The following is a 113,967-nucleotide window of genomic DNA, read 5'->3' as shown; positions in this document are numbered from 1 at the left end:
GTGGCATTCCGCTGTTCAGTGATGCGCAGGAAATGCTCCAGAGCGGGCTTATCGATGCGGTCATTGTCGCCACGCCGCATTACGATCACCCGCACCTGTCGATGCTGGCGATGCGCCACGGCATTCATACCCTGTGTGAGAAGCCAGCAGGCGTCTACACCGCGCAGGTCCAGGAGATGAACGCCTGCGCCCGGGAGTGCGACGTGGTGTTCGGCATCATGTATAACCAGCGGCCCAACCCGCTGTATCAGAAAGTGAAAGATCTGATCGACAGCGGCGAGCTGGGCGAGATCCGCCGCTCCAACTGGATCATCACCAACTGGTATCGCTCGCAGAGTTACTACAACTCCGGCGGCTGGCGCGCCACCTGGAAAGGGGAAGGCGGCGGCGTGCTGCTCAACCAGGACCCGCACCAGCTCGATCTCTGGCAGTGGCTGGTGGGCATGCCGGTTCGTCTGCGCGCGTTTTGCCAGTTCGGTAAGCATCGCGATATCGAAGTGGAAGACGAGGTGACCGCCTACGCCGAATACGCCAGCGGTGCGACCGGCGTGTTCATCACCACCGTCGCGGAAACGCCGGGCACCAACCGCCTGGAGATTGTCGGCGATCGCGGCAAAGTGGTCGTCGACGAGGGCAAACTGCGCTACTGGCGGCTGCGCGAATCGGAAACCGAGTTTAACGCTCGCTGGCAGAATGGCTTCGGTGAGCCGGAATGCTGGGAGGTTTCTGTCCCTGTTGCCCCGGAATACAGCGAGCACCACGTCATCACCGCCAACTTCTGCGCCGCCGTGCTGCGCGGCGAGCCGTTGATTGCACCGGGTCTGGACGGCATTCGCGGTTTAACCCTCTCTAACGCCATGCACCTCTCCACCTGGACGGACGACTGGGTTGAGCTACCGCTAAACGAAAAGCAATACCTGCGCCTGCTTCAGCAGCGCATCAGCACCTCTGTAGATAAAGAGGCCACCAGCATCACGCTGGATGCCGCGGGTACCTGGTAACACCGGAGAAAATCGATGTTAAATGTCGCCATTGTGGGAACAGGAAATATCTCCCATAACCATATTCAGGGTTATTTGCAGTTTGGACAGCGCTGCCGGATCGTTGCGCTGGTTGATATCTATCCGGAGAAAGCGGAAGAGAAAAAAGCGCGTTACGGCCTGACGGACGCCCGCGTGTACGCCAGCCACCGGCAGTTGCTGGAGGATGCGCTTCCCATCGATATCGTTGACGTCTGCACCCCTCCCTATGTCCATGCGGAGATCAGCATTGATGCGCTTCATGCCGGCTGCCATGTGCTGTGTGAAAAACCGATGGCCGCCTCGCTGGAGGAGTGTGATGCGATGATCGCCGCCCAGCAGGCCAGCGGAAAAACGCTCTCCATTATTGCCCAGAACCGCTTTACCGATGCCTTCTGGCGCTTAAAAGCGGCGCTGGATTCCGGCCTCGCCGGAAAAATATGCCATGCGCAGGTGGATTCCTTCTGGTGGCGCGGACATTGCTACTACGACCTGTGGTGGCGCGGCACGTGGGAAAAGGAAGGGGGCGGCTGCACGCTGAACCACGCGGTGCACCATATTGACGCCATTCAGTGGATGCTCGGCTTCCCGTCTGAGGTGGTGGCGATGATGACTAACGTGGCCCATGACAACGCCGAAGTGGAAGACCTTAGCGCCGCGATATTCAAATACCCCAGCGGCGCACTCACCCAGCTTACCGCCTCGGTAGTACACCACGGGGAAGATCAGAAGATCATTATCCAGGGTGATAAAGCGCGCATCTCCGCCCCATGGCAGGCTTATGCCAGCGTGAGTGCTGACAACGGCTTCCCGCAGGAGACCAATGATATTGAGCGAGAAGCCCTGCTTGATGCCGTTTTCCAGGCGACGCCCAGGCTCGAATGGACTCTGCACACCGGGCAGATTAACGACCTGCTTCAGAGCATTGAGCGCGGTACGGCCCCGCTGGTGGACGGCGTGCAGGGTAAGCGCTCGCTGGAGCTGATTACTGCGATGTATAAATCAGCCATTACCCGCAGTGTCGTTTCCCTGCCTGTTGGCCGCGATGATCCGTTTTACCGTACCGGCGGGACGAACGCTCTCGCCCCCCGTTTTTATGAAAAATCCGCAAGCGTCGCCAACTTCAGCGAAGTGGGCGCTATCCCTCTGGGTAAAGATCTGGATCGAGGACTGTAACCATGAACAAGAATGACGGAATGAACTACGCGCCGGTGGGCAAACCGCAGCCGGTGGTGCAGGCGGGTGAATTTGTATTTGCCGCCGCCGCGCTCGACCACGGCCATATCTACGGAATGTGTAATGGCCTGATTGAAGCAGGTGCCACGCTGAAGTGGGTTTACGATCCCGATCCGGCGAAAGTGGACACGTTTGTTCAGCAGTACCCGCAAGTGAAGGTGGCTGATTCCCTGGACGTTATTCTCGCCGATGGCGACGTGCGCCTGGTGGCCGGGGCGGCCATCCCCTCCGAACGCTGTGCGCTGGGGCTGAAGGCGATGACGGCTGGCAAAGACTACTTCACGGACAAAGCGCCGCTCACCACCCTTGAACAGCTGGCAGACGCCAAAGCGATGGTGGAGAAAACCGGGAAAAAATACGCGGTCTACTACAGCGAGCGTCTGCACGTGGAAAGCGCGGTCTTTGCCGGGCAGTTGGTACAGCAAGGCGCCATTGGTCGCGTGGTGCAAACCCTGGGCATGGGGCCGCACCGGGAAGGGACTGGCCGCCCGGACTGGTTCTACGATCGTCGCTATTTCGGCGGCATCCTTTGCGACATCGGCAGCCACCAGATCGAGCAGTTCCTGTTTTATACCGGCAACCGCGACGCCACCGTGGTCGCCAGCCAGGTGCGCAACGTTAACCACCCGCAGTATCCCGCATTCGAAGATTTTGGCGACGCCATGCTCAAAGGAGAAAACGGTGCCAGCGGCTATTTCCGTTGTGACTGGTTCACTCCTGACGGGCTCTCCACCTGGGGCGATGGTCGCCTGACGCTGCTCGGTACCGACGGGTATATCGAGATCCGTAAATATGTCGATCTCACCCGGGGCGAGCAGGATGTCGTCTACCTCGTCAATAACGAGGGCGAGTTCCGCTATCCTGTGGCCGGGCAGGTTGGGTTCCCGTACTTTGGCGAACTGATCCTCGACTGCCTGCACCGCACCGAAAATGCCATGACTCAGGCGCATGCTTTCAAAGCTGCCGAACTGTGCGTGAAAGCACAAATGCTCGCAAACGCAGCTGACTAAGGGGACGACATGAACATCCTGAACACGGCGATTATCGGTGCCGGGGCTATTCACAGTTGCCATGTGAATGCCCTGAGGCAAATCCCCAATGTCGCGCTGCGCGCGCTGGTCGATATCGACAGCGTCAAAGGACTGAAGCTGGCGATGAACTATCAGTGCCGCTTTTATCAGGATTACCGGGAAATGCTGCTGGATGACAGCATCGACGTGGTGCATATCTGCACGCCCCACTTCGAGCACAAAAACATGATTCTGGCGGCGCTGACCGCCGGGAAACATGTCTTTTGCGAAAAACCGGTGGGCATGAACAGCAGCGAGCTTGCCGACATTGCCTCTGCCGCCGCGCGGGCGCCCGGCAGGCTCGGCGTCTGCTACCAGAACCGGCTCAATCCGACCAGCCTGCGCATTCGCAAGGAGCTGGCGGAAGGCGTACTGGGAAAGATGTTAAGTATCAAAGCTGTGCTGACCTGGTCCCGCTCGGGGGCGTATTACACGGAAAGCCCGTGGCGCGGGCAGCTGGCAACGGAAGGTGGAAGCCTGCTAATCAACCAGGCGATCCATACCCTCGATCTGATGCAGTGGTTTGCGGGTGGCGTCACGCGGCTGAAGGGGGTAGTCGACAGCGGGGAACTGGCTGACGTCACGCAAGGGGAAGACAGCGCGATGGCCACGCTTCACTTTACCAACGGTGCGCGCGGTCTGTTTTATGCCAGCAACTGCCACACCACGGATTCCCCCCTCTGTCTGGAGATCCACTGCGAGCGCGGCTCACTGCTGCTCAACGACAACACGCTCTGGCGCATAACGCCCGGCGAACGATTTCGCCTGGAAAGCGATGCCTCTCCCGATGGCACCGCAAAAAGTTACTGGGGATTAGGACACCAGCAGGCGATCCGCCGTTTTTATCACGCTATTCATCACCCGGAGAGTACGGATTTTACCGATATTTGTACCGCCGGAAAATCACTCAAGATTGTGGAGGCTTTTTATCGGTCATCTCAGTTAAGACAATGGATAGATATTAATAATTAGAACGTCACGTGTAGTCCAGCAGTGCAATAAAAATACAACCTCTACATCTACCCTACACTGGATATTATTATGGTTAAACCAACTGAACGCAGAGTGGGTTATGGCGTGGCGCTTGGCTACGGCATAACCGACCTCTTTGGCGGAGGCGCTTTCGCCATTATCGGCACCTGGCTGTTATTTTTTTACACCACCTATTGCGGATTATCCGTCGTGGAAGCCGGCTCTATATTTGCTATTGCCCGCGTCATTGACGCGGTATTAAGCCCGATAATGGGTTACATCACCGACAATTTCGGCGACACCTGGCTTGGGCGTAAATTTGGCCGTCGTCGTTTCTTCTTATTACTCAGCTCTCCCTTAATGTTCCTCTATGCTCTGCTGTGGCTGACGGACATGGGTTACTGGTATTACCTGGGCACCTATCTTTCCATCGAACTGCTTTCAGCGATGGTGCTGGTGCCGTGGGAAACCCTCGCCGCGGAGATGACCAACCGCTATGAAGAGCGCAGCCGCCTGTCGGGCGTACGGATGATCTGCTCGCAATTGGGCGGTTTTCTTGCGGTGTCGGTTCCGGGCGTGATTATGCAATTTACCGGCAAAGATAATTCCTTTACCTACACGCTAACCGGACTGATATTTTCCTGCGTCTTTTGCATCGCGGTATTTATTACCTGGTACAGCACCTGGGAAGCAAAAGATGTGCATCAGGAGTATGACTTCAAAGTTGATACCCAGCGCAGCAGCGGAGTAATTAATCACCTCAAATATCTGGTGCTGGATCTCTTCTCTTCTTTTCGTATTCGCGCTTTCCGCCTGCATATTCTTATTTATATTTTCTCCTTCACCGCGATGGACGTATTTGGTTCAGTCTTTACCTATTACGTGGTGTATTGCCTGAGTCAGGATGCGGCAGCAGTGTCCGGCTGGCTAAGTATTGCGGCGTTTGCCTCCGTGCCGGGCACGTACGGATTTATGCTGTTACTCAACAGGCTGAACATGACCCCTTCCGCCGCACTGCGCCTTTCGTATAGCTGCATTTTCCTGGTGCTGGCATTCCTGTTTACGGTTTATCTCACCAAAACAGAGGTGCCAACGCTGCTGTTCTCCGCCGTCTTCATCCTGCTGGGTGCAGCCCGTTCCGGCCTCTATTACATTCCGTGGAATATTTATAGCTTTATTCCGGATATCGACGAGATCGTCACGCAGCAACGCCGGGAAGGCATTTTCGCTGGCGTAATGGTGTTGACCCGCAAAAGCACCGTCGCCATTGCGATTATGATTATCGGCCTGGTGTTGCAGGAGTCCGGTTTTGTGAAAGGCAGTGGCGCACAGCCTGAAAGCGCGCTGGGAGCAATAATTGGCCTGATGATTTTTGCCACCGCCGCGCTGCTGGCAGTGAGCTTCTTCGCGACCTACAAATTTAAGCTGACCCGCGAGACGCATAAGGTGCTGCTCAAGGAGATCGCGCGTCGGAAGCTCGGTGGCGACTATCGCGACTGCGACGCCAGCACCCGCATGGTCATTAAACAGCTGACAGGCTATGAGTACGATCAGGTCTGGGGCGGCGATGCCACACGCCTGGCTGTGGGCGAAAACTTATCCACCGTGAAATAGCCCCTCTCGCCGGATCGGCCCCATGCCGGCCCGGCTTTTTTTGCCGAAAACGTGACCTCTGGCAGGTTTACACGTCTTTACGCTATACTACCGCTGAAATAATCGGCTCAACGCTACGAGCTGAGTTCAATGTGTCTTCACACGAATGGTATCAACTCCCCTTCTGAGGATCTGGCGAGAAGCCGGATAAACTATGTTAAACAGTATTTTAGTAATACTTTGTCTTATTGCCGTCAGTGCATTTTTCTCGATATCGGAGATCTCGCTGGCTGCCTCCCGTAAAATCAAACTGAAGCTGCTTGCCGACGAGGGCAACATCAACGCATCACGCATTCTGAAAATGCAGGAAAACCCCGGCATGTTCTTTACCGTGGTGCAGATTGGCCTGAACGCGGTCGCCATCCTTGGCGGTATCGTGGGCGATGCAGCGTTTTCTCCGGCGTTTTATAGCCTCTTTGTTAAGTACATGTCCGTAGAGCTGGCCGAGCAGTTGAGCTTCATCCTCTCCTTCTCCCTGGTCACCGGCTTGTTCATTTTATTCGCGGACCTGACCCCGAAACGCATCGGTATGATTGCGCCAGAAGCTGTGGCTTTGCGTATCATCAACCCGATGCGCTTCTGCCTGTATGTCTTCCGTCCGCTGGTGTGGTTCTTTAACGGCCTGGCGAACGTCATTTTCCGCATCTTCAAGCTGCCGATGGTGCGTAAAGACGACATCACCTCCGACGATATTTATGCGGTGGTGGAAGCCGGGGCGCTGGCAGGCGTGCTGCGTAAGCAGGAGCACGAGCTGATTGAGAACGTTTTCGAACTGGAATCCCGTACCGTGCCGTCCTCCATGACCGGCCGTGAAAACATCATCTGGTTCGATCTGCATGAAGACGAGCAGAGCCTGAAGACCAAAGTGGCGCAGCACCCGCACTCCAAGTTCCTGGTCTGTAACGAAGATATCGACCATATCATCGGCTATGTGGACTCCAAAGACCTGCTGAACCGCGTGCTGGCAAACCAGAGCCTGGCGCTGAACAGCGGCGTGCAGATCCGCAACACCCTGATAGTGCCGGACACCCTGACGCTCTCCGAAGCGCTGGAAAGTTTCAAAACCGCCGGGGAAGACTTCGCGGTGATCATGAACGAATACGCGCTGGTGGTGGGCATTATCACCCTCAACGACGTTATGACGACCCTGATGGGCGACCTGGTCGGCCAGGGGCTGGAAGAGCAGATTGTTCAGCGTGACGAAAATTCATGGCTCATCGATGGCGGTACGCCGATTGAAGACGTCATGCGCGTACTCGACATTGACGAGTTCCCGCAGTCCGGCAACTACGAGACCATCGGCGGCTTTATGATGTTTATGCTGCGTAAAATCCCGAAACGTACCGACTCGGTGAAGTTCTCCGGCTTCAAGTTTGAAGTGGTGGATATTGATAACTACCGCATCGACCAGCTGCTGGTAACGCGTATTGATAGCAAACCGACCGTGCTGGTGCCGAAACTGCCGGATGCCGGAGAGAAGGTGTCGGCGTAATCCTTTGTGTGCCCCACAAACATCAACGGCTCCCATCGGGAGCCGTCTTTTTAACTACTACTGCATAGCACGTTGGTTAAGCCATCTCAGTTTGCAGACGCATAACCTGACGGTTGACTTCGGACATCACAGACAAGTGCTGTTTGTCCTTCACTTTTGGGATAAGGATTTTGCCCTTATCGAACTCAAAAGCGCCAACATCCTTGATGTACAACCGTCCACGGAACAGGATCTTCACGTACTTCGCCACCTGAAGCGGGTTGTAGCGTTGGAAAATTTTCATTCTTGTATCTCCTGCGAATCATACGCTCTTGCGGTGCCACAATCGGCCCGACTGTCCTGAGCGCAAATTTTGATGCCCAATGACTATAGACCAGAACCTCGTACTTACCCAGTGTGCATAAGTTTATTTACCGTTTGATTACAATTATTCAGAATAATCTTTGCAAAGCGTGATACAGCGCAGTATATGCCGTCGTTTTTGCATGGATATGTGCGTTCGCCCGCAAACTGGCATCGGGATTGCGGGAAAAGCCTATTGATCGCACTTATGATTAAAAGCGCATGACCAAGTGGTCGGATCACCTGCTAACAATAAGGAAACACCATGACCCTACGTAACCTCCTGGCAGCAGCTTGCCTGTTGCTGCCGCTGATGGCTTCCGCACACAACATTGAAAAAGGACAACGTGTCCCGCCGGTCGGGATTGCTGACCGGGGAGAATTGATTCTCGACAATGATAAGTTTAGCTATAAAGCCTGGAATAGCGCGCAGCTTGCGGGCAAAGTGAGAGTTGTACAACATATTGCCGGGCGTACATCCGCTAAAGAGAAAAACGCTACCCTCGTGGAAGCGATCAAGGCCGCAAAACTCCCGCACGATCGCTACCAGACCACCACCATCGTGAACACCGACGACGCGATTCCCGGCTCCGGGATGTTTGTGCGCTCAAGCCTTGAGAGCAATAAGAAGCTCTATCCCTGGTCGCAGTTTATTGTCGACAGCAATGGCATGACGCGTAAGGCGTGGCAGCTGGAAGAGGAGAGTTCAGCGATTGTCGTGCTGGATAAAAACGGTCGCGTACAGTGGGTTAAGGACGGCGCGCTGACGCAGGATGAGGTGCAGCAGGTGGTTGCCCTGCTGCATAAGCTGCTGACTCAGTAAAGTGACACCCGGAAGCCCGGATTCAGGAATGACTCGCGCGGGGTGTAGTCCAGTGGCTTACCCTGCCAGTCATGCACATGCGCGCCAGCCGCCGCCGCCACCGCATGCCCTGCCGCCGTATCCCAGACGTTCGTCGGCCCGAAACGGGGGTACAGCTGCGCCTGCCCTTCCGCCACCAGACAGAACTTCAGCGACGAGCCAATCGACGTCGTCTGGTGTTCCCCCAGCTGTTGCAGGTACTCCTCCAGCTCGCTGTCACTGTGCGAGCGGCTGATCACCACCAGCGGAGGACGGGCATCACGCACCTGGATCTGCTTACGCACGCCGCACTCTTCCTTCCAGGCTTTACCTTCCGCCGCGCTGTACATCACCTTCATCACCGGGGCGTAAACCACGCCAAGCACCGCTTTTCCTTTTTCAATCAGGGCGATGTTGACGGTGAATTCACCGTTACGCTTGATAAACTCTTTCGTGCCGTCCAGCGGGTCGACAAGCCAGTAACGCTGCCAGTGCTGACGTTCATCCCAGCTCTGGGGCGCTTCTTCAGAAAGGACCGGAATATCCGGCGTCAGGGCCTGCAAACCTTTCAGGATCACCGCATGCGCCGCGATATCCGCCGCCGTCACCGGGGAGTCATCCGCTTTGCTGACAACATCCATCGGTTTCGCACCGTCGTACACCTGCATAATGGCATCACCCGCATCCCGTGCGAGCTGACAAATTTTATCTAACATTCTCCACCTCTTCGTTAACGCAGTGGGCATAACTTATTGTTTTAGTTATATCGTAATGTGAACAATTCCGCTATCTGTGAAGCAATTCTGGTTTCAGCACCCTTTTTTCTGGCAGCATTCACACTTCTGTAAGCAACAAATACTACATACATATTCTTTTGTGGCTTGGATCGAAAAAAGGACTCCTCAGATGATTAAGTTTAGCGCAACGCTCCTGGCAACGCTGATTGCGGCAAGCGTTCAGGCAGCGACGGTGGATCTCCGTATTCTGGAAACCACCGATCTGCACAGCAATATGATGGACTTCGATTACTACAAAGATACCCCTACGGAAAAATTCGGACTGGTACGCACGGCAAGTTTGATCAACGCCGCCCGCGGTGAAGTGAAAAACAGCGTGCTGGTCGATAACGGGGACTTAATTCAGGGCAGTCCGCTCGGCGACTACATGGCGGCGAAGGGGCTGAAAAAAGGCGAGGTCCACCCTGTCTATAAAGCGATGAACACCCTGGATTATGCGGTTGGCAATCTGGGCAACCACGAATTTAACTACGGCCTGAAATACCTGCACGACGCGCTGGCAGGGGCAAAATTCCCGTACGTTAACGCCAATATCATCGACGTTAAGACGAAGAAGCCGCTCTTTACCCCTTATCTGATTAAAGAGACCGAGGTTGTCGACCAGGACGGTAAAAAACAGACGCTGAAAATCGGCTATATCGGTTTTGTGCCGCCGCAGATCATGACGTGGGATAAAGCCAACCTCGACGGGAAAGTGACCGTCAACGACATTACCGAAACCGCGCGCAAATACGTGCCGGAGATGCGGGCGAAAGGGGCGGATGTGGTCGTCGTCGTGGCGCACTCTGGCCTCTCGGCCGACCCGTATCAGGTGATGGCTGAGAACTCCGTGTACTATCTCAGCCAGGTGCCGGGCGTGGATGCGATCCTGTTTGGTCACGCCCACGCCGTCTTCCCGGGCAAAGATTTCGTTGCTATCAAAGGCGCGGACATCGAAAAAGGGACGCTTAACGGTGTGCCATCGGTAATGCCGGGCATGTGGGGCGACCACCTTGGCGTGGTGGATCTGGTGCTGAATAACGACAGCGGAAGCTGGAAAGTCACGCAGTCGAAAGCGGAAGCGCGTCCGATCTACGACGCAGCGGCCAAAAAATCTCTGGCAGGGGAAGATAAAAAGCTGGTCGACGTCCTGAAGCATGACCACGACGCGACGCGTGAATTTGTCAGCAAGCCGATCGGTAAATCGGCTGATAACATGTACAGCTTCCTCGCGCTGGTACAGGATGACCCGACCGTGCAGGTAGTCAACATGGCGCAGAAAGCCTATGCGGAGCACTATATTCAGGGCGATCCGGATCTGGCAAATCTGCCGGTACTGTCTGCCGCGGCGCCATTCAAAGTGGGCGGGCGGAAGAACGATCCGGCCAGCTACGTTGAGGTGGAAAAAGGCCAACTGACCTTCCGTAATGCCGCCGATCTCTACCTCTATCCCAACACCCTCGTGGTGGTGAAAGCTACCGGGAAAGAGGTGAAGGAGTGGCTGGAGTGCTCTGCCGGGCAGTTCAACCAGATCGATCCGCACAGCAGCAAACCGCAGTCGCTGATTAACTGGGACGGTTTCCGCACCTACAACTTCGACGTGATCGACGGCGTGGAATATCAGATTGACGTTACCCAGCCCGCGAAATATGACGGCGAATGTCAGGCCATTAATCCGCAGGCAGAACGTATCAAAAACCTGACCTTCAACGGCAAAGCGATTGATCCGAATGCCACTTTCCTGGTGGTGACCAACAACTACCGCGCCTATGGCGGCAAGTTTGCCGGTACGGGTGACAGCCACATCGCCTTTGCCTCGCCGGATGAGAACCGTTCGGTGCTGGCGGCATGGATCAGCGCGGAGTCGAAAAAGACGGGTGAAATTCATCCGGCGGTGGATAACAACTGGCGACTTGCGCCGATCCACAGCGACACTAAGCTGGATATTCGCTTTGAGACATCTCCGTCCGATAAAGCAGCCGCGTTTATCAAGGATAAGGCGCAGTATCCGATGCAAAAGGTCGCGACGGATGATATTGGGTTCGCGATTTATCAGGTGGATTTGAGCAGGTAGCGATGATTGTGCCGGGTGGCGGCTTCGCCTTACCCGGCCTACCCGCAATCCTCGATCCCGTAGGCCGGGTAAGCGCAAGCGCCACCTGGCATTTCATGCCGCACGCTCTTCCCGGTTTGCCATCACCTGCGGCGTATTGACCTCAATCCAGTCGGCCAGCGCGGCCACCTTCTCGCTTACCTCCCGCCCCAGCGGCGTCAGGCTATACTCCACATGCGGCGGCACGACCGGATACGACACGCGATCGACAAACCCGTCATGTTCCAGCGCCTGTAAAGACTGAGCCAGCATCTTCTCGCTGACGCCGCCCATCTTGCGGCGCAGATCGCTGAAGCGATGCGTCCCCTGACGTAACGCCACCAGGATCAGCACGCCCCAGCGGCTGGTTACGTGTTTGAGCACCTCCCGTGACGGGCACTGTTCCGCAAAGAGGTTGCCATCGCGCATTTGCTCGCTGAGCGTTGGTATTGTTGTTTTCATACTTACCTTTTTGTACGTACTTACTAAAAGTTAGTTATGGTGATAGTGTGCCACAACACCAGACAAACACGAAGGAGATTCATCATGATCGCGATTACCGGCGCAACCGGCCAGCTTGGCCAACACGTTATTGAAGAACTGCTGAAAACCGTTCCGGCCAGCCAGATCGTGGCTATTGTGCGTAACCCGGCGAAAGCCGAAGCGTTGCGTCAGCAAGGGGTCGTTGTGCGTCAGGCGGATTACACCGATGAAGCCGCATTTACCACCGCGCTGAACGGCGTGGATAAACTGCTGCTCATCTCCTCCAGCGAAGTGGGCCAGCGTGCCGTACAGCACCAGAACGTGATAAACGCCGCCAAAGCCGCCGGGGTGAAATTCATCGCCTATACCAGCCTGCTGCATGCTGACAAATCTCCGCTGGGTCTGCACGTTGAGCACGTCGAAACCGAAAATGCCCTGGCGGCCTCCGGCGTGCCTTACGCTCTGCTGCGCAACGGCTGGTACACCGAAAACTACCTGGCAAGCGCGCCGCCAGCGCTGGAACACGGCGTATTTATGGGTGCCGCAGGCGAAGGCAAAATTGCCTCTGCGACCCGTGCGGATTACGCGGCGGCGGCAGCGAAAGTGATTTCTGAAGAGGGTCATGCCGGCAAGGTGTATGAACTGGCGGGTGATAATGCCTGGACGCTGAGCGAACTGGCTGCGGAACTGAGCAAGCAGAGCGGTAAGCCGGTAACGTATCAGAACCTCAGCGAAGCCGATTTCGCCGCTGCGCTGAAAGGCGTTGGTCTGCCTGCCGGGCTGGCGGAGATGCTGGCGGACTCCGACACCGGCGCGTCCAAAGGCGGCCTGTTCGACGACAGCCGTACCCTGAGCAAACTGATCGGCCGCCCAACCACATCACTGGCGGAAAGCGTCAAAGCCATCCTGTAGTTGTTAAAAATTGGTTATTTTTTGTGGCATCCCCTCGGGTCATCTCTGATAATGAAGCGATGACCCACAAGGAGGCTCACCGTGCAAGGCGTACCGGAACAGTTCACTGATGAGAGAGACAGCGCGCGCTTTCGCCATCTGGCGCAGCTGCCGGGCCTGGAGCTTTATCACGCCCATATCTCTGACTACGCCTTTGAGCCTCACACTCATGAAGCCTTCGGTATCGGCACCATCGAAACCGGTGCCGAACGCTTCCGCTATCGCGGTACCCAGCATCTTGCCGCGGAAAAATCCGTCGTGACCATGAACCCGGACGAGATCCACACAGGGGAATCCGCCACCGAAGGCGGCTGGCGCTACCGGATGGTCTACATCGAACCCGACCTGCTGGAAGAGGTCACCGGCCTGCGTCACTGGTGGTTTAATGACGTCACGCGCCACGACCCTTTGCGCTCGCAGCAGATTGGCCGGTTAATTTACGGCCTGTGGCACACCAACGATCCGCTGGCGCAGAAGGGGCTGCTACTGGATTTGATTCAGACTTTTCAGCCACTGGCCCATCATGCGCCGGTGGTGCAGGAGGCCGCGCACCGCTTCGAACGCGTTCGCGACTATCTGCACGACAACTATATGCGCTCGCTGACCCTGGACGAGCTGGCTAACTTTGTCTCGCTCAGCCCGTACCATTTTCAGCGCCAGTTCAAAGCCCATTTCCACGTTACGCCCCACCAGATGCTGATGGCCATCCGGCTGTGGCGCGCAAAAGCATTCCTCACCCACGGCATGCCTGCCGCCGAGGTGGCCGCCGCGACCGGGCTGACCGATCAGTCGCATTTAACCCGCGCCTTCACCCGTCGCTACGGCATCACGCCCGTGCGCTACCAGAAACAGGTTATGCCGCGCTAATGCGCAACCTCATACAATACGCGCGCGTTTTGCCCTCCTACACTGATCGCAAAGTGAATCAAGATGGATGGAAAAATGATTAGCGGCGTGTTGTATGCCCTGCTTGCGGGTTTGATGTGGGGGCTGATTTTTGTCGGCCCGCTGATTGTGCCGGAGTACCCGGCAATATTGCAGTCGACCGGACGTTACCTGGCGCTGGGGCTGATTGCCGTGCCGCTGGCATGGCTGGGGCGCGCGCGTCTGCGTCAGTTGGGCCGCCAGGACTGGCTCACCGCGCTGGCGCTGACCATGATGGGTAATCTGATCTACTACGTCTGTCTGGCGAGCGCCATTCAGCGCACCGGTGCGCCGGTGTCGACCATGATTATCGGCACGCTGCCGGTGGTCATCCCGGTTTTCGCGAACCTGCTTTACAGCCAGCGTGACGGCAAACTGGCGTGGTCAAAAATGGCGCCCGCTCTGGTCTGCATCGCCGTGGGGCTGGTGTGCGTGAATATTGCCGAGCTTCGCCACGGCCTTGAAAACTTCAGCTTATGGCGTTACGGCTCAGGGATCTTTCTGGCGTTTATTTCGGTTGTCTGTTGGGCCTGGTATGCCCTGCGCAATGCACGCTGGCTGCGGGAAAACCCGGATAAACATCCGATGATGTGGGCGACGGCGCAGGCGCTGGTCACCCTCCCTGTCTCGTTGCTGGGCTATGTGGGCGCGTGTGTCTGGCTGGGTAGCCAGCAACCGGCATTTACCCTGCCCTTCGGACCGCGCCCGTGGGTATTCGTCGGGTTAATGGTCGCCATTGCCGTGCTCTGTTCGTGGGTGGGCGCGCTGTGCTGGAACATTGCCAGCCAGAAGCTGCCGACGGTGATACTGGGGCCGCTGATTGTCTTTGAGACACTGGCAGGGCTGTTCTATACCTTCCTGATGCGTCAGAGCGTGCCGCCGCTGCTAACGGCCTGCGGGATCGCGCTGCTGGTCGTTGGGGTGGTGATTGCGGTGAGAGCGAAGCCGGAAAAACCGATGGTCGTTCCGGCGTCGGAGGGGTGAGCTTTTCGCCCAGCGGCGCTTCGCTTGCAGGGCCTACAAACCGTAGGCCGGGTAAGCGTCAGCGCCACCCGGCACAGTATCAGAACGTTTCCCAGTTCGCTTCAGACGCCGCCGCGACGGGCTGCGCTTTAGGTGCATAGGTCTTTACCGGCGCGGCTTTCACCGCCTGGTTGCGGGTGATCTTAAACACCGCCACCGCGTCGTTCAGGCGTGCAGCCTGATCTTCCAGCGCCGCCGCTGCCGCCGCAGACTCTTCCACCAGCGAGGCGTTCTGCTGGGTGACGCGATCCATCTCCGCCACCGCCTGACCCACCTGGTCGATACCGCGGCTCTGTTCGTCGGAGGCCGACGCAATCTCACCCATGATGTCCGTCACGCGCGTAACCGCATTGACGATCTCCGCCATCGTCGCGCCCGCTTCATTTACCAGCTGAGAACCCGCGTTGACGCGTTCGCCGGAATCATCGATCAGCGCTTTGATCTCTTTCGCCGCCTGCGCGCTGCGCTGGGCAAGGGTACGCACCTCGCCCGCGACAACCGCGAAGCCACGTCCCTGCTCGCCCGCGCGCGCCGCTTCTACCGCCGCGTTCAGCGCCAGAATATTGGTCTGGAAAGCAATGCCGTCGATCACGTTAGTAATTTGCGCGATTTTGCTGGAACTGGTGGCGATTTCGTCCATGGTGCGCACAACGCCCTCGACCACGTTACCGCCCTTCTTCGCGGTGGAGGAGGCGTCCAGCGCCAGACGCGACGCCTGACGCGCGTTATCGGCGTTTTGCTTCACGGTGGCGGTTAACTGTTCCATGCTGGCTGCCGTCTCTTCCAAAGAAGCGGCCTGTTGCTCGGTACGAGAGGAGAGATCGTTGCTGCCCGCCGAGATTTCACCCGCGCCGGTGTAGATGGTATCTGCGCCTTCACGCACCACGCCCACCGTGTTGGCCAGCGCAGTCTGCATCTCCTGAACGTTGCGCGCCAGGATCGCCATTTCATTTTTACCCTCAGCCTGAATCGGCTGGGTTAAATCCCCTGCGGCAATGGCGCGGATATGGTTGATCACCTCTTCCAGCGGCAGCAGCAGCACGCGGCGCATCGCAATCCAGCTGGAAATAATCACCGCGATCACCAGCAGCATCACCGCAGAAAGGATCCACAGAATGCGTTTGTAGTCGCTTTCATTGTCCCGGATCCCTTTGGCGGTCAGCGCGGCCTGCGCCTCACGCCACTCGCGATAAACCTTTTGCATCGCGGTCTGCTTCTGTTCGGCATTTTGTTTGAACATATCTTCCAGATTGCCCTGCCCCAGCAGAACGTTCATTTGCGTCAGCGTGGCGGAGTAGACGCGGTATTGCTCTTCCAGACGATCGGCCAGGTGCTCGTCCATACCCGGCGTTTCCGGCAGCGCGTAGTATTTATCGTAATGGATCTGGGCATCGGCCAGCAGGTTTTTCGCGGTATTGACCAGCTCGTTCAGCTGTCCGCCGTTAATCTGCGACGCCATGCTGCTTTGCAGGCGCAACATGCCGCGGTTGAGAGTGACGCGCGCCTGGTTCAGGCTGATCCAGGCGTCGGTAAACTCCGCGACGTTCTGGCTGGAAAGCTGAGAAACGGTGAAGTTCTCTTTATCGTTATTGAGTGCGTTAATGAAAATGCCAGCGGAGATCAGCTGCATGATGCCGAGCACAAGCAGCACCGAAATCAAAAGAGTAATGACTTTTATACGTTTAAACATGCGTTGCCTTTTTTATATACAGGTATTGTCTGACCTGTATCTATCGGCACGTTCGGCAGGTTGTTTACTGTTTCTCCACCTTTAAAAACTTTCGAAAGCCCTTTTCTGCATTCAATCAGCAAGTTAAAAGCACGCTTTTTTTGTGATCCCCTTCTCATTTTCACCCTTGCCTCTAAAGGGTTATAGTATCCACATAAAGATGCATTTAAAATGCATCTTATATTTCTGATGATGAGGTAACTGCTATGGCCTTCCGCGACCAACCCTTAGGCGAGCTGGCGCTCTCCATCCCTCGCGCTTCTGCGCTGTTCCGTAAATACGATATGGATTACTGCTGCGGTGGTAAGCAAACGCTGGCGCGCGCAGCGTCGCGTAAAGAGCTGGATGTGGAGGCTATCGAAGCGGAGCTGGCTCAGCTGGCTGAACAGCCTGTCGACAAAGACTGGCGCACCGCGCCGCTGGCTGAAATCATCGACCACATCATTGTGCGTTACCACGACCGTCACCGCGAGCAGCTGCCGGAGCTGATTTTACAGGCGACCAAAGTTGAACGCGTTCATGCCGATAAACCTTCCGTACCGCGCGGCCTGGCGAAATATCTGACCATGCTGCACGAAGAACTTTCCAGCCACATGATGAAAGAGGAGCAGATCCTCTTCCCGATGATCAAACAGGGCATGGGCAGCCAGGCCATGGGGCCCATCAGCGTGATGGAAAGCGAACATGATGACGCCGGCGAACTGCTGGAAGTGATCAAACACACCACCGACAACGTCACACCGCCGCCAGAAGCGTGCACCACCTGGAAAGCCATGTACAACGGCATTAACGAGATGATCGACGATCTGATGGAACACATCAGTCTTGAGAATAACGTTCTGTTCCCGCGTGCATTATCGGGTAAATAAAAAAGCCCGGTGGCGCTAGCGCTTACCGGGCCTACAACATCCGCGAACCTAGGCCGGGTAAGCGTCAGCGCCACCCGGCAACATGCTTAACGCATGCCCGCCATACGTTTCTTACCGATAAATAGCCAGCCCAGCCCCAGCGCGATAAACCACAGCGGCGTGACCATCAGCGCCTGTCGGGTATCTTCTTCCAGCGTCAGCAGCACCAGCACGAAGACAAAGAACGCCATGCACACCCAGCACATCAGCTTGCCCAGCGGCATCTTGTAGATCGACTTCTCGTGCAGGTGTGGACGCTGCTTGCGGTACACCAGGTACGAGCAGAGGATGATGGTCCAGACGAACATAAACAGGATCGCCGACACCGTGGTGATCATGGTGAACGCGCCGATTACGCTCGGGTTGACGTAGAGCATCACCACACCACCCAGCAGACAGATGCAGGAGAAGGTCAGCCCTTTCGCCGGTACCGCGCGTTTAGACAGTTTGGCAAACGCGCTCGGAGCAACGCCCTCCTGCGCCAGGCCGAACAGCATACGGCTGGTGGAGAAGACGCCGCTGTTCGCGGAAGAGGCCGCAGAAGTCAGCACCACGAAGTTAATCAGGCTCGCGGCAGCAGGCAGCCCCACCAGCACGAACAGCTCGACGAACGGGCTCTTGGTTGGCACCACCGAGCTCCATGGCGTCACGGACATAATGACGATCAGCGCGAACACGTAGAACATGATGATACGCAGCGGAATGGAGTTGATCGCACGCGGCAGGGATTTCTCCGGATCTTTGGTTTCCGCCGCCGTGGTACCGACCAGCTCAATCCCGACAAACGCAAACACCGCAATCTGGAAGCCGGCAAAGAAGCCGCTGATACCTTTCGGGAACCAGCCGCCGTCATTCCACAGATGGGCAAACGAGGCCTGTACGCCGGTTGGCGACTGGAAGTGCGTCAGCACCATCACCAGCCCGACGACAATCAGCGCGATGATGGCGACGATTTTGATCATCGCGAACCAGAACTCCATCTCACCGAACATTTTAACGGTGGCGAGGTTCAGGCTCAGCAGCAGAACAATCACCGCCAGCGAAGCCACCCAGTCCGACAGGCCGGGGAACCAGAATTGGGCGTAGGCCGTAATAGCGACAACATCCGCCATGCCGGTAACCACCCAGCAGAACCAGTAGGTCCAGCCGGTAAAATAGCCCGCCCACGGGCCGAGCAGGTCTGACGCGAAGTCGCTGAAAGATTTGTATTCGAGATTCGACAGCAGCAATTCACCCATTGCACGCATCACGAAAAAGAGCATAAAACCGATGATCATATAAACGAAGATGATCGACGGGCCGGCAAGACTGATGGTTTTGCCCGAGCCCATAAACAGCCCGGTGCCGATGGCTCCACCAATGGCAATAAGCTGAATGTGACGGTTTGTGAGATTTCGCCGTAGCGACTGTTCAGACGTCGCCTCTTCTGCGGCGGCGACTTTGACCTGATCTACCATGTGATATTTTCCTGTTTATGCCTGTCTGTGTTGTTAAGGCTCTTCTGGCCTTTATTTACGCCAAATAAATGACGGCCCCTGTGTAAGGACTAATCGATAGTAGGTAAGAATCGGCGGGATGAATACTATGATTTGAATATTATGTTAATAATATGTTGAAAGTGAGTGTCATATCACTCATACAGCGCGAAACAGCTCACAAAAATACACGTAACAGTTTCGTTTGCAATACAAAATGTTGATTTCGTCGTAACTCCGGGTTTTATCGCTATTTTCCTCTCCCCGAGCGGAGAGAGGAAAATAAGAAAAACCGATTACAGGATTTCCAGCAGCTCGACTTCAAACACCAGGGTGCTGAATGGCGGAATGGACGCGCCAGCGCCACGCTCGCCGTAAGCCAGGTTGTGCGGGATAGTGAGTTCCCATTTGGAACCTACTGGCATCAGGGTCAGGGCTTCGATCCAGCCTGCGATAACGCCGTTGACCGGGAACTCAGCCGGTTCGCCACGCGCGACGGAGCTGTCGAACACGGTACCGTCGATCAGCTTACCGGTGTAGTGTACGCGAACGTGGTCGGTGCGCGCCGGGATTGCGCCATCACCCTGATTGATTACGCGGAACTGCAAGCCGGACTCGGTGCTGTTCACGCCTTCACGCTCACGGTTCTCTTCCAGATATTTCACGCCTTCTGCCGCCATCTCTTCGAAACGCGCGCGACGTACGGCGTCAGCACGTTCGTGGATTTCACGCAGCGCACGGTGCACAACGTCAACCGGCACAGCGGGCTGCTTGCCTTCCAGCGCGTCAGCGATACCCGCCACCAGCGCTTCCGGTAACAGACCTTCCAGGCCGGATTCGCTCAGCTGCTGTCCTACCTGCAAGCCGATGCCGTAGCTTGCCTGCGCTTCGATAGTGTCAAAAGTCGGGGTGGTCATGGGTTTTCCTTCCATCACATTTAAAGTAGCGGGCAGCATATCAGCCATGCGCTTATGGGTAAAACTTTGTCTTAAGTAAAGGTGACAAACTGCGACGAAACGGAAACAATAGTAGCCGTCAGGATTTTCCCTAATATATGTCACGAAAGCTGGCTTTGTTACGCCCATCAGGCAGTTAGCAAACTACACTTCTCAGGACAGGATAAAAAGACGCGGAGCAGGAGGAGAGCCATGCCCGGGCGATTTGAACTGAAACCTACCCTGGCGAAAATCTGGCATGCGCCGGATAACTTTCGCATCATGGACCCGCTGCCGCCTTTGCACCGCAGAGGCATTATTATCGGCGCGTTGCTGATCGTCATCGGCTTCCTGCTTCCTTCCGGCAGTGACAACGTTGATACCGCGCCGGTCAGCCGGAATGCTGAGCTGGATATCCAGTCGCAAAGCCAGCCGCAGCCTGATTCACAGCCGATGCAGACGCAGCTGGTCACACCGTCTAACGATCCGGGCCAGGTTGCGCCGGTTGAACCTGAACCGGTTCAGGAAGATCAGGAGCAGGCCGCCGCCCCTTCAGAGCCACAGGCGCAACAGCCCACCGGCATTGAGCAGCAGTGGCGTTCGTATCGCGTAGAGCCTGGGAAAACTCTTGCCCAGCTGTTCCGCGACCACAATCTGCCAGCAACGGATGTGTATGCCATGGCGCAAGTCGAGGGGGCAGGCAAACCGCTCAGCAACCTGCAAAATGGTCAGATGGTGCAGATCCGCCAGAATGCCAGCGGGGTGGTGACCGGGTTAACGATCGATACCGGAAACGGGCAGCAGGTACTGTTTACCCGTCAGCCGGACGGCAGTTTCATCAGAGCACGTTAATGGCCCAGGCCGGGTAAGGCGATGCCGCCACCCGGCACTTTTGTTCTCAGGCACGCCGTTTATTCACCCACCAGATCCCCGAGCAGACCAGCACCAGCGCAATCGCGTATTTGATGTCCAGAATGTTTTCGCCGAGGAAGATGGCGGAGAGCACCGTCCCTGCTACAGGTATGACAAAGTTGAACGGGGCAATCATACTCACGCGGTTTACTTTCAGCAGCGCGCTCCACAGGGCGAACGCCACGGATGAGAGCAGCGTCAGATATCCCAGCACGGCGACGGCTTTCATGCTGTGCACCTCCAGCGTCCCGCCCGTGGCATAGCCTCCCGCAACCAGTGCCGCCCCGCCTATCCCCAGCTGCCAGCCAGTCATCACCGTCGGGTCAACGGTCTGGGAAATGCGTTTCCCGTAAAGCGTGGCCGCAGAGAGAATAAAGGCGGCCAGCACCACAAATCCGTCACCTTTCCAGACAAACTGGAACTCACTTAACCCGCTGTGGAAGTTCACCAGCATCACCCCGGCAAAGCCCAGAACACATCCCAGCGTTTTGTTATAGCTGAGTTTGTCGTTGTGGTAGATAAAGTGCGCCAGCAGCACGCTGAAGAAGGTCCCGGTGGCATTCATGATGGAGCCGTTCACCCCGGTCGTGTAGGCCAGGCCGATATAAAAGAAGGTGTACTGGAGGGAGGTCTGGGTCAGTCCGAGGATCGTGAGCTGGCCAAACTGCGTGGGCGTGAGCCTGCCAATCGGTTTTCGCTGGGCCAGGGCAAAAAGCAGCAGCAACGCGCCGGCAAACAGAAAACGGTATCCGGCAAAGACGACTTTGGAGGGGATATCATCGGTCGCGATTTGAAAGAGTTCGTAGCCACTTTTAATGGCCGGGTACGAGCTTCCCCAAAGCAGACAGCAGAGCGTGGCGCAGGCATAGGCCACATTTCGACGGGCAAAGACGGGCGTGGGCAGAGCAGTATCCATGACAAATCTCATAAATAAAATTGCGTTTCAATTTATTATCAGAGAATGCGTCAGGAATAGCGACCTTACAAGAGCAAAAGATGACGCAGGGTCACGCTAAAAAGCAAAACGCCGGCACAAGGCCGGCGCTTCGACGCGAGCAGAGTAAAAAATTACTCAGCTACTACGTTAACAACCAGTTTAGCGAACACTTCGCTGTGAACCTGGAAGTCAACTTCGTGCTCACCAGTGGTACGCAGAACGCCGTTCGGCATACGAACTTCGCTCTTAGCCACTTTAACGCCTGCCGCAGTTACTGCATCAGCGATATCGCGGGTACCGATGGAACCGAACAGTTTACCTTCGTCGCCAGCTTTAGACGCGATAGTAACGGTGCCCAGTGCGTTGATTGCTTCAGCGCGAGCGTTAGCAGCCGCCAGAACGTCAGCCAGTTTGGCTTCCAGTTCAGCACGACGTGCTTCGAAAAACTCTACGTTTTTCTTAGTAGCTGGAACAGCTTTACCCTGTGGAACCAGGAAGTTACGAGCGTAACCCGCTTTAACGTTTACCTGATCACCCAGGCTGCCCAGGTTTGCTACTTTATCAAGCAGAATAACTTGCATTACCTTATCCTCTTAAAGTCGTATTAATGGACCGTGCCCGATTACTGATGACGATCAGTGTACGGCAGCAGAGACAGGTAGCGAGCGCGTTTGATAGCGCGAGCCAGCTGACGCTGATATTTTGCACGAGTACCGGTGATACGGCTTGGGACAATCTTACCGCTTTCGGTGATGTAGTTTTTCAGCGTTGCGATATCTTTATAGTCGATCTCTTGAACGCCTTCCGCGGTGAAACGGCAGAACTTGCGACGACGGAAATAACGTGCCATATGGCTAGTCTCCAGAATCTATCAAATCAATCTGCTCGGCATGCAGAACCATTTTGCTCAGGCCGTTCTTTGCCTTGTGGCAAGAAATGAACCCCTGAACGATTACTGCGCTACCGACCGTTAAACTGTGAGTAATGGCCTGGTTTTCGTGTCCGCTAATAATTACGGGCATTTGGCACCACGCCTGCCGGTGAAACCCGGCTTCCTCTTGCACAGAACGATGCTCAAGCACGAACTGGCAATGCGGAATTCCTGATGGGCTGACCTTTCGAAGGGGGGTCCTGCACACGGTGCCGGACAACACCAGACGGTTGGTCATCAGAAATTACTCTTCAGAATCCCCAGCATCAGAATCATCTGCGGTTTCGTTTGCGAAATCATCGCGACGCTCACGGCGCTCGTCTTTCGCTTTAACCATCGGAGATGCTTCGGTCACTGCGTGTTTGGTACGCATAACCATGCTGCGGATAACGGCATCGTTGAAGCGGAAGGTAGTTTCCAGCTCATCGATCACTTCCTGCGGAGCTTCAACGTTCATCAGAACGTAGTGTGCTTTGTGCAGTTTGTTGATCGGGTAAGCCAGCTGACGGCGGCCCCAGTCTTCCAGACGGTGGATCGTGCCTTCTGCACCAGTGATGGCAGCAGAGTAACGCTCGATCATGCCCGGAACCTGTTCGCTCTGGTCAGGGTGGACCATAAAAACGATTTCGTAATGACGCATCGAATTGCTCCTTACGGATTATTCAGCCTCCTGTCTGGGTCAGCCGAGGCCCGGGGAGGCAAGGAACGTGTTAAAGGTCGGCTGAAAAATTGACGCGTCATAATACTTGCGCCCCCCAGGAAACTCAAGCTGATTGCACAAATAATTCGCACAAAGGGTAAAGCTGTTCTAAGTGGGTGATTTAAAATCGCACTCATCAGAAGCGCTGTTTTTTTGAACAACACCATCAGAAATGGTCACCCATCGCAACCCGGGTAGCGATTACACTTTAATCAGAGACACTGAACAGAGAAGGAGAACATTACCCCGTATCACAGCACGCAGTCGTGGAGCGCATATCATGAAAAGAATCGCAATCGCCATTTTGGCTGCACTTTTGCTCAGTGCAAACGCGATGGCAGCCATCAGAATAGACAGCCAACAGGCCAGAAACATGGATGATGTGCAGAGCTTAGGCGTTATTTACATCAATCATAACTTCGCCACTGAAAGTGAAGCAGATCAGGCGCTTAATGAAGAAACCGATGCGCAGGGCGCAAAATACTATCACGTCATGCTGACACGTGAGCCCGGCAGCAACGGTAATATGCACGCCAGTGCAGATATTTACCAGTAACGCTTTATCGCTAGCACCAGGAAAGCCAACGAAAATCAAAGCCATATATAATTTGCCCCCTGCCCGGGGGCTTTTTTTATGAATGGCTCCGGAATACCACCGGTTACAACTGTTTCGGTATTCCAGAGCACTTATTCACTTCTGCCCGTAATAAGCATTCGGGCCGTGCTTACGCATGAAATGCTTGTTCATCAGGTAATCATCAATGCCCTGAAGCTGTGGGTTAATGCCGCGCGCAATCCACGCCATTCTGGCCACCTCTTCCATCACCACCGCGTTATGCACGGCGTCATGCGCATCTTTACCCCAGGAGAACGGACCATGCTGGTACACCACAATACCCGGCGTATGCAGTGGTTCCGTCTCACCCAGCGTTTCGATAATGACCCTGCCGGTGTTAAGTTCGTACTCGCCTTCGACCTCAGCCTGCGTTAACGCTCGCGTGCAGGGAATATCGCTGAAGAAGTAATCTGCGTGCGTCGTACCCAAAGCAGGGATCGCCAGCCCGGCCTGTGCCCAGGCGGTGGCGTGCGTGGAATGGGTATGCACAACGCCACCCAGAGACGGGTAACGCTGATACAGCGCCAGGTGGGTTGCCGTATCTGAAGAAGGGCGCCATTTGCCTTCAACGACGTGTCCTTCCAGGTCAACCACCACCATATCGTCCGCTTTCATGGCGTCATAGGCCACGCCGCTCGGCTTAATCACCACTAGCCCCTGCTCGCGATCGATGGCGCTTACGTTGCCCCAGGTAAACGTCACCAGTCCATAGCGCGGGAGATCCATATTGGCTTCAAAGACCTGCTGTTTCAGCTTAAGCATGTTCCGCCTCCATCAGCCCTGCCCGCGCCATGCGCTCGCGCACCCAGTCCCGGGCTTTCGCCACTTCTGCCGCCGGGTCGTCCGCGGTTTCGCTCCACATCTCAATCAGGTAAGGCCCGCAATAACCTGTCTGTTTGAGCGTCTGGAAGCACCGTTCGAAATCCACCACCCCGGTGCCGAACGGTACGTTTTTAAACACGCCAGGACGGGTATCTTTAACGTGCACCGCCACGATATGCCCGATGCCCGCCTGAAGCTCCATCTGTACATCGTTATCCCATGCCGACAGGTTTCCGATATCCGGATAAAGCTGGAACCATGGGTTGTTCAGATAGTGCGCATAGCCCAGCGCCTTGCTGATGGAGTTCATCAACGGATAATCCATGATCTCCATCGCCAGCGTCACCTGCGCACGGCTTGCCATCTCAACGCTCTCTTTCAGGCCCTCCCGGAAACGACGGCGCGTTTCATCGTTGGCTTCCTGATAGTAAACATCGTAACCCGCCAGTTGGATCACGCGGATGCCGACATCCTGTGCAAAGCGAATGGCTTTACGCATGATCTCCAGCCCTTCGGCGCGTACAGCATCATCTTCGCTGCCAAGCGGAAAACGACGATGAGCGCTCAGGCACATGGATGGCACGCGCACGCCGGTTTCGGCAATGGCGCTCACCAGCGCCAGACGCTGGTCGCGGCGCCAGTCCAGGCGAGAAAGACGCTCGTCCGTCTCATCCACAGACATTTCGACAAAATCGAAACCCAGCTGCTTCGCCAGCTGCAACCGCTCCAGCCAGCACTCCCCCGCAGGGAGTGCCTTTTCATAGATGCCAAGCGGGACCTGTTTTGACAACATACCCGCTCCTTAACCCCAAAGCTGAGCGATTGAGCGTTTGAACTGACGCGCCGCTTCCACCGGAGACGCAGCATCACGAATGCTACGACCGGCAATAAAGACGTGAATCGGGATACCCTGGAACAGCGGTAGATCCTCCAGCGCCAGGCCACCGGTGACGGTCACTTTGAAGCCCATATCGGCCAGACGTTTGATCGCGCTGATATCGGCTTCGCCCCACGCCACGCCTGCGGCCTGCGCATCACGGCTGCGGTGATAAACCACCTGCTGGATACCCGCTTCGCGCCACTCCTGCGCCTGCTCCCAGGTCCAGAAACCGGTCAGTTCAATCTGCACGTCGCCGTTGAACTCTTTCGCCACGTCCAGCGCGCCTTTCGCGGTGTTGATATCCGCACAGCAGATCACGGTGACCCAGTCGGCATTGGCTTCAAAGCACATGCGAGAGAGGATTTTGCCCGCGTCGGCGATTTTGGCATCCGCCAGCACGATTTTATGCGGATAGAGCGCCTTCAGGTCACGAACCGCACGAACGCCTTCGCCCACGCACAGAATGGTGCCGACTTCGATGATGTCCACTTCTTCCGCAATCAGACGGGTGGTTTCGTAAGCGTGAGACAGAGTCTGGTTATCCAGCGCGACCTGCAACATTGGTAATGACATTTTCAATTCCTCTTAAACGGCCGCCGCAGTGGCGTTATCAATTAAATCCAGCACGTCCTGCGCGGTACGACAGGCGCGTAAACGGTCAAAATTAGCTTCATCATCAAACAGATTGACGATCTGCATGATCCCCACCTCCTGGTGGGTGTTGGCATCGACAGCCGCCATGGTGATCAGAATGTCGACCGGGTCGTTATCTTCGTGGTTGAACACCAGTGGTTTTTTCAACGTCACCAGCGCAAAACCGGTTTTCTTGACGCCTTCTTCCGGACGGCCATGCGGCATAGCCAGCCCCGGGGCAATCACAAAATAGGGTCCAAACTGCGCCACGCCATCCAGAATGGCCTGGTAATAACGCGGCTCGACAACGTCCGCCTTAACCAGCAGGTCCACGCTCAGCTTCACCGCTTCCTGCCAGGTGCTGGCTTCGGCCTGTAAAAGGATGGAGTTATTCTCTGCCAGCGAATCACGTAGTTTCATGTGGCATCCTTACTTCACGTCTTGTGGGAAGTGCTCTTTGATCACTTCCAGCAGTTTTGGTCCAAAATCCGCAGGCGACAGCATGTTGCGTACGCCTACCACATATTTGTTGCCCGACACGCTAATCTCGCCGGCAATGTGCGTTGAGGCGATGATGATGTCCGCGCCGTTCAGTTCACTTTTGTATTCACCCACTGCGCAGCTGTTCACCGTGTGGTCAATGTTTGACTGGGTTAAAAACTGATCCACTTTCATTTTCATGATCATGGAGCTTCCTTGCCCATTGCCACACACAGCCAGGATACGTACGGTCATAATCGAAACTCCTTAGTGAGCAGAAACTTCTGCTGTTTGTTTTTCCGCATCTTCTTCAGCTCGCAGCGAACGGCCAGCGAAGAACATATAAGTCAGTGCAATCAGGATGATGACGGCCATAAAGACCAGCCCGACGGAGGCAAAGCCCTGCATCATCGGCGGCGCCAGAATTGACCAGTCCGCCATGCCCATCCAGGCGCTCATGCCGGTGAGCTTGACCGCCCACACGCATCCGAAGATTTCAACCATGCCCATCACCAGGCAGATCTTGAGCGCTGCGCGCCATCCGCCGAAGTGGTTAGCAAACACGCCGATGGTGGCGTTGGAGAAGAACATCGGGATAAAGCCAGGAATAATCAGGATTGAGGAGCCACAGCCCACCAGGATGCCCACCGCAATCAGCTGGCCGATGGTGCCCCACATAAAGCCCCAGACCACGGCGTTTGGCGCAAAGCTATAGATACGGCGCAACTTTGTAAGCGATCCAGGAGGCAAACTGCTGCTGGTGACCGATGGAGAAGCCACAGCCGTCCGTAACGTCCTGCGTTGGCTTATACATCATGTTGGAGGTGATGCCCCAGTAAAGCGAGACCAGCACTGCCGTGCAGATGACCGTGGTCCACATCGGGTAGCCGAAGATATAGAGAGAAACGGCAATCAGCCCCGCCTGCTGGAACATGATGTGCCCGGTGAGCATGATGGTGCGAATACCGGTGATACGGCGCAGGAGCACGTAAATGATGTTCAGCGCCAGCGCGAGCAGTACCGCATACCCAACCCAGCTGTACGCATCTCCCATGCGATCGATGGTGGCCATCATGGACGCGTAAGTGTCAGAGATGGCGCCGTTAATGCCGTACACCTCTGACATTTTGGCAACAACCGGCTTAAACGTGCTGGTCAGAATGCCAGACCCCGCCTGCAACAGCATAAAACCAATGATGGTTTTGATGGTGCCTTTGATAATCACGCTGACGCTTTTGCGCAGCAGGATGTACCCCAGGCACGTCACGATACCCAGCAACAGCGGGGCGTTGGTCATTACCTGATTAAAGAAAACGGTAAAGACGTTGTAGAGGATCTCCATAACTCTCTCCAGAAAATGAGAACACGAGGGGCAATCCCTGTGTGGTTGGTGTCATCACTCTATTAATCACAAATAATCATCACAAGATTGAATTTGATTATTTGTGACGGATCACGCAATTTATTTCCATGGTGTTAGTAATGATTTTCACTACCGATACAACCCAACAAATAAATTCTTAAATTACAATATATTAATCATTTGTAGCGGTTATCTTAACAACGTCATGAAGTTTTTTCTGTGAGGTAGCGAGGGGAATTTTCCGCAAATCAGCCATTGCAAATCGATTAAAACAGTGCCAGCATTAATCACAACAAGTCACATAGTGATTACTTTTGATTAAAACCAGGAGTCAAACGATGAGTAAAGTGAAAACCATCACCCGTGAATCATGGATTCTGAGTACCTTTCCGGAGTGGGGTAGCTGGCTGAACGAAGAGATCGAGCAGGAACAGGTTGCTCCTGGCACATTTGCGATGTGGTGGCTGGGCTGCACCGGGATCTGGCTGAAATCAGAAGGCGGCGCCAACATTTGTGTTGATTTCTGGTGCGGCACCGGCAAACAGAGCCACGGTAATCCACTGATGAAAAAAGGCCACCAGATGCAGCGTATGGCCGGCGTTGAAAAGCTCCAGCCGAACCTGCGCACCACGCCTTTTGTGCTTGATCCTTTTGCCATTCGCCAGATCGACGCCGTTCTCTCTACCCACGATCACAACGATCATATCGACGTGAACGTGGCGGCAGCGGTAATGCAAAACTGCGCGGACGACGTACCGTTTATCGGGCCGCAGACCTGCGTGGATTTGTGGATTGGCTGGGGCGTGCCAAAAGAGCGCTGCATCGTGATGAAGCCGGGCGACGTGGTGAAAATCAAAGACATTGAGATTCACGCGCTTGATGCCTTTGACCGCACCGCGCTGATCACCCTGCCTGCCGATCAGAAAGCCGCAGGCGTACTGCCAGACGGGATGGATGAGCGCGCAGTGAACTACCTGTTCAAAACGCCTGGCGGTTCCCTGTATCACAGCGGTGACTCCCACTACTCCAACTATTACGCGAAGCACGGTAACGAGCACCAGATTGACGTGGCGCTTGGCTCTTACGGTGAAAACCCGCGCGGGATCACCGACAAAATGACCAGCGCAGACATGCTGCGTATGGCCGAAGCGCTGAACACCAAAGTGGTGATCCCGTTCCACCACGATATCTGGTCAAACTTCCAGGCCGATCCGCAAGAGATCCGCGTCCTGTGGGAGATGAAAAAAGACCGCCTCAAGTATGGCTTCAAGCCGTTCATCTGGCAGGTTGGCGGCAAGTTCACCTGGCCGCTGGATAAAGACAATCTTGAGTACCACTACCCGCGTGGTTTCGATGATTGCTTTACGATTGAACCAGACCTGCCGTTCAAGTCCTTCCTCTGATACCGAGGCCCAATCGCCAGACCCTGCGTCTGGCGATGTCATTTTTATTTTAGTAATTTCACGCTATTTCAAATATCATCTTTTCAAATCAATTCTTATCGGAATAGCTCATGACGGAAGCGCAACGGCATCAAATTTTACTGGAACTCCTGGCGCAAACAGGGTTTATCACCGTCGAGAAAGTGATCGAACGTTTAGGGATCTCCCCCGCTACCGCGCGGCGGGACATCAACAAGCTGGATGAGAGCGGCAAGCTGAAAAAAGTCCGCAACGGCGCAGAGGCCATCAGCCAGCAGCGTCCACGCTGGACGCCGATGAACATCCACCAGGCGCAGAATCACGATGAAAAGGTGCGGATTGCCAGAGCGGCATCACAGCTGGTAAATCCTGGAGAAAGCGTGGTGATCAACTGCGGTTCGACGGCGTTTCTGCTGGGCCGTGAGATGTGCGGCAAGCCGGTGCAAATCATCACCAACTATTTGCCGCTGGCCAACTATCTCATTGACCAGGAACATGAAAGCGTGGTGATCATGGGCGGCCAGTATAACAAGAGCCAGTCCATCACCCTTAGCCCGCAGGACAGTGAAAACAGCCTCTACGCCGGGCACTGGATGTTTACCAGCGGCAAAGGTCTGACGGCGGATGGCCTGTATAAAACCGATATGCTCACCGCAATGGCAGAACAGAACATGCTTAACGTAGTGGGCAAACTGGTGGTGCTGGTCGACAGCAGCAAGGTCGGTGAACGCGCCGGCATGCTTTTCAGCCGCGCCGAGCAAATCAGCATGGTGATCACCGGCAAAAACGCCAACCCCGAGATCCTCAGCAAGCTGGAGGATCAGGGTGTCACAGTGCTGCGCGTTTAAAGGTGCTGACGGAAGAATTCCACGGTTGACTCCAGCGCGGCCGGGGTAATACGGTGCCGGACACCTGCTCCCCACAGGCAGGTCAGATTGCTGTCCAGCCCTTCACGCTGTAGCGCCTGTTGCAGGCGGAACGTTTCACCGGGCGGTACGACGTCATCGGCGTCCCCATGCCACAGAAGCAGCGGACGATCGGCCAGCTGCGAAAGCGCATGGCTGACGTCCCATTCAGACAACAGGGCCTCAATCTCCTGAGGGGCCTGCGGCGGGAACAGCGTCTTTGCCAGTGACGTAAAGTAGCCCGATCCCATCAGGCAAGCCACGGACGTCACCTCCGGATGCCTGGCCATGATCCCCAGCGCCGTCATTCCGCCCATTGATGCGCCTGCGACCGCCAGCCGTTTCCCCTCCACCAGCCCGGCCTGCAAGAGCGCGTCACGCAGCCCGGCGAACTCGGTCAGATTGCCGTGCAGCGTTTGCCAGAACAGCCCCAGCCGCGCCTGCTCATCGCCCGTAAAGCGTGCCCCATGATTCGGCGCATCAGGCATGACCACCCGGAAACCGGCCTGCGCCAGCGCGACGGCAAAATAGCTGTAGACCAGCTTCGAGGAGAGAAAGCCATGATAGAAAACTACCGTCGGCAGCGGCTGTTCACCTTTACCAGCCGAAAAAGCATGGATGATTTCATGCCCACTCAGCTGGCGAGTTTCAATTTCAATCATTGTCGATCCTGTGCTGATGAATGATTCATAATGTTGAGAGCTGGATTACGGTTTCACGATATTTTCATTCGAAATCTACGTCCCAGATAACACTTCGGGAACATTCCCCCAAAACTAAATTCGCAGACAACTACACTATGGCTATCAGGAAAAGAGACAGGTTTATGCGCAGGCTTACGGCTTTATTGCTGGTCTCACTGCTCAGCGGATGTTCCATATTGCAGGGTACGCCAGAACCGGCGCCGCCGGTTACCGATCATCCTCAGGAAATTCGTCGTAATCAGACGGAAGGATTACAACGCCTGGGTACCGTATCCGCGATGGTTCGTGGTTCCCCGGATGATGCAGAAGACGCAATTGAAGCACAGGCAGTTACCGCAAAAGCAGATTATTACGTCATCACGATGATTGATGAAACCATTATTACGGGACAGTGGTACGCCCAGGGAATTTTGTACCGTAAGTAAGCATCATCATTTGAACGACTTTTACACTGCTTTGCGTCCGTAGACATTTTCCTGTCCACAATAAACTCCATGCCAGCAACAATGGAAATGAGTTTATTCGCGAAGGATTGCCCGGCGGATACCGGAGACACGTGAAAAGGAGCTGACGATGAAACGAACCCTTGCTTTAACGACGCTATTGCTTTCAGCGGGCCTGCTGAGCACCACGGCGCAGTCGGCCGAATTTGCCAGCGCGGATTGCGTCACGGGCCTGAACGAGATTGGTCAGATCTCCGTCAATAATATCACGGGAAGTCCGCAAGACGTTGAACGTGTCGTCGCCCTGAAGGCCGATGAACAGGGCGCATCCTGGTATCGCATCGTCCAGATGCAGGAAGATAACCATGTTAATCACTGGCGCGTGCAGGCCATTCTTTATGCATAATCCCTTTCGATAAAGCCACTTAATTTTAGTGGCTTTTCACTTTTGCAAATTTTTTACCTCTCCCGAAACTTAATAAAAACAAAAATGTAACATTCAGTTACATTAAACAGATAAACGTTCTCTTCGCTCTGCCGTTGAACAGCCATCACTTTTCAATAATGAGCAATTTATGATCACCTTTTTCCGCCGGGCAGGTCTGGGCACGAAGCTATCGCTGCTAACAGGTGCAAGTGTCGCCACGCTTTTTTTGCTGTTCACTTTTCTGTTGAGCCACAACGCCAGCCAGCAGCTTGAAGATCTTGCGGTTGAAGACCTGCATAACCAGTCCACCGGCATGGTGGATATGGTAGAGATGTTCAACACCAGCCTGAGCGAAGAGGTTGAAAGCTATACCCGTCTGTTCACCACCTTTTTGCCACAGCCGCTGAACAGCGACAGCAGCCAGAGCCGGACCATAAACGGGCTTACCGTTCCTCTGCTGAAAGGCGGCGAAACGGAGTTGCATGAAAACAATACGCTTTCTGATGACTTCCTGAGCCGAACTAGCGCCATCTCGACGCTGTTTGTCCGCAGCGGTAACGATTTTATCCGCGTGGCCACGTCGCTGCGCAAAGAGAATGGCGACCGCGCCATCGGAACCGTTCTTGATACCACCAGCCCGGCATTTGCGGCTGTCACCAAAGGGGAGGTCTATCGTGGCCTCGCGCTTCTGTTCGGCAAGCGCTATATCACGCAGTACCAGCCTGTTAAAAATGCGGAAGGCCAGGTTATCGGGATTATCTTTGTCGGCGTGGACATCACCCATTCGTGGAACGTCATGCGCGAGAAAATCCTTAACCGTCGTCTGGGCGAGAGCGGCCACTTCTTTGTACTGGATCGCAGCAGCGGCAAAACGCGCGGACAGTATCTGTTCCATGCCAGCGATGAGGGCAAACTGCCCAACTGGGACACGGCGACACAGCAGCAGCTTCTGAGTGATAAAGCCGGCACGCTGGAGCGCGTGAGCGCAGATGGCCGTACGCTCAAAGTTGCCTACACGCCGCTGCCGGGCTGGAACTGGACCATCGTGGGTGAAGTGGATAAAGCCGTACTGCTTTCAAGCGTCACCACGCTGCGCGATCGCTTCCTGATGGCGGGCGTGGTGCTATCCGTGCTCTTCGCGGGCCTGTTCGTTATCCTCATTCGCCGGATGCTAACCCGCCCACTGCGCGCAGTGATCGCGCTTGCCCGGCAGTATGCCGCAGGCGATCTGCGCGCCAGCCTGCCGGTAACCCGCCAGGATGAGGTCGGCCAGCTGATTGATGCCATCAACGGGATCGGGGGCGGCCTGCAAAAAATTGTGTTGCAGGTCCGCGAGGCCGCAAGCGAAATCCATCTGGGGACTAACGCGCTGGCTTCAGACACCGGCGAGATCTCTGAACAGATCAACAAACAGGCCAGCAGCGTTGAGGAGACCTCCGCCAGCATGGAGCAATTAGCCGCCACCGTGCAGCAAAATGCCGCCAACATGGAGCAAACTCAGCAGCTGGTGGGGGAAACCTCACGCGCGGTGCATCAGGGTGGAGAGACGGTGACCCACGCTGTTTCCACCATGGATGATATTCGTGATGCATCGAAACGCATTGAAGACATTACCCGCGTGATTGAGTCCATCGCTTTCCAGACCAATATCCTGGCGCTCAATGCGGCGGTTGAAGCGGCGCGGGCGGGCGAGCACGGGAAAGGTTTCGCAGTGGTGGCGCAAGAGGTGCGCGCCCTGGCCGCACGCAGCGCCAACGCGGTAAAAGAGATTGAACAGCTGATTGGCGACACGCTGAACAAGGTGAGCGAAGGCCATGCGCTGTCTGAGCAGACGCGTCTGGCGATGGATGCCATCATTGTTCATATCGATAACATCAGCCAGCTTGTCACCGAAATCAACCACGCCTCCCGCGAGCAGTCTGCGGGGATTGGTCAGGTGAATCTGGCGATGACGCACATCGGTGAGGCATCGCACATCAATGCCGATCGCATCTCGCGCAGCGAGCAGACGGCACAGACGCTGCGCGAGAAGGGTTCACATCTCACCCGGCTGGTGAGCCTGTTCCAGCTGAAGGCTTAACCGACCCGGCCCGTGGCGCGCAGCAGCAGGTCGTTTTGCACCTGTTCGCTCATCAGCGTGCCGCCTCGGGTATCCAGCATCATGCGGCACCACGCCTGCGCCACGGGCGGCGATGCGTGCCGCAGCATCTGGCTTCCGGCCCCGAGTAAAAAGAGCTGCCGCGCGATCTCCCTGCCCTGCGCTTCCTGCGGTTTACGCAGCTTCTGCTGTAGCTGCCGCCAGCTGCGATCGAAGTGCCTGTCCTGACCTTTGACCTGCACGAAATCATCGGCGAGCAGGTCGAGAATGCCCGACTGCTTCGCCAGCACGCGCAGTACATCCAGGCACATAATATTGCCAGAGCCTTCCCAGATGCTGTTGACGGGCATTTCACGGTACAACCGCGGAAGTTCACTCTCTTCGCAATAGCCTGCACCGCCCAGCACCTCCATTGCCTCTGCCACAAACGGTATGCCCGCTTTGCAGACGCTGTATTTTGCCGCCGGAGTGAAAAGCCGCGCCCATGCGGCCTCCTGCGGGTCGGTGCGGTTGTCCCACGCCCGGGCGAGTCGGAACAGCAGTGCCGTGTGTCCCTCCAGCACCAGCGCCATACGGCTTAACACGTCGCGCATTAACGGCTGGTCGATCAGATTTTTGCCGAAGGTCTGCCGCTGATGGGCATGATAAAGCGCCACCGAGAGCGCACGGCGCATCAATCCGTGGCTGCCAAGCGCACAGTCAAAGCGCGTCAGCCCGCCCATCTTCAGAATTTGCCGGACACCTTCACCCTCTTCGCCCAGCAGCCAGCCGTAAGCATCAAGGAACTCAGCCTCACTGCTGGCATTTGAACGGTTACCGAGCTTGTCCTTCAGACGCTCAAGGCGCACGGCATTACGTTGCCCGTCGGGTAAAAAACGCGGAACAAAAAAGCAGGAAAGCCCGCCCTTCGCCTGCGCCAGCACCAGATGCGCATCGCTCTGCGGCACGGAGAAAAACCATTTGTGCCCCACCAGCCGGTAACTGCCATCACTGCATTTCTCTGCTTTGGTGGTATTACTGAGTACGTCCGAACCGCCCTGTTTTTCCGTCATCCCCATGCCGATCAGCAGGCCGCGCTTTTGCGCCCCCGGTGCGAGATGGGGATCGTAGCGATCGCTCATCAGCGGCGTTAACCAGTTGTCAAACGGTTTGGGCAGCGACTGTAGCAACAGCGGCGTGGCGGCGAAGGTCATGGTCACCGGGCATAGCGTTCCCGCCTCCACCTGAGCATGCAGCACAAATCGCGCGGCCCGGGCGACGAACGATCCTTTCCGCGCCTCCTCCTCCCACGCCAGGTTGTGCACCCGGTTGGCGCAAAGCCCCTGCATCAGAAGATGCCATGCCGGATGAAAGCGGACGTCATCCAGCCTCGCTCCCGTGGCGTCATAACGCAGCAGCTCCGGCGGATTAACGTTCGCCAGCCTGCCCAGCTCCAGCGACTCCGCCGTACCCAACTGCTGTCCGATGCTGGCAAGAAGATCCACATCCCACTCAGCCCCTTCGCGCGCTACCGCATCGCGCAGGGCGCAATCAGAGAGAAAAAGGTTGCTGTTCGATAGCGGTGCAGGTTGATTAAAAACGGTATGTGTCTGCCAGTGCATGCTGTCTCCCTCCTTTCATTGGCAATAAAGGTAAGTATGGACAGAGGGCATGCACGCTGCATGGGAGGGGGGTCACACGATGACGATCGTGTTGATATCATTCGTGAAATAGCTCACAGAACATAAGAATAAACTATTTCATTACTTCACTAATGCTGAATAATTTATTCTTACCCCGTTTTTGTGAGGATCGTTATGCAACAGGATGCGCACAAGCGTGCATTAATTGCAGGCTCCATCGGTAATTTCATCGAGTGGTATGAATTTGCGGTCTACGGTTTTCTGGCAACGGTGATTGCCAGAAACTTCTTCCAGCTTGAGGGGGAAGCGGAGCTCACCAGCCTGATCCTCACCTGGGCCTCGTTCGCCATCGCTTTCTTCTTCCGTCCGCTGGGTGCGGTGGTCTTTGGCCGCATTGGCGACAGGATTGGCCGCAAACCGACGCTGATTATAGTGCTGGTATTGATGACGCTCGCCACCGCTGCCATCGGTATTGTGCCGGTCTACGCCAGTATCGGGATTGCCGCGCCGCTGATCGTTACGCTCCTGCGTATTCTGCAAGGACTGTTCGCGGGCGGTGAGTATGGCGGTGCGGTCTCATTGATGACGGAGTTCGCCCCGCGCGGCAAGCGCGGTCTTTACGGGGCATGGCAGTCCTTTACCGTGGCGCTCGGGCTGTTAGCGGGCGCAGGCATTGTCGCGTTGCTCTCTGCCCTTCTCTCCCCTGAAGCCTTGCACGACTGGGGCTGGCGCATTCCGTTCTTCCTGGCGCTGCCGATGGGTGCGGTCGCGCTATGGCTGCGGGTGAGCATGGAAGAGACGCCGAGCTTTGTACAGCAACGGGAAAAACCGGTTGTTACTCAGGCCAGCACCGCCGCCACGTTCAAAACCATCCTGATGGGCATTGGCCGCGTGATGGTCTGGTCTGCGGCGGGTTATACCTATCTGGTGATTATGCCGACCTATCTGCAATCTGCGCTGCACACCGGTTTTAACCAGGCGTTACTGATTGCGGTGATTTCTAACATTGGGTTTGCGCTCACGATCATTCCGTCGGGCATGCTGAGCGACAGGATCGGGCGGCGCACGGTGATGATTATCGCCACCGTGCTCCTGCTGATCCTCGCCCTGCCGCTGCTGAAAATTTTGCAGGCGGAATCCAGTACGCTGGCAGTCAAAGCGATTGTGGTGCTAATTGCGGGGGGGCTGGTTGGGATGCTGGCAGGGCCGGGGCCGGCAATGCTGTCTGAGATGTTCCCGACGCGCGTGCGTTATACCGGGCTGGGGCTGGCCTATTCTCTGTCGAATGCGATCTTCTCGGGCTGTGCGGGGCTGATCATTACCGGGCTGATTAAAGAGACGGGCAATCTGGATATTCCGGCGTACTACGTGATGGCAACGGCGGTGGTGAGTATTTTCGCGCTGATGACGCTGAGAAAGGATGACCATTTACGGTCGTTAGAGGAGTGAGATTGTTGCCCGGTGGCGCTGCGCTTACCGGGCCTAAGGTACCATGCTTTTGTAGGCCGGGTAAGGCGAAGCCGCCACCCGGCACAACAGGCTACCCGCGCTGACGCACCGCTTCAAACAGGCAGATACCCGTCGCAACAGAAACGTTCAGGGACGATACGCTGCCCGCCATTGGGATGCTGATCAGCTCATCGCAGTGCTCGCGCGTCAGACGACGCATACCTTCGCCTTCCGCTCCCATCACCAGCGCCATACGGCCGGTCATTTTGCTCTGGTACAGGGTGTGATCCGCTTCACCGGCTGTTCCTACGATCCAGATATTTTCTTCCTGCAACAGACGCATGGTGCGCGCCAGGTTAGTCACGCGGATTAACGGGACGTTTTCCGCCGCGCCGCAGGCGACTTTTTTAGCGGTAGCGTTAAGCTGCGCGGAGCGATCTTTTGGCACAATCACCGCATGCACGCCTGCTGCATCGGCGCTACGCAGGCACGCGCCCAGGTTATGTGGGTCGGTTACGCCATCGAGGATCAGGAAGAACGGGTTCTCCAGCCCGGCGATCAGAGCCGGCAGATCGTTCTCCTGATACTGACGGCCTGGCTTCACGCGCGCGATAATGCCCTGGTGTACAGCACCTTCGCTTTTTTCATCCAGATACTGGCGGTTCGCCAGCTGGATCACTACGCCCTGCGCTTCCAGCGCGTGGATCAGCGGCATCAGACGTTTGTCTTCACGCCCTTTCAGAATAAAAACTTCCTGAAAACGCTCCGGCGCGCGCTCCAGCAGGGCCTGCACCGCGTGGATGCCGTAAATCATTTCACTCATTGATGGTTCTCGTAATAAATATTTTCCCTCTCCCGTTGGGGAGAGGGTCAGGGTGAGGGGAAATTACTCCGCCTGCTGTTTCTTCGCCGCGCGCTTCGCTTTGGTCGCGGCCGCTATTTTTTGGGTCTTGGTCGACGGTTTTTTCGCTTTACGAGCGTCTTTTTTCGCCGCCTTGGGCTTCTGTTTCTTCTCGCCACGGAAAGCACTGTCTGGCTCAAAGTTTACTCTTTTACCTGCCTGACGTCGCTTACCGCCCGCTTTACCGTTACCGCCTTTTTTCGCTTTCTCACGCTCGGTTTTCCCGACGTTACGCGGAGCACGCTCGCTGGAGATGAGGCTGAAGTCGATTTTACGGTCGTCCATATTCACGGCTTCAACCTTCACTTCCACCCGATCGCCCAGACGGTAGGTCTGACCACCGGATTCGCCGATCAGACGTTGTCCGACCTGGTCGAAGCGGTAGTAATCGTTATCGAGGCTGGAAACGTGCACCAGACCGTCGATAAACAGCTCATCCAGACGCACGAAGAAGCCAAAGCCGGTGACGCTGGCAATCACGCCTTTAAAGACGTTACCCACCTGATCCAGCATAAAGTCACACTTCAGCCAGTCCGCCACGTCGCGCGTCGCTTCATCCGCACGACGCTCGGTCATGGAACAATGCTGGCCCAGTTGCAGCATCTCTTCCATGGAGTAGTGATACCCTCCGGTTTCGGTCGTGTTGCCTTTATGACCCTGCTCGTGCGCCAGCAGATACTTGATCGCACGGTGCAGGGACAGATCCGGATAACGGCGGATCGGCGAGGTAAAGTGCGCGTACGACTGTAACGCCAGACCAAAGTGGCCCCGGTTTTCAGGATCGTAAATCGCCTGCTTCATGGAGCGCAGCAGCATGGTTTGCAGCATTTCCGCGTCAGGACGATCGCTGATGGATTCCAGCAGCTCGGCGTAATCGCGTGGCTCAGGCTTATTACCGCCAGGCAGCTCCAGACCGAGTTCAGCCAGCACGGAGCGGAACGAGGTTACGGCCTCCGTGGTTGGCTTGTCGTGAATACGGAACAGCGCAGGCTCTTTGGCTTTCTCAACGAAACGTGCCGCCGAGATGTTCGCCAGGATCATACACTCTTCAATCAGCTTGTGCGCATCGTTACGCTGAGTCTGTTCGATACGCTCGATACGACGCTCAGCGTTAAAGATAAACTTCGCCTCTTCACTCTCAAACGAGATCCCACCGCGCTCTTCGCGCGCCTGATCCAGCGTTTTGTAGAGGTTGTGCAGCTCTTCGATGTGTTTGACCAGCGGCGCGTACTGTTCGCGAAGATCCTGATCGCCCTGCAACATATGCCAGACCTTGGTATAGGTCAGGCGCGCATGAGAACTCATCACCGCTTCGTAGAACTTATAGCCCGTCAGACGTCCCTTGCTGGAGATGGTCATCTCGCAGACCATACACAGGCGGTCCACCTGCGGGTTGAGGGAACACAGGCCGTTGGAGAGCACTTCTGGCAGCATCGGTACAACCTGCGACGGGAAGTAGACCGACGTACCGCGGCTGCGCGCTTCGTTATCCAGCGGCGTGTGCGGACGCACGTAATAGCTCACATCCGCGATAGCCACCCACAGACGCCAGCCGCCACCGCGTTTTTTCTCGCAATATACGGCATCATCGAAGTCACGGGCGTCTTCACCATCAATGGTGACCAGCGGCAGATCGCGCAGATCCACGCGGCCTGCTTTGGACTCTTCCGGCACTTCTTCACGCAGGTTTTCAATCTGATCTTCAACCGCTTTCGGCCAGACATACGGAATTTCATGGGTACGCAGCGCCATATCGACGGCCATGCCGGTGCCCATGTTATCGCCCAGCACTTCGACGATTTTACCCACCGCTTTGGTGCGACGGGTTGGGCGCTGGGTGAGTTCCACCACCACCACAAAGCCCATGCGTGCGCCCATCACCTCTTCAGGCGGGATGAGAATGTCGAAACTCAGACGGCTGTCGTCCGGCACCACAAAGCCTACGCCCGCATCGGTAAAGTAACGGCCAACGATCTGGCTGGTTTTCGGCACCAGCACGCGGACCACGCGCGCTTCGCGGCGGCCTTTACGGTCTGCACCCAGCGGCTGCGCCAGGATCTGGTCGCCGTGAATACACATCTTCATCTGTTCGGATGAGAGGTACAGGTCGTCTTTACGGCCTTCCACGCGCAGGAAGCCGAAGCCATCGCGATGACCAATAACGGTGCCTTTCAGCAGGTCGAGGCGTTCTGGCAGCGCGTAGCACTGGCGACGAGTAAAGACAAGTTGCCCGTCACGTTCCATGGCGCGCAGGCGGCGGCGAAGGGCTTCAATTTGCTCTTCACCTTCAATGTTCAGTTCAACGGCAAGTTCTTCACGATTGGCGGGTTTTTCGCGTTTTGTTAAGTGTTCAATGATGAACTCGCGGCTGGGGATAGGATTCGCGTATTTTTCGGCTTCGCGTTCCTGGAAAGGATCTTGTGACATGTCGGTTCCTCCGTTGTCAGCTCCGGTGGAAATTTTCTTCATTCCACCAGCAATAATTTATAAAGCGGTTGATTCTCTTCAACCAAATCGGCCAGCGTGTAGTTATCCAGTTCCTTGAGAAAACTTTGCACGGCCTTTGAAAGCGCCTGTTTCAGGCGGCAAGCGGGCGTAATGTGGCAGAACGCGCTGCTACAGTTCACCAGAGAGAGCGGCTCCAGTTCACGTACCACATCGCCAATACGGATACTCTGCGCCGGTTTACCGAGACGGATCCCTCCATTCTTCCCGCGGACGGCAGCAACGTATCCGGCACGACTAAGTTGATTGATTATTTTGACCATATGATTACGGGACACACCGTACACCTCTGTGACTTCAGAGATGCTGGTCATCTTCCCATCGGGTAACGACGCCATGTAAATCAGCGCGCGTAAGCCGTAATCGGTGAAACTTGTTAACTGCACATCAACCTCAGGAAAAAGGGAAAACGCGGTCAAACCGCAGAGATATTCATTAATGATGATAAACCAGCCAGATAGTTAGCGGCTAATTTATTTGACAGACGGGGCGAAAAAGCGGAGATCCAGGAGCGGTCGCCGGATGGCGCTGCGCTTATCCGGCCTACGGGTTTCCCCGCAGGCCAGCAGTCACGAAGATTATGCGTCGAACGGGTCGCGCAGGATCATCGTTTCAGTACGATCCGGGCCGGTAGAAATAATATCGATCGGCACTTCGGTCAGTTCTTCAATGCGCTTGATGTAGTCCAGCGCGGCTTTTGGCAGGCCACTACGCTCTTTCACACCAAATGTGGTCTCAGACCAGCCCGGCATGGTTTCGTAAATTGGCTCAATGCCTTCCCAGTCGTCAGCAGCCAGCGGAGTGGTGGTCACTTCGCGGCCATCAGGCATACGGTAGCCTACGCAGATTTTTACTTCTTTCAGGCCGTCCAGTACGTCCAGCTTGGTCAGGCAGAAGCCAGACAGGGAGTTGATCTGCACTGCGCGACGTACGGCAACGGCGTCCAGCCAGCCGGTACGACGACGACGACCGGTGGTCGCGCCAAACTCGTTACCCTGCTTGCAGAGGAACTCGCCGGTCTCATCAAACAGTTCGGTCGGGAATGGACCGGCACCCACGCGAGTGGAGTACGCTTTGATGATGCCCAGAACGTAATCGACATAACGCGGGCCCAGACCGGAGCCGGTTGCCACGCCACCCGCGGTGGTGTTAGAGGACGTTACGTACGGATAGGTACCGTGGTCGATGTCCAGCAGCGTACCCTGCGCACCTTCAAACATGACGAAATCGCCACGCTTGCGCGCCTGGTCCAGCAGATCGGACACATCAACAACCATACCGGTCAGAATATCAGCAATCGCCATGACGTCATCCAGCACTTTCTGGTAGTCAACGGCTTCGGCTTTGTAGAAGTTCACCAGTTGGAAGTTGTGATATTCCATCACTTCTTTCAGTTTTTCAGCGAAGGTCGCTTTGTCGAAGAGGTCACCCACGCGCAGACCGCGACGAGCCACTTTATCTTCGTAAGCCGGGCCGATACCACGACCGGTGGTGCCGATCGCTTTCGCGCCACGCGCTTTTTCACGCGCCACGTCCAGCGCCACATGATAATCCAGGATCAGCGGGCAGGCTTCGGAGAGCAGCAGACGCTCACGAACAGGGATACCACGGTCTTCCAGACCTTTCATCTCTTTCATCAGCGCAGCGGGAGACAGCACAACGCCGTTACCGATGATGCTGGTGACGTTTTCGCGAAGAATGCCTGATGGAATAAGATGGAGGACGGTTTTTTCACCGTTGATTACGAGAGTATGGCCTGCGTTGTGACCGCCCTGGTAGCGTACAACATATTTAGCCCGTTCAGTCAGAAGATCAACAATCTTCCCTTTACCTTCGTCACCCCATTGGGTGCCCAGTACGACGACGTTGTTACCCATTTTTTCAAAATCACCGTTTGCTTAAAAATGGATTCTACCATCGCTTTTTCAGATATACAGCACTTTTTGACCCTAAAATATGCCAATTGCGGTTAGTTTTTGATCAGCCAATCGTTTTCCTCAACATGTAGTAGATAACGATACCGGCAACCACAAGACCACCGCCAAAACGACGCAAAATATTGTCCGGGAGTTGGCTCATTGTCGCGATCATACGGCGCCATGCGCGCGGATAGAGCATCGGGCCGAGGCCTTCCAGCACCAAAACCAGGGCCAGTGCGAGCCAAATCGTGGAGTTCATTTTTCATCCTTATAAAAGAAAACCACCGCTCCGTGAAGAGCGGTGGTTTGAATACTCAAACGAGCCTGAGTTTATCGCGTTGCGTTGGTCGGCGTCTTCATATAACGGAAGAAATCGCTGTCCGGGCTGAGCACCATCACATCCTGGTTGCTCTTGAAGCTATTCTCGTAAGCGCGAAGGCTACGGATGAAGGCGTAGAAGTCTGGATCCTGGCTGAATGCATCAGCAAACAGTTTAGCCGCTTCGGCATCACCTTCACCGCGCAGGATACGACCCTGGCGCTCAGATTCCGCCAGCGTCTTGGTGACTTCATAGTCCGCTGCCGCGCGCAGTTTTTCCGCTTCTTCCTGACCCTGTGAACGGTGACGACGGGCTACCGCTTCACGCTCGGCGCGCATACGGTTGTAGATTGCCTCGGACACTTCCGCTGGCAGGTTGATCTGCTTGATGCGCACATCAACCACTTCGATGCCCAGCGCCGCCATACTGTTCGGGTTGATCACCGGCACTTTACCGTTGGTTTCAGCCTGAACACGTTCAGCCGCTTTGGCAATCGCATCGTCTGCCGCCGGGGTTTCAACTTCATCCTCGGTGCCCGCAGAGCCGGAGTTCAGCGCATCACGCACTTCCAGCGTCAGACGGCCACGGGAGTCGGTCACAATGTCTTTCACATCCAGACGACCAATTTCAGAACGCAGACGGTCAGAGAACTTACGTTTCAGCAGCACTTCTGCCTGAGAAACGTCGCCACCCCCGGTTGCCAGGAAGTAGCGGCTGAAATCGCTGATGCGCCATTTGATATAGGAATCAACGATCAGGTCTTTCTTCTCTTTAGTCACGAAACGATCGGCCTGGTTATCCATGGTCTGGATACGCGCATCGAGCGTTTTCACTGACTGAATGAACGGGATCTTAAAGTGCAGACCCGGCTCATAAATCACCGGACGCTTGTCGCCGTCACGCACGACGCTGCTGAACTGGAACTTGATCCCACGTTCGCCCTCTTTCACCACAAAGATGGAGGTGTAGAGCACGACCAGTACGATGATGATGATCGCAATAACTGACTTACGCATCCTTATTCCCCCTGACGCTGGTAGTCGTTACGCTGCGCGTTAGCACGGCGTTGGTCCATAATGTCACCATCGTTCGAAGAAGGCGTTGTGTTCGCGCTGGCGCTGCCAGACGAGGCCGGTGGCAGACGCAGCAGGTTGTTCGCACCGCTGTTGTCTTTTGCTGCCGGTGCAGAACCGCCTTTCAGCATCTGATCCAGCGGCAGGACCATCAGGTTTCCGCCTTTGTTGTCGTTAACCAGCACTTTACGCGTATGGCTCAGCACTTTTTCCATGGTCTCGATATAGAGACGCTCACGGGTAATTTCCGGCGCGGCTTTATATTCCGGCAGGATCTTCGCGAAGCGAGCCACTTCACCCTGTGCTTCCAGGATGGTCTGGGTCTTATACGCACGCGCTTCTTCCAGAATACGCTGCGCCTGACCGTTTGCACGCGGCTGAACTTCGTTGGTGTACGCTTCCGCTTCACGGATGTACTGCTGTTCGTTTTCACGCGCGGCAATCGCATCGTCAAACGCGGCTTTCACCTCTTCCGGCGGACGTGCAGCCTGGAAGTTGACGTCCAGCAGGGTGATACCCATGTTGTACGGACGGATGGTCTCTTCCAGCTCACGCTGGGTATCGCTACGAATAACGGTACGACCTTCGGTCAGGATACGGTCCATGGTGTATTTACCGATCACGCCACGCAGGGCGCTGTCGGTCGCCTGACGCAGGCTGTCATCGGCGCTGGTCACGCTAAACAGATAACGTTCCGGATCGGTCACGCGGTACTGTACGTTCATCTCAACGCGCACCACGTTCTCGTCAGAGGTCAACATCACGCCAGAGGCGGCCAGTTCACGGACGGACTCCACGTTAACCGCGGTCACGTCATCAATGAAGGTCGGCTTCCAGTTCAGGCCCGGTTCAACCAGATGGCTGAACTTACCGAAACGGGTGACCACGCCGCGTTCTGCTTCTTTAATGGTGTAGAACCCGCTGGCTGCCCAGATGATTACCACCGCAGCGGCGACAATGCCCACCACGCGGCCACCCATTGGCGGGCGCGGACTCTGAGTGGAATTGCCACCCGAGCCAGAACCTTTTCCTCCGCCAAGGCCACCAAGCTTTTTGCTCAGTTTGCGGAAGATATCATCCAGATCCGGCGGCCCCTGCTCGCGACCACCTTTGTTGCCATTTCCCCCAGAGTTGCCGCCTTGATTATTGCTGCTTCCCCACGGGTCGCGGTCTTGTCCGTTATTACCGGGCTGATTCCACGCCATGTATATGCTCCATATTTGTTATGCAAGGGCGAATTTTTCAGGCTTCCCCTTTCTGATCAGACGATATAGTCCGCCAGCGCAGGTTCTTGTTTACAGAGGCGACGCCAGTCAACGATCGGCATACGCACCTGCATCCCCACGCTGCCGTCATCCTCCATCCACTCTTTTTCTATCGCCTGAAGCTGATAAAACCGGCTGCGCAGCCTGCCTTCCTGTGGCGGCAGTCGCAGCGTGTGCTGAGCTACCTCACCGGAAAGACGTTCTGTCAAAGCCTGGAAAAGCAGTGGCACACCAATCCCGGCCTGAGCAGACAGCCAGACCCGAATCGGTTTGTTCTCTTCGTCTCGGTCGATACGCGGTTCGAAATCGTCCAGCATATCGATCTTGTTCATCACCAACAGGGTGGGAATTTCGTGGGCGTCGATCTCTTCGAGCACCACGTTCACCGCGTCGATGTTCTCCTGCACGCGTACGTCTGCCGCATCAATCACATGCAGCAGCAGGGTCGCCTGACGCGTCTCCTGCAACGTCGCTTTAAACGCCGCGACCAGATCGTGCGGCAGATGGCGGATAAACCCTACGGTATCCGCCAGCACCGTTTCACCCACGTCTGCGACGTCAATACGGCGCAGGGTTGGGTCCAGGGTCGCAAACAGCTGGTCTGCGGCATACACCTGGGCCTCGGTTATCTGGTTAAACAGGGTGGATTTACCGGCGTTGGTATAACCCACCAGCGACACCGTTGGGATATCGGCTTTCGTTCGCGCCCGACGCCCCTGTTCGCGCTGTTTCTCTACACGTTCCAGACGTGAAAGGATCTGAGTTATACGCCCACGCAGCAAACGGCGGTCGGTTTCGAGCTGGGTTTCACCCGGGCCGCGCAAACCAATCCCGCCTTTTTGTCTTTCAAGGTGTGTCCAGCCACGCACCAGACGCGTCGCCAGATGGCGCAACTGCGCCAGCTCAACCTGCAACTTACCCTCGTGGGTACGCGCACGCTGAGCAAAAATATCTAAGATCAACCCCGTGCGATCGATTACACGGCATTCGCAGAGAGCTTCCAGGTTACGTTCCTGAGCCGGAGACAGCGCATGATCAAACAGCACAACGGATGCGCCGGTTGCTTTTACGGCATCCGCAATTTCAACTGCTTTACCTTCACCAACAAAGTACTTCGGGTGCGGCGCTTTACGGCTACCGGTAATCACCTGCATTGCTTCGACACCGGCGGAAGAGACCAGAGATTCAAACTCCTGGAGGTCTTCCATATCTTTGTCTTGCGAAAAATAGATGTGTACCAGCACCGCCTGCTCACCGGCGTCATAACGGTCAAACAAGCGTAAACCTCTCTAAAAAGATCAGCGGGGAACGCAGGATCCCTGGCTCCCCGTGTGGATAACAGCCCAAAACCTTATTCGGTTTCTTCGCTGTCCTGCGCTGGTGTTGAAGAACCCTGCGCGTTGCTGCCGTGATGGTAGTTACTGCCAGTGCCGCCGCCAGCGTTATTGCTGTGATGAGATACCGGACGGGACGGAACAACAGTAGAAATCGCGTGCTTATAGACCATCTGGCTGACCGTGTTTTTCAACAGGATCACGAACTGATCGAAAGACTCAATCTGACCTTGCAGCTTAATACCATTCACCAAATAAATAGAAACTGGAACACGCTCCCGACGCAATGCGTTCAGGAACGGATCTTGTAAAGATTGCCCCTTAGCCATTCTATCTTTTCCTTATATGCTTGTTTTGTACTTAGAACCTTGCGATTCTGAAAAATTGCGCACGATACGGCTTAATTGTACACATTCAGTCAGCGATATCACCAATAACCTCAATCACTTCGTTTAACGCCTGTTGTGGTTTTTCACTGTCTAACCAGTGAACACCCTCCCAACCGCGTAACCAGGTGATCTGGCGCTTCGCTAACTGTCTCGTGGCGCAAACACCTCGATAAACCATTTCATCGTATGAAATCTCACCTTCAAGATACGACCACATCTGGCGGTATCCCACACAACGAATGGAAGGCATGTCCGTATGCAAATCTCCACGGGCAAAAAGCGCCCGCACTTCTGCTTCAAAATCTGAAGCCAACATCTGATGAAAACGCTGCTCAATTCGTTGATGGAGCAGTTCACGGCTCGCCGGGGCGATGGCGAACTGATGCACCTGATACGGCAGAGCGTCTCCTGACGTTTGCGTCAGTTCCGTTAAAGTTTTACCCGAAATGAAAAAAACTTCCAGTGCCCGGGAAAGCCTTTGCGGATCGTTTGGGTGGATCCGCGCTGCGGCAACCGGGTCAATCTCTTCCAGTTGCCTGTGCAAAGCGTCCCACCCCTGCTCTGCCGCCTGCCGCTCAATCATCGCTCTCACTTCCGGATCGGCCGATGGCAGAGGCGATAACCCCTCCAGCAGCGCCTTAAAGTAGAGCATCGTGCCGCCAACTAACAGCGGTATGCGTCCCGCGGCGGTAATCTCGGCCATCTCGGCTAAGGCGTCGCGGCGAAAATCTGCCGCGGAGTAAGCCTGTGCCGGGTCGAGAATATCCAGTAAACGGTGCGGTGCCGCACGCAGTTCGTCTGCGTTGGGCTTCGCCGTGCCGATGTCCATCCCTCGGTAGATGAGGGCTGAATCAACGCTAATCAACTCTACTGGCAAAACTTTACGTAACTCAATGGCTAACGCCGTTTTACCGGAGGCCGTTGGCCCCATTAAAAAAATCGCCTTTGGCAGGCTCGCCTTACTTACATCAGTCATGTTTCAGGGCGGTCATCGCCGTTTGTAAATCAACAGGTTGTAACAAACCACCTGGAGGCGCTTTCACCAGCTGTGGACAGAGGCGCTCCACCTCCGCCAGAACGGTAATCGCCTGCGCCATACTCCACGGTGCATGCTCGCTGGCCAGATGGCGGGCGATCCACTGCGCGGTATCGGCGGCATCAAACGTCGTTTGCTGTGCCAGGTAGCCTATCAGTTCAGGAATCAAGTTTTGTAAATTTTGTTGGCGTAAGGGTAAAGGCACTGCGCGAATTGTCACATGCTGCGCGTTTAGTACGATTTCAATCCCCATTTCGGCCAGTTGCGTCTGCACGCGCCGCAAAACCCCTGTTTCTTCAGGGGATATTTTCAGGCGAACGGGGATCAACAGCGGCTGCGCGCAGGCGGCATTCACCCCCGGGGTTAACTGCGCCTGTTTGAGCCAGCGCTCCGCCACGGAAAGCGCCAGCAACAGCAGTTTACCTTCGCGTTCAAGCAACGCCATGTCGGGAGCAATAATGGTCAATACCCGACCAAAACTCTGGCTATGCCCATCCAGAGAGGGGGTTGAAACCGTGATGTGCTCTTTATGCTCCACCGCCGGCGTATCCAGCAGTTTGCGGTACAGCGCCCCCTGCTGTTTGTGGTAGCCCGGCTGAGCGTTGGGATAGTTGGCACCGGTTGGTCGCGGCGCGTTGCCCGCCGGGGATAAACGTGGAGCAGCCGGCTCGCGCGCGACCGCCGGTTCGGCAAAATGGTTACGCCCGGCCGCCACGCGGTTTTCCGGCAGTGGGCGCGGCGCGGGTTCTTCTTTTGCCAGCGGCAACTCTGGCTCTGCCTGCTGCTGCAATACAGCGGCAACGCCCTGGTAGATGAAATCATGCACCAGGCGCGACTGGTGGAAACGCACCTCGTGCTTGGCGGGGTGCACGTTAACGTCGACCTGGTGCGGGTCGATCTCCAGATAAAGCACAAAGGCGGGTTGTTGATCGGCGCCGAGCTTATCTTCGCAGGCCTGTCGAATAGCGTGGTTAATCAGGCGGTCGCGCATCATGCGGCCGTTGACGTAGCAATACTGGATTTCTGCGAACGCGGCGCTGCTGGCGTTCGGATCGGCAACCCAGCCGCGCAGGGCCAGATCGCCATGCTGCCACTCAATGGCCAGCGCTTTTTCCAGAAACGGTGTGCCGCAGATGGCGCCCAACCGACGCTCCTTTTGTCCACCCTCCGCCACTGCGCGGTACTGGCGCATCACCTTACCGTTATGGCTGAGGTTGAGGGTGACATCAAAGCGCGCCAGCGCGATGCGGCGGATGATCTCGTCGATATGTCCGAATTCGGTCTTCTCGGTTCGCATAAACTTGCGCCGGGCGGGCGTGTTATAGAAGAGATCCAGCACTTCAAGCGTGGTGCCTACCGGGTGCGCCGCAGGTTTAACCGTGACGTCCATATCACGCCCTTCGGCGTAGGCCTGCCAGGCTTCCTGCTGGTCGGCCGTGCGGGAGGTCAATGTTAAGCGGGAAACGGAGCTGATACTGGCCAGCGCTTCGCCGCGAAAACCCAGGCTGATAATCGCTTCCAGATCGTCAAGTGAGGCAATTTTACTGGTGGCATGACGCGCCAGCGCCAGCGCCAGCTCGTCCTTTTTGATGCCACAGCCGTTATCACGAATGCGGATAAGCTTTGCGCCCCCGCGTTCGATATCAATATCAATGCGGGTCGCCCCTGCATCGAGGCTGTTTTCCACCAGTTCCTTCACCACCGACGCAGGGCGTTCCACCACCTCACCGGCGGCGATTTGGTTCGCGAGCTGCGGCGGTAGAACCTGAATCGGCATGAACTCTCCTTAATTAGTCGCGGTCATCTCACCCGGCAGCGCGGCGCTTGCCGTCTGGGCGGCCCCGCCCTGCGGCGCAGACTGAAGCGGATGCGCGTCAAAGTATTTACGCAGACCGTTATAAATCGCTTCGGCAATTTGCTGCTGATAGCTGTCGCTGCCCAACAGGCGCTCTTCGCCGTTGTTACTGATAAAGCCCGTCTCTACCAGAATCGACGGAATATCCGGCGAACGCAGGACACCGAGGCTTGCATGCTCCGGACGACGCTTATGCAGCGATCCAATGCTTTGCAGCTGGCTCAGTACGTTAGTGGCGACATCATACCCGACGCGCTGAGAATGACCGAACTGTAAATCCAGCACCGCCTGGCTGAGATACGGATCGGCCTGGCTGTTTGCCAGCACATCGCCTGCCCCGCCTAACAGTTCAGACTGCTTCTCGTGCTCTTCAAGCCAGTTCGCCATTTCACTGTTGGCGCGACGGTTCGACAGCACCCATACCGACGCGCCGGTGGCGTTACGGTTCGGCGCAGCATCCGCGTGAATCGACACCAGGAAGTTGGCGTTTTGCTTACGCGCCACATCCGAGCGTCCCATCACTGAAATAAAGTAATCTCCGTCGCGGGTCATGACCCCTTTAAACATCGGATCGTCATTCAGAAGCGCACGCAGCTTACGGGCAATGGCGATAGTGACGTTTTTCTCCCGCGTGCCGCCCGGGCCAATCGCGCCAGGATCTTGCCCGCCGTGTCCGGCGTCGATGGCGATAATCACTTTGTCGCCACTGACCGGCGTACGCCGCGCGCTGACCGCCGGACGCGTCACCGTGTTGCTGCTGGTCACGGCGGTAAGTCGGTCATTTTGTGATTTAAACGGATTACGGGCTGGCTCAGACGGCCTTGGGGTATAAACCGGCGCCTCCACCCGTTTTGCTACAACAGGTGCAGGCGGTGGCGGCGGAACATCCGCATTAATGGTAAAGACCACCGTATAATTGGCGCCGTTTTGCTGCTTAACCGCCTTCGTTTTGCCCTTTTCGGTGAGATCGACCACCAGACGCAGAGACTGCGCATCCTTCGGCGTCCCCGAACGGATGCTTTTCACCAGATTGTTGCCGCTGAACTGGAGCGGCAGCCCCTGGATCACCCCGGTCTGTTTAATATCGAGCGCCACGCTGCGGCTGTCGATTTGTGAGAAAGCATATTCAGGATCGCCCATAAAGCTGAACGTAATGCGGGCCTGGCTATCGCCATTCGACACCTGAATATCCGAGAGGCTGGCCGCCCCGGCCTGCGCGCACAGCAGGACCGTGGCAGCCAGCACCCAACCTTTAACGCGATTAATCATCCCGTTATCCCTACGCTCAACCGGCTAAACGCGCCAGTAAGGAACAGCCTGATGAGGAAACCGCACTGATGCGCGCCTCACGCCCTTGTGCCTGGTAATCTAAGTGAATTTCGACATCCGGGTCAGGCAGCACACCCGCACCTTGTTGCGGCCACTCCACCAGGCAGATGGCGTCGTTGGCAAAGTAATCGCGGATCCCCATAAATTCCAGCTCCTCAGGATCCGCAAGACGATATAAATCAAAGTGGTACACCATGATATTTTCAAGCGTGTACGGTTCTACCAGCGTATAGGTCGGGCTTTTTACGTTCCCGTTATGGCCTAACGCCTGCAAAAAGCCACGGCTGAAGGTTGTTTTACCCGCGCCTAAATCACCATACAGATAAATGACGGTCGCCCCCTGACAGGCCTGCGCCACGCGCTTGCCGAGATCTAAAGTGGCTTGTTCATCAGGTAAAGGAATCGCTCGATTAGTCATTTTCTACGTCAATCACATCCGGGTTAACAACACGCCGCAGCGTGCAAAAAAGATCGGTGGCCAGCATACCGCGCGTTCCGTAACAAGCAGCCAGCCTGTCAGCCGCCGCACCGTGGGGGGCAGCCGGCACAGGCTGCATCATAAAGGGGAAGTTTCTGTCCGAGCAATGCGCCAATGATGCCAGAGAGCACATCGCCCATGCCGCCGCTCGCCATGCCTGCATTACCGGCATCAACGATGCCCATCGCACCATCGCTGGCGATAACGGTCCCCGCCCCTTTCAAAACGGCAACACCTCCGTAACGTTTTACCAGACGTTGGGCTGAAAATAAGCGATCGCTTTCAATTTCTGCCACGCTACAGTTAAGCAGCCGTGCGGCTTCGCCGGGGTGCGGCGTCAGAATGCGATTGTGACGCTTATCCGGGTTTATTGCCAGAAGGTTAAGCGCGTCGGCATCCCAGAGCATCGGTTTACGAAAATTCTCGGCCTTTTGCAGGGCCTGTTTACCCCACTCCTGCTGACCCAGGCCCGGACCAATGACCACCACGTCCGCCCACTCAAGACCCTCTTCAATCGCCTGCGGGGTAAGCTCGTGGACCATCAGCTCCGGCCGCGCGGTAATAATGGGCGGGATGTTTTCGCTGCGGGTCAGCACGCGTATTAATCCGGCGCCGCTGCGCAACGCGGCCTCTCCGGTCATACGAATCGCACCTGCCGTGCCGCGATCGCCGCCGATAATCAGCAGTCGGCCATGGTCGCCCTTATGGGACGTGGGACGACGCGGCGGCAGCCACTGTGCAAGCAGGGAGGCATCAAAGCGGGTGATGTGGGTATCCTGTCCGGCCAGCCAGTTTTCCAGCCCCAGGGCGTTGTGGTGTAACGTGCCCACGACATCCCGCGCTTTCCCGGTCAGTAAACCCGGCTTCAGGGCGATAAAGGTCACGGTGCGCGCCGCCTCAATCGACACGCCCGGCGTCACGCCGGTTTGCGCCATCAGGCCGGAGGGAATATCCAGCGCTACCACCGGGGCGGGGTGCGCATTAGCGCGCGTAATCAGCGCGGCGACGTCATCGCGAGGCGCGCGCATCAGTCCCGTCCCCAGCAGACCATCAACAATCACGTCGACATCCTCGGGCCAGACGATATCAGGCGCATGAATAATGCCCCCCGCATTCAGCCAGGCCTCTCTCGCCATGCCCGCTTCTTCCGGTAACGGCTTGTCGCTCTCCAGCGCCAGCAGGGTGACGCGCAGCCCCGCCGCCACCGCAAGACGAGCCACCACATAACCATCGCCACCGTTATTGCCGTGTCCGCACAGGACTAGATAGTGCGAGGCATCCGGATAAGCCGTGCGCGCCACGTTAAACGCCGCCTCGCCCGCGCGCTGCATCAGTTCGTAAAGGGTAATGCCCAGGCTATCTGCGGCCTCTTTCTCGGCCCGACGGAGGTCATCCGCATGCCAGATGGAATGTGGTATACTTGCGGGGTTTTTCTTCACAGTATGGTCCGTCATGTCACAGCCCCTCGATCTCAATGAATTAGCGCAAAAAATAAAACAGTGGGGTGCTGAACTGGGCTTCCAGAAGGTCGGTATTACTGACACCGACCTCTCTGCCAGCGAGCCTAAGCTCCAGGCATGGCTGGATAAACAATACCACGGCGAGATGGAGTGGATGGCGCGTCACGGTATGATGCGTGCCCGCCCCCACGAGCTGTTGCCGGGTACGCTGCGCGTTATTAGCGTACGCATGAACTATCTGCCTGCTAACGCGGCCTTTGCGCGCACGCTAAAAAATCCTTCGCTGGGTTACGTCAGCCGATACGCTCTGGGACGTGACTACCATAAACTTCTGCGCAACCGTCTAAAAAAGCTCGGGGAAACCATTCAGCAGCACTGTGTTTCGCTGAATTTTAGACCCTTTGTCGATTCTGCGCCTATTCTTGAGCGCCCGATCGCCGAAAAAGCCGGGCTCGGCTGGACAGGTAAGCACTCACTTATCTTAAGCCGCGACGCGGGCTCATTCTTTTTCCTGGGTGAACTGCTGATTGATTTACCCCTGCCGGTAGACGGTCCGGTGGAAGAAGGCTGTGGTCGCTGTGTGGCCTGTATGACCATCTGCCCAACGGGCGCTATTGTCGAACCGTATACCGTTGATGCGCGCCGCTGTATCTCTTATCTCACTATCGAGCTGGAAGGCGCCATTCCAGAGGAATTTCGTCCGCTTATCGGCAACCGCATCTACGGCTGTGATGACTGTCAGCTGATTTGTCCGTGGAACCGTTATTCACAGTTGACGGACGAAGAAGACTTCAGTCCGCGCAAGGCGTTACATGCCCCGCAGTTGATCGAACTGTTCGCCTGGAGCGAAGCCTGGTTCCTGAAGGTGACGGAGGGTTCCGCCATACGTCGTATCGGCCACCTGCGCTGGCTGCGTAATGTGGCCGTTGCGCTGGGGAATGCCCCGTGGGATGAAGCAAATCTTCAGGCGCTCGAAAGCCGTAGAGGTGAGCACCCACTTCTTGATGAGCACATAGAATGGGCGATTGCGCAGCAAATTGAGAAGCGAAATGCCGGCGTGGTTGAAGTGCAGTTACCGAAGAAACAGCGCCTGGTCAGGGTGATTGAAAAAGGGCTGCCGCGGGATGTGTGATATATTCACAGGCTGTGAATAAAAATAAGAATTCAGGCGCCATCAGCTCTGGCAAACAGGTCAAGTGATCTCAATAACATTTTGAAATCAAATTTTCTTCATAAATTACAATGAATTACGAAGATATTATTCACCCTGCTAACATTTCGTACAGACTGGTTTTATCACGGTTTCTGTGGATAACTCTGTTCACAAGAGTATTTCAGACATAATAGAAAACGTCCCCAACGAAGCACTTCGCTGTGGATAATCTGGAGATGAAGAAGAATTTGGAGCGGGAAACGAGACTCGAACTCGCGACCCCGACCTTGGCAAGGTCGTGCTCTACCAACTGAGCTATTCCCGCTTGGGTGTTCTGGTGCTATGCGTATCTTGCGATACTTTCAAATTTTGGAGCGGGAAACGAGACTCGAACTCGCGACCCCGACCTTGGCAAGGTCGTGCTCTACCAACTGAGCTATTCCCGCTTGGGTGTTCTGGTGCTGGCGTATCTTGCGATACTTTTCAAATTTTGGAGCGGGAAACGAGACTCGAACTCGCGACCCCGACCTTGGCAAGGTCGTGCTCTACCAACTGAGCTATTCCCGCAAATCTGTACTGCTTTTGTTGCTGTCGTAACGTGTAATTCTCTGTCGTTACGGGAGGCGCATTATACGAGAAATCCGTTTAGCTGCAACCCCCCTCAAAGCGATTTTTTTGAAATTCAGTTCAAGTGCTTATTTAATCGGCAAGCTGAACAATTTAGCGACAAAAACCCGGCCACGCAAGGCGCCGGATCGCAAAATCAGAGCTTAATAAAGTTTTCGCGATAGTACGCCAGCTCCGCAACAGACTCACGGATGTCGTCCATCGCCTGGTGCGTCCCCTGCTTTGTAAAGCCGTCGAGAATTTCCGGTTTCCAGCGGCGGGCCAGCTCTTTCAGGGTGCTCACATCCAGATAGCGGTAGTGGAAGTAGGACTCCAGCTCCGGCATGTACTTAAACAGGAAACGACGATCCTGACCGATGCTGTTGCCACAGATAGGCGATTTTCCTGCCGGCACCCACTGCTTCAGAAATTCAAGCGTCGCCAGCTCCGCTTCGCGGTCGCCCAGGGTGCTGGCCTTCACGCGTTCCACCAGCCCGCTGCCGGTATGGGTACGCACGTTCCACTCATCCATCAGCGCAAGCTGGTCATCGGACTGGTGCACGGCAATCGTTGGGCCTTCCGCCAGAATATTGAGATTGGCATCGGTGACCAGTGTGGCGATCTCAATAATGCGATCGCGCTCGGGATCCAGGCCGGTCATCTCCAGATCGATCCAAATCAGGTTGTTTTCGTCCGCGCTCATGTTATTTTCCACCCTTCTCGCATAACCGGCAGTAGCAGGTTAACTAGTATTAATTAGAGTGTATCATAGAGGTTTTGCCCGCTACGGGCGACCAGGAGCCAGCGCGATTGAGTAAAAATAAACTCTCCAAAGGGCAGCAGCGCCGCGTGAATGCAAATCACCAGCGCCGTCTTAAAACCACTACGGAGAAGCCCGATTACGACGACAACCTGTTTGGCGAAGCGACAGAAGGCGTTGTGATTAGCCGCTTCGGCATGCACGCCGATGTCGAATCCGCCGACGGGGATATCCACCGTTGCAATATCCGTCGCACCATCCGTTCCCTGGTGACCGGTGACCGCGTGGTCTGGCGTCCAGGCAAAGAGGCGGCGGAAGGGGTAACGGTTAAAGGTATCGTTGAAGCCGTGCATGAACGCACGTCGGTTCTGACCCGTCCGGATTTCTACGACGGCGTGAAGCCCATTGCCGCCAACATCAATCAGATAGTGATCGTTTCAGCGATTTTGCCTGAGCTTTCGCTCAATATTATTGACCGTTATCTGGTGGCCTGCGAAACGCTACAGGTTGAGCCGCTCATCGTGCTGAATAAAATCGATCTGCTGGATGACGAGGCCATGGCCTTTGTAAATGAGCAGATGGATATTTACCGCAACATTGGCTATCGCGTGTTGATGGTTTCCAGCCGCACCAAAGATGGCCTGAAGCCGTTAGAAGATGCGCTGACCGACCGCATCAGCATCTTTGCGGGGCAGTCCGGCGTAGGTAAATCGAGCCTGCTTAACAACCTGCTCGGCCTTCAGCAGGAGATCCTGACCAACGATGTGTCTGACGTCTCGGGCCTGGGCCAGCACACCACCACTGCCTCACGTCTCTATCACTTCCCGCACGGTGGCGATGTGATTGACTCCCCGGGCGTGCGTGAGTTTGGTCTCTGGCACCTCGAGCCGGAACAAATCTTTAACGGATTTGTCGAATTCCATGACTATTTAGGCGCTTGCAAATACCGCGACTGTAAACATGACAACGATCCGGGCTGCGCTATCCGCGAAGCGGTAGAGAACGGAGAAATTGCGGAAACCCGTTTCGAAAATTACCACCGTATTCTCGAAAGCATGGACCAGGTAAAAACGCGTAAAAACTTTTCTGATTCTGATAACTGACAACTAAGCTAAGCGTCGCTAAAATCGTCCCCTTTTTTCAGGTTCCGGCAGCGTAATGCCGGATCAGGAACGACAAAACAATGGCCTGGAGGCTACCTTGTTAAACTCATTTAAACTTTCGCTTCAATACATTCTGCCGAAACTGTGGCTCACTCGCCTGGCGGGCTGGGGCGCGAGCAAACGAGCGGGCTGGCTGACCAAACTGGTCATCGACCTGTTCGTGAAATACTACAAGGTCGACATGAAAGAAGCGCAGAAGCCGGATACGGCAAGCTACCGCACCTTCAACGAATTTTTTGTGCGTCCGCTGCGCGACGAAGTGCGCCCGCTGAATACCGACCCGAACGTGCTGGTGATGCCAGCGGACGGCGTGATCAGCCAGCTGGGTAAAATTGAAGACGACAAAATTTTGCAGGCGAAAGGCCATAACTACAGCCTTGAAGCGCTGCTGGCCGGTAACTACATAATGGCCGATCTGTTCCGTAACGGGACTTTCGCGACCACCTATCTCTCCCCACGCGACTACCACCGCGTGCATATGCCGTGTAACGGTATTCTGCGCGAGATGATCTACGTGCCGGGGGATCTGTTCTCCGTAAACCACCTGACGGCGCAAAACGTTCCTAACCTGTTTGCCCGTAACGAGCGCGTCATCTGCCTGTTTGATACTGAATTTGGCCCAATGGCGCAGATTCTGGTGGGTGCTACCATTGTAGGCAGCATCGAAACCGTCTGGGCGGGCACCATTACGCCGCCGCGCGAAGGCGTGATCAAGCGCTGGACCTGGCCTGCCGGCGAAGAAGAAGGTTCTGTGGCCCTGCTGAAAGGTCAGGAAATGGGTCGCTTCAAGCTGGGCTCAACGGTCATCAACCTGTTCGCACCGGGCAAAGTTAACCTGGTCGACGAGCTGGAAAGCCTGTCCGTGACCAAACTCGGCCAGCCTCTGGCAGTATCGACGGAGGTCTTTGTGACGCCAGAGGTTGCGCCTGCCCCGTTGCCGGAAGAAGAGATCAAAGCCGAGCACGACGCCAGCCCGCTGGTTGACGACAAAAAAGACGAAGGCTAACAACAGAAGGATCGCTGACGTGCGCCCGATTATCGTATTACTGATGGCCTGGTGCCTCAGCATGGGGGCGTACGCAGCGACGGCCCCCGACGCCAAACAGATAACCCAGGAGCTGGAGCAGGCAAAAGCGGCGAAACCCGCTCAGCCGGAGACCGTTGAGTCACTCCAGTCTGCACTGAACGCGCTTGAGGAACGAAAGGGTTCCCTTGAGCGCGCGCAGCAGTATCAGCAGGTTATCGACAACTTCCCCAAACTCTCTCAGACCCTGCGCTCGCAGCTAAACAACCTGCGCGATGAACCACGCCAGGTCCCCGCGGGGATGACGTCCGAGGCGCTTAATCAGGAGATCCTGCAAGTCAGCAGCCAGCTGCTGGAAAAAAGCCGTCTGGCGCAGCAGGAGCAGGAGCGGGCGCGTGAAATTGCCGATTCCCTCAGCCAGCTTCCACAGCAGCAAACCGATGCCCGCCGTCAGTTAAATGAGGTGGAACGTCGCATCGGGACGCAGACAGGCAGCACACCGCAGAATCAGGCGCAAAATCTTGGGTTACAGGCGGAATCCGCCAGACTAAAAGCGCTGGTTGATGAACTGGAGCTGGCGCAGCTTTCCGCTAACAACCGCCAGGAGCTGTCGCGGATGCGTTCCGAGCTGGCGCAGAAGCAGAGCCAGCAGCTGGATGCGTATCTCCAGGCGCTGAGAAATCAACTCAACAGCCAGCGTCAGCGTGAAGCTGAACGTGCGCTGGAAAGCACCGAGTTACTGGCCGAAAACAGTGCTAACCTGCCCGACAGCATCGTCGCCCAGTTTAAGGTTAACCGCGAGCTTTCTGCCGCGCTGAATCAGCAGGCGCAGCGCATGGATTTGGTGGCCTCGCAGCAGCGTCAGGCCACCAATCAAACCCTCCAGGTTCGTCAGGCGCTCAACACGCTGCGTGAACAGTCCCAGTGGCTTGGCTCGTCTAACCTGTTGGGCGAAGCGTTACGCGCGCAGGTGGCTCGTCTGCCAGAGATGCCAAAACCGCAGCAGCTTGATACGGAGATGGCGCAGCTGCGCGTTCAGCGTCTTCATTATGAAGATCTCCTCAACAAGCAGCCGCAAATCCGCCAGATCCGTCAGGCTGACGGACAGCCGCTCACCGGCGAGCAAAGTCGTATTCTGGAAGCGCAACTGCGCACCCAGCGCGAACTGCTCAATTCCCTGTTGCAGGGAGGCGATACGCTGATCCTTGAGCTGACTAAGCTGAAAGTCTCGAATAGCCAGCTGGAGGATGCGCTGAAAGAGGTCAACGAAGCCACGCACCGTTACCTTTTCTGGACGTCCGACGTGCGGCCGATGACCTTCGCCTGGCCGATTGAGATTGTGCAGGATCTGCGCCGCCTCATTTCGCTGGACACCTTCAGCCAGCTGGGCCTCGCCAGCGTAATGATGATAACCAGCAAGGAGACCATCTTCCCGCTGCTGGGGGCGCTGATTCTGGTGGGCTTCAGTATTTATTCCCGTCGTCACTTCACCCGTTTCCTTGAGCGCTCCAGCGCCCGAGTGGGAAAAGTAACCCAGGATCACTTCTGGCTGACGTTGCGTACTGTGTTCTGGTCAATTCTGGTCGCGTCTCCGCTGCCGGTGCTGTGGATGACGCTCGGATACGGCCTGCGTGAAGCCTGGCCCTACCCGCTTGCCGTCGCGATTGGCGATGGCGTGACCGCCACCGTTCCGCTGCTGTGGGTGGTGATGATTTGCGCCACGTTTGCGCGGCCAAATGGTCTGTTCATCGCTCACTTTGGCTGGCCGCGTAATCGCGTTGCGCGGGCGATGCGTTACTACCTGATGAGTATCGGGCTGATTGTGCCGCTGATTATGGCGTTGATCATGTTCGATAATCTCAATGACCGGGAGTTCTCCGGCTCGCTGGGACGGCTGTGCTTTATGCTGATCTGCGGGGCGTTAGCGGTAGTGACGCTCAGCCTGAAACGCGCCGGGATCCCGCTCTATCTCGACAAGACCGGCAGTGGCGATAACATGTTTAACCGTCTGCTGTGGAACCTGCTGCTCAGCGCGCCGCTGGCGGCGATGCTGGCGGCAGCGGTCGGTTATCTCGCCACGTCGCAGGCGCTGCTCGCCCGACTGGAAACGTCGGTGGCTATCTGGTTCCTGCTGCTGGTGGTCTACCATGTTATTCGCCGCGGCATGCTGATCCAGCGTCGTCGTCTGGCGTTTGACCGTGCCAAACACCGTCGCGCAGAAATTCTGGCCCAGCGCGCGCGGGGTGAAGAAGAGCCGAACCACGTCAACAGCACCGAAGGGACCACAGACGCCGATGACGTCGAACTGGATCTGGATGCGATCAGTACCCAGTCCCTGCGGCTGGTACGCTCAATTCTGATGCTGGTTGCCCTGCTGTCGGTGATCTTCCTGTGGTCGGAAATCCACTCCGCGTTTGGCTTCCTGGAGAACATCTCTTTATGGGATGTGACGTCCACGGTGCAGGGGGTCGAAAGTCTGGAGCCCATCACCTTAGGGGCCGTGCTGATTGCGATTCTGGTGCTGATCATCACCACGCAGCTGATCCGTAACTTCCCTGCCCTGCTGGAGCTGGCGCTGTTGCAGCATCTGGATTTAACCCCCGGCACAGGCTATGCGATCACCACCATCACCAAGTATTTAATCATGCTGTTTGGTGGGCTGGTTGGCTTCTCGATGATTGGTATCGAATGGTCAAAACTGCAATGGCTGGTTGCCGCCCTGACCGTAGGCCTGGGTTTTGGTTTACAGGAGATTTTTGCCAACTTCGTCTCTGGTCTGATCATTCTGTTTGAAAAGCCGATTCGAATTGGCGATACGGTGACCATCCGCGATCTCACCGGCAGCGTCACCAGGATCAACACCCGCGCCACCACCATCAGCGACTGGGACCGTAAAGAGATCATCGTCCCGAACAAGGCGTTTATCACCGAGCAGTTTATCAACTGGTCGCTGTCCGACTCCGTCACGCGTGTGGTGCTGACCGTACCCGCTCCGTCGGATGCCAACAGCGAAGAGGTGACGCAGATCCTCTATACGGCTGCTGAACGCTGTTCGCTGGTAATCGACAACCCGCCGCCGGAAGTGTTCCTGGTTGATTTGCAGCAGGGGATCCAGATTTTCGAGCTGCGTATCTACGCCGCCGAGATGGGACACCGTATGCCGCTGCGCCATGAGATCCACCAGTTGATTCTGGCTGGCTTCCGCGAGCACGGAATTGATATGCCGTTCCCACCGTTCCAGATGCGTCTGGAAACGCTGGACGGACGTAAGACGGGAAGAACGTTGACGTCAGCGGCGCGTACGCGCCCGGCGGGAAGTTTGTAATCCTTTCCCCCTCCCCGTCGGGAGGGGGTCAATCCTTTACGCCACTTCTGCTACACAGGCCGTCGAGCGACGACGGTAATGCTCATAAATCCCCATTGCCAGCAGCGAGAAGAAGATCGGTCCGCCAACCATCCACAGCGTGCTGTTCCAGTCATTTGCCTCAACCACGGGCTGAATGACGGTAAAGATGTTGGCGAACGCGACGACCAGCACCACAACAGTGGTCGCCAGCAGCGTCGCCGCGCGGGTTTTGAAGATCACAAACGGCCGCTCCAGATCCCGCTTCGCCTTAAAGAACGGGAACGCCAGGGTCAGGAACAGATACGGAAGCGTCATCGATACGTTCGCCATCAGGGTCAGCTTGTTATAGAACGCCGACGCGGTATCACCGCCGAAGGACACCAGCAGAATGAACACGCACACCAGCAGGCACTGCATCCACATCGCGTTGGCAGGCATACCGGCAGCGTTCAGCTGCGTCATACGTGCGGGCCACAGCGCCTTTGGCGTCCCCTGAATAATCGCTTTCAGCGGCGAGTAGATCAGCGTGAAGAATGCGCCAGTATAGGCGAGGAACATCGACAAACCGGTAATCCGCGCAAACCAGATCCCCAGGGTGGCCGACGTTTCCGGCGCGAGATCCATGGCGTTGCCCAGCGTCACCCCCAGGCTTTTCATCAGCACGTAGGTAATGTTGCCGAGGTTGGTGGTGTTATTACTTAACATCTGCTGCCAGTTGGTGCTGACGCCCCAGAGGAAAATCGCCAGTGAGTAGCCAATGGAAATGACGATGGCGGCAAAGATAATGCCTTTAGCGAAGTTCTTTTCCGGATTTTCGGTTTTGTCGACCAGCCCGCCCACGGCTTCAATTCCACCGTAAGCAAAGATGGCAAACACCACGAAGGAGAGCATGGCCAGCCCGGACTGGTAACCCGGATTAGGCGATGAAACGAAGTTGACTTCCTGTGCGAAATGCCCGCCGTTAAGGCACAGAATGGCGATGCTGACCAGCAGCAGCACCAGGTTCAGGCACATCACGGAAATGCCGCCAACGGCAGTGATACGGGCAATTTTGTTGATGCCTTTCGAGGCCACCAGGGTGACCATCACCATCCAGCACACTGCCAGAATACCGACCACCTGCGTGGAGCTCAGCCCCGCCAGAGACCAGACCTGCGTTTTATCCGCACCGAAGAGAAACGTTGAGAACGGCACCCAAACCTTGGCCGCCGTGCTGACCATCCAGACGACGTAGGATGAAAACCACATGAACGTACCGATAAACGCGTAACGCGGACCGACGCTGTTGTTCATCCACGAATAGATGCCGCCCTCTTCTTTCCTGTACGCCGAGCCCATCTCCGCCATCATCAGCGCAAACGGGATAAAGAAGAACAGAGCGGAAACGATATAAAACGGCGTCGCGCTGTAGCCCATCAGATAAAACGCGGACGGGCTATTGGCAAAGCCAAAGACTGACGTAAAAATCATCAGAATGAGCCCGGTAAGGGTCATTTTTTTGAGTGAGTGAGACATATAACCATCCGAAACGGAATTAAACTGCGCGGATGGTAGCAGATGACCAGACAAACAATGTGGCTATCCGAGTCAAATTAAGAAAAAGACCCGTATAGAGAGAAATGAGCAGTTTTTAATGTGGCAGAGTTAAATGACCGAGTAGGCCGGGTAAGCGCAGCGCCACCCGGCATTTTTTCAGGCGCGATCGACCGTAAAGGCAATCACATCGCCCAGGTGCTCGGCACCCAGCGCCAGCATGACCAGGCGATCCACACCCAGCGCCACGCCGGAGCAGTCCGGCAGACCGGCTTTAAGCGCTTCCAGCAGATGAGTATCAATCGGCTGCTGCGGCAGACCGCGCGCGTTGCGCTTGCGGTTATCCTGCTCGAAACGCTGCTGCTGTTCGCGCGCGTCGGTCAGCTCGTGGAAACCGTTCGCCAGCTCGATGCCTTTGAAATACACCTCAAAACGCTCCGCCACGCGGTGATCTTCGGTGCTGATCTGCGCCAGTGAGGCCTGGCTGGCCGGGAAGTGATAGACAAACGTCGGACGATCTTTGCCAATCTGCGGTTCAACACCAAAGGTGAACAGCAGTTGCAGCAGCGTGTCGCGATCCTCTTCGTTATCCGCCACGTTGCTCAGATCCAGTTTTGCCGCCACTTCACGCAGCTGTGTTTTATCAGCCGACAGCGGATCGATTTCCAGATGGCGCTGGAAGGCCTGCTGATAGGAGAGCGTTTCAGCTTCCGCGCAATCCAGCACCTGTTGCAGCAGATCGTCAACTTCGTTCATCAGACGATACATGTCGTAGTGCGGGCGGTACCACTCCAGCATGGTGAATTCCGGATTATGGTGTCGGCCCATCTCTTCATTACGGAAGCTACGGCACAGCTGATAGACCGGACCACACCCGGCCGCCAGCAGACGCTTCATATGGTATTCCGGGCTGGTCATCAGATACAGATTCATGCCCTGAGAGTGGCCTGGGCCAACAAAACGGGTTTCAAACGGGACCAGATGAATATCCGTGACCGTCGCCTGACTCATGCACGGCGTTTCCACCTCCAGGACGCCGCGGTCGGCAAAGAAACGGCGGATCTCCGCCATAATTGCTGCGCGCTTTAGCAGGTTTGGAATGGATGCGCTCGGCTGCCAGGTGGCCGTTTCGCTCATGAGTTATTTCTCCGTTTTCAGACAAGGGCACGAAGTCTACTCGTAAGCCGGGGCAGAGACAAATTTTGCACAGTAAAAGTCCTTTTTCATTGCACAGAGAAATACTGTGACGCCATTCATTAATCACGATGATAAATCACCGCACAGAACAGCAAAAAAATCGAACACGTCAAATTTCCCTCACTTCTACGCGGTTATACTGTTTTACCCATAAAGGAGCAGTGGAATCGCTTCCGCAATCGCCCGTTCGGGCAGGTGAACGTCCTTTAGTTCATCCCGTTGCGGGAAAACAAAAATCTGGAGGAATGTCGTGCAAACTTTTCAAGCCGATCTTGCCGTAATAGGCGCTGGCGGGGCTGGATTACGCGCTGCAATTGCTGCGGCACAAGCCAATCCGAACGCTAAAATCGCATTGATTTCAAAAGTCTATCCGATGCGCAGCCACACGGTAGCCGCAGAAGGAGGATCCGCCGCCGTCGCGCAGGATCATGACAGCTTCGAATACCATTTCCACGACACGGTTGCAGGGGGCGACTGGCTTTGCGAACAGGATGTCGTTGATTACTTCGTGCACCATTGCCCAACGGAAATGACCCAGCTGGAACAGTGGGGATGCCCGTGGAGCCGCCGTCCGGACGGGAGCGTCAACGTCCGCCGCTTCGGTGGCATGAAGATCGAACGCACCTGGTTTGCCGCCGATAAGACCGGCTTCCACATGCTGCACACCCTGTTCCAGACCTCCCTCCAGTTCCCACAAATCCAGCGCTTTGACGAACATTTCGTTCTCGACATTCTGGTCGACGACGGTCATGCGCGCGGACTGGTGGCGATGAACATGATGGAAGGCACGCTTGTCCAGATCCGCGCTAAGGCGGTGGTGATGGCAACGGGCGGTGCGGGTCGCGTATACCGCTACAACACCAACGGCGGCATCGTCACCGGTGACGGTATGGGCATGGCGCTCAGCCACGGCGTCCCGCTGCGTGATATGGAGTTCGTCCAGTATCACCCAACCGGCCTGCCGGGCTCCGGCATACTGATGACGGAAGGCTGCCGCGGTGAAGGCGGTATTCTGGTCAACAAAAACGGCTATCGCTATTTGCAGGATTACGGCATGGGTCCGGAAACCCCGCTTGGCGAGCCGAAAAACAAATACATGGAACTCGGCCCACGCGACAAAGTTTCTCAGGCTTTCTGGCACGAGTGGCGCAAAGGCAACACCATCTCAACGCCGCGCGGCGACGTGGTGCATCTCGACCTGCGTCATCTCGGCGAGAAGAAACTGCTGGAGCGTCTGCCGTTTATCTGCGAGCTGGCGAAAGCCTATGTGGGCGTCGATCCGGTGAAAGAGCCGATCCCGGTGCGTCCAACCGCGCACTACACCATGGGCGGTATCGAAACCGACCAGCAGTGCGAAACCCGCATCAAAGGGCTGTTTGCGGTGGGCGAGTGTTCCTCCGTCGGTCTGCACGGCGCAAACCGTCTGGGCTCGAACTCGCTGGCTGAGCTGGTGGTCTTTGGTCGCATGGCGGGCGAACGTGCGATGGAGCGTGCCGCAACGGCAGGTGAAGCTAACAGCGCGGCGCTGGATGCGCAGGTTGCAGACGTCGAAAAACGCCTGAAAGACCTGGTGAACCAGGAAGGTAACGAAAACTGGTCGAAGATCCGCGACGAAATGGGGCTGTCGATGGAAGAAGGCTGCGGGATCTACCGTACGCCAGAGCTGATGCAGAAAACCGTCGACAAGCTGGCCGAGTTGCAGGAGCGCTTCAAACGCGTGCGCATCACCGACACCTCCAGCGTCTTCAATACCGATCTGCTTTATACCATTGAACTGGGCCACGGCCTGAACGTCGCAGAATGTATGGCCCATTCCGCCCTGGCGCGTAAAGAGTCCCGCGGCGCGCACCAGCGCCTGGATGAGGGCTGCACCGAACGTGACGACGTCAATTTCCTTAAACACACTCTCGCCTGGCGCGATGCGGATGGCACTACGCGACTGGACTACAGCGACGTGAAAATCACCACGCTGCCACCGGCGAAACGCGTGTACGGTGCAGAAGCAGAAGCCGCCGATAAGAAGGAGAAGGCGAATGGCTGAGATGCAAAAACTGAAAATTGAAGTGGTGCGCTACAATCCGGAAGTGGACGCCGCGCCGCACAGCGCTTTCTATGAAGTCCCTTACGACGAGCAAACCTCCCTGCTGGATGCGCTCGGCTATATCAAAGATAACCTGGCCCCAGACCTGAGCTACCGCTGGTCCTGCCGCATGGCAATTTGCGGCTCCTGCGGCATGATGGTCAACAAGGTGCCAAAGCTGGCGTGTAAAACCTTCCTGCGTGATTACACCAAAGGTATCAAGGTTGAAGCGCTGGGCAACTTCCCGATTGAGCGCGATCTGGTGGTCGACATGACCCACTTTATCGAAAGCCTCGAAGCGATTAAGCCGTACATCATCGGCAACCCGCGCACGCCGGATCAGGGGCCAAACACCCAGACGCCCGCGCAGATGGCGAAATACCATCAGTTCTCCGGCTGCATCAACTGCGGCCTGTGCTATGCCGCCTGTCCGCAGTTTGGCCTGAACCCTGAGTTCATCGGCCCGGCCGCCATTACCCTGGCGCACCGCTATAACGAAGACAGCCGCGACCACGGTAAAAAAGAACGTATGGCGCAGCTTAACAGCCAGAACGGGGTCTGGAGCTGCACATTCGTGGGCTACTGCTCCGAAGTGTGTCCGAAGCACGTCGACCCGGCCGCCGCCATTCAGCAGGGAAAGGTGGAAAGCTCGAAAGACTTTCTTATCGCTACCCTGAAACCACGCTAAGGAGTGCATGATGACGACTAAACGCAAAGCCTACGTGCGGCCAATGCCGTCCACCTGGTGGAAAAAACTGCCGTTTTATCGCTTCTATATGCTGCGTGAAGGCACGGCTGTTCCCGCGGTCTGGTTCAGCCTCGAACTGCTGTACGGGGTTTATGCCCTCAAGCACGGCCCGGAAGCCTGGGCCAGTTTTGTGGGCTTCCTGCAAAACCCAATCATCGTTGTGCTGAACCTGATTGTGCTCGCCGCCGCGCTGCTTCATACCAAAACCTGGTTTGAACTGGCGCCAAAAGCAGCGAACATCATTGTAAAAGGCGAAAAAATGGGGCCAGAGCCGGTCATTAAAGGGCTCTGGGCAGTGACGGCAGTTGTCTCTGTGGTCATTCTGTTTGTCGCACTGTTCTGGTAAGGAGACTACTGTGATCAATCCAAATCCAAAACGTTCAGACGAGCCGGTCTTCTGGGGGCTGTTTGGCGCAGGCGGCATGTGGAGCGCCATTATTGCCCCGGTCATTATCCTGCTGGTCGGGATCATGCTGCCGCTGGGGTTGTTCCCGGGCGATGCGCTGAGCTATGAGCGCGTACTGGCCTTTGCGAGCAGCTTTATTGGCCGCGTGTTCATCTTCCTGATGATCGTCCTGCCGCTGTGGTGTGGTCTGCATCGTATCCACCATGCGATGCACGATCTGAAAATCCATGTGCCAAGCGGTAAATGGGTCTTCTACGGTCTGGCGACCATTCTGACGGTCGTCACGTTGATTGCCGTGGTCACCATCTGACTGAACAGGCCCGCCATCCGGCGGGCTTTTTACTTTTTCATCTTCTCCACCAGCCACCGGGAAAATTCGCGCATGGCTGGCGTTTCTGCCCGGGACTGCAATCGGGTCAGCCAGTAGCTGCCGAGCTCAATCTGCGTCGCAAAGGGCTGCACAATGCGCTCGCTGGCTAACAGATGGGTAAACATATCGACAGGCGCAATAGCAATACCCACCCCTGCCTGAGCGGCCTCCAGCATGGTCACGGACGAATCAAATACCATCACGCGGTGCGTTGGCGAAGGGGGATGCTCGCCGGCCGCCTGCATCCACGCGGTCCACTCGTCGCGTCGGTAGGAGCGCAGCAGCGTAAACCTGAGGATGTCGGCCGGACTGTGCAGACTGGCGGCAATATCAGGCGTACACAGCGGCGCGAGCGGCGCATGACAAAGAAATTCAGCCTCGGTACCGTGCCACGCCCCGCCACCGTAGCGGATCGTATAGTCAAGCCCTTCGGCAGCCGGATCAACGCGGTTGTTATGGGTGGAAAGCTGAAGATCGATGTGTGGGTAGCCACGGCGAAAATCCTCCAGCTGCGAGAATAAGACCCCGGTGGCAAACGTACCCACCACGCCGATTTTCAGCTTCTCCTGCGCACGATGGTTAGCGAAGCGATCCAGCATTCCGGCTATACGATCGAACGAATCATTCAGCACCGGCAGTAAATTTTCGCCCTCAGTAGTCAACATCAGCCCGCGCGACACGCGAACGAACAGCTGACAGTTCAGGTGCTGCTCCAGCGTTTTCACATGCTGGCTAATAGCCGAATGCGTCACGTTCAGTTCAATGGCCGCATGCGTAAAGCTGAGATGTCTTGCGGCGGCCTCAAAAGCCCGAAGCGAATTGAGGGGTAGATAGCTTCGCGTCATGGTCGCTTCCGTTAGAAAAATTAACAGCTAATGCTAAATTTAACCGTTTGTCAGGCACTGTCAAATCCAACAGACTACGCCTGTCTGACGGGCCCGGACATCCCCTTGACTCGCTATTACGGAAGATTACTGATGATGAAAAAATCCCTTTGCTGCGCCCTGCTGCTCGGCATCTCTTGCTCTGCTCTCGCCACGCCAGTGTCAGAAAAACAGCTGGCGGAGGTGGTTGCGAATACGGTTACCCCGCTGATGAAAGCCCAGTCTGTTCCAGGCATGGCGGTGGCCGTTATTTATCAGGGAAAACCGCACTATTACACGTTTGGCAAGGCCGATATCGCGGCGAATAAATCCGTTACGCCTCAGACCCTGTTCGAGCTGGGTTCTATAAGTAAAACCTTCACCGGCGTTTTAGGTGGGGATGCCATTGCTCGCGGTGAAATTTCGCTGGACGATCCGGTGACCAGATACTGGCCACAGCTGACGGGCAAGCAGTGGCAGGGTATTCGTATGCTGGATCTCGCCACCTACACCGCTGGCGGCCTGCCGCTACAGGTACCGGATGAGGTCACGGATAACGCCTCCCTGCTGCGCTTTTATCAAAACTGGCAGCCGCAGTGGAAGCCTGGCACAACGCGTCTTTACGCCAACGCCAGCATCGGTCTTTTTGGTGCGCTGGCGGTCAAACCTTCTGGCATGCCCTATGAGCAAGCCATGACGACGCGGGTCCTTAAGCCGCTCAAGCTGGACCATACCTGGATTAACGTGCCGAAAGCGGAAGAGGCGCATTACGCCTGGGGCTATCGTGATGGTAAAGCGGTGCGTGTTTCGCCGGGTATGCTGGATGCACAAGCCTATGGCGTGAAAACCAACGTGCAGGATATGGCGAACTGGGTCATGGCAAACATGGCGCCGGAGAACGTTGCTGATGCCTCACTTAAGCAGGGCATCGCGCTGGCGCAGTCGCGCTACTGGCGTATCGGGTCAATGTATCAGGGTCTGGGCTGGGAGATGCTCAACTGGCCCGTGGAGGCCAACACGGTGGTCGAGGGCAGTGACAGTAAGGTAGCGCTGGCGCCGTTGCCCGTGGCAGAAGTGAATCCACCGGCTCCCCCGGTCAAAGCGTCCTGGGTCCATAAAACGGGCTCTACTGGCGGGTTTGGCAGCTACGTGGCCTTTATTCCTGAAAAGCAGATCGGTATTGTGATGCTCGCGAATACAAGCTATCCGAACCCGGCACGCGTTGAGGCGGCATACCATATCCTCGAGGCGCTACAGTAAAACATTGCCGGGTGGCGCTGCGCTTACCCGGCCTACACAACGCGTGAACTTTGTAGGCCGGGTAAGGCGAAGCCGTCACCCGGCAAAACACCCTGCACAATCTCCCGCATTTTCCTTGCTGTCATCTACACTTAACAAAAAACAGTAAGGAAACTCCTATGCGCATTCTGCCTGTTATTGCCGCAGTAACAGCCGCGTTTTTAGTGGTTGCTTGCAGTTCCCCTACTCCTCCGCCTGGCGTCACGGTAGTCAGTAATTTCGACGCACAGCGCTTCCTCGGCACCTGGTATGAAATCGCCCGAATGGACCATCAGTTCGAACGGGGCTTAGAAAAAGTCACGGTCAGCTACAGCGCGATGGATGACGGCGGGATCCGGGTCATTAACCGCGGTTATAACCCGGATCGCCAGATGTGGCAGCAGTCAGTTGGTCAGGCCTATTTCACCGGCGCGTCTAACCGCGCGGCCATGAAAGTCTCTTTCATCGGCCCATTCTACGGCGGGTATAACGTCATTGCGCTGGACAGAGAGTACCGCCATGCGCTGGTGTGTGGGCCGGATCGCAACTATCTATGGCTCCTCTCCCGCACGCCAACGATCCCGGCGGAAATGAAACAGCAGATGCTGGACATAGCGACCCGGCAAGGGTTTGACGTGACGAAATTAATCTGGGTAAAACAGCTGCATTAGTGCGTACTGAGTTTTAACCCGATGATACCCGCGACGATTAACGCGAGGCTGGCGATACGCGCCAGACTCGCAGACTCCCCCAGCAGCAGAATGCCGGTAATGGCAGCTCCTACCGCGCCAATTCCAGTCCAGACAGCGTAAGCCGTTCCGACTGGCAAGGTTCGCATCGCCCATGACAGCATAACGATACTGACAATCATTGCGGCGATAGTGATGACGCTGGGCGTCAGGCGGGTAAAACCGTGGGTATATTTCAGGCCAATTGCCCATACCACTTCGAGCAAACCGGCAATAACAAGAACGATCCAGGACATATCAGGCTCCTTAACTTAACGACAAGTTGGGGCCGTCCCCGATGAATGAAGCGCTTACGGGTCGTCCCGCAAGGCTGAGGTTGCGCCTTATATTTTGGTTAGCATGGAATTTTTTTTCAAACTTTTTCTGCTGAACACGTTAAGGCAAGAAATAGCCTCAGTAAGGCACGGAGTTCAGGCATTTATGACTCATCCGACTTCTCTATGATGATAGGCTTTCTGATGGCAGGAAGCCAAACCACTAGCCGACTGCGAAAATTATATGTTCAAAATTCTTTTGATTGACCGTTGTCACTTCACCCGCACGGGATTTGAAGCCTGGCTCAATCATTCAGACCTGTTTTCGGGTCATTTCGTCGTAACCGGGGTAAATAATCTTTTCCTCGCCAGAGAGCATATCCTGCAATGGAAACCTGCGCTGGTCATCGCTGATTTATCGGGCTTCCGGCAGGATTTACACCATTTTCAGCAGCTATCTTCCCTGCTTATTGCCAGCGAAACATTGCCTTTTATTATGCTGCAATCGGGGCAGGAGATGACAGATTATCTGGCGCAGTTCCCGATATGGTCTTCACTTTCCAAAAATACCGATCTGGAAAAACTGGCGGCGGTGATAAACGACGCGCTAACGACATGCGCAAGCGCGGAGCTTCCGGAAATGGCGGCACCGTTACTGACGCGTCAGGAAGAGAGAGTACTGACCCTGTGGATGGATGGTGCGAGCAACCAGAAAATTGCCAGCAATCTGCGCATTAACGGAAAAACGGTGTATACGTACAAACGCAATATCCGCATGAAGCTTCATATGGATACGCGTTACTCCCCGTTTTTATCGCTACAGGAAGTGGAGAATTGACGGTACGGTGAAGTTAGCTGCCGTACCGTCGCTTTCATTAGTTCTGAGCTTTAGTTGCTGCGCCAGAAATCGCGTTACCACCGTCGGAGATATCTTCCCCTACGCCACGGGTGGTGTTACATGCAGTCAGTACCGAAGAAAGCACCAGAACAGAAAAGATCGCTGCAATTGTTTTCTTAACCATAATATCTTCCTTTTATAGCCAAAGTTATTTTGTGTATAGCAACTTAAGAATAGACAAGATCTTGTCGTTTGACGGAAAAGGAAGAATTTTTAGGAAAATTAGACGGAATTAGCTGGCCGCATGGGAAATGATATGGCCGAGATCCTGAATATCTTCGCCCACGCCACGCGCGGTGTTGCAACCGGAGAGAATTGCGCTTGAGAACGCTAACAGAAGCAGAATTTTAACGGTACGTTTCATCTTCCCTGCCTGCAAAATCAGGCGCAGCGAGCGCTGCGCCTTTAATCATGACGTAAATTACTTCACGCGGGATACATATTCGCCGGAGCGGGTATCCACTTTGATCACTTCACCGATCTGTACGAACAGTGGCACTTTAACCACAGCGCCGGTAGACAGGGTGGCAGGCTTGCCGCCAGTACCTGCGGTATCACCTTTCAGACCTGGATCGGTTTCAACGATTTCCAGCTCAACGAAGTTCGGAGGCGTAACCGCGATAGGCTGACCGTTCCACAGGGTAACGATGCACTCAGCCTGATCCAGCAGCCACTTGGCGTTGTCGCCAATCGCTTTCGCGTCCGCAGACAGCTGCTCGAAGGTTTCGTTGTTCATGAAGTGCCAGAACTCACCGTCGTTGTACAGGTAAGTCAGGTTCATATCGACAACATCAGCGCCTTCAGCGGAGTCAGTAGATTTGAAGGTTTTCTCAACACGGGTACCGGTCAGCAGGCGGCGCAGCTTAACGCGTGCGAATGCCTGGCCTTTACCTGGTTTAACGAATTCGCTGGCTTCAACCGCGTACGGTTCGCCGTCCATCATGATTTTAAGACCAGCACGAAAATCGTTGCTATAGTACGTTGCCATAAGGCCCTCTAAATTTGTTAACTGGTAGCTAAGCCACAAAATGGCGCATATTGTAACCCTAAACACCCCGTCCAGAGAAGATTGGTTATCGCAACTTGCCGATGTAATCACCAGTCCTGATGAATTGCTGCGTCTTTTAGACCTCGAACAGCACGAAGCGTTGCGTGCAGGTCGTGAGGCGAAGCGCCTTTTCGCCCTGCGCGTTCCCCGCGCGTTTGTTGCCCGAATGGAAAAGGGTAACCCTGATGATCCGTTATTAAAACAAACGCTTACTTCTCAGGATGAGTTTATTACCGCTCCCGGATACAGCACCGATCCGCTGGAAGAGCAGAACAGTGTCGTCCCGGGTTTGCTGCATAAATACCGCAATCGTGCCCTGCTGCTGGTTAAGGGCGGTTGCGCGGTAAATTGCCGCTATTGCTTCCGTCGCCACTTCCCGTACGCCGAAAACCAGGGCAATAAGCGCAACTGGCAGGTGGCGCTGGAGTACATCACGGCGCACCCGGAGCTGGATGAAATCATCTTTTCCGGCGGCGACCCGCTGATGGCAAAAGATCATGAGCTGGACTGGCTGCTGACTCAGCTTGAGACCATCCCGCACATTAAGCGTCTGCGCATTCACAGCCGTTTACCGATCGTCATCCCGGCGCGTATTACCGACACCCTGGTCACGCGCCTGGAGCAGTCCCGTTTGCAGGTGCTGCTGGTGAACCATATCAACCACGCGAATGAAATTGACGCGGACTTTCGTGCGGCGATGGCGCGTATGCGAAAGGCAGGCGTGACGCTGCTCAACCAGAGCGTATTACTGCGCGGCGTGAACGACAGCGCCCGCGTGCTGGCCGATCTCAGCAATGCCTTATTTGATGCGGGCGTAATGCCCTATTACCTGCATGTTCTGGATCGCGTCCAGGGCGCGGCGCACTTCATGGTGACAGATGAAGAGGCCCGGAAGATTATGCGCGAGCTGTTAACGCTGGTTTCGGGTTATATGGTGCCGAAGCTGGCACGTGAGATTGGCGGAGAGCCGAGTAAGACGCCGCTGGATTTGCAGCTGCGGCAGCAGTAAAAAGGCAGGTGGCGCTACGCTTACCTGCCCTGGAGATAAAGCGGCAGCGCCATCAAAAAGTTATCTCAGTTCGGGCACTTATAGACCTGGCCGTTCATCTGGCTGGCGGTTGGCACAAAGCTGGACAGCATCCCCTGCGTCGGGCTGCTCACCCCGTAAATCACATTGCCGCCCATTGCCGCAGCCTGATTACGCAGGGCATTGGCCGCACCGCGCATAGAGCCGCCCTCTTCGCCGTGCTGCCCCGACATCCAGTTGCTTTGCTCGCCAGTGGCGGTGCCTAACAGCTGGCATTCGCTGCCCGGCTTATCTTCCACAAAGCGAACGCTCTGGCCCGCTGCCGTCAGCTCATTGCTGGTGCTACAACCCGCCAGCAGCAATGCTGCACCTACAATCCCTGCACAGACTTTTATGCGCATGTTATTCCTCGTTTTCAATAAGCTGGACAGTAGTTGTCCGCGTGTAAACCTTATACTAAAAAGATGACCAAAAGAAAAATGCTGAGCATTTCTGCGAGCCAGATTCCGCTCGCACTCCTCCGACATCTTAAATGAATTCTGATAATAACCTTTGGGATATCGTGTTTTAGCCCCCGATCGTTTTTAGTGATGCGACGTACAACTTTTGTACGCGACTCAAAAAAGGGGGTTTCATGAGTGCATCATCCTCAGGAGAGGAAAAAGTAACCTGGGTGGGCTATCTGGCGTTCGTGCTCACCATCGTATTTTTCTCAGGTTTTTTCGCCAAAAGTACTGAATGGTGGCGCGTGCTGGATTTTACCGTGCTGAACGGCAGCTTTGGAGCGGTGAACGGCGCGCTGACGTTTCGCGGTGAGGGCGGCACAGGAGCGAAAGACGGTTTTTTATTTGCCCTTGAACTGGCGCCCTCGGTCATTTTATCGCTCGGGATCATTGCCGTTACCGAGGGGCTGGGCGGGCTGCGCGCCGCACAACAGCTCATGACGCCCATTCTGCGCCCGCTGCTCGGCGTGCCGGGCATCTGCTCTCTGGCGCTTATCGCCAACCTGCAAAATACCGATGCAGCCGCAGGGATGACCAAAGAGTTGACTGACGAAGGGGCGATTACTGACCATGAACGCGCCATTTTCGCCACCTTCCAGACCAGCGGTAGCGCCATTATTACCAACTATTTTTCTTCTGGTGCCGCACTCTTTACCTTTATTACCGTCCCGGTGATCACGCCGCTTGCCGTCATTCTGGTGTTCAAATTTGTTGGAGCGAACTTCCTGCGACTGTGGATCGCCCACATGGAAGTTCGCCGCGTTCAGGAGGAAAGATGATCGCCCAGCCGCGTAAAAATATCATGGACCTGTTTATCGATGGCGCCCGCCGCGGCTTTACCATCGCCACCACCAGCCTGCTGCCGAACGTGGTCATGGCGTTTGTCATCATTCAGGCGCTCAAGGTAACCGGCCTGCTGGATATTGTCGGCAGGGTATGCGAGCCCATCATGGCCCTGTGGGGGCTTCCGGGTGCGGCGGCAACGGTTCTTCTGGCCTCGGTAATGAGCATGGGCGGCGGTGTGGGGGTCTGCGCCAGTCTGGTCGCTGCCGGCACGCTCAACGGTCACGATGCTACCATCCTGCTGCCCGCCATCTATCTGATGGGTAATCCGGTGCAAAACACGGGCCGTTGCCTTGGCACCGCAGGCGTCAACCCGAAGTATTATCCGCACATTATCACTATCTGCGTCATTAACGCCCTGCTCTCAATGTGGGTGATGCAGCTACTCTTCTGAGGAGATAAAAATGGATTTTTCAGTGCTGGAACCGCACCTTTTCCGCAATGCGCAGCTTTACGCTCCCGAGGATCTTGGGCATTGCGATCTGCTGATTGCCGGAGGAAAAATCGTCGCAGTCGAAAAAGCGGGCCACGCCACAACGAGGCCAGACTGTCCTGAAAGCGATCTCGCCGGAGCGGTGGTTTGTCCGGGGTTTATCGATCAGCATGTACACCTGATTGGCGGCGGCGGTGAAGCCGGTCCCCACACCCGGACGCCAGAGGTGCGATTGTCTGCGCTGGTGGCGGCTGGCATCACCTCCGTTGTTGGCCTGCTGGGCACCGACGGCGTGACCCGCCATCCCGAGTCGCTGCTGGCGAAAACGCGGGCGCTCGAGCATGAAGGGATCAGCACGTGGATGCTGACAGGCGCGTATGGCCTGCCTTCTCCGACGATTACCGGCAGTATCGAAAAGGATGTGGCGCTGATTGATAAAATCATTGGCGTGAAATGCGCGATTTCCGACCATCGCTCTTCCGCTCCGGCAGATGACCAGCTCGCGAATATAGCCGCCCAGTCGCGAGTCGGCGGGCTGCTGGGCGCCAAAGCGGGGATATCCGTGTTTCACCTCGGCAACAGCCCGAAACTGCTGGAGCCGCTGCTTAACATCCTGAATAACGCCGACGTGCCCTGCACGAAGCTGCTGCCAACTCACGTCAACCGCGCCCAGGCACTGTTCCACGCCGCACTGGACTATGCCCGCGAAGGGGGGTACATCGACATCACCACCAGCATCAGCGAGCCTGTTGATGCCGCCACCGCTATCGCGACGGCCCGTGAAGCACAGGTGCCGTTTAACCGGCTCACGCTCAGCTCGGATGGCAACGGCAGCCAGCCGAATTTTGACGCAAATGGTAATCTTGTTGGCATTGGCGTGGCGGGATTTGAGTCCCTGCTTGAGACGCTACAGCAGCTGGTCGGCCGGTATCACCTGCCGCTGGAGGAGGCGCTTCTGCCGTTTACGCGTAACGTGGCGGAGTTTCTCGGCCTGGAGCATAAAGGGCGGATCGCGCCCGGATGCGATGCCGACGTCCTGGTGCTGACCGATGATCTGAAGATCCGCGAGGTCTGGGCGAAAGGCCGCCAGATGGTGAGTGGAGGCGTTGTGTGCGTGAAAGGCACGTTTGAGTAGAAGACAATAAAAAACCCCGGGCATTGCTGCCCGGGGTTCGTTCTGAGAGGTTCAGAACAACATGATTACATCATGCCGCCCATGCCACCCATGCCGCCCATACCACCAGCAGCACCTAAGTCAGGCGCGTCGCCTTTAGGCAGGTCGGTCACCATGCACTCGGTCGTGATCATCAGACCAGCTACAGATGCCGCGTATTGCAGTGCAGAACGGGTCACTTTAGTTGGATCCAGGATACCGAAGTCGATCATGTTGCCGTATTCTTCAGTTGCCGCGTTGTAACCGTAGTTACCTTCACCCGCTTTCACGTTGTTCGCAACCACAGACGGCTCTTCACCGGCGTTGGACACGATCTGACGCAGAGGAGCTTCCATCGCGCGCAGCGCAACTTTGATACCCACGTTCTGGTCTTCGTTCTGAGCAGTCAGGCCAGCCAGTTTAGCGGCTACACGCACCAGCGCGACCCCACCACCAGCAACCACGCCTTCTTCTACCGCAGCACGGGTCGCGTGCAGGGCATCGTCAACGCGTGCTTTCTTCTCTTTCATTTCAACTTCGGTAGCCGCACCGACTTTGATTACCGCTACGCCGCCTGCCAGTTTCGCTACGCGCTCCTGGAGTTTTTCACGGTCGTAATCGGAAGTTGCTTCTTCGATCTGCTTACGGATCTGACCAACACGGCCCTGAATAGCAGCTTCTTCACCCACACCGTCGATGATGGTGGTGGTGTCTTTGTTGATCACAACGCGTTTCGCCTGGCCCAGGTCTTCCAGGGTCGCTTTTTCCAGCTCCATACCGATCTCTTCGGAGATCACGGTACCGCCAGTCAGGGTAGCGATATCCTGAAGCATCGCTTTACGACGATCGCCGAAGCCAGGTGCTTTAACCGCTGCCACTTTCACGATGCCACGCATGGTGTTAACCACGAGAGTCGCCAGCGCTTCGCCTTCAACGTCTTCAGCAATGATTACCAGCGGCTTGCCTGCTTTCGCAACGGCTTCCAGCACTGGCAGCATTTCGCGGATGTTGGAGATTTTCTTGTCAGCCAGCAGGATGAACGGGCTTTCCAGCTCAACAGCGCCAGTTTCTGGCTTGTTGATGAAGTATGGAGACAGGTAACCGCGGTCGAACTGCATACCTTCAACCACGTCCAGTTCGTCTTCCAGACCAGTACCGTCTTCAACGGTGATCACGCCTTCTTTACCGACTTTATCCATCGCTTCAGCGATCAGTTTACCTACGGTTTCGTCGGAGTTAGCGGAGATAGTACCAACCTGAGCAATGGCTTTAGAGTCAGAGCACGGTACGGACAGCGCTTTCAGTTCTTCAACAGCAGAGGCGACAGCTTTGTCGATACCACGTTTCAGATCCATTGGGTTCATGCCCGCAGCAACGGCTTTCAGGCCTTCGGTGATGATCGCCTGCGCCAGTACGGTCGCGGTGGTGGTGCCGTCACCGGCAGCGTCGTTCGCTTTAGAGGCAACTTCTTTCACCATCTGTGCGCCCATGTTTTCGAACTTGTCTTCCAGCTCGATTTCACGTGCAACAGAAACACCATCTTTGGTGATGGTTGGCGCGCCGAAGGATTTGTCCAGCACTACGTTACGGCCTTTCGGGCCCAGAGTGACTTTCACTGCGTCTGCCAGTACGTTTACGCCGCGGAGCATTTTTACACGAGCGTCGTTACCGAATTTTACGTCTTTAGCTGCCATGTTCTTATTTCCTCAAATTCGTACAGTTTCGTGCGTTAATTACGCTTCAACAATTGCCAGAATGTCGCTCTCGGACATGATCAACACTTCTTCATTGTCGATCTTCTCGGATTTCACGCCGTAGCCATCGTTGAAAATGACGATGTCACCAACTTTAACGTCCAGTGGCTGCACAGTTCCGTTTTCCAGGATGCGGCCCTTACCGACAGCGATGATTTCGCCACGCGTTGATTTTGCTGCTGCTGAACCGGTCAGAACGATGCCGCCAGCAGACTTGGTTTCAACTTCTTTACGTTTGACGATCACACGATCATGTAACGGACGAATACTCATTGATAGCTCTCCTTTGAGAAAGTCATTATCAGTTATGGATGACGCCGGTCCGCATGCGGTTTTCCGGCTAGTGCCCTGAGAGATGGGGATAGCTTTTTACCCCTTCAAGGGGTAATCGAAAAAAAATTTGCGAAAGTGTTACCATCCACTCTCTTTTGATGGTCGCGGGACGAGGTAAATGAGTGGACTCAGGCAGGAGTTGGGGCTGGCGCAGGGCATTGGCTTACTCTCAACGTCTTTATTAGGCACGGGGGTATTTGCGGTTCCCGCGCTGGCGGCATTGGTTGCCGGCAATAACAGTCTTTGGGCATGGCCGGTGCTGATCGTGCTGGTGTTTCCGGTGGCGATTGTCTTTGCCATACTCGGGCGGCACTTCCCGAGCGCAGGCGGCGTAGCGCATTTTGTCGGCATGGCGTTTGGGCCGCGGATGGAGCGCGTCACCGGCTGGCTATTTTTGTCGGTGATACCCGTTGGCCTTCCGGCAGCCCTGCATATCGCAACCGGCTTCGGACAGGCGCTGTTTGGCTGGCACGATGAACAGCTGCTGCTGGCTGAACTCGGTACGCTGGCGATTGTCTGGTGGGTAGGCTCACGCGGGGCCAGTTCCAGCGCCAATCTGCAAACGCTGGTCGCCGTGTTAATTGTCGCGCTGATCGTCGCCATCTGGTTTGCGGGTGACATTACCGTGGCGGATATTCCTTTCCCCGCGATTAACGACATCGACCACGCACAGCTTTTCGCTGCACTATCCGTCATGTTCTGGTGTTTCGTCGGTCTGGAGGCGTTCGCTCATCTGGCATCCGAGTTTAAACAGCCCGAGCGTGATTTCCCCCGCGCCCTGATGATTGGCCTGCTGCTGGCGGGTACCGTGTACTGGGCCTGTACCGTACTGGTGCTGCACTTCAACGCGTTCGGTGAAGAGAAAGCTGCCGCCGCGTCGCTGCCGGGCATCGTGGTGCAGCTGTTTGGCGTTAAGGCCCTGTGGGTAGCCTGCGTGATTGGCTATCTCGCCTGCTTTGCCAGCCTCAACATCTATATTCAGAGCTTCGCCCGGCTGGTGTGGTCTCAGGCACTTTATAAACCGGATAGCCCCCTCTCACGCCTGTCAAAGCGTCAGCTTCCGGTGAATGCGCTGAATACCGTACTGGGCTGCTGCGTGGTGAGTTCCCTGGCCATTTATCTCCTCGACATCAACCTTGACGCGCTGATTGTCTACGCCAACGGTATTTTCATCATGATCTACCTGCTGTGCATGCTGGCGGGCTGTCGGTTGCTGAAAGGACGCTTTAAGGCGCTGGCGGCTGTCGGGTGTGTCCTGTGCCTGATGCTGCTGGCGATGGTGGGATGGAAGAGTGTGTACGCCATCGTCATGCTGGCGGGGCTGTGGGTGTTTTTACCGAAGCGGCAAAAGCCGCAGGCCCGGTGAGCGAGCGCCACCGGGCCACAAACTCACCGATCGTCTTTATGATCTAACCGGTCGCGCTGCTCATCCTTACGCTGATATTCCCCTTCAAAGGTATCCCCCGGGCCGGTGCTGAAACCACCGCCTGGCATACGGCTGAAACGCAGGTGCGGCAGCAGCTTCATGGTCAGATGCTTCTGCACCGGCGGCAACAGCAACAGCAGGCCGAGGAAGTCGGTGAAGAAACCAGGCAGGATCAGCAGCAGGCCAGCAATAATCAGCGACACGCTTTTGATCATCTCGGCTGCCGGGCTTTCGCCTGCGGCCATCTTCTGCTGCATTAACAGGAAATTTTTGAAACCCTGATTGCGCACCAGCGACATGCCGATGACGGAGGTGAAGATCACCAGAATCAGCGTCAGCAGGACGCCCAGCACATGGGCAACCTGGATGAAAATCGAAATCTCAATGTAAACATAAAGAAAGAAAGCAATAAATGGTATCCAGCGCACTGGCATCTCCTGTGTGGCAGGTGCCTTCAGGCCCCTGACTGAATGTGTTCGCGAAGCGCGTAGATAAGAAATGGTGACGGTTAGCCAAAATTCAATCGGTTTGCACGGATATTTTTTCTGGAAATATTAAAGCGGTGACATATTTCACAGATTAATAATTATCATGAAATCGGGTCGATAATAAGTGATCCAGCTTACGGCAATTCGCTATTATCAGCATATGATCTCGAACATCTGGCCGATTGAGGGAATAATCGTCGGTCATAAAATATTCAAAACCACATATATACTGTGTGTTTAGTACAATCCATCGGCAGCTTGAAAAGAAGGTTCACATGTTAAACAACATTCGTATCGAAGAAGATTTGTTGGGTACCAGGGAAGTTCCAGCGGATGCCTACTATGGTGTTCACACTCTGAGAGCGATTGAAAACTTCTACATCAGCAACAGCAAAATCAGCGACATCCCTGAATTTGTGCGTGGTATGGTGATGGTAAAAAAAGCCGCGGCTCTGGCGAACAAAGAGCTGCAAACCATTCCTAAAAGCGCTGCAAATGCGATTATCGCCGCGTGCGATGAGGTGCTGAACAACGGCAAATGCATGGATCAGTTCCCGGTCGACGTCTATCAGGGCGGCGCGGGCACCTCCGTCAACATGAACACCAACGAAGTGCTGGCAAACATCGGCCTGGAGCTGATGGGTCATCAGAAAGGTGAATACCAGTACCTGAACCCGAACGACCACGTTAACAAATGTCAGTCCACCAACGACGCCTACCCAACCGGCTTCCGCATCGCGGTGTATGCCTCTATCGTCAAACTGGTCGACGCGATTAATCAGCTGGGCGATGGCTTCCAGCGTAAAGCCGTTGAGTTCCAGGACATCCTGAAAATGGGCCGTACCCAGTTGCAGGACGCGGTGCCAATGACCCTCGGACAGGAATTCCACGCGTTTAACGTGCTGCTGAATGAAGAGACCAAAAACCTGCTGCGCACGTCCGAACTGCTGCTGGAAGTGAACCTGGGCGCAACCGCCATCGGTACACGCCTGAACACGCCAGATGGCTATCAGCAGCTGGCGGTACAGAAGCTGGCTGAAGTGTCCAACTTGCCGGTTGTGCCTGCGGAAGACCTGATTGAAGCTACCTCAGACTGCGGCGCCTACGTGATGGTGCACAGCGCACTGAAACGTCTGGCGGTGAAACTGTCCAAAATCTGTAACGACCTGCGCCTGCTCTCCTCCGGTCCGCGCGCTGGCCTGAATGAAATCAACCTGCCAGAGTTGCAGGCGGGTTCATCCATCATGCCAGCTAAAGTGAACCCGGTGGTGCCAGAGGTGGTGAACCAGGTTTGCTTCAAGGTTATTGGTAACGATACGACCGTCACCATGGCCTCGGAAGCCGGTCAGCTCCAGCTGAACGTGATGGAGCCGGTGATTGGCCAGGCGATGTTTGAATCTATCCATATTCTGACCAACGCCTGCTACAACCTGCTGGAAAAATGCATCAACGGCATCACCGCGAATAAAGAAGTGTGTGAAGGCTACGTCTATAACTCCATCGGCATCGTCACCTACCTCAACCCGTTCATCGGCCACCACAACGGCGATATCGTCGGGAAGATTTGTGCCGAAACCGGTAAGAGCGTGCGTGAGGTGGTTCTCGAGCGAGGATTGTTGACCGAAGCCGAACTGGACGATATCTTCTCCGCCCAGAACCTGATGCACCCGGCATATAAAGCGAAACGATATACCGATGAAAGCGAACAGTAACCGTTCAGGCTAAGCTTCCGAAAGGCACGTCACTTGTGACGTGCCTTTTTTCTTTATGGGCGTTACCAAAACACAACAATTCAATATCAACTTGTTAATGAGCAAGGCAGGTCTTTATGTTTGGAGCAGAACTCGTCATCGTCCTGTTGGCGATTTATTTGGGCGCACGACTCGGGGGTATCGGCATCGGTTTTGCTGGCGGTCTCGGAGTGCTTGTACTTACCCTGATCTTTCAGATTAAACCCGGCGCAATCCCTTTTGACGTTATCGAAATCATCATGGCGGTTATTGCTGCTATCGCGGCTATGCAGGTCGCAGGCGGTATGGACTACCTGGTGAGCCTGGCGGAGCGAATGCTGCGTCGCCATCCGAAATACATCACCTTCCTTGCCCCACTGGTGACCTGGTTTATGACCATTCTCGCCGGTACCGGCCACACCGCTTTCTCCACGCTGCCGGTAATCACCGAAGTGGCGAAAGAGCAGGGTATTCGCCCGTCTCGCCCTCTTTCTATTGCCGTGGTCGCCTCCCAGATTGCGATTACCGCCTCGCCCATTTCCGCGGCGGTGGTCTTCTTCGCGGGTATCCTTGAGCCGATGGGCGTAAGTTACCTGACGCTGCTGGCAATCTGTATTCCGGTCACGCTGATTGCGGTAATGATCACTGCCGTACTGTGTAACTTCCTTGGCGCCGAGCTGAAAGACGATCCGGTTTACCAGGAGCGTCTGGCAAAAGGTGAAGTGAGCCTGCGCGGTAGCCAGGTCTTCGAGCTGAAGCCGCATGCAAAACGCTCCGTGCTGCTGTTCCTGATTGGTATCGTCGCCGTGATGTTCTACGCCACCGCCATCAGCGATACGGTAGGTCTGATCCAGAACCCGGTTCTGCCGCGTAACGAAGCCATTGTGGTGTTTATGCTGACCATCGCGACGCTGATCAGCATCACCTGTAAAATCGACACCAGCGAAGTGCTGAACGCCAGCACCTTCAAATCCGGTATGAGCGCCTGCGTGTGCGTGCTGGGCGTGGCGTGGCTCGGCGATACCTTTGTGAAAGCGCACATCAGCGATATCCAGACCGTTGCAGGCGACCTGCTGCACAACTATCCGTGGCTGCTGGCAGTAGTGCTGTTCTTTGCCGCGACGCTGCTGTACTCCCAGGCTGCGACCACCAAAGCGCTGATGCCTGCGGCACTGATGCTGGGCGTAACGCCGCTGACGGCGATTGCCTCTTTTGCAGCGGTTTCCGCCCTGTTCGTTCTGCCCACCTACCCAACCCTGCTGGCCGCGGTTGAGATGGATGACACCGGCTCAACCCGTATTGGTAAATACGTGTTTAACCACGCGTTCCTGATCCCGGGCGTGGTGGCGATTACGCTCTGCGTGATCCTCGGCTTTATCATCGGCGGCATTGTGCTGTAAACGATTAGCCGTTGTAAAAATAGTTAAAATCGGGCCGCTCTGCGGCCCGTTTCATTAATGACCAACCGCCTTGCGTGATATAGTGAAGACTTTCGTGATGAGGAGGTCGACTTGTGAACACGCCTGATGCTGTTGTTGTACTGTGCACCGCCCCTGATGAAGCTTCTGCCCAGGATCTGGCCGCCAAAGTGTTGGCCGAAAAACTGGCTGCCTGTGTCACACTTCTTCCCGGCGCCACCTCCCTTTATTACTGGGAAGGCAAGCTGGAGCAAGAGTACGAAGTCCAGATGTTGCTCAAAACCAACCTGACAAACCAGCAGGCGCTCCTCGACTGCCTCAAGTCTCATCATCCATACCAAACCCCGGAGCTGCTGGTTCTGCCAGTGGTCCACGGCGATAACGATTATCTCTCATGGCTCAACGCTTCATTACGCTGATCCTGCTGCTGTGCAGCACGTCAGCTTTTGCCGGATTGTTTGACGCACCCGGCCGTTCGAACTTTATTCCTGCCGACCAGGCGTTCGTTTTCGACTTTCAGCAAAACCAGCACGATCTCAGTCTCACCTGGCAGGTGAAAGAGGGTTACTACCTCTATCGCAAGCAGGTCAGCATCACGCCGGCAAAGGCGAACGTCGGCGCATTGCAGATGCCCGCTGGCGAGTGGCACGAGGACGAGTTCTACGGTAAGAGTGAAATTTATCGTCAGCGCTTAAGCGTGCCCGTCACGGTGAATCAGGCGGATAAAGGCGCTACCCTGACGGTGACGTATCAGGGCTGCGCCGATGCGGGCTTCTGCTATCCCCCTGAAACAAAGGTCGTTCCGCTTAGCGAAGTGAAAGCGGCGGCCTCCCCTCTCCCCTCAGGGGAGAGGGCCAGGGTGAGGGGTGAAGGCGAAACCGCTTCAGACCTTCCGTTCTCAGCGCTTTGGGCGTTATTGATTGGTATCGGCATCGCCTTTACGCCCTGCGTACTGCCCATGTACCCGCTTATCTCTGGCATCGTGCTGGGCGGTAAACAACGCCTTTCCACTGCCCGCGCGCTGTTGCTGGCCTTTATCTATGTGCAGGGCATGGCGTTAACCTATACGGCGCTCGGCCTCGTGGTCGCCGCTGCCGGGTTGCAGTTCCAGGCCGCCCTTCAGCACCCTTATGTGCTTATCGGTCTGTCAGCGGTGTTTATTCTGCTGGCGCTGTCGATGTTTGGCCTGTTCACCCTGCAACTGCCTTCTTCCCTGCAAACGCGTCTGACGCTAATGAGCAACCGTCAGCAGGGTGGCTCTGCGGGCGGCGTGTTCGCCATGGGTGCCATCGCCGGGCTGATTTGCTCCCCCTGCACCACCGCGCCGCTGAGCGCCATCCTGTTATATATTGCCCAGAGCGGCAACCTGTGGCTCGGCGCCGGCACGCTGTACCTCTACGCGCTCGGCATGGGCCTGCCGCTGATCCTGGTGACGGTGTTTGGCAATCGTCTGTTGCCGAAGAGCGGACCGTGGATGGAGACGGTGAAAACCACGTTTGGTTTTGTCATTCTGGCGCTACCGGTATTCCTGCTGGAGCGCATCATTGGTGATGTGTGGGGTACACGTCTGTGGGCGATGCTCGGCGTGGCCTTCTTCAGTTGGGCGTTTATCGTGAGTCTGGGGGCGAAGAAACCGTGGATGCGCCTGCTACAGATCCTTCTGCTGGCGGCCGCGCTGGTGAGCGTCCGTCCACTACAGGACTGGGCGTTTGGCACCCCGGCAGGTCAAACGCAGGCTCATCTGAATTTTATACAGATTAAGAACGTGGATGACCTTAACCGCGCCCTGGCGCAGGCGAAAGGCAAACCGGTCATGCTCGATCTCTACGCCGACTGGTGCGTGGCCTGCAAAGAGTTTGAAAAATACACCTTCAGCGATCCGCAGGTACAACATGCGCTGAGCGATACCGTTCTGCTCCAGGCGAACGTTACCGCCAACAGCGCGCAGGATAAGGCTCTACTGAAGCAACTTAATGTGCTCGGGCTGCCTACCATCCTGTTCTTCAATGAACAGGGGGAAGAACAGCTGACGCAGCGTGTAACCGGGTTTATGGACGCGACGGCATTCAACGCGCATTTGCGCAATCGCCAACCGTAAACAACACTTTAGACGGGACAAACCGTTGGGAATAGCGGAGGAGATAACCGTGCAACGCGAAGACGTACTGGGACAAGCCCTGCAATTGCTTGAGATTCAAGGGATCGCCAGCACCACGCTTGAGATGGTCGCCGACCGTATCGATTACCCTCTGGATGAACTTAAGCGCTTCTGGCCGGATAAAGAGGCGCTGCTGTATGATGCCCTGCGCTATCTCAGCCAGCAGGTGGATATCTGGCGCAGGCAGCTGATGCTGAATGAAGAGCTGACCACCGAGCAAAAGCTGCTGGCGCGCTATACCGCACTGACGGAGTGTGTAACCAACAACCGTTACCCAGGCTGTCTGTTTATCGCCGCCTGCACCTACTATCCGGATCCCGGACACCCCATCCATCAACTGGCAGATCAGCAAAAACGTGCCGCGCACGAGTTCACACACGAGCTGCTGACCACACTTGAAGTGGATGACCCGGCAATGGTCGCGAAGCAGATGGAGCTGGTGCTGGAAGGTTGCCTGAGCCGCATGCTGGTGAACCGTAGCCAGGCGGATGTGGATACGGCGCACCGTCTGGCGGAAGATATTTTGCGGTTCGCGCAGTGTCGTATGGGTGGTGCTCTGACCTAAGCCAGCATTCCCGTCCAGGCGGAAATAAACAAGCACAGCGCCATCGCGCGCTGAAATCGCACCATCGCCACGGTGGTGCGGAAAATCCGGTTCACCGCCTTCCCCAGCCACGCCCAGCACAACAAACAGACCACGGAGATCGCCAGAAACCCTAGCGCCATCAGCGCAACATCCCGAAATGCATGGTCGCTTCCCCACACGCCAGCATCTGTCGGGCCTTTGCCAGGCGCAGCTGGATAAGCCAGGCGTGCGGTGCCAGGTGAAATTCGCGCTTAAAACAGCGGGTGAGCGTAAAGCGGTCCGTACCCGTCTCACGGGCAAGGTCTGACAGCCCCACGTTCTCGCCGATATGCGCATAGAGATAGTCGCGGGCACGATGCGCCACGGCGGAGCTTTGTAACTGCAACGGGAGTTTCTTACGCCAGTGGCAGTGGGCAGTGATCTGAGAGAGCAGGTTATCCATTGTGCTCTGTTGGACGATCTTCATTTCATCGTTATGCAACGAGGCAAATGTATCACCGATAGCGCGCACCAACTGAGGCTCTCGCGTCAGCGTTTGGGCAAAGTGGAGGGTGTAGCTCCCGGGAGTAGAGTCGTACAGCCCTTGAAGCGTACGGGTGAGCCAGTGTTCATCCAGATAAAAGGTCAGATAAGTAAAGCCCCCCTCTACCGGTGCATCACCGTCATGGATCTCCCCGGGCTCAAGTAAAAAAGCATCGCCCGGCTGGCTACGGTGGCGTTCACGGCGACAGTGGAACTGCTGCGTGCCGGAAAGGGTTATTCCGACCAGATAGCTATCATGCCAGTGGGGATCAAAGGCATGTCCTTCGAAATGCGCCTTAATTGTCTCAATACCTGTTTCTGCATGCTGACGCAGCTCAAGCCAGTCGTTTGCCATACTGCCCTCCTCTTACCGTCAGCATTGTCACATCTTGCCTGAACTGTCTGGAAGATTTGTGCAATTCCAGGGCACAAACGGACAGATTGCCGCAAACTTAAGCAGTTGAACAGCTTTTCCCGAAATAATGTTGACGATCGCGCGCGATTGCGGTTTAATGCGCTCCGTTGCCCGGATAGCTCAGTCGGTAGAGCAGGGGATTGAAAATCCCCGTGTCCTTGGTTCGATTCCGAGTCCGGGCACCAAATTCATATCAACGGACCTCCACGGAGGTCCGTTTTTCGTTTCAGAACGCCACAATTTAAGCGTTCTGCCTCCAAATCAATTCTACCGAACTCAACCAGATTCCCCCCACATCAACCCCATTGTGTGGGTATAATTGCGGGTATACCCCAGTTCGACAGAATTTGTACCCTCTTTAACGCATTCAGAAGGCTGAACTATGGCACTGACTGACGCAAAAATCCGGGCTGCAAAGCCCACCGACAAGGCTTATAAACTCACTGACGGGGCCGGCATGTTCCTGCTGGTTCATCCTAATGGTTCCCGTTACTGGCGTCTCCGTTATCGTATTCTGGGTAAGGAGAAAACCCTGGCACTTGGTGTGTATCCGGAAGTTTCTCTCTCCGAAGCTCGTACAAAACGAGATGAGGCCCGAAAACTGATTTCGGAGGGGGTTGACCCTTGCGAACAAAAAAGAGCTAAAAAAGTAGTCCCTGATTTACAACTCTCTTTTGAACATATTGCACGACGCTGGCATGCCAGTAATAAACAATGGGCACAATCACACAGCGATAAAGTACTCAAAAGCCTCGAGACACACGTTTTCCCCTTTATCGGCAACCGGGATATCACAACACTCCGTACCCCGGACCTGCTTATCCCTGTTCGTGCCGCAGAAGCTAAACAAATTTATGAAATCGCCAGTCGTCTGCAGCAAAGAATATCTGCTGTAATGCGTTATGCCGTACAGTCTGGCATCATCAGATATAATCCTGCTCTGGATATGGCTGGCGCATTGACCACTGTAAAACGCCAGCATCGCCCCGCTCTTGATCTTTCTCGCCTGCCTGAACTTTTGTCGCGTATTAGCAGTTACAAGGGGCAACCTGTCACCCAGCTTGCCGTTATGCTGAATTTACTGGTTTTTATTCGTTCCAGTGAACTCAGATACGCCCGGTGGTCTGAAATTGATATTGACAATGCCATGTGGACTATTCCAGCCGAACGCGAACCTCTGCCCGGCGTAAAATTCTCACACCGGGGCTCCAAGATGCGAACACCACATCTTGTGCCACTCAGCAAACAGGCTGTAGCCATACTGACAGAACTTCAGACATGGGCAGGTGAAAATGGTCTGATATTTACGGGTGCACATGACCCGCGTAAACCAATCAGTGAAAATACTGTAAATAAAGCCCTGAGGGTGATGGGGTATGACACAACTCAGGAAGTCTGTGGCCATGGATTCCGGGCGATGGCGTGCAGTGCATTGATTGAATCAGGTTTGTGGTCCCGCGATGCTGTGGAACGTCAGATGAGCCATCAGGAGCGTAATGGTGTACGTGCTGCGTATATCCATAAAGCAGAACATCTGGAAGAACGGCGACTGATGTTGCAATGGTGGGCCGATTTTCTGGATGCGAACCGGGAGAAGGGTATCAGTCCGTTTGAATATGCAAAGATTAACAATCCATTAAGGAAGGTGCGAATAAGCAGGTCATTTCTTCCCAAGCTGACTCGCTGATTAAAATTTCGCGGATCTGGGCCGATTTTTTTCCCGCAAACACATCGAATCAGCCTATTTAGGCTATTTTTTCCACCATTTCTGGCGTTATTTCCGGTTTTTACTGAGATCTCTCCCACTGACGTATCATTTGGTCCACCCGAAACAGGTTGGCCAGGGTGAATAACATCGCCAGTTGGTTATCGTTTTTCAGCAGCCCCTTGTATCTGGCTTTCACGAAGCCGAACTGCCGCTTGATGATGCGAAACGGGTGCTCCACCCTGGCACGGATGCTGGCTTTCATGTATTCGATGTTGATGGTCGTTTTGTTCTTGCGCGGATGCTGCTTCAAGGTTTTTACCTTGCCGGGACGCTCGGCGATCAGCCAGTCCACATCCACCTCGGCCAGCTCCTCGCGCTGTGGCGCTCCTTGGTAGCCGGCATCGGCTGAGACAAATTGCTCCTCTCCATGAAGCAGATTACCCAGCTGATTGAGGTCATGCTCGTTGGCCGCGGTGGTGACCAGGCTGTGGGTCAGGCCACTCTTGGCATCGACACCAATGTGGGCCTTCATGCCAAAGTGCCACTGATTGCCTTTCTTGGTCTGATGCATCTCCGGATCGCGTTGCTGCTCTTTGTTCTTGGTAGAGCTGGGTGCCTCAATGATGGTGGCATCCACCAAAGTGCCTTGGGTCATCATGACGCCTGCTTCGGCCAGCCAGCGACTGATGGTCTTGAACAATTGACGGGCCAGTTGATGCTGCTCGAGCAGGTGGCGGAAATTCATGATGGTGGTGCGATCCGGCAGGGCGCTATCCAGGGATAATCGGGCAAACAGGCGCATGGAGGCGATTTCGTACAGGGCATCTTCCATGGCACCGTCGCTCAGGTTGTACCAATGCTGCATGCAGTGAATACGCAGCATGGTCTCCAGCGGATAGGGCCGTCGGCCATTGCCCGCCTTGGGATAAAACGGCTCGATGACAGCGGTCATATTCTGCCATGGCAAAATCTGCTCCATGCGGGAGAGGAAAATCTCTTTTCGGGTCTGACGGCGCTTAGTGCTGAATTCACTATCGGCGAAGGTGAGTTGATGGCTCATGATGTCCCTCTGGGATGCGCTCCGGATGAATATGATGATCTCATATCAGGAACTTGTTCGCACCTTCCTTAAAATAGTAAGCAGTCCGGGCAATCAGCCCGGACTGCTTTAACTAATTATTTTTCTTTGAAATGATGACGAAGATTGATGTTTCTGACAAGTTACTCCGGCTTCCATTAAAGTCCCTTCGTCACGTTCTTCAGGCTATTTATGACTGTGATTAGCACCAGGAATATATGGTTTCCATGAGAGCAAGTAATAACCCCCGGTGTTTTCGGCTGCTCTGGTATCCCCGTCCAACACATGCAGTTATTATAAACGGTAAAAAATGTATTCACTGTTATGAAATCAATAGTCCTGACGTACTGTTTAATGAGCTTGTGTTCTGAACCTCGTACAACCAGTTCATTTGATATCGAATTATAAACAAAACATTGCATCCAACTTTTTCAATATGGACAATAGCTGTCCATACGGTGATTTTATATTCGATAAATCAATGGATTTCATTGAGTCACAGGACGGCTTTGTTGAATAAATCAGATTTCGGGTAAGTCTCCCCCGTAGCGGGTTGTGTTTTCAGGCAATACGCACGCTTTCAGGCATACCTGCTTTCGTCATTTTGTTCAGCGCTCGTACCAGGGCCATAGCCTCCGCAACCTGACCATCGTAGTCACGCAGCGTCAGTGAACCCCCGAACAGCTGTTTTACCCGGTACATCGCCGTTTCCGCTATCGAGCGACGGTTGTAATCTGTTGTCCATTTCCACCGCGCATTACTCCCGGTCATTCGCTGATTGTAAGCGTCGTCTCAGCACCGTCTGGCAGATCCTGAAATTCCTGAGAGGATAATGGACACCAAATATGGTGGACGCTATCCATGAAATCATTAACCGCAGTGCGTAAAAAAAGCCCTAATTATCCCGTTGAGTTCAAAATCAAAATGGTTGAACTCTCGCATCGACCAGAGATCTCCGTAGCGCAACTCGCTCGTGAGCATGGGATCAACGATAATTTGCTGTTCAAGTGGCGCCAGTACTGGCGCGAAGGAAAACTACGTCCTCCTTCAACAACAGAAAACAACGTGCCTGAGCTGTTCCCGATAACACTTGATGCCGAAGATGTTGTCCCTGCAACCTCCCCCCGGTCACAACCTGTAGCTGCTGCGGCACCTGAATCACTCAATATCAGCTGTGAAGTGACGTTCCGGCACGGATCACTCCGTCTGAATGGTGCCATCAGCGAAAATATCCTGAACCTGCTGATACGGGAGCTCAAACGTTGATCCCATTACCATCAGGGACAAAGATCTGGCTGGTCGCTGGCATCACCGATATGAGAAACGGCTTCAACGGCCTGGCGGCAAAGGTGCAGACGACGCTGAAAGACGATCCGATGTCAGGTCACGTTTTTATCTTCCGTGGGCGTAATGGCAGTCAGGTAAAGCTCCTCTGGTCTACCGGCGATGGACTGTGTCTGCTGACCAAACGGCTGGAGCGCGGCCGCTTCGCCTGGCCGTCAGCCCGGGATGGCAAAGTGTTCCTCACACCGGCACAGCTGGCGATGCTCCTTGAAGGTATCGACTGGCGGCAGCCTAAAAGACTGCTTACGTCACTGACTATGTTGTAGGCCTCTTTATCCTGGTCGACGCTGAATGAGCCTGGTAATATACCCGGTATGAACAGCTTACTTCCTGACGATATCGATGAACTGAAACGTCTCCTTGCCGAACAGGAGGCGCTGAACCGTGCCCTTCTGGAAAAGCTGAACGAGCGTGAACGCGAAATAGATCACCTGCAGGCGCAACTGGATAAGCTGCGCCGGATGAACTTCGGCAGCCGCTCCGAAAAAGTCTCCCGCCGTATCGCGAAGATGGAAGCCGACCTTAAGCAGTTGCAGAAAGAAAGCGATACCCTTACCGGCCGGGTGGATGACCCGGCCGTGCAGCGCCCGCTGCGGCAGACCCGTACCCGCAAACCGTTCCCTGAATCACTTCCCCGTGACGAAAAACGGCTGCTGCCGGCAGCGTCATGCTGCCCGGAATGTGGTGGTGCGCTGAGTTACCTGGGTGAAGATGCCGCCGAACAGCTGGAGCTGATGCGCAGCGCCTTCCGGGTTATCCGGACAGTACGTGAAAAGCATGCCTGTACTCAGTGCGATGCCATCGTGCAGGCCCCCGCGCCTTCACGGCCCATCGAGCGGGGTATCGCAGGACCGGGGCTGCTGGCCCGCGTGCTGAGTTCAAAGTATGCAGAGCACACCCCGCTGTACCGCCAGTCTGAAATATACGGCCGCCAGGGTGTGGAGCTGAGCCGCTCACTGCTGTCGGGCTGGGTGGATGCGTGTTGCCGGCTACTGTCACCGCTGGAAGGGGCGCTTCAGGACTATGTGCTGACTGACGGTAAGCTCCATGCTGATGACACGCCTGTCCCGGTGCTGTTGCCAGGTAATAAGAAAACGAAGACCGGGCGGTTGTGGACGTACGTTCGTGACGACCGTAACGCCGGGTCAGAGCTGGCGCCGGCAGTGTGGTTCGCTTACAGCCCGGACAGAAAAGGTATCCACCCGCAGAGCCATCTCGCTGGCTTCAGCGGTGTTCTGCAGGCGGATGCGTACGCCGGGTTCAACGAACTGTACCGCAATGGACAGATAACGGAAGCTGCCTGCTGGGCTCATGCCCGCCGCAAGATCCACGATGTGCACGTTCGCACCCCGTCAGCGCTGACGGAGGAAGCCCTGAAACGGATCGGTGAGTTATATGCCATCGAGGCGGAAATAAGGGGGATGCCGGCGAAGCGACGCCTTGCAGAACGTCAGCAAAAAGCTAAACCGCGGCTGAAATCCCTGGAAAGCTGGCTGCGTGAAAAGGTGAAAACGCTGTCGCGACACTCAGAACTGGCGAAAGCGTTCACGTACGTACTGAACCAGTGGCCGGCGCTGGCTTACTATACTGACGACGGCTGGGCCGAGGCAGATAACAACATAGCTGAGAATGCGCTACGGATGGTCAGCCTGGGCCGCAAAAACTACCTGTTCTTCGGTTCGGATCATGGAGGAGAGCGGGGAGCGCTGCTGTACAGCCTGATCGGGACATGCAAACTGAACGGAGTGGAGCCAGAAAGCTACCTTCGCCATGTGCTTGATGTTATAGCTGACTGGCCGATAAACCGGGTCAGCGAACTACTCCCCTGGCGCGTAGCACTGCCAACTGAATAACACATCCCCGTCAATACGGTTCTCGCTGCACGCTTACCGCTGATTAGCCACTGCACGGTTACGGTCTGCATATTCACCGGGCCAGTAACCCGCACCTTTTCGGGGAGGGATAAGGGCGCTGATTTTCTTACGCCGCAGTTCATCGTGACAGAGCCGGGTGTCGTAAGCGCCGTCTGCCGATGCTGCCCTGATTTTTCTGTGAGTCTGCCGGATAAGACCCGGGAAGGCTTCTGAGTCCGTCACATTGTTCAGCGACAGGTCTGCACAGATGATTTCATGTGTTTTGCTGTCAACTGCCAGATGCAACTTTCGCCATATACGACGGCGTTCTTTGCCGTGTTTTTTGACTTTCCATTCGCCTTCACCAAAGACCTTCAGCCCGGTGGAATCAATCACCAGATGCGCGATTTCACCTCGGGTGAACGTTTTGAAACTGACATTAACCGACTTTGCGCGCTTGCTGACACTGGTGTAATCCGGGCAGCGCAACGGAACATTCATCAGTGTAAAAATGGAATCAATAAAACCCTGTGCAGCCCGTAGGGTCAACCTGAACACGCGTTTAATGACCAGAACGGTGGTGATGGCGAGATCAGAATAGCGCTGAGGTCTTCCCCGTGATGAAGGCGTTGCCGACTCATACCAGGCCTGAATAGCTTCATCATCCAGCCAGAAAGTTATGGAGCCACGGTTGATGAGGGCTTTATTGTAGGTGGGCCAGTTGGTGATTTTGAACTTTTGCTTTGCCACGGAACGGTCTGCGTTGTCGGGAAGATGCGTGATCTGATCCTTCAACTCAGCAAAAGTTCGATTTATTCAACAAAGTCATGTTATACTCAAAGTAGACAATCCTGATCTCAAGCGTACGTATTGTCCATGCGATGAATAAAGGAAAAGTTATGAAACACAAGCTTTCTGCAATCCTTATGGCCTTCATGTTGACGACGCCAGCTGCGTTTGCTGCCCCTGAAGCAGCAAACGGGACCGAGGCAACGACGGGTACTACTGGCACCACAACGACCACTACCGGTGCAACCACGACGGCTGCTACCACTGGTGGCGTGGCTGCTGGAGCTGTCGGCACGGCGACAGTTGTCGGTGTGGCAACGGCTGTTGGTGTGGCGACGTTGGCAGTAGTTGCAGCAAATGACAGTGGCGATGGCGGTTCTCATAACACCTCAACCACCACGTCCACTACGCGCTAATTCTGCTTAAACGCGTCGAAATTAAAGTTAAATAACACCCGGTTGCGATATTCGTACCGGGCTTTAGAGATTTGCATTTTTTTAATTAACCTTTCAAGGATTAAAGGTGCGCCCTCTTATTTTATCGATTTTCGCACTATTTCTTGCGGGATGTACGCACAGCCAGCAAAGTATGGTCGATACATTTCGCGCCAGCCTTTTCGATAATCAGGATATCACCGTAGCGGATCAGCAGATCCAGGCGTTGCCTTATTCCACGATGTATTTACGCCTTAATGAAGGGCAACGAATCTTTGTGGTACTGGGATATATAGAACAAGAACAAAGCAAATGGTTATCCCAGGATAACGCCATGCTGGTTACTCATAATGGACGTCTTTTAAAGACCGTCAAACTTAATAATAATCTGCTGGAAGTGACAAATTCCGGGCAGGACCCTCTGCGTAACGCGCTGGCAATAAAAGACGGCAGCCGCTGGACGCGCGATATTCTCTGGAGTGAAGACAACCATTTTCGCTCTGCGACCCTGAGTTCCACTTTTTCCTTTGCTGGATTAGAGACGCTGCATATTGCGGGTCGCGATGTGCTGTGTAATGTCTGGCAGGAAGAGGTGACTTCCACGCTGCCAGAAAAACAGTGGCAAAACACATTCTGGGTCGATTCGGCTACTGGCCAGGTTCGTCAAAGTCGGCAAATGTTAGGCGCAGGGGTTATTCCCGTAGAAATGACGTTTCTTAAACCCGCACCATGAATAAATTACAGTCGTATTTCATTGCCAGCGTACTTTACGTAATGACACCCCATGCCTTTGCGCAAGGAACGGTGACTATTTATCTGCCTGGCGAACAACAGACACTTTCCGTTGGCCCCGTGGAAAATGTTGCCCAGTTGGTGACACAACCGCAACTGCGCGATCGCCTCTGGTGGCCTGGTGCCTTGCTGACCGACTCTGCGGCGAAAGCTAAAGCGCTTAAAGACTACCAACATGTCATGGCACAGCTTGCTTCCTGGGAAGCAGAAGCTGACGACGATGTGGCGGCAACGATTAAATCCGTGCGCCAGCAGTTACTCAATCTCAATATCACTGGTCGCTTACCGGTCAAACTGGACCCTGATTTTGTACGAGTGGATGAGAACAGCAATCCCCCGCTGGTCGGGGACTATACGCTCTATACCGTACAGCGTCCGGTGACTATTACTCTGCTGGGTGCGGTTTCTGGGGCTGGGCAATTGCCCTGGCAGGCAGGCCGTAGCGTTACCGATTATCTGCAAGATCACCCCCGTCTTGCAGGCGCGGACAAGAATAACGTTATCGTGATTACGCCTGAGGGTGAGACTGTCGTCGCCCCTGTTGCCCTGTGGAATAAAAGACATGTGGAACCACCGCCTGGCAGCCAGCTTTGGTTAGGCTTTTCTGCGCATGTACTGCCCGAAAAATATGCTGATTTAAATGACCAGATTGTGTCTGTTTTAACGCAACGTGTTCCTGACTGATGAAGAAGAATTCTTATCTTTTAAGCTGCCTGGCCATTGCCGTCTCCAGTGCCTGTCATGCTGAAGTATTAACCTACCCGGATCCGCTGGGTTCGTCGCAATCGGACTTTGGCGGCACAGGATTGTTGCAGATGCCAAATGCGCGCATCGCACCGGAGGGTGAATTCAGCGTCAACTACCGGGATAACGATCAATACCGTTTCTACTCCACCTCCGTGGCGCTGTTCCCATGGCTGGAAGGCACCATTCGTTATACGGATGTGCGCACACGTAAATATAGCCAGTGGGAAGATTTCAGCGGCGATCAGTCATACAAAGACAAATCATTCGATTTTAAACTTCGCCTGTGGGAAGAAGGTTACTGGCTACCGCAAGTGGCGTTTGGTAAACGTGATATTGCTGGTACGGGTCTGTTTGACGGTGAGTATCTGGTGGCCAGCAAGCAAGCGGGGCCATTTGATTTCACCCTCGGGATGGCATGGGGCTACGCCGGTAATGCGGGCAATATTACCAACCCGTTTTGCCGGGTGAGCGATAAATATTGTCATCGCGCAGAGTCTCACGATGCGGGCGATATCAGCTTTAGCGATATCTTTCGTGGCCCGGCCTCCATCTTTGGCGGCATTGAGTATCAAACGCCGTGGAATCCCCTGCGTCTGAAACTCGAATACGACGGCAACAATTACCAGAATGATTTCGCTGGCAAACTGCCTCAGGCAAGCCATTTCAACGTCGGTGCAGTTTATCGCGCTGCCAACTGGGCAGACCTCAACCTGAGTTATGAACGCGGTAACACGTTGATGTTTGGTTTCACTTTACGGACCAATTTCAACGATCTGCGCCCTGCCCTGCGCGATACGCCAAAACCGGCATATCAACCTGCGCCTGAATCTGAAGGATTGCAGTACACCACGGTAGCAAACCAACTTACCGCCCTGAAGTATAACGCGGGCTTTGACGCGCCAGAAATTCAGCTACGCGATAAGACGCTGTATATGTCTGGTCAGCAATACAAATACCGTGATTCTCGTGAAGCGGTCGATCGTGCCAGCCGGATTCTGGTGAATAACCTGCCGCAAGGCGTTGAGAAGATTAGCGTGACGCAAAAGCGCGAGCATATGGCGATGGTGACTACCGAAACCGACGTAGCCAGCCTGCGCAAACAGCTGGCAGGTACAGCGTCTGGTCAATCAGAGCCACTGCAACAACAACGTGTTGAAGCTGAAGATCTTTCTGCCTTTGGTCGGGGCTACCGTATTCGTGAAGATCGCTTTAGCTACTCTTTCAACCCAACACTTTCACAGTCGCTGGGCGGCCCGGAAGATTTCTATATGTTCCAGCTGGGGCTGATGTCCAGCGCCCGCTACTGGTTTACTGACCACCTGCTGCTTGATGGCGGTATTTTCACCAATATTTACAATAACTACGACAAGTTTAAGTCTTCGCTATTACCCGCGGACTCTACCCTGCCCCGCGTGCGCACGCATATCCGTGATTACGTTCGCAATGACGTTTATCTCAACAACTTGCAGGCGAACTACTTTGCCGACTTAGGCAATGGTTTCTATGGCCAGGTGTATGGCGGTTATCTGGAAACGATGTACGCCGGTGTCGGTTCCGAGCTGCTTTATCGCCCGCTAGATGCCAGCTGGGCGCTGGGTGTGGACGTTAACTACGTGAAGCAACGTGACTGGGACAACATGATGCGCTTCACCGATTATTCCACACCCACAGGTTTCGTGACGGCTTACTGGAACCCGCCGACGCTCAATGGCGTACTGATGAAACTTAGCGTTGGGCAATATCTGGCAAAAGATAAAGGCGCAACGATCGACGTCGCCAAACGCTTTGACAGCGGCGTGGCGGTAGGGGTATGGGCGGCAATCAGTAACGTATCTAAAGATGACTATGGCGAAGGCGGCTTTAGTAAAGGTTTTTATATCTCGATTCCGTTCGACTTGATGACCATTGGACCTAACCGCAACCGCGCGGTGGTTTCGTGGACACCATTGACGCGTGATGGTGGACAAATGCTGTCACGCAAATACCAGCTCTATCCAATGACGGCAGAGCGAGAAGTACCGGTTGGACAATAACCTGACGTAATTCATAACATTACATTGACTGATAAATATAAACCAATGAAAAAGAACATTTTTAAGTTTTCGGTACTGACATTGGCTGTTCTGTCTTTGACAGCATGTACCCTTGTTCCTGGTCAGAATTTATCGACCAGTAACAAGGATGTCATTGAACTACCTGACAATCAGTATGACCTGGACAAAATGGTCAATATCTATCCCGTCACGCCAGGATTGATTGATCAGTTGCGCGCCAAACCGATTATGTCGCAGGCTAACCCGGAGCTGGAGCAGCAAATCGCGAACTATGAATATCGTATCGGCATTGGTGATGTGTTGATGGTTACGGTCTGGGATCACCCGGAACTAACCACCCCCGCAGGGCAATACCGTAGCGCCAGTGATACCGGCAACTGGGTTAACGCCGATGGTGCGATTTTCTACCCCTATATTGGTCGCCTGAAAGTGGCCGGGAAAACACTTACCCAGGTACGCAACGAGATTACAGCGCGTCTCGATTCAGTCATTGAAAGCCCGCAAGTCGATGTCAGCGTCGCGACGTTCCGCTCGCAAAAAGCGTACGTCACCGGCGAAGTCAGCAAATCGGGTCAGCAGCCGATTACCAATATTCCTCTGACCATCATGGATGCGATTAACGCCGCGGGCGGTCTGACCGCAGATGCAGACTGGCGCAATGTGGTGCTCACCCAGAATGGCGTAAAGACCAAAGTGAACCTCTATGCGCTGATGCAGCGTGGCGACTTGCGCCAGAACAAACTGCTGCACCCGGGCGATATTTTATTTATTCCGCGCAACGATGATCTGAAAGTCTTCGTGATGGGTGAAGTGGGTAAACAGAGCACGCTGAAAATGGACCGCAGCGGTATGACCCTGGCGGAAGCGCTGGGTAACGCTGAGGGTATGAATCAGGATGTCGCTGATGCGACGGGGATTTTTGTTATTCGTGCAACGCAAAACAAGCAGAATGGCAAAATCGCCAATATTTATCAGCTGAATGCGAAGGACGCATCGGCAATGATACTCGGAACGGAATTCCAGCTTGAACCTTACGACATTGTTTATGTCACTACCGCGCCGCTGGCTCGTTGGAACCGTGTGATTTCCCTGCTGGTACCGACGATTTCCGGGGTGCATGACCTGACAGAGACTTCACGGTGGATTCAAACATGGCCCAACTAAAATTTAACTCAATCCTGGTGGTTTGTACCGGCAACATTTGCCGTTCGCCCATTGGCGAGCGCTTGCTGCGTAAACGTCTGCCAGGCGTAAAAGTCAAATCGGCAGGTGTTCATGGTCTGGTAAAACACCCTGCAGATGCGACAGCAGCAGATGTTGCCGCTAATCATGGCGTATCTCTTGAAGGACATGCCGGACGTAAGCTCACTGCTGAGATGGCACGAAATTACGATCTGATTCTGGCAATGGAGTCGGAACATATTGCTCAGGTTACCGCAATCGCTCCCGAGGTCCGCGGGAAGACAATGCTGTTTGGGCAATGGCTGGAACAGAAAGAGATCCCGGATCCCTATCGTAAAAGTCAGGACGCATTTGAACATGTCTACGGTATGTTGGAGCGCGCCAGTCAGGAATGGGCGAAGCGCCTCAGCCGGTAATTTGAGTTTATAAAATACGATGACAACTAAAAATATGAATACGCCACCAGGCAGCACTCAGGAAAATGAGATCGATCTGCTTCGTCTGGTCGGCGAGTTATGGGATCACCGTAAGTTTATTATCAGCGTGACCGCGTTATTCACACTGATCGCTGTCGCTTACTCGCTGTTAAGCACGCCAATTTATCAGGCAGATACTCTGGTCCAGGTTGAGCAGAAACAGGGCAACGCCATTCTCAGCGGCCTGAGCGATATGATCCCTAACTCATCGCCCGAGTCTGCACCGGAGATCCAACTGCTGCAATCGCGCATGATTCTCGGTAAAACCATTGCTGAACTGAATCTGCGCGACATGGTTGAGCAGAAGTATTTTCCGATTGTGGGTCGCGGCTGGGCGAGATTAACCAAAGAAAAACCAGGTGAGCTGGCGATCAGCTGGATGCATATTCCACAACTGAATGGTCAGGATCAGCAACTGACACTCACGGTTGGGGAAAACGGCCACTATACGCTGGAAGGTGAAGAGTTCACCGTCAATGGTATGGTCGGCCAGCGTCTGGAAAAAGATGGCGTTGCGCTGACTATCGCGGACATTAAGGCCAAACCAGGAACACAGTTTGTCCTGAGCCAGCGTACCGAACTGGAAGCGATTAACGCGTTGCAGGAAACCTTTACCGTTAGCGAACGCAGTAAAGAAAGCGGGATGCTGGAACTTACCATGACTGGTGATGATCCCCAGTTGATTACTCGTATTCTGAACAGCATCGCTAACAACTATTTGCAACAGAATATCGCTCGCCAGGCGGCGCAGGATTCACAAAGCCTTGAATTCTTACAGCGCCAGTTGCCAGAAGTGCGCAGCGAGCTGGACCAGGCGGAAGAAAAACTCAACGTTTATCGCCAGCAGCGCGATTCGGTTGACCTTAACCTGGAAGCCAAAGCCGTTCTTGAGCAGATTGTGAACGTTGATAATCAACTCAATGAGCTGACCTTCCGCGAGGCAGAGATCTCCCAGCTGTATAAGAAAGATCACCCAACTTATCGTGCGCTGCTGGAAAAACGCCAGACGCTAGAGCAAGAACGCAAACGCCTGAATAAGCGGGTATCGGCTATGCCTTCCACCCAACAGGAAGTGTTGCGTTTAAGTCGTGACGTAGAAGCGGGCCGTGCGGTATATCTGCAATTACTTAACCGCCAGCAGGAGTTGAGTATTTCGAAATCCAGTGCCATTGGTAACGTGCGGATTATCGACCCGGCAGTCACTCAGCCGCAGCCAGTGAAACCGAAAAAAGCGTTGAATGTGGTGCTTGGTTTTATTCTTGGCCTGTTTATTTCGGTGGGTGCCGTGCTGGCGCGTGCGATGTTGCGTCGTGGTGTAGAAGCCCCGGAACAACTGGAAGAGCACGGCATCAGCGTTTATGCCACCATCCCGATGTCCGAGTGGCTGGATAAACGTACCCGTCTGCGTAAGAAAAATTTATTTTCTAATCAGCAGCGCCATCGTAATAAAAATATCCCCTTCCTGGCGGTGGATAACCCGGCGGATTCTGCTGTGGAAGCCGTACGTGCGCTACGAACCAGTCTGCATTTCGCTATGATGGAGACTGAGAATAACATTCTGATGATCACCGGTGCGACGCCAGACAGTGGTAAAACATTTGTCAGTTCAACTCTGGCAGCGGTGATCGCCCAGTCCGATCAAAAAGTGTTATTTATTGATGCCGACTTACGCCGTGGTTATTCGCATAACCTGTTTACCGTGAGTAATGCACATGGCTTGTCGGAATATCTGGCAGGTAAAGATGAGCTCAACAAAGTGATCCAGCATTTTGGCAAAGGAGGCTTTGATGTGATTACTCGCGGTCAGGTGCCACCTAACCCGTCTGAACTGCTGATGCGCGATCGGATGCGTCAATTACTGGAATGGGCGAACGACCATTACGATCTGGTGATTGTCGATACGCCGCCGATGCTGGCGGTGAGCGATGCTGCGGTCGTGGGGCGCTCTGTCGGCACCAGCCTGCTGGTTGCGCGTTTTGGCCTGAACACCGCCAAAGAGGTGAGCTTGTCAATGCAGCGTCTGGAACAGGCAGGCGTCAATATTAAAGGCGCTATCCTCAATGGTGTGATTAAACGCGCCAGCACCGCTTACAGTTACGGCTATAACTATTACGGTTATAGTTACTCCGAGAAAGAGTAAAACTGAAGGTAAAGTGACCGGATGCGGCGTGAACGCCTTTTCCGGTCTACGCATTAGACAGTTCTTCGTTTGTCATTAGCCTCAGAGCATTCAGGTAGCTGAATGCTCTTTTTTATGCATTACAAACTGCACGCCGGTATGCGTGCTTCATTCACGATTTGCGTAAAACCGGCCAACGAACACATGCCCTGCGCATTTCGCTCTTCACATCCTGCCAGGGTCAGTTTCACCTCTCCGGGCGGCGTATTTAATGACAGCGGCGTTTTATCACGCATCTGCTGTAAAGTCTGGAAGACCAGCGAAACCTGAATCCACTGGCTGTTATCGCTTAGCCGACGCCAGCGTTCAAACACCAGTTCACCACCTGACGGCGTGTTATCCGGCTGACCTGGAAGCGTCCAGTTGAGCTCCAGTGCGCCGCCGAGATTTGCCAGATTAGTATCGTGTCCGGCGATAAACAGCACTGAAGTGGGTAATATCACACCATACGCCTGTTTTTGCGGTGGATGGGGCGTCAACGCTGTCATGATCAAATCCAACAACGGGGTGGCGCGGCTGCGGGCAACCTCCGGCGTGCGTTGTAGTAAATAAAATTGCGCGTTATGCAAACTTAGCAACGTGTTCCACTGGTGTGAATCAGTGATCCTTCCCCACCCCGGCTCCGGCATTCCCTGTGCCTGTTGCAGGAGAAATATCTCCGTCAGCATTGATGCGAGGCTTACCGCACCGGTTAATGAGACATTGTCGGCGCTCACCTTGAGTTCCGATGGTAATGCCTGCGTTAATGAACAGCTTTCGTCCTGTTTCTCACGGTTAAGGCACAAGTTTGATTGCGGAAAATTAAGCACCCGTTCCAGTTCGCGAAACGCCGTTTGCCGATGCCCGGTAAAGTCAGCAATTGACCCTCCTGCCCTGCTGAGGATCGCGTCAGTCACGTTCGCGTTATCCAGTTGGCAAACGCCAGTTTTTAGAGGATTAAATAACGGATCGGGACTGGACGTATCTGCCTGGGTATGTACGGTTATTGCACAGTCAGGTGCCAGCCCGGCGGCGAAGGCTTCGCCTGTTTTACGGGTACGCTCGTCGACATCAGCAATAATCGCGACCTGACCAGGCTGCGGGCAGCCCTTTTTCGTCAGCAATCCGTCGGCTACCAGACGCTGGCGTTGGTAATGTCCGAGATAAGCGATTAGCTCACCACCGCGCGGTGTCAGCCAACCCAGTTTTACCGGCCAGGTTGGCCATGCGTCTGGGGTGACATCCTGCATCAGTTGCGTGGCCTTGGTTGGGGCACGCACACCATGACGACTGACAATCACCACACTTTCCAGCTTCAGCTCCGGCTCACTCTGAGCGAATGCAGATTGCGGGGTTAACGGAATCAGAAGAGATAAAAATGGGATCAAGATCGCTTTCATCGATATGTTTCCGCTTTTCATATCCGACATTATTGATTGCCTGATACGACGCTAATGCGCCGCATCAGACTTACGTTCGTTAACTTTTCAATCGCGGGTCCAGCCATACCAACACAAGGGTGGAGAGCGAACACATCAACAAAATGCCGACGAACCAAAGTAAATACCACATTGTTCCTGCTCCTTAGTACAGCTCGTTTTCGTTACGGCGGAGAGTTTCTGTCGTCATGCGCCCCCACATTTTGTAGTAGCTCCAGAGAGTGTAGAGCAACACAATGGGCAAAAATATCAGCACGATTACCAACATAATACTCAGCGTCAGCTGACTGGAAGTGCTGTCCCACAACGTCAGGCTGGAGATTGGACTCACGCTTGACGGCATGACAAAGGGGAACAGCGTGATGCCTGCCGTGAAAATCACGCCAAATTGCATCAATGATGCCATCAAAAATCCCCAACCCGGGCGACCACGATAAATCGCCATCACCGTCAGCAATGGGCAGAAGAACCCCAGTAGCGGGAAGATCCACAAAACGGGCGACTCGACAAAATTATTCATCCAGGCACCAGGTAGCACTGCCACCAGTTTCATTAACGGATTGGAAGGACCGTTAGCATCCTGGGCGAGCAGTACAAAGCCATCAATACCGACCCACAGCCAGTAACCCGCCAGCAAAAAGCACAGCATCACCAACAGTGCAGCGCGTTTAGTCGCCAGCTGTGAACGCAGATGAATCACACCAACAGTTTTCAGTTGTAACCAGACGCCACCTTGCAAAATCACCATCCCAAGGCTGAGCAATCCGCACAATAAAGGGAATGGCGTCAGCAGTTGCCAGAAGCTGCCGAGATACTCCACGCGTAATTGCGGTGTGAAGGCAAACGGCACGCCGAGCAACAAGTTGCCGAAGGCGATACCGAAGACTACCGGCGGCACCAGACTGCCGATGACCAGACCGGCATCCCACATTTTACGCCAGCGTGCATCGGCGATTTTTCCGCGATAATCAAAGGCCAGCGGGCGGAAGAACAGCGAGCACAGCACCAGGATCATCGCCACATAAAAGCCGGAAAACGCCGCTGCATACACTCTGGGCCAGGCGGCAAATAATGCCCCACCTGCGAGGATCAACCAGACCTGATTGCCTTCCCAGTGCGCACCAACGCTATTAATCACTATCCGGCGTTCATCATCATTACGCGCCACCAGCGGCAGCAAACAGCCGATCCCCATGTCAAATCCGTCGGAGATCATAAAGACCACCAGGATCACGCCAATCAGCAGCCACCAGATGAAGCGCAATGTTTCATAATCAAACATGATTTTCTCCTTTACCCCTGTTGCTGCGTCGGTTGTTCACTCTGCATCGCGCTCGGCCCCAGACGGGCATATTTCTGCATCAGGTAGACTTCGGCGATTAAGAACAGGGTGTAAAGCCCTACGATCATGATCAGTGTGAAAGCCAGTTGTCCTGTGGTTAAGGCGGAGTGCGCGGAGTATGTCGGTAAGATGTCCTGTATCGCCCACGGCTGACGACCAAACTCGGTCATAAACCACCCGGCTTCAATCGCAATCCACGGCAACGGCAAACTCCAGAGCGCCATTTTCAGCACCCAGCGATGCTGGTCGATTTTGCCACGCAGCGTCTGGACAAGCGCAATCAGCATCACCAGTAGCAGCAGGGAACCACAGCCCACCATGATGCGGAAACTCCAGAATACCGGCGCAACCTGAGGTATTGCACCACGCATCGCCGCCTGGTACTGTGCGGCTGTGACATGATTCATATCCGGCGCATAGCGGGAGAGCAACATGCCGTAGCCCAGGTCACCTTCCAGTTCCCGGAATGCCTGCAACACATGCGGCTCACGATTGCCTTGCGATATTTCCTGCATTAACAGCCAGACCATACGTCCGCGTTGCAAGCGTGGGTAGGTTTCAGCCATCAAATTCTTCAGACCCGGCACGGGTTTATCTAATGAGTGAGTGGCGAGGATCCCTAGCAGCGCGGGAATTTTGATGGCAAAGGCGTTACGCTCTTGATCCTGTTCCGGCCAGGCAACCACATGGAACGGTGCAGGTGCAGGTTCCGTTTGCCACTCCCCTTCCATCGCCGCCAGTTTTACCGGTTGTACTTGCGCGACTTCATACGCAGAACTGTCTCCGAGTTGCAGCGTGCCAATAATCGCCAGAGTACCGAAGACGGAACCGATGGCAAACGAGCGTAATGCGACATCGCGCTCCCGTCCGCGCAGTAAATACCAGGCGCTGATCGCCATAATAAACATGGCCGAGATTTTGTTGTTCTTTTAGAGCCTGAGGTTTAGCGTAAGCGGGAGCCAGCCTGTAAATACCATCACCATCGGGGACGATTCTGTCGCCCAGACGATTAAGATCACGATACAAAGTACGCTCACTGATGTTGAATTCGTCCATCATCTTCTTACGTGATACAAAACCGTACTGGTAAAGTTCTGCAATAATAGCGGTTATTCTTTGTACCATTACCTCATGCCCGCTCATGCGCGTTCTCCTTGTAATTTTCCTTGAGATTACCAGTCGCTACTGACAGGGCATGTCAGTAGCGACTGGAGGATCATGTTTTCATATCGGCAAATTTCTCACATAACTTAAGGAGATTAAGTCGAAAAGTCAGTTAATGGATTTTGCGGTCAATAACATAATCAGCCTCCTGCAGGCAGTCGCGAGTAGCCACTCAGAGGTGAAAGAACAACTGACGTGTCAAGGCTTCAAAAGCGGAGTATGCTGAGATTCAGTCGATTAGAGCCAGGCTGAAAAAATCTTTATAGACTTAGTTTGTTTTGCCTCAGGACTGACTGCAGCCAAACGAGCGTTCATCTCGGCTGTATGACTTGGTGCGCTCCTTCGCAAAGTAGCTCAGACGGAAAGTGAGCTTATCGTAAACCGCACGATAGTCTGTGGCGTTGGCATCCAGATAATACAGGGGATTATCTGGGATGTGGACCAACGTTCGGTATTCGGGGTAAGGGCCTAGTTGCAAAGCGCTCAGCCAGGCTTCACGTATCAGGCTGGCTAATCCCGTTCCCCCTTCTCCATAGCTCCCAAGTCCATTGAATGTGTCTTTGTTCACGAAAAGTACCATGTGGTAATGGGACTTCTCGTTTATTTCTCCCACTTCCCGAACCCAGGCGTAACGCAACTGGCATGGGTAGCTCCTGATGCCATTCTTTATTTTATTTCGGTACCGAGCATCGATTTTTGCATTAAGCGATTCAATGAAACGGGATATCAGACCACTATTCCTATTACAGTTGTCATCAGGCAGACGTAGATCGACACGGACAGCCATTGTCCTTGGGTGTTGTGCTATAGCGTTATCAATTACACCCAGCATCCGTTGCAAATACGTTGTATTGAATGGGGCATGACGTTGGTCAAGATAAATATCATTAAGCATAATAGATTCCTGTGATCTGAATATCGGGCAGGACGGAACCTTACCCGCGATGGTTGAGGTAATTAGGTGGTATCAAATCTGGCTTATTGAGTTTGTGTTGGATGTTAGTTGGGTGATGCTGACTAAATTGCTTGGTGTGTATTGCGTAGGTGTGTATTACTGGAATATTGGGGTTTATGTACTGATATATATTAACAATCCGTCACGTATTAATACTCAACATTCAGGCCAGATGCGGTTTGATATTTCATTGTGTTAAATTATTTACTCCGAAGTTAATGTCGTCTGAAAAAAATGATTAAGGGGTGGCTATAACTTATTTCAATCACGGTGCATGATCAGAGTGTCATTTAAAATTAAGCAGCAAAAAGGGCATGGAATTTGATAAACACAGTCCAAAATATTTAATTTCTGGAATCATTAATTTTAGCCTGCAACCACTCCTCCAGGTCGCTTTTTAACCAGCGAGAAGCCCTACCCATCTTAATGGGTTTCGGAAATACCCCTTCCTGTATCAACTTATAGAACCATTTATCACTCAGGCCAGTAAGGCGTGTGATAAACTTCATATCGATGAACTCATCTTCCAGTAGTGCAGGTTTAGTTTTCATGCTGAGTGTCCCATTGCGAGAAGAGCACCGGAGCAGGCGATAACTAATTGTTCACGCCTTCTCCTCCACATGAATGGGGTGTGACGTAAAAAAAGATCTGGAAGGAGCAGTTGAGCTACCCAACTAAGAATGCATAGATACGGAAAACCTCGTGTAACGCTGTTCTCTGACCGTTACAATTTGACGGATGTCGAAACTTTGTAGAGTGCAATCATGAAAATTATTCAGAGTGGTGAGTTGATCAGTACTCTCCCCCAATTTACCAGAGGCAGAAAAATCACAGGAGGCAACCAGCCATTAATCACTTACTAATCAGTTAGTAATCACTACTTTATCATTAAAAAATCAGCAAAAAACCAGTCAACAGTCACCTTGCAGATGCCAAATCATCATGGTTCATTTATACTTTTGAAAGCATCGGACAGATGTGATATCACACTGGAGGGTACATGCTTAGGTATGACGAAGTGAGAGAGGAGTTCTTTTCCCTTTACGTTCTGAGTCTGTATTACAACGAAGATTACATTAAGCAGGCGAGTAATTTCGACACGCCTGAGGAATTTCAAAAACTCATTAATCATATATTGAACACTAAATTCCTATTCAATAATGAAGCAATACAAAGTGCGCGTACTTACTTGAAAAAACAGTTCCATTACAAAATCATTGACAAAGAGAAGTTCGATTGTTTCAAAGGTTCTGATAGAGGATCGTGGTTTGCCTTAATGTATATATATAACAACAGAATCAGTCCTGAAACCTCCTCGAGCGTGAATATCTTTGCACAAGATAATATTTACAACCCGAACTCAACTCCTGCATCCTTTTTTGAATTTGAAAACATTGATGAAATTAAAAATTTCTCACTTGATGAAGTACAAGCCGAAATGCAGGTGGGAATCTCCCCTAGCAATAAAGAAAAAAATAGAGATACACCTGAAAAATACTCGCGTAGATTTTATTTAACATCTGGCGCAGATCCCGACAACTACAGCCCGAATACAACATCCGAACAAGAACGCATTTGTACTTTGATGAGGTTTATTGATTTAGCTCCTGTAAGTTTAAGTCAGAAAATTTCCTATTTTCGTAAGTTGCATGATAAATGGCTAGAGCAATATAATACATTTCTTACTGATTATGACTGGCTAGATAAAAAAGATGAAAAGCAAGCTATCTATTGCTGGGAGTATCTGAGAAATAAAAATATGATCCCCTTTTATTTAAAACCATATAACACTGCAATGAGAATACAGATGATCATTGCATGCATGGATAGTTGGGACACTGGAGTTGAAGAAAAATATTTCTTTATTCAGAAAATGAAGCATGCTTGGCAGCAGGCTGTTTCATCACGTAAAAAAGACAAAAAGTAGATCAAGTTAATAATTTTCAGATATATATCATCCCTTTGAACATACCAGATTAACGGTGGAATCTCACGATTCTGCCGTTTTTGTATTATTTTTCAGAGGAGTAGTAATGAACAATTCTGAAGGATTGAAGCCGTTTCAGCAATCGCTCGCTGGTCTGCCACAGTGGGTGTCTGAACGTATATTGCAGCAGATAAATCAGTTAACCCGCTACGAGCCAGTGATCGGCATTATGGGTAAAACCGGTGTTGGGAAGAGCAGTCTGTGCAATGCCCTGTTTGCCGGAGATATATCACCGGTCAGCGATGTGGCTGCATGTACCCGTGAGCCACTGCGCTTTCGCCTGCAAGTCGGCGACCGCTATATGACGCTGGTGGACCTGCCCGGCGTGGGCGAAAGTGGTGCTCGCGATACCGAGTATGCTGCGATGTACCGCGAACAACTCCCCCGGCTCGACCTAGTTCTGTGGCTGATTAAGGCCGATGACCGGGCGCTGGCGGTGGATGAACATTTTTATCATCAGGTGATTGGAGAGGTATACCGGCATAAGGTGCTGTTTGTTATCAGCCAGTCGGATAAGGCCGAACCCACCAGCGGTGGGGGACCGTTGTCCACGGCGCAGAAGCAGAATATCAGCCGTAAAATCTGTCTGCTGCATGAGCTGTTCCAGCCCGTACATCCGGTGTGTGCCGTGTCGGTCCGTCTTCAGTGGGGACTGCGGGTGATGGCCGAGCGAATGATTAAGTGCCTGCCACGTGAGGCCACCAGCCCGGTGGTGTCGCAACTCCAGTCTTCCTTTCGCACGACGGTAGTCCGGGAACAGGCTCGTAGCGATTTTGGTGAAACCGTCGGGGCCGTACTCGATAGCATCAGTGCCTTTCCCCTGATACCCGCCCCGGTACGGGCTGTCATTCAGGCCGTGCGCACCACGGTGGTGTCAGTGGCCCGCGCCGTCTGGGATTTCTTCTTCTGAGTATTTAACCCATCCCTGTTACTTCCCTGCCCCTGTCGCCGATGCGACGGGGATCCCTTTTATTTGTTTTCCCGTTATGAGGAGTCTGCTTATGACCCGTCTGGCTTCGCGCTTTGGCGCAGCAAATCTTATCCGTCGCGACCGCCCGTTAACCCGCGAAGAGCTGTTTCGCGTGGTGCCCAGTGTATTCAGTGAGGACAAACACGCATCCCGTAGTGAGCGTTATACCTATATACCCACCATATCCCTGCTGGACAGCCTGCAGCGCGAAGGCTTCCAGCCGTTCTTTGCCTGTCAGACCCGGGTACGCGACCCGGGTCGACGCGAGCACACAAAACACATGCTACGCCTTCGTCGGGAGGGGCAGATTACCGGTAAACAGGTCCCAGAAATTATCCTGCTCAACTCCCATGATGGCACCAGTTCGTACCAGATGTTGCCGGGTTTATTTCGTGCGGTTTGTCAGAACGGGCTCGTCTGCGGTGAGTCATTTGGCGAGGTGCGTGTGCCGCACAAAGGCGATGTAGTGAGTCAGGTGATTGAGGGGGCCTATGAAGTGCTGGGCATTTTTGACCGGGTGGAGGAGAAGCGGGATGCGATGCAGTCGTTGCTGTTGCCACCACCTGCGCAGCAGGCACTGGCAAAAGCCGCGCTGACGTACCGCTTTGGTGAGGACCACCAGCCGGTGACTGAGTCGCAGATCCTCTCCCCGCGCCGCTGGCAAGATGAGAGTAGCGACCTGTGGACCACGTACCAGCGTATTCAGGAGAACCTGATTAAGGGTGGGCTCAGTGGCCGTAATGCCAAAGGAGGACGGTCACATACCCGTGCCGTTCGCGGTATCGACGGGGACGTGAAACTTAACCGGGCACTGTGGGTGATGGCGGAAGCGATGCTCACGCAACTGCAGTGACCGTTTAATGTTGCCGCTTTGTTAATATCGGACACCACCTGTCCGCATCGCACCGTGCTGGCGGTCCTCACTCACTGAGTGAATGGCCTGTAACCCCCGCTGCCTCTGGCTTTTGCAGAAATGAAAAATAGTTTCTGTGATGTCCATACCCTGTCCGACCCCCTCTTTAAAGTAATCACATCATTTTCAGTCAGTTAACTTTCACGGAGAACGTCTCATGACACAGGCAGAACGCCGCCATGACCGGCTGGCTGTCAGGCTGTCACTGATAATCAGCCGTCTGGTGGCAGGGGAAACGCTGAGTGTGCGTAAGCTTGCCGCTGAGTTTGGTGTGTCGGTGCGCACGCTGCGGCGTGATTTTCGTGAGCGGCTGATGTATCTGGACCTGGAGTATCAGTCCGGATATTGCCGCTTACGTACTGCGGGCAGTGAGACGCAGATGGTGCCCGACGTGCTTATCTTTGCCCACCGCAGCGGGATGGCCGGTCTTTTCCCTGGCTTTGACCGTCGTCTGGTAAACGCACTGCTGATGTGCGATGAGTCTCCCTGCGTAATCGCACCCGCCAGTCCGGCTCCTTCGCCATCAGGCGCATTGTCTTTCTGGCGACTGATTCAGGCCATTACCGGGCGCAGGCGGGTGACGCTGATTGCCGAGGGGCAGCGCTGTGAGCGGCTGGCTCCCTGCCGGTTACTTATCCACCAGCAGGCCTGGTATCTGGTGGCAGAGCACGACGGACATATCGCCGTATTCACCCTGGATGAAATCCATCTGGTTCAACCCCTGCAGGAGTCTTTTCGCCGCAACGACAGTCTGTGCAGTCTGGTTGAAGACCCGGTGTTTATTCAGGCCTTACCCCATTTTCGCTTTATCCAGCAGTCGCTGCTTGCGTTTGTTCCGGCCGACAGCCCACCGGAATAGTGCAGGTCTATCTCAACTCATCCGCAGGGAGAGCCTATGCCATTTATTGCCATTATCGCCATTGTTGTCATCGTCATCATTCTGAACAAAACCGGGGTGTCCGACAGCCTCACGGCCCTGACCCTTGCCACCGTTGCCGCACTGCTGACGGGCGGAGGGGCAGCCGGTGCGGCCAGTGTCGCACTGACACCGTTCGTCGGCGTGCCGGTGGGTATTTTCGTCGGCATTTATGTCTTTGCCAAAGTGGTTCGTCTGATTTCAGGAAAAAAATAATGAAACGTAAAACACTGCCTCTGCTGGCGCTGGTTGCCACCACTCTGTTTCTCATCGCATGCGATGACAGAAGTGATGACCTGAAGGCCATCAGTAAATTTAAGGACCTCACCCCACCGCGTTTCAGTGATGTGGTCAGCCACCAGGATGATGTCAGCGAAGAATGGTCACAGGTTGACTACTTATCCGGTCCCACCTTGCAGGTTTTACGTACCCGCCAGTCGCCCGATGGCTGCGAGGATGGCAGTTACTACTACCTCGTGGATATGCAGGAAAAAACCGTCCAGCCACTGATGAATGCGCTGTGTATTGCCGATAACATCAAACTGGAATACCAGGAGGTGACGGACCCGTATACCAAAGAAAAATACTTTGAGTACGCCCATGACGGCAAACTGATGGGGCGACTGCTGATACCCTCAAACCCTGAGAACTAGGAATAAAACAACGACAAAGGAGACAAGAATGACAATACTTTCACTAAGTCGGTTTATGCTGGCGGGTGTACTGCTCGCGAGCTTTAATGCCTCTGCTATCCCGGGGTTCTGGCAGCAGGGTTACGGTCAGGGCAATACGGAATACAGCGTGACCGAAGCCAGCGGAAAGACGTTTACCATCAACTGCACAGGGAACCCGGACCAGAATGGTTTCTATCAGCATTCAGTCTTTCTTACCCTTGCCGATGACAAGATGGTCAGTTCGCACGATGACGACACTACTATCACCGTAGTGATGGATCACCAGCAGTACATTATTCCGTCCAGCCTAGGCTGGCGTAACGGCGATAACGCCTGGTTTGACTTCATCAGCAATATCTCTGAGGCCGGGCAGTTCGACGTCTACGTCAATGACCACAAAGCAGGGACCTTCACTGCGGACCGGAAGAACGCTGAGAAAGTTCTGTCCACTCTCGGAGACTGCAGCAACGACTGATAGTAGTATCTGCCCCAGCAAATCCACCCCGACAGCTAGCAGGCTGCCGGGGTTTTCTTTTATCAGGAGCCCGAAAATGACCCAATCCGTGTTGCTGCCACCGGGGCCTTTCACCCGGAGACAAGCGCAAGCGGTCACTACCACGTACAGCAATATCACACTCGAAGACGACCAGGGCAGTCACTTCCGTCTGGTGGTTCGTGATACTGAAGGCCGGATGGTCTGGCGGGCATGGAACTTTGAGCCGGATGTCGGTGAAGGTCTTAACCGCTATATCCGCACCTCAGGCATCCGTACAGACACGGCCACCCGCTGATCGCGAAGCATTTACCCGCATTCACCTCCCCGAACACACTTTATATCCCCATACGCCAGCCATCGCCGCTGGCGTTTTTATTGACGGAGACATACCCATGACAACACAGACGCAGCACGACCTCGCACCCGCTAACCAACCCGAATTTGAACTGACCGTCACGCCGGTCCCCGATGAACAGCGTATCGATTTCTGGCCACAGTACTTTGGCGCTATCCCGCAGTGGCTACTCCTGGAGCCGCATATCTTCGCCTGGATGGACCGCTTCTGTGAGGGCTACAGCGGTGGTATCTGGTCGTTCTACACCCTCAGCAATGGCGGCGCATTTATGTCCCCCGAGCCTGACAACGATGAGACATGGCGTCTGTTTAACTGCCTGAACGGTAACGATGCCCAAATGAGTGCAGAAGCAGCAGGTATTGCTGTCTGCCTGATTGCGTATAGCCACCATGCCTGCCGTACAGAATGTGACGCGATGACCGCACACTATTACCGCCTGCGGGAGTATGCCATGCAACATCCAGAGGCTCACGCCATTCTGCGTATTATCGACTGACCGAAGGAGCAACAGATGAAACAGCTTTCCTTTTTACCCGGCGAGATGACGCCACAGGACCGGCGTCTCATTCAGCGGGCGCTCAGGGCTCTGGACCGCCACCTGCATGAGCCCGGCGTAGCCTTCACCTCTACCCACGCCGTACGTGAATGGCTGCGACTGCATATGGCCGCGCTTGAGCGGGAAGAGTTCCGGGTGTTGTATCTGGACAACCAGAATCAGTTGATTGCCCATGAAACGCTCTTCACCGGCA

At 54.8% G+C, this 113,967-nt stretch carries 111 protein-coding genes, 4 tRNA genes and 8 pseudogenes (2 of these 123 cut by a window edge); 63 read left to right on the top strand and 60 right to left on the bottom strand.

The annotated features are described in order from the left end of the window. The 6 genes from AC4OVU_RS02925 to paeA form a co-directional block, all read left to right on the top strand. Positions 1–1,001 carry the 3' portion of a Gfo/Idh/MocA family protein gene (locus tag AC4OVU_RS02925; RefSeq protein WP_045141844.1) on the top strand. The gene continues 151 nt to the left of window position 1, outside the view, so only the last 1,001 of its 1,152 coding nucleotides appear in the window; its start codon lies off the left edge, out of view; the stop codon is at positions 999–1,001. Positions 1,002–1,016: 15 nt separating this feature from the next. Then, positions 1,017–2,195 (top strand): Gfo/Idh/MocA family protein, encoded by a 1,179-nt coding sequence (locus AC4OVU_RS02920; RefSeq protein ID WP_017383929.1) that lies wholly within the window; start codon positions 1,017–1,019, stop codon positions 2,193–2,195. A 2-nt stretch (positions 2,196–2,197) separates the two neighbouring features. Beyond that, positions 2,198–3,265 (top strand): Gfo/Idh/MocA family protein, encoded by a 1,068-nt coding sequence (locus tag AC4OVU_RS02915; protein WP_017383930.1) that lies wholly within the window; start codon positions 2,198–2,200, stop codon positions 3,263–3,265. Positions 3,266–3,274: 9 nt separating this feature from the next. Further along, positions 3,275–4,297: a Gfo/Idh/MocA family protein gene (locus AC4OVU_RS02910; RefSeq protein ID WP_096204538.1), complete on the top strand. Its 1,023-nt coding sequence runs from the start codon at positions 3,275–3,277 to the stop codon at positions 4,295–4,297. A 69-nt stretch (positions 4,298–4,366) separates the two neighbouring features. Then, entirely contained in the window at positions 4,367–5,911 is a 1,545-nt protein-coding gene (locus AC4OVU_RS02905; protein WP_017694657.1) for an MFS transporter, read from the top strand. 193 nt (positions 5,912–6,104) lie between these two features. Then, positions 6,105–7,442: a polyamine export protein PaeA gene (gene paeA / locus AC4OVU_RS02900; protein WP_110292702.1), complete on the top strand. Its 1,338-nt coding sequence runs from the start codon at positions 6,105–6,107 to the stop codon at positions 7,440–7,442. A gap of 76 nt (positions 7,443–7,518) precedes the next feature. Here the strand turns inward: paeA and AC4OVU_RS02895 are convergent, their stop codons facing one another. Continuing rightward, a complete protein-coding gene (locus AC4OVU_RS02895) occupies positions 7,519–7,725 on the bottom strand; it encodes a DUF1107 domain-containing protein (protein ID WP_003856054.1) in 207 nt (68 codons plus the stop codon). A 324-nt stretch (positions 7,726–8,049) separates the two neighbouring features. Between AC4OVU_RS02895 and AC4OVU_RS02890 the strand changes: the two genes are divergently transcribed. Beyond that, positions 8,050–8,607 (top strand): YtfJ family protein, encoded by a 558-nt coding sequence (locus AC4OVU_RS02890; RefSeq protein ID WP_015572489.1) that lies wholly within the window; start codon positions 8,050–8,052, stop codon positions 8,605–8,607. Here the strand turns inward: AC4OVU_RS02890 and cysQ are convergent. Continuing rightward, positions 8,601–9,341: a 3'(2'),5'-bisphosphate nucleotidase CysQ gene (gene cysQ / locus AC4OVU_RS02885; RefSeq protein ID WP_015572488.1), complete on the bottom strand. Its 741-nt coding sequence runs from the start codon at positions 9,339–9,341 to the stop codon at positions 8,601–8,603. The genes AC4OVU_RS02890 and cysQ overlap by 7 nt on opposite strands. Positions 9,342–9,531: 190 nt before the next feature. On the opposite strand from cysQ, the gene AC4OVU_RS02880 reads away from it, so the two are divergent. Beyond that, complete coding sequence (locus AC4OVU_RS02880) at positions 9,532–11,475, top strand: bifunctional 2',3'-cyclic-nucleotide 2'-phosphodiesterase/3'-nucleotidase (protein ID WP_045330347.1); 1,944 nt, start codon at positions 9,532–9,534, stop codon at positions 11,473–11,475. A 93-nt stretch (positions 11,476–11,568) separates the two neighbouring features. Here AC4OVU_RS02880 and AC4OVU_RS02875 read toward each other — a convergent pair whose 3' ends face one another. Then, positions 11,569–11,955: a winged helix-turn-helix transcriptional regulator gene (locus AC4OVU_RS02875; protein ID WP_032671494.1), complete on the bottom strand. Its 387-nt coding sequence runs from the start codon at positions 11,953–11,955 to the stop codon at positions 11,569–11,571. 84 nt (positions 11,956–12,039) lie between these two features. Between AC4OVU_RS02875 and AC4OVU_RS02870 the strand changes: the two genes are divergently transcribed. The 3 genes from AC4OVU_RS02870 (at position 12,040) to AC4OVU_RS02860 (ending at position 14,835) form a co-directional block, all read left to right on the top strand. Beyond that, a complete protein-coding gene (locus AC4OVU_RS02870; protein WP_017383937.1) occupies positions 12,040–12,888 on the top strand; it encodes an SDR family oxidoreductase in 849 nt (282 codons plus the stop codon). An 81-nt stretch (positions 12,889–12,969) separates the two neighbouring features. Continuing rightward, positions 12,970–13,794 (top strand): AraC family transcriptional regulator, encoded by an 825-nt coding sequence (locus tag AC4OVU_RS02865; protein ID WP_110292701.1) that lies wholly within the window; start codon positions 12,970–12,972, stop codon positions 13,792–13,794. A 75-nt stretch (positions 13,795–13,869) separates the two neighbouring features. After that, positions 13,870–14,835 (top strand): DMT family transporter, encoded by a 966-nt coding sequence (locus AC4OVU_RS02860; protein ID WP_063138558.1) that lies wholly within the window; start codon positions 13,870–13,872, stop codon positions 14,833–14,835. Between the two features lie 79 nt (positions 14,836–14,914). Here AC4OVU_RS02860 and AC4OVU_RS02855 read toward each other — a convergent pair whose 3' ends face one another. Next, complete coding sequence (locus AC4OVU_RS02855; protein WP_015572485.1) at positions 14,915–16,564, bottom strand: methyl-accepting chemotaxis protein; 1,650 nt, start codon at positions 16,562–16,564, stop codon at positions 14,915–14,917. 245 nt (positions 16,565–16,809) lie between these two features. On the opposite strand from AC4OVU_RS02855, the gene ytfE reads away from it, so the two are divergent. Continuing rightward, complete coding sequence (gene ytfE / locus AC4OVU_RS02850; protein ID WP_017383941.1) at positions 16,810–17,472, top strand: iron-sulfur cluster repair protein YtfE; 663 nt, start codon at positions 16,810–16,812, stop codon at positions 17,470–17,472. An 86-nt stretch (positions 17,473–17,558) separates the two neighbouring features. Here the strand turns inward: ytfE and cycA are convergent, their stop codons facing one another. After that, positions 17,559–18,968 (bottom strand): D-serine/D-alanine/glycine transporter, encoded by a 1,410-nt coding sequence (cycA, locus tag AC4OVU_RS02845; protein WP_015572483.1) that lies wholly within the window; start codon positions 18,966–18,968, stop codon positions 17,559–17,561. 314 nt (positions 18,969–19,282) lie between these two features. Continuing rightward, the gene (gene bamJ, locus AC4OVU_RS02840) at positions 19,283–19,903 is read right to left on the bottom strand and encodes a BamJ family beta-barrel-assembly machinery protein (RefSeq protein ID WP_008502892.1); all 621 of its coding nucleotides are present in this window, start codon (positions 19,901–19,903) and stop codon (positions 19,283–19,285) included. Between the two features lie 231 nt (positions 19,904–20,134). Here bamJ and AC4OVU_RS02835 point away from each other — a divergent pair, with 231 nt between their 5' ends. Then, a complete protein-coding gene (locus AC4OVU_RS02835) occupies positions 20,135–20,773 on the top strand; it encodes an OapA family protein (RefSeq protein ID WP_015572481.1) in 639 nt (212 codons plus the stop codon). Positions 20,774–20,819: 46 nt separating this feature from the next. On the opposite strand, the gene AC4OVU_RS02830 is transcribed toward AC4OVU_RS02835, so the two are convergent. The 5 genes from AC4OVU_RS02830 to rpsF all read right to left on the bottom strand — a co-directional run bounded on the left by AC4OVU_RS02830 (position 20,820) and on the right by rpsF (position 23,341). Next, positions 20,820–21,749 (bottom strand): DMT family transporter, encoded by a 930-nt coding sequence (locus AC4OVU_RS02830; RefSeq protein WP_017383942.1) that lies wholly within the window; start codon positions 21,747–21,749, stop codon positions 20,820–20,822. Positions 21,750–21,901: 152 nt separating this feature from the next. Beyond that, positions 21,902–22,351, bottom strand: coding sequence for a 50S ribosomal protein L9 (rplI, locus tag AC4OVU_RS02825; RefSeq protein ID WP_006810372.1), 450 nt, complete (start codon positions 22,349–22,351; stop codon positions 21,902–21,904). Between the two features lie 41 nt (positions 22,352–22,392). Beyond that, positions 22,393–22,620, bottom strand: coding sequence for a 30S ribosomal protein S18 (gene rpsR, locus AC4OVU_RS02820; protein WP_000135199.1), 228 nt, complete (start codon positions 22,618–22,620; stop codon positions 22,393–22,395). A gap of 4 nt (positions 22,621–22,624) precedes the next feature. After that, positions 22,625–22,939 carry a primosomal replication protein N gene (gene priB, locus AC4OVU_RS02815; protein ID WP_003856035.1) on the bottom strand — a complete coding sequence of 105 codons (315 nt, stop codon included), beginning with the start codon at positions 22,937–22,939 and terminating at the stop codon, positions 22,625–22,627. A gap of 6 nt (positions 22,940–22,945) precedes the next feature. Further along, on the bottom strand, positions 22,946–23,341 hold the full coding sequence (gene rpsF, locus AC4OVU_RS02810) for a 30S ribosomal protein S6 (RefSeq protein WP_003856034.1): 396 nt from the start codon (positions 23,339–23,341) through the stop codon (positions 22,946–22,948). A gap of 340 nt (positions 23,342–23,681) precedes the next feature. Here rpsF and yjfY point away from each other — a divergent pair, with 340 nt between their 5' ends. After that, positions 23,682–23,957 carry a DUF1471 family protein YjfY gene (gene yjfY / locus AC4OVU_RS02805; protein WP_017383944.1) on the top strand — a complete coding sequence of 92 codons (276 nt, stop codon included), beginning with the start codon at positions 23,682–23,684 and terminating at the stop codon, positions 23,955–23,957. Positions 23,958–24,092: 135 nt separating this feature from the next. Here yjfY and AC4OVU_RS02800 read toward each other — a convergent pair whose 3' ends face one another. The 6 genes and pseudogenes from AC4OVU_RS02800 to AC4OVU_RS02775 all read right to left on the bottom strand — a co-directional run bounded on the left by AC4OVU_RS02800 (position 24,093) and on the right by AC4OVU_RS02775 (position 28,174). After that, on the bottom strand, positions 24,093–24,779 hold the full coding sequence (locus AC4OVU_RS02800; protein ID WP_110292699.1) for an L-ribulose-5-phosphate 4-epimerase: 687 nt from the start codon (positions 24,777–24,779) through the stop codon (positions 24,093–24,095). Next, positions 24,772–25,632 carry an L-ribulose-5-phosphate 3-epimerase gene (locus tag AC4OVU_RS02795; protein ID WP_015572478.1) on the bottom strand — a complete coding sequence of 287 codons (861 nt, stop codon included), beginning with the start codon at positions 25,630–25,632 and terminating at the stop codon, positions 24,772–24,774. Before AC4OVU_RS02795 ends, AC4OVU_RS02800 begins: the two co-directional genes overlap by 8 nt. A 9-nt stretch (positions 25,633–25,641) precedes the next feature. Next, positions 25,642–26,292: a 3-keto-L-gulonate-6-phosphate decarboxylase UlaD gene (gene ulaD / locus AC4OVU_RS02790; RefSeq protein WP_017694667.1), complete on the bottom strand. Its 651-nt coding sequence runs from the start codon at positions 26,290–26,292 to the stop codon at positions 25,642–25,644. A gap of 12 nt (positions 26,293–26,304) precedes the next feature. Next, positions 26,305–26,772, bottom strand: coding sequence for a PTS ascorbate transporter subunit IIA (gene ulaC, locus AC4OVU_RS02785; RefSeq protein WP_090279970.1), 468 nt, complete (start codon positions 26,770–26,772; stop codon positions 26,305–26,307). 9 nt (positions 26,773–26,781) lie between these two features. Next, positions 26,782–27,087 carry a PTS ascorbate transporter subunit IIB gene (gene ulaB, locus AC4OVU_RS02780; protein WP_003856022.1) on the bottom strand — a complete coding sequence of 102 codons (306 nt, stop codon included), beginning with the start codon at positions 27,085–27,087 and terminating at the stop codon, positions 26,782–26,784. 12 nt (positions 27,088–27,099) lie between these two features. Continuing rightward, a pseudogene (locus AC4OVU_RS02775) lies at positions 27,100–28,174 on the bottom strand (PTS transporter subunit IIC). 359 nt (positions 28,175–28,533) lie between these two features. On the opposite strand from AC4OVU_RS02775, the gene ulaG reads away from it, so the two are divergent. Then, a complete protein-coding gene (gene ulaG, locus AC4OVU_RS02770) occupies positions 28,534–29,598 on the top strand; it encodes an L-ascorbate 6-phosphate lactonase (RefSeq protein WP_006810379.1) in 1,065 nt (354 codons plus the stop codon). 110 nt (positions 29,599–29,708) lie between these two features. After that, positions 29,709–30,464, top strand: coding sequence for an HTH-type transcriptional regulator UlaR (ulaR, locus tag AC4OVU_RS02765; protein ID WP_003856014.1), 756 nt, complete (start codon positions 29,709–29,711; stop codon positions 30,462–30,464). Here ulaR and yjfP read toward each other — a convergent pair. Beyond that, on the bottom strand, positions 30,461–31,183 hold the full coding sequence (gene yjfP / locus AC4OVU_RS02760; protein WP_023302960.1) for an esterase: 723 nt from the start codon (positions 31,181–31,183) through the stop codon (positions 30,461–30,463). The genes ulaR and yjfP overlap by 4 nt on opposite strands. Positions 31,184–31,320: 137 nt before the next feature. On the opposite strand from yjfP, the gene bsmA reads away from it, so the two are divergent. The 3 genes from bsmA (at position 31,321) to AC4OVU_RS02745 (ending at position 34,175) form a co-directional block, all read left to right on the top strand. Next, positions 31,321–31,650 carry a biofilm peroxide resistance protein BsmA gene (bsmA, locus tag AC4OVU_RS02755; protein ID WP_110292698.1) on the top strand — a complete coding sequence of 110 codons (330 nt, stop codon included), beginning with the start codon at positions 31,321–31,323 and terminating at the stop codon, positions 31,648–31,650. A 148-nt stretch (positions 31,651–31,798) separates the two neighbouring features. Continuing rightward, complete coding sequence (gene yjfN / locus AC4OVU_RS02750; protein WP_017694671.1) at positions 31,799–32,074, top strand: DUF1471 family protease activator YjfN; 276 nt, start codon at positions 31,799–31,801, stop codon at positions 32,072–32,074. Between the two features lie 169 nt (positions 32,075–32,243). Continuing rightward, positions 32,244–34,175, top strand: coding sequence for a methyl-accepting chemotaxis protein (locus tag AC4OVU_RS02745; RefSeq protein ID WP_110292697.1), 1,932 nt, complete (start codon positions 32,244–32,246; stop codon positions 34,173–34,175). Here AC4OVU_RS02745 and AC4OVU_RS02740 read toward each other — a convergent pair. Further along, on the bottom strand, positions 34,172–35,794 hold the full coding sequence (locus tag AC4OVU_RS02740; protein ID WP_045907030.1) for an isovaleryl-CoA dehydrogenase: 1,623 nt from the start codon (positions 35,792–35,794) through the stop codon (positions 34,172–34,174). The genes AC4OVU_RS02745 and AC4OVU_RS02740 overlap by 4 nt on opposite strands. Before the next feature lie 195 nt (positions 35,795–35,989). Between AC4OVU_RS02740 and AC4OVU_RS02735 the strand changes: the two genes are divergently transcribed. Next, entirely contained in the window at positions 35,990–37,264 is a 1,275-nt protein-coding gene (locus tag AC4OVU_RS02735) for an MFS transporter (RefSeq protein WP_015572471.1), read from the top strand. Between the two features lie 91 nt (positions 37,265–37,355). On the opposite strand, the gene rlmB is transcribed toward AC4OVU_RS02735, so the two are convergent. The 14 genes and pseudogenes from rlmB to nnr all read right to left on the bottom strand — a co-directional run bounded on the left by rlmB (position 37,356) and on the right by nnr (position 53,121). Beyond that, positions 37,356–38,087: a 23S rRNA (guanosine(2251)-2'-O)-methyltransferase RlmB gene (gene rlmB / locus AC4OVU_RS02730; RefSeq protein WP_017694674.1), complete on the bottom strand. Its 732-nt coding sequence runs from the start codon at positions 38,085–38,087 to the stop codon at positions 37,356–37,358. A gap of 63 nt (positions 38,088–38,150) precedes the next feature. Beyond that, positions 38,151–40,592 carry a ribonuclease R gene (gene rnr, locus AC4OVU_RS02725; protein WP_032104769.1) on the bottom strand — a complete coding sequence of 814 codons (2,442 nt, stop codon included), beginning with the start codon at positions 40,590–40,592 and terminating at the stop codon, positions 38,151–38,153. Positions 40,593–40,630: 38 nt separating this feature from the next. Beyond that, a complete protein-coding gene (nsrR, locus tag AC4OVU_RS02720; RefSeq protein WP_003855998.1) occupies positions 40,631–41,056 on the bottom strand; it encodes a nitric oxide-sensing transcriptional repressor NsrR in 426 nt (141 codons plus the stop codon). Positions 41,057–41,248: 192 nt separating this feature from the next. Continuing rightward, positions 41,249–42,547 (bottom strand): adenylosuccinate synthase, encoded by a 1,299-nt coding sequence (locus AC4OVU_RS02715; RefSeq protein ID WP_003855997.1) that lies wholly within the window; start codon positions 42,545–42,547, stop codon positions 41,249–41,251. A 103-nt stretch (positions 42,548–42,650) separates the two neighbouring features. Then, positions 42,651–42,848 (bottom strand): DUF2065 domain-containing protein, encoded by a 198-nt coding sequence (locus AC4OVU_RS02710; RefSeq protein ID WP_003855996.1) that lies wholly within the window; start codon positions 42,846–42,848, stop codon positions 42,651–42,653. Positions 42,849–42,919: 71 nt separating this feature from the next. Beyond that, complete coding sequence (gene hflC, locus AC4OVU_RS02705) at positions 42,920–43,924, bottom strand: protease modulator HflC (protein ID WP_003855994.1); 1,005 nt, start codon at positions 43,922–43,924, stop codon at positions 42,920–42,922. A 2-nt stretch (positions 43,925–43,926) separates the two neighbouring features. After that, positions 43,927–45,186, bottom strand: a complete 1,260-nt coding sequence (hflK, locus tag AC4OVU_RS02700) for an FtsH protease activity modulator HflK (RefSeq protein WP_003855992.1) — start codon at positions 45,184–45,186, stop codon at positions 43,927–43,929. A 56-nt stretch (positions 45,187–45,242) separates the two neighbouring features. Next, the gene (hflX, locus tag AC4OVU_RS02695; protein ID WP_003855991.1) at positions 45,243–46,523 is read right to left on the bottom strand and encodes a ribosome rescue GTPase HflX; all 1,281 of its coding nucleotides are present in this window, start codon (positions 46,521–46,523) and stop codon (positions 45,243–45,245) included. Positions 46,524–46,597: 74 nt separating this feature from the next. Beyond that, positions 46,598–46,909, bottom strand: a complete 312-nt coding sequence (hfq, locus tag AC4OVU_RS02690; protein WP_003855990.1) for an RNA chaperone Hfq — start codon at positions 46,907–46,909, stop codon at positions 46,598–46,600. 85 nt (positions 46,910–46,994) lie between these two features. Next, the gene (miaA, locus tag AC4OVU_RS02685) at positions 46,995–47,945 is read right to left on the bottom strand and encodes a tRNA (adenosine(37)-N6)-dimethylallyltransferase MiaA (RefSeq protein WP_110292694.1); all 951 of its coding nucleotides are present in this window, start codon (positions 47,943–47,945) and stop codon (positions 46,995–46,997) included. Next, complete coding sequence (gene mutL / locus AC4OVU_RS02680) at positions 47,938–49,782, bottom strand: DNA mismatch repair endonuclease MutL (protein ID WP_110292693.1); 1,845 nt, start codon at positions 49,780–49,782, stop codon at positions 47,938–47,940. Before mutL ends, miaA begins: the two co-directional genes overlap by 8 nt. A 9-nt stretch (positions 49,783–49,791) precedes the next feature. Beyond that, positions 49,792–51,129 carry an N-acetylmuramoyl-L-alanine amidase AmiB gene (gene amiB / locus AC4OVU_RS02675; protein ID WP_015572465.1) on the bottom strand — a complete coding sequence of 446 codons (1,338 nt, stop codon included), beginning with the start codon at positions 51,127–51,129 and terminating at the stop codon, positions 49,792–49,794. Positions 51,130–51,145: 16 nt separating this feature from the next. Further along, positions 51,146–51,607, bottom strand: a complete 462-nt coding sequence (gene tsaE / locus AC4OVU_RS02670; RefSeq protein WP_003855970.1) for a tRNA (adenosine(37)-N6)-threonylcarbamoyltransferase complex ATPase subunit type 1 TsaE — start codon at positions 51,605–51,607, stop codon at positions 51,146–51,148. Beyond that, positions 51,600–53,121 (bottom strand): annotated as a pseudogene (nnr, locus tag AC4OVU_RS02665) (bifunctional ADP-dependent NAD(P)H-hydrate dehydratase/NAD(P)H-hydrate epimerase). Before nnr ends, tsaE begins: the two are co-directional and overlap by 8 nt. On the opposite strand from nnr, the gene queG reads away from it, so the two are divergent. Continuing rightward, entirely contained in the window at positions 53,120–54,259 is a 1,140-nt protein-coding gene (gene queG, locus AC4OVU_RS02660; RefSeq protein WP_015572463.1) for a tRNA epoxyqueuosine(34) reductase QueG, read from the top strand. The pseudogene nnr and the gene queG overlap by 2 nt on opposite strands. 270 nt (positions 54,260–54,529) lie before the next feature. Here queG and AC4OVU_RS02655 read toward each other — a convergent pair. The 4 genes from AC4OVU_RS02655 to orn form a co-directional block, all read right to left on the bottom strand. Next, positions 54,530–54,605 (bottom strand) — tRNA-Gly (locus AC4OVU_RS02655). 45 nt (positions 54,606–54,650) lie between these two features. After that, positions 54,651–54,726: transfer RNA gene (locus tag AC4OVU_RS02650), tRNA-Gly, on the bottom strand. A gap of 45 nt (positions 54,727–54,771) precedes the next feature. After that, positions 54,772–54,847, bottom strand: a tRNA-Gly gene (locus AC4OVU_RS02645). A 196-nt stretch (positions 54,848–55,043) separates the two neighbouring features. Further along, positions 55,044–55,589 carry an oligoribonuclease gene (orn, locus tag AC4OVU_RS02640; protein ID WP_003855965.1) on the bottom strand — a complete coding sequence of 182 codons (546 nt, stop codon included), beginning with the start codon at positions 55,587–55,589 and terminating at the stop codon, positions 55,044–55,046. A 107-nt stretch (positions 55,590–55,696) separates the two neighbouring features. On the opposite strand from orn, the gene rsgA reads away from it, so the two are divergent. The 3 genes from rsgA to mscM all read left to right on the top strand — a co-directional run bounded on the left by rsgA (position 55,697) and on the right by mscM (position 61,158). Beyond that, entirely contained in the window at positions 55,697–56,749 is a 1,053-nt protein-coding gene (rsgA, locus tag AC4OVU_RS02635; protein ID WP_003855964.1) for a small ribosomal subunit biogenesis GTPase RsgA, read from the top strand. Between the two features lie 97 nt (positions 56,750–56,846). After that, the gene (gene asd / locus AC4OVU_RS02630) at positions 56,847–57,815 is read left to right on the top strand and encodes an archaetidylserine decarboxylase (RefSeq protein WP_026080660.1); all 969 of its coding nucleotides are present in this window, start codon (positions 56,847–56,849) and stop codon (positions 57,813–57,815) included. 19 nt (positions 57,816–57,834) lie between these two features. Next, positions 57,835–61,158, top strand: a complete 3,324-nt coding sequence (gene mscM, locus AC4OVU_RS02625) for a miniconductance mechanosensitive channel MscM (protein ID WP_017383961.1) — start codon at positions 57,835–57,837, stop codon at positions 61,156–61,158. A 36-nt stretch (positions 61,159–61,194) separates the two neighbouring features. Here mscM and yjeM read toward each other — a convergent pair whose 3' ends face one another. Then, positions 61,195–62,694 carry a glutamate/gamma-aminobutyrate family transporter YjeM gene (gene yjeM, locus AC4OVU_RS02620; RefSeq protein WP_032104123.1) on the bottom strand — a complete coding sequence of 500 codons (1,500 nt, stop codon included), beginning with the start codon at positions 62,692–62,694 and terminating at the stop codon, positions 61,195–61,197. Positions 62,695–62,871: 177 nt separating this feature from the next. Beyond that, the gene (epmA, locus tag AC4OVU_RS02615) at positions 62,872–63,849 is read right to left on the bottom strand and encodes an elongation factor P--(R)-beta-lysine ligase (RefSeq protein ID WP_015572459.1); all 978 of its coding nucleotides are present in this window, start codon (positions 63,847–63,849) and stop codon (positions 62,872–62,874) included. A 310-nt stretch (positions 63,850–64,159) separates the two neighbouring features. Between epmA and frdA the strand changes: the two genes are divergently transcribed. From frdA to frdD, 4 genes are read left to right on the top strand one after another with little or no spacing between them, the layout of a single operon-like run. Then, a complete protein-coding gene (gene frdA, locus AC4OVU_RS02610; protein ID WP_017383963.1) occupies positions 64,160–65,950 on the top strand; it encodes a fumarate reductase (quinol) flavoprotein subunit in 1,791 nt (596 codons plus the stop codon). Further along, entirely contained in the window at positions 65,943–66,677 is a 735-nt protein-coding gene (gene frdB, locus AC4OVU_RS02605) for a fumarate reductase iron-sulfur protein (protein ID WP_032620819.1), read from the top strand. Before frdA ends, frdB begins: the two co-directional genes overlap by 8 nt. 10 nt (positions 66,678–66,687) lie before the next feature. Next, entirely contained in the window at positions 66,688–67,083 is a 396-nt protein-coding gene (gene frdC, locus AC4OVU_RS02600; RefSeq protein ID WP_017383964.1) for a fumarate reductase subunit FrdC, read from the top strand. A gap of 10 nt (positions 67,084–67,093) precedes the next feature. Beyond that, entirely contained in the window at positions 67,094–67,453 is a 360-nt protein-coding gene (gene frdD, locus AC4OVU_RS02595) for a fumarate reductase subunit FrdD (RefSeq protein ID WP_000609653.1), read from the top strand. 29 nt (positions 67,454–67,482) lie between these two features. Here frdD and ampR read toward each other — a convergent pair whose 3' ends face one another. Next, entirely contained in the window at positions 67,483–68,358 is an 876-nt protein-coding gene (gene ampR / locus AC4OVU_RS02590) for a LysR family transcriptional regulator AmpR (RefSeq protein WP_003855952.1), read from the bottom strand. Positions 68,359–68,490: 132 nt separating this feature from the next. On the opposite strand from ampR, the gene AC4OVU_RS02585 reads away from it, so the two are divergent. Both AC4OVU_RS02585 and AC4OVU_RS02580 read left to right on the top strand, forming a co-directional pair. Further along, a complete protein-coding gene (locus AC4OVU_RS02585) occupies positions 68,491–69,636 on the top strand; it encodes a cephalosporin-hydrolyzing class C beta-lactamase ACT-65 (RefSeq protein WP_047726486.1) in 1,146 nt (381 codons plus the stop codon). 158 nt (positions 69,637–69,794) lie between these two features. Beyond that, positions 69,795–70,325, top strand: a complete 531-nt coding sequence (locus AC4OVU_RS02580) for a lipocalin family protein (protein WP_059295261.1) — start codon at positions 69,795–69,797, stop codon at positions 70,323–70,325. Here the strand turns inward: AC4OVU_RS02580 and sugE are convergent. Then, positions 70,322–70,639, bottom strand: a complete 318-nt coding sequence (sugE, locus tag AC4OVU_RS02575; RefSeq protein ID WP_015572453.1) for a quaternary ammonium compound efflux SMR transporter SugE — start codon at positions 70,637–70,639, stop codon at positions 70,322–70,324. The two genes, AC4OVU_RS02580 and sugE, sit on opposite strands and share 4 nt — an antisense overlap. A 262-nt stretch (positions 70,640–70,901) precedes the next feature. Here sugE and AC4OVU_RS02570 point away from each other — a divergent pair, with 262 nt between their 5' ends. Beyond that, the gene (locus AC4OVU_RS02570) at positions 70,902–71,495 is read left to right on the top strand and encodes a helix-turn-helix transcriptional regulator (RefSeq protein WP_110292749.1); all 594 of its coding nucleotides are present in this window, start codon (positions 70,902–70,904) and stop codon (positions 71,493–71,495) included. 37 nt (positions 71,496–71,532) lie between these two features. Here AC4OVU_RS02570 and ecnB read toward each other — a convergent pair whose 3' ends face one another. The 3 genes from ecnB to efp form a co-directional block, all read right to left on the bottom strand. Further along, positions 71,533–71,679 carry a lipoprotein toxin entericidin B gene (ecnB, locus tag AC4OVU_RS02565; protein WP_003855942.1) on the bottom strand — a complete coding sequence of 49 codons (147 nt, stop codon included), beginning with the start codon at positions 71,677–71,679 and terminating at the stop codon, positions 71,533–71,535. 108 nt (positions 71,680–71,787) lie between these two features. Further along, on the bottom strand, positions 71,788–71,919 hold the full coding sequence (locus tag AC4OVU_RS02560) for an entericidin A/B family lipoprotein (protein WP_015572451.1): 132 nt from the start codon (positions 71,917–71,919) through the stop codon (positions 71,788–71,790). 57 nt (positions 71,920–71,976) lie between these two features. Beyond that, complete coding sequence (gene efp, locus AC4OVU_RS02555; RefSeq protein ID WP_003855940.1) at positions 71,977–72,543, bottom strand: elongation factor P; 567 nt, start codon at positions 72,541–72,543, stop codon at positions 71,977–71,979. Between the two features lie 40 nt (positions 72,544–72,583). On the opposite strand from efp, the gene epmB reads away from it, so the two are divergent. Beyond that, positions 72,584–73,612 carry an EF-P beta-lysylation protein EpmB gene (gene epmB / locus AC4OVU_RS02550; protein ID WP_017383968.1) on the top strand — a complete coding sequence of 343 codons (1,029 nt, stop codon included), beginning with the start codon at positions 72,584–72,586 and terminating at the stop codon, positions 73,610–73,612. A gap of 65 nt (positions 73,613–73,677) precedes the next feature. On the opposite strand, the gene AC4OVU_RS02545 is transcribed toward epmB, so the two are convergent. Beyond that, positions 73,678–74,031, bottom strand: coding sequence for a DUF4156 domain-containing protein (locus AC4OVU_RS02545; RefSeq protein ID WP_003855938.1), 354 nt, complete (start codon positions 74,029–74,031; stop codon positions 73,678–73,680). Positions 74,032–74,264: 233 nt separating this feature from the next. On the opposite strand from AC4OVU_RS02545, the gene AC4OVU_RS02540 reads away from it, so the two are divergent. Genes AC4OVU_RS02540 through iadA form a run of 3 tightly spaced genes read left to right on the top strand, consistent with a single transcriptional unit; the run spans position 74,265 to position 76,544 of the window. After that, positions 74,265–74,912 (top strand): nucleoside recognition domain-containing protein, encoded by a 648-nt coding sequence (locus tag AC4OVU_RS02540; RefSeq protein ID WP_032646960.1) that lies wholly within the window; start codon positions 74,265–74,267, stop codon positions 74,910–74,912. Then, a complete protein-coding gene (locus AC4OVU_RS02535) occupies positions 74,909–75,370 on the top strand; it encodes a YjiG family protein (RefSeq protein ID WP_015572448.1) in 462 nt (153 codons plus the stop codon). The genes AC4OVU_RS02540 and AC4OVU_RS02535 overlap by 4 nt, the downstream gene beginning before the upstream one ends. Before the next feature lie 10 nt (positions 75,371–75,380). Beyond that, positions 75,381–76,544 carry a beta-aspartyl-peptidase gene (iadA, locus tag AC4OVU_RS02530; protein ID WP_491928620.1) on the top strand — a complete coding sequence of 388 codons (1,164 nt, stop codon included), beginning with the start codon at positions 75,381–75,383 and terminating at the stop codon, positions 76,542–76,544. 65 nt (positions 76,545–76,609) lie between these two features. On the opposite strand, the gene groL is transcribed toward iadA, so the two are convergent. Then, on the bottom strand, positions 76,610–78,256 hold the full coding sequence (gene groL, locus AC4OVU_RS02525) for a chaperonin GroEL (RefSeq protein ID WP_015572446.1): 1,647 nt from the start codon (positions 78,254–78,256) through the stop codon (positions 76,610–76,612). 39 nt (positions 78,257–78,295) lie between these two features. Continuing rightward, positions 78,296–78,589 carry a co-chaperone GroES gene (locus AC4OVU_RS02520; protein WP_003855929.1) on the bottom strand — a complete coding sequence of 98 codons (294 nt, stop codon included), beginning with the start codon at positions 78,587–78,589 and terminating at the stop codon, positions 78,296–78,298. 178 nt (positions 78,590–78,767) lie between these two features. Here AC4OVU_RS02520 and yjeH point away from each other — a divergent pair, with 178 nt between their 5' ends. After that, positions 78,768–80,015: an L-methionine/branched-chain amino acid transporter gene (yjeH, locus tag AC4OVU_RS02515; RefSeq protein WP_017383970.1), complete on the top strand. Its 1,248-nt coding sequence runs from the start codon at positions 78,768–78,770 to the stop codon at positions 80,013–80,015. Between the two features lie 23 nt (positions 80,016–80,038). Here yjeH and AC4OVU_RS02510 read toward each other — a convergent pair whose 3' ends face one another. Then, the gene (locus AC4OVU_RS02510) at positions 80,039–80,503 is read right to left on the bottom strand and encodes an FxsA family protein (protein ID WP_003855925.1); all 465 of its coding nucleotides are present in this window, start codon (positions 80,501–80,503) and stop codon (positions 80,039–80,041) included. Positions 80,504–80,838: 335 nt separating this feature from the next. Here AC4OVU_RS02510 and aspA point away from each other — a divergent pair, with 335 nt between their 5' ends. From aspA to AC4OVU_RS02485, 5 genes are all read left to right on the top strand, one after another. After that, entirely contained in the window at positions 80,839–82,275 is a 1,437-nt protein-coding gene (gene aspA / locus AC4OVU_RS02505; RefSeq protein WP_015572444.1) for an aspartate ammonia-lyase, read from the top strand. A gap of 116 nt (positions 82,276–82,391) precedes the next feature. Then, positions 82,392–83,693 carry an anaerobic C4-dicarboxylate transporter gene (locus tag AC4OVU_RS02500; RefSeq protein ID WP_003855921.1) on the top strand — a complete coding sequence of 434 codons (1,302 nt, stop codon included), beginning with the start codon at positions 82,392–82,394 and terminating at the stop codon, positions 83,691–83,693. 113 nt (positions 83,694–83,806) lie between these two features. After that, positions 83,807–84,130, top strand: a complete 324-nt coding sequence (cutA, locus tag AC4OVU_RS02495) for a divalent cation tolerance protein CutA (protein ID WP_003855908.1) — start codon at positions 83,807–83,809, stop codon at positions 84,128–84,130. Beyond that, positions 84,106–85,809, top strand: a complete 1,704-nt coding sequence (locus AC4OVU_RS02490; protein WP_032671508.1) for a protein-disulfide reductase DsbD — start codon at positions 84,106–84,108, stop codon at positions 85,807–85,809. Before cutA ends, AC4OVU_RS02490 begins: the two co-directional genes overlap by 25 nt. A 49-nt stretch (positions 85,810–85,858) precedes the next feature. Beyond that, entirely contained in the window at positions 85,859–86,434 is a 576-nt protein-coding gene (locus AC4OVU_RS02485) for a transcriptional regulator (RefSeq protein ID WP_017383972.1), read from the top strand. On the opposite strand, the pseudogene AC4OVU_RS02480 reads toward AC4OVU_RS02485, so the two are convergent. Then, positions 86,431–86,625 (bottom strand): annotated as a pseudogene (locus tag AC4OVU_RS02480) (LysE family translocator); the annotation flags it as partial. The gene AC4OVU_RS02485 and the pseudogene AC4OVU_RS02480 overlap by 4 nt on opposite strands. Beyond that, positions 86,625–87,332 (bottom strand): annotated as a pseudogene (locus AC4OVU_RS02475) (AraC family ligand binding domain-containing protein); the annotation flags it as partial. The pseudogenes AC4OVU_RS02480 and AC4OVU_RS02475, both read right to left, overlap by 1 nt. Positions 87,333–87,501: 169 nt before the next feature. Here AC4OVU_RS02475 and AC4OVU_RS02470 point away from each other — a divergent pair. After that, positions 87,502–87,577, top strand: a tRNA-Phe gene (locus AC4OVU_RS02470). 197 nt (positions 87,578–87,774) lie between these two features. Next, entirely contained in the window at positions 87,775–89,079 is a 1,305-nt protein-coding gene (locus AC4OVU_RS02465; RefSeq protein WP_193143463.1) for a tyrosine-type recombinase/integrase, read from the top strand. Between the two features lie 100 nt (positions 89,080–89,179). Here the strand turns inward: AC4OVU_RS02465 and AC4OVU_RS02460 are convergent, their stop codons facing one another. Both AC4OVU_RS02460 and AC4OVU_RS02455 read right to left on the bottom strand, forming a co-directional pair. After that, positions 89,180–90,160 carry an IS5-like element ISKpn26 family transposase gene (locus AC4OVU_RS02460; RefSeq protein WP_172514185.1) on the bottom strand — a complete coding sequence of 327 codons (981 nt, stop codon included), beginning with the start codon at positions 90,158–90,160 and terminating at the stop codon, positions 89,180–89,182. 579 nt (positions 90,161–90,739) lie between these two features. Further along, positions 90,740–90,958, bottom strand: a pseudogene (locus AC4OVU_RS02455) (IS5/IS1182 family transposase); the annotation flags it as partial. 81 nt (positions 90,959–91,039) lie between these two features. Here AC4OVU_RS02455 and tnpA point away from each other — a divergent pair. Genes tnpA through AC4OVU_RS02440 form a run of 3 tightly spaced genes read left to right on the top strand, consistent with a single transcriptional unit; the run spans position 91,040 to position 93,375 of the window. Beyond that, the gene (gene tnpA, locus AC4OVU_RS02450; protein ID WP_491928619.1) at positions 91,040–91,444 is read left to right on the top strand and encodes an IS66-like element accessory protein TnpA; all 405 of its coding nucleotides are present in this window, start codon (positions 91,040–91,042) and stop codon (positions 91,442–91,444) included. Then, a complete protein-coding gene (gene tnpB / locus AC4OVU_RS02445) occupies positions 91,441–91,788 on the top strand; it encodes an IS66 family insertion sequence element accessory protein TnpB (protein ID WP_000612626.1) in 348 nt (115 codons plus the stop codon). Before tnpA ends, tnpB begins: the two co-directional genes overlap by 4 nt. A 48-nt stretch (positions 91,789–91,836) precedes the next feature. Beyond that, positions 91,837–93,375, top strand: a complete 1,539-nt coding sequence (locus AC4OVU_RS02440; protein WP_004201219.1) for an IS66-like element ISKpn24 family transposase — start codon at positions 91,837–91,839, stop codon at positions 93,373–93,375. Positions 93,376–93,411: 36 nt separating this feature from the next. Here the strand turns inward: AC4OVU_RS02440 and AC4OVU_RS02435 are convergent. Continuing rightward, positions 93,412–94,170: pseudogene (locus tag AC4OVU_RS02435) on the bottom strand (IS5 family transposase); the annotation flags it as partial. Between the two features lie 104 nt (positions 94,171–94,274). Here AC4OVU_RS02435 and AC4OVU_RS02430 point away from each other — a divergent pair. The 7 genes from AC4OVU_RS02430 to etk all read left to right on the top strand — a co-directional run bounded on the left by AC4OVU_RS02430 (position 94,275) and on the right by etk (position 101,989). Continuing rightward, positions 94,275–94,580 carry a threonine-rich inner membrane protein GfcA gene (locus tag AC4OVU_RS02430; RefSeq protein WP_001299283.1) on the top strand — a complete coding sequence of 102 codons (306 nt, stop codon included), beginning with the start codon at positions 94,275–94,277 and terminating at the stop codon, positions 94,578–94,580. 106 nt (positions 94,581–94,686) lie between these two features. After that, a complete protein-coding gene (gene gfcB / locus AC4OVU_RS02425; RefSeq protein WP_001301846.1) occupies positions 94,687–95,331 on the top strand; it encodes a lipoprotein GfcB in 645 nt (214 codons plus the stop codon). Then, positions 95,328–96,074, top strand: coding sequence for a capsule biosynthesis GfcC family protein (locus AC4OVU_RS02420; protein WP_001038066.1), 747 nt, complete (start codon positions 95,328–95,330; stop codon positions 96,072–96,074). The genes gfcB and AC4OVU_RS02420 overlap by 4 nt, the downstream gene beginning before the upstream one ends. After that, the gene (locus AC4OVU_RS02415; protein ID WP_045351199.1) at positions 96,074–98,170 is read left to right on the top strand and encodes a YjbH domain-containing protein; all 2,097 of its coding nucleotides are present in this window, start codon (positions 96,074–96,076) and stop codon (positions 98,168–98,170) included. Before AC4OVU_RS02420 ends, AC4OVU_RS02415 begins: the two co-directional genes overlap by 1 nt. A gap of 45 nt (positions 98,171–98,215) precedes the next feature. Then, entirely contained in the window at positions 98,216–99,355 is a 1,140-nt protein-coding gene (locus tag AC4OVU_RS02410) for a polysaccharide export protein (protein WP_110293078.1), read from the top strand. Beyond that, on the top strand, positions 99,343–99,789 hold the full coding sequence (gene etp, locus AC4OVU_RS02405; protein ID WP_000057871.1) for a protein-tyrosine-phosphatase Etp: 447 nt from the start codon (positions 99,343–99,345) through the stop codon (positions 99,787–99,789). Before AC4OVU_RS02410 ends, etp begins: the two co-directional genes overlap by 13 nt. Positions 99,790–99,808: 19 nt before the next feature. Then, complete coding sequence (gene etk / locus AC4OVU_RS02400; RefSeq protein WP_110293079.1) at positions 99,809–101,989, top strand: tyrosine-protein kinase; 2,181 nt, start codon at positions 99,809–99,811, stop codon at positions 101,987–101,989. Positions 101,990–102,108: 119 nt separating this feature from the next. Here the strand turns inward: etk and appA are convergent, their stop codons facing one another. The 7 genes and pseudogenes from appA to AC4OVU_RS02365 form a co-directional block, all read right to left on the bottom strand. Further along, entirely contained in the window at positions 102,109–103,407 is a 1,299-nt protein-coding gene (appA, locus tag AC4OVU_RS02395; protein WP_110293081.1) for a bifunctional acid phosphatase/4-phytase, read from the bottom strand. A gap of 79 nt (positions 103,408–103,486) precedes the next feature. After that, positions 103,487–103,579 carry a cytochrome bd-II oxidase subunit CbdX gene (cbdX, locus tag AC4OVU_RS02390; protein ID WP_000270305.1) on the bottom strand — a complete coding sequence of 31 codons (93 nt, stop codon included), beginning with the start codon at positions 103,577–103,579 and terminating at the stop codon, positions 103,487–103,489. A 12-nt stretch (positions 103,580–103,591) separates the two neighbouring features. Continuing rightward, positions 103,592–104,728 (bottom strand): cytochrome d ubiquinol oxidase subunit II, encoded by a 1,137-nt coding sequence (gene appB, locus AC4OVU_RS02385; RefSeq protein ID WP_000460803.1) that lies wholly within the window; start codon positions 104,726–104,728, stop codon positions 103,592–103,594. 11 nt (positions 104,729–104,739) lie between these two features. Beyond that, positions 104,740–105,699, bottom strand: a pseudogene (locus tag AC4OVU_RS02380) (cytochrome ubiquinol oxidase subunit I); the annotation flags it as partial. Between the two features lie 103 nt (positions 105,700–105,802). Beyond that, positions 105,803–105,913 (bottom strand): annotated as a pseudogene (locus tag AC4OVU_RS02375) (helix-turn-helix transcriptional regulator); the annotation flags it as partial. A gap of 322 nt (positions 105,914–106,235) precedes the next feature. Further along, entirely contained in the window at positions 106,236–106,847 is a 612-nt protein-coding gene (locus AC4OVU_RS02370; RefSeq protein ID WP_008325050.1) for an inovirus Gp2 family protein, read from the bottom strand. Positions 106,848–107,251: 404 nt separating this feature from the next. Continuing rightward, complete coding sequence (locus AC4OVU_RS02365) at positions 107,252–107,458, bottom strand: helix-turn-helix transcriptional regulator (RefSeq protein ID WP_001547758.1); 207 nt, start codon at positions 107,456–107,458, stop codon at positions 107,252–107,254. 449 nt (positions 107,459–107,907) lie between these two features. Here AC4OVU_RS02365 and AC4OVU_RS02360 point away from each other — a divergent pair, with 449 nt between their 5' ends. The 10 genes from AC4OVU_RS02360 to AC4OVU_RS02315 all read left to right on the top strand — a co-directional run. Next, positions 107,908–108,834: a hypothetical protein gene (locus AC4OVU_RS02360; protein WP_042111109.1), complete on the top strand. Its 927-nt coding sequence runs from the start codon at positions 107,908–107,910 to the stop codon at positions 108,832–108,834. A gap of 106 nt (positions 108,835–108,940) precedes the next feature. Next, the gene (locus AC4OVU_RS02355; RefSeq protein WP_001548935.1) at positions 108,941–109,804 is read left to right on the top strand and encodes a GTPase family protein; all 864 of its coding nucleotides are present in this window, start codon (positions 108,941–108,943) and stop codon (positions 109,802–109,804) included. A gap of 91 nt (positions 109,805–109,895) precedes the next feature. After that, positions 109,896–110,717, top strand: a complete 822-nt coding sequence (locus tag AC4OVU_RS02350) for a DUF932 domain-containing protein (RefSeq protein ID WP_008324532.1) — start codon at positions 109,896–109,898, stop codon at positions 110,715–110,717. A 217-nt stretch (positions 110,718–110,934) separates the two neighbouring features. After that, positions 110,935–111,636 carry a DeoR family transcriptional regulator gene (locus AC4OVU_RS02345; RefSeq protein ID WP_001548933.1) on the top strand — a complete coding sequence of 234 codons (702 nt, stop codon included), beginning with the start codon at positions 110,935–110,937 and terminating at the stop codon, positions 111,634–111,636. Between the two features lie 36 nt (positions 111,637–111,672). Beyond that, the gene (ypjK, locus tag AC4OVU_RS02340; protein WP_001115854.1) at positions 111,673–111,909 is read left to right on the top strand and encodes a protein YpjK; all 237 of its coding nucleotides are present in this window, start codon (positions 111,673–111,675) and stop codon (positions 111,907–111,909) included. Further along, complete coding sequence (locus AC4OVU_RS02335) at positions 111,909–112,346, top strand: YfjS/YafY family lipoprotein (protein ID WP_016154551.1); 438 nt, start codon at positions 111,909–111,911, stop codon at positions 112,344–112,346. The genes ypjK and AC4OVU_RS02335 overlap by 1 nt, the downstream gene beginning before the upstream one ends. 28 nt (positions 112,347–112,374) lie before the next feature. Beyond that, the gene (locus AC4OVU_RS02330) at positions 112,375–112,842 is read left to right on the top strand and encodes a YfjT/YkfB family phage-associated protein (RefSeq protein ID WP_001547765.1); all 468 of its coding nucleotides are present in this window, start codon (positions 112,375–112,377) and stop codon (positions 112,840–112,842) included. A 76-nt stretch (positions 112,843–112,918) separates the two neighbouring features. Then, on the top strand, positions 112,919–113,158 hold the full coding sequence (locus tag AC4OVU_RS02325; RefSeq protein WP_106642549.1) for a DUF905 domain-containing protein: 240 nt from the start codon (positions 112,919–112,921) through the stop codon (positions 113,156–113,158). 97 nt (positions 113,159–113,255) lie between these two features. Continuing rightward, positions 113,256–113,714 carry an antirestriction protein gene (locus tag AC4OVU_RS02320; RefSeq protein ID WP_000211838.1) on the top strand — a complete coding sequence of 153 codons (459 nt, stop codon included), beginning with the start codon at positions 113,256–113,258 and terminating at the stop codon, positions 113,712–113,714. Between the two features lie 15 nt (positions 113,715–113,729). Further along, positions 113,730–113,967, top strand: the 5' end (the start) of a protein-coding gene (locus AC4OVU_RS02315; RefSeq protein WP_000811693.1) for a JAB domain-containing protein. The gene runs 239 nt beyond the window's last position; 238 of the gene's 477 nt are visible here — the first part of the coding sequence; the start codon lies at positions 113,730–113,732; the stop codon falls past the right edge of the window.

The organism is Enterobacter sp. 6722112, assembly GCF_058661685.1.
Note: the sequence above shows the minus strand (reverse complement) of the source record. Positions and strands in the feature narration are given on the sequence as shown.

Coding starts and splice junctions, on each gene's coding strand:
- AC4OVU_RS02580 (WP_059295261.1), top strand. CDS start 69,795: ATGCGCATTCTGCCTGTTATTGCCGCAGTAACAGCCGCGTTTTTAGTG.
- yjfP (WP_023302960.1), bottom strand. CDS start 31,183: ATGATTGAAATTGAAACTCGCCAGCTGAGTGGGCATGAAATCATCCAT.
- ampR (WP_003855952.1), bottom strand. CDS start 68,358: ATGACGCGAAGCTATCTACCCCTCAATTCGCTTCGGGCTTTTGAGGCC.
- AC4OVU_RS02745 (WP_110292697.1), top strand. CDS start 32,244: ATGATCACCTTTTTCCGCCGGGCAGGTCTGGGCACGAAGCTATCGCTG.
- AC4OVU_RS02895 (WP_003856054.1), bottom strand. CDS start 7,725: ATGAAAATTTTCCAACGCTACAACCCGCTTCAGGTGGCGAAGTACGTG.
- AC4OVU_RS02465 (WP_193143463.1), top strand. CDS start 87,775: ATGGCACTGACTGACGCAAAAATCCGGGCTGCAAAGCCCACCGACAAG.
- orn (WP_003855965.1), bottom strand. CDS start 55,589: ATGAGCGCGGACGAAAACAACCTGATTTGGATCGATCTGGAGATGACC.
- AC4OVU_RS02540 (WP_032646960.1), top strand. CDS start 74,265: ATGAGTGCATCATCCTCAGGAGAGGAAAAAGTAACCTGGGTGGGCTAT.
- hflC (WP_003855994.1), bottom strand. CDS start 43,924: ATGCGTAAGTCAGTTATTGCGATCATCATCATCGTACTGGTCGTGCTC.
- AC4OVU_RS02710 (WP_003855996.1), bottom strand. CDS start 42,848: ATGAACTCCACGATTTGGCTCGCACTGGCCCTGGTTTTGGTGCTGGAA.
- AC4OVU_RS02545 (WP_003855938.1), bottom strand. CDS start 74,031: ATGCGCATAAAAGTCTGTGCAGGGATTGTAGGTGCAGCATTGCTGCTG.
- AC4OVU_RS02430 (WP_001299283.1), top strand. CDS start 94,275: ATGAAACACAAGCTTTCTGCAATCCTTATGGCCTTCATGTTGACGACG.
- rplI (WP_006810372.1), bottom strand. CDS start 22,351: ATGCAAGTTATTCTGCTTGATAAAGTAGCAAACCTGGGCAGCCTGGGT.
- AC4OVU_RS02490 (WP_032671508.1), top strand. CDS start 84,106: ATGGCTCAACGCTTCATTACGCTGATCCTGCTGCTGTGCAGCACGTCA.
- AC4OVU_RS02365 (WP_001547758.1), bottom strand. CDS start 107,458: ATGAAAACTAAACCTGCACTACTGGAAGATGAGTTCATCGATATGAAG.
- paeA (WP_110292702.1), top strand. CDS start 6,105: ATGTTAAACAGTATTTTAGTAATACTTTGTCTTATTGCCGTCAGTGCA.
- AC4OVU_RS02915 (WP_017383930.1), top strand. CDS start 2,198: ATGAACAAGAATGACGGAATGAACTACGCGCCGGTGGGCAAACCGCAG.
- frdB (WP_032620819.1), top strand. CDS start 65,943: ATGGCTGAGATGCAAAAACTGAAAATTGAAGTGGTGCGCTACAATCCG.
- AC4OVU_RS02320 (WP_000211838.1), top strand. CDS start 113,256: ATGACAACACAGACGCAGCACGACCTCGCACCCGCTAACCAACCCGAA.
- AC4OVU_RS02890 (WP_015572489.1), top strand. CDS start 8,050: ATGACCCTACGTAACCTCCTGGCAGCAGCTTGCCTGTTGCTGCCGCTG.
- yjfY (WP_017383944.1), top strand. CDS start 23,682: ATGAAAAGAATCGCAATCGCCATTTTGGCTGCACTTTTGCTCAGTGCA.
- ulaB (WP_003856022.1), bottom strand. CDS start 27,087: ATGACCGTACGTATCCTGGCTGTGTGTGGCAATGGGCAAGGAAGCTCC.
- AC4OVU_RS02440 (WP_004201219.1), top strand. CDS start 91,837: ATGAACAGCTTACTTCCTGACGATATCGATGAACTGAAACGTCTCCTT.
- rnr (WP_032104769.1), bottom strand. CDS start 40,592: ATGTCACAAGATCCTTTCCAGGAACGCGAAGCCGAAAAATACGCGAAT.
- ulaC (WP_090279970.1), bottom strand. CDS start 26,772: ATGAAACTACGTGATTCGCTGGCAGAGAATAACTCCATCCTTTTACAG.
- epmA (WP_015572459.1), bottom strand. CDS start 63,849: ATGAGCGAAACGGCCACCTGGCAGCCGAGCGCATCCATTCCAAACCTG.
- AC4OVU_RS02325 (WP_106642549.1), top strand. CDS start 112,919: ATGACCCAATCCGTGTTGCTGCCACCGGGGCCTTTCACCCGGAGACAA.
- cysQ (WP_015572488.1), bottom strand. CDS start 9,341: ATGTTAGATAAAATTTGTCAGCTCGCACGGGATGCGGGTGATGCCATT.
- AC4OVU_RS02795 (WP_015572478.1), bottom strand. CDS start 25,632: ATGTTGTCAAAACAGGTCCCGCTTGGCATCTATGAAAAGGCACTCCCT.
- AC4OVU_RS02740 (WP_045907030.1), bottom strand. CDS start 35,794: ATGCACTGGCAGACACATACCGTTTTTAATCAACCTGCACCGCTATCG.
- bamJ (WP_008502892.1), bottom strand. CDS start 19,903: ATGACCACCCCGACTTTTGACACTATCGAAGCGCAGGCAAGCTACGGC.
- yjeM (WP_032104123.1), bottom strand. CDS start 62,694: ATGTCTCACTCACTCAAAAAAATGACCCTTACCGGGCTCATTCTGATG.
- AC4OVU_RS02905 (WP_017694657.1), top strand. CDS start 4,367: ATGGTTAAACCAACTGAACGCAGAGTGGGTTATGGCGTGGCGCTTGGC.
- rpsF (WP_003856034.1), bottom strand. CDS start 23,341: ATGCGTCATTACGAAATCGTTTTTATGGTCCACCCTGACCAGAGCGAA.
- hfq (WP_003855990.1), bottom strand. CDS start 46,909: ATGGCTAAGGGGCAATCTTTACAAGATCCGTTCCTGAACGCATTGCGT.
- amiB (WP_015572465.1), bottom strand. CDS start 51,129: ATGATTAATCGCGTTAAAGGTTGGGTGCTGGCTGCCACGGTCCTGCTG.
- sugE (WP_015572453.1), bottom strand. CDS start 70,639: ATGTCCTGGATCGTTCTTGTTATTGCCGGTTTGCTCGAAGTGGTATGG.
- yjeH (WP_017383970.1), top strand. CDS start 78,768: ATGAGTGGACTCAGGCAGGAGTTGGGGCTGGCGCAGGGCATTGGCTTA.
- AC4OVU_RS02420 (WP_001038066.1), top strand. CDS start 95,328: ATGAATAAATTACAGTCGTATTTCATTGCCAGCGTACTTTACGTAATG.
- AC4OVU_RS02735 (WP_015572471.1), top strand. CDS start 35,990: ATGCAACAGGATGCGCACAAGCGTGCATTAATTGCAGGCTCCATCGGT.
- AC4OVU_RS02350 (WP_008324532.1), top strand. CDS start 109,896: ATGACCCGTCTGGCTTCGCGCTTTGGCGCAGCAAATCTTATCCGTCGC.
- mutL (WP_110292693.1), bottom strand. CDS start 49,782: ATGCCGATTCAGGTTCTACCGCCGCAGCTCGCGAACCAAATCGCCGCC.
- AC4OVU_RS02460 (WP_172514185.1), bottom strand. CDS start 90,160: ATGAGCCATCAACTCACCTTCGCCGATAGTGAATTCAGCACTAAGCGC.
- iadA (WP_491928620.1), top strand. CDS start 75,381: ATGGATTTTTCAGTGCTGGAACCGCACCTTTTCCGCAATGCGCAGCTT.
- AC4OVU_RS02500 (WP_003855921.1), top strand. CDS start 82,392: ATGTTTGGAGCAGAACTCGTCATCGTCCTGTTGGCGATTTATTTGGGC.
- ypjK (WP_001115854.1), top strand. CDS start 111,673: ATGCCATTTATTGCCATTATCGCCATTGTTGTCATCGTCATCATTCTG.
- AC4OVU_RS02910 (WP_096204538.1), top strand. CDS start 3,275: ATGAACATCCTGAACACGGCGATTATCGGTGCCGGGGCTATTCACAGT.
- ecnB (WP_003855942.1), bottom strand. CDS start 71,679: ATGGTTAAGAAAACAATTGCAGCGATCTTTTCTGTTCTGGTGCTTTCT.
- AC4OVU_RS02830 (WP_017383942.1), bottom strand. CDS start 21,749: ATGGATACTGCTCTGCCCACGCCCGTCTTTGCCCGTCGAAATGTGGCC.
- frdC (WP_017383964.1), top strand. CDS start 66,688: ATGACGACTAAACGCAAAGCCTACGTGCGGCCAATGCCGTCCACCTGG.
- AC4OVU_RS02535 (WP_015572448.1), top strand. CDS start 74,909: ATGATCGCCCAGCCGCGTAAAAATATCATGGACCTGTTTATCGATGGC.
- bsmA (WP_110292698.1), top strand. CDS start 31,321: ATGGCTATCAGGAAAAGAGACAGGTTTATGCGCAGGCTTACGGCTTTA.
- AC4OVU_RS02345 (WP_001548933.1), top strand. CDS start 110,935: ATGACACAGGCAGAACGCCGCCATGACCGGCTGGCTGTCAGGCTGTCA.
- miaA (WP_110292694.1), bottom strand. CDS start 47,945: ATGACTGATGTAAGTAAGGCGAGCCTGCCAAAGGCGATTTTTTTAATG.
- AC4OVU_RS02855 (WP_015572485.1), bottom strand. CDS start 16,564: ATGTTTAAACGTATAAAAGTCATTACTCTTTTGATTTCGGTGCTGCTT.
- cbdX (WP_000270305.1), bottom strand. CDS start 103,579: ATGTGGTATTTACTTTGGTTCGTCGGCATTTTGTTGATGTGTTCGCTC.
- tnpA (WP_491928619.1), top strand. CDS start 91,040: ATGAAATCATTAACCGCAGTGCGTAAAAAAAGCCCTAATTATCCCGTT.
- etp (WP_000057871.1), top strand. CDS start 99,343: ATGGCCCAACTAAAATTTAACTCAATCCTGGTGGTTTGTACCGGCAAC.
- AC4OVU_RS02715 (WP_003855997.1), bottom strand. CDS start 42,547: ATGGGTAACAACGTCGTCGTACTGGGCACCCAATGGGGTGACGAAGGT.
- groL (WP_015572446.1), bottom strand. CDS start 78,256: ATGGCAGCTAAAGACGTAAAATTCGGTAACGACGCTCGTGTAAAAATG.
- AC4OVU_RS02410 (WP_110293078.1), top strand. CDS start 98,216: ATGAAAAAGAACATTTTTAAGTTTTCGGTACTGACATTGGCTGTTCTG.
- AC4OVU_RS02570 (WP_110292749.1), top strand. CDS start 70,902: ATGTTCAAAATTCTTTTGATTGACCGTTGTCACTTCACCCGCACGGGA.
- appA (WP_110293081.1), bottom strand. CDS start 103,407: ATGAAAGCGATCTTGATCCCATTTTTATCTCTTCTGATTCCGTTAACC.
- cycA (WP_015572483.1), bottom strand. CDS start 18,968: ATGGTAGATCAGGTCAAAGTCGCCGCCGCAGAAGAGGCGACGTCTGAA.
- aspA (WP_015572444.1), top strand. CDS start 80,839: ATGTTAAACAACATTCGTATCGAAGAAGATTTGTTGGGTACCAGGGAA.
- hflK (WP_003855992.1), bottom strand. CDS start 45,186: ATGGCGTGGAATCAGCCCGGTAATAACGGACAAGACCGCGACCCGTGG.
- queG (WP_015572463.1), top strand. CDS start 53,120: ATGTCACAGCCCCTCGATCTCAATGAATTAGCGCAAAAAATAAAACAG.
- AC4OVU_RS02800 (WP_110292699.1), bottom strand. CDS start 24,779: ATGCTTAAGCTGAAACAGCAGGTCTTTGAAGCCAATATGGATCTCCCG.
- AC4OVU_RS02415 (WP_045351199.1), top strand. CDS start 96,074: ATGAAGAAGAATTCTTATCTTTTAAGCTGCCTGGCCATTGCCGTCTCC.
- AC4OVU_RS02860 (WP_063138558.1), top strand. CDS start 13,870: ATGATTAGCGGCGTGTTGTATGCCCTGCTTGCGGGTTTGATGTGGGGG.
- AC4OVU_RS02870 (WP_017383937.1), top strand. CDS start 12,040: ATGATCGCGATTACCGGCGCAACCGGCCAGCTTGGCCAACACGTTATT.
- yjfN (WP_017694671.1), top strand. CDS start 31,799: ATGAAACGAACCCTTGCTTTAACGACGCTATTGCTTTCAGCGGGCCTG.
- AC4OVU_RS02355 (WP_001548935.1), top strand. CDS start 108,941: ATGAACAATTCTGAAGGATTGAAGCCGTTTCAGCAATCGCTCGCTGGT.
- appB (WP_000460803.1), bottom strand. CDS start 104,728: ATGTTTGATTATGAAACATTGCGCTTCATCTGGTGGCTGCTGATTGGC.
- ulaG (WP_006810379.1), top strand. CDS start 28,534: ATGAGTAAAGTGAAAACCATCACCCGTGAATCATGGATTCTGAGTACC.
- efp (WP_003855940.1), bottom strand. CDS start 72,543: ATGGCAACGTACTATAGCAACGATTTTCGTGCTGGTCTTAAAATCATG.
- AC4OVU_RS02875 (WP_032671494.1), bottom strand. CDS start 11,955: ATGAAAACAACAATACCAACGCTCAGCGAGCAAATGCGCGATGGCAAC.
- ulaR (WP_003856014.1), top strand. CDS start 29,709: ATGACGGAAGCGCAACGGCATCAAATTTTACTGGAACTCCTGGCGCAA.
- priB (WP_003856035.1), bottom strand. CDS start 22,939: ATGACCAACCGTCTGGTGTTGTCCGGCACCGTGTGCAGGACCCCCCTT.
- ulaD (WP_017694667.1), bottom strand. CDS start 26,292: ATGTCATTACCAATGTTGCAGGTCGCGCTGGATAACCAGACTCTGTCT.
- AC4OVU_RS02520 (WP_003855929.1), bottom strand. CDS start 78,589: ATGAGTATTCGTCCGTTACATGATCGTGTGATCGTCAAACGTAAAGAA.
- AC4OVU_RS02585 (WP_047726486.1), top strand. CDS start 68,491: ATGATGAAAAAATCCCTTTGCTGCGCCCTGCTGCTCGGCATCTCTTGC.
- AC4OVU_RS02560 (WP_015572451.1), bottom strand. CDS start 71,919: ATGAAACGTACCGTTAAAATTCTGCTTCTGTTAGCGTTCTCAAGCGCA.
- rlmB (WP_017694674.1), bottom strand. CDS start 38,087: ATGAGTGAAATGATTTACGGCATCCACGCGGTGCAGGCCCTGCTGGAG.
- etk (WP_110293079.1), top strand. CDS start 99,809: ATGACAACTAAAAATATGAATACGCCACCAGGCAGCACTCAGGAAAAT.
- AC4OVU_RS02370 (WP_008325050.1), bottom strand. CDS start 106,847: ATGCTTAATGATATTTATCTTGACCAACGTCATGCCCCATTCAATACA.
- AC4OVU_RS02360 (WP_042111109.1), top strand. CDS start 107,908: ATGCTTAGGTATGACGAAGTGAGAGAGGAGTTCTTTTCCCTTTACGTT.
- AC4OVU_RS02880 (WP_045330347.1), top strand. CDS start 9,532: ATGATTAAGTTTAGCGCAACGCTCCTGGCAACGCTGATTGCGGCAAGC.
- AC4OVU_RS02920 (WP_017383929.1), top strand. CDS start 1,017: ATGTTAAATGTCGCCATTGTGGGAACAGGAAATATCTCCCATAACCAT.
- AC4OVU_RS02335 (WP_016154551.1), top strand. CDS start 111,909: ATGAAACGTAAAACACTGCCTCTGCTGGCGCTGGTTGCCACCACTCTG.
- AC4OVU_RS02330 (WP_001547765.1), top strand. CDS start 112,375: ATGACAATACTTTCACTAAGTCGGTTTATGCTGGCGGGTGTACTGCTC.
- ytfE (WP_017383941.1), top strand. CDS start 16,810: ATGGCCTTCCGCGACCAACCCTTAGGCGAGCTGGCGCTCTCCATCCCT.
- epmB (WP_017383968.1), top strand. CDS start 72,584: ATGGCGCATATTGTAACCCTAAACACCCCGTCCAGAGAAGATTGGTTA.
- AC4OVU_RS02835 (WP_015572481.1), top strand. CDS start 20,135: ATGCCCGGGCGATTTGAACTGAAACCTACCCTGGCGAAAATCTGGCAT.
- tsaE (WP_003855970.1), bottom strand. CDS start 51,607: ATGACTAATCGAGCGATTCCTTTACCTGATGAACAAGCCACTTTAGAT.
- rpsR (WP_000135199.1), bottom strand. CDS start 22,620: ATGGCACGTTATTTCCGTCGTCGCAAGTTCTGCCGTTTCACCGCGGAA.